The sequence below is a fragment of the Paraburkholderia guartelaensis genome (assembly GCF_004353905.1).
GTDB lineage: Bacteria > Pseudomonadota > Gammaproteobacteria > Burkholderiales > Burkholderiaceae > Paraburkholderia > Paraburkholderia guartelaensis.
The window spans coordinates 401,657-504,428 of sequence record NZ_SMOD01000002.1; the positions used below are offsets into that span (position 1 = coordinate 401,657).

93 protein-coding genes, 1 tRNA gene and 1 pseudogene (1 of these 95 only partly in view) are annotated in these 102,772 nt (G+C 63.3%); 44 read left to right on the forward strand and 51 right to left on the reverse strand.

Annotation, left to right across the window (positions count from 1 at the left end):
• A protein-coding gene (locus E1N52_RS03980) for a molybdopterin oxidoreductase family protein (RefSeq protein ID WP_133180562.1) crosses the window boundary here: on the reverse strand, window positions 1–1,936 show its 5' portion. It extends 917 nt beyond the left edge of the window; the window shows 1,936 of its 2,853 coding nt (coding positions 1–1,936); the start codon lies at window positions 1,934–1,936; its stop codon lies beyond the left edge, outside the window.
• 295 nt (window positions 1,937–2,231) lie between these two features.
• On the opposite strand from E1N52_RS03980, the gene E1N52_RS03985 reads away from it, so the two are divergent.
• The 3 genes from E1N52_RS03985 (at window position 2,232) to E1N52_RS03995 (ending at window position 5,720) form a co-directional block, all read left to right on the forward strand.
• Window positions 2,232–2,447, forward strand: a complete 216-nt coding sequence (locus E1N52_RS03985; RefSeq protein WP_133180367.1) for a TOBE domain-containing protein — start codon at window positions 2,232–2,234, stop codon at window positions 2,445–2,447.
• A 217-nt stretch (window positions 2,448–2,664) separates the two neighbouring features.
• On the forward strand, window positions 2,665–3,837 hold the full coding sequence (locus tag E1N52_RS03990; protein WP_133180369.1) for a porin: 1,173 nt from the start codon (window positions 2,665–2,667) through the stop codon (window positions 3,835–3,837).
• Window positions 3,838–4,040: 203 nt separating this feature from the next.
• Window positions 4,041–5,720 (forward strand): purple acid phosphatase family protein, encoded by a 1,680-nt coding sequence (locus E1N52_RS03995; protein ID WP_133180371.1) that lies wholly within the window; start codon window positions 4,041–4,043, stop codon window positions 5,718–5,720.
• A 36-nt stretch (window positions 5,721–5,756) separates the two neighbouring features.
• On the opposite strand, the gene shc is transcribed toward E1N52_RS03995, so the two are convergent.
• The gene (shc, locus tag E1N52_RS04000; protein ID WP_133180373.1) at window positions 5,757–7,793 is read right to left on the reverse strand and encodes a squalene--hopene cyclase; all 2,037 of its coding nucleotides are present in this window, start codon (window positions 7,791–7,793) and stop codon (window positions 5,757–5,759) included.
• A gap of 64 nt (window positions 7,794–7,857) precedes the next feature.
• On the opposite strand from shc, the gene E1N52_RS04005 reads away from it, so the two are divergent.
• The 10 genes from E1N52_RS04005 (at window position 7,858) to E1N52_RS04050 (ending at window position 17,557) form a co-directional block, all read left to right on the forward strand.
• A complete protein-coding gene (locus tag E1N52_RS04005) occupies window positions 7,858–8,565 on the forward strand; it encodes a TetR/AcrR family transcriptional regulator (RefSeq protein WP_205965561.1) in 708 nt (235 codons plus the stop codon).
• Between the two features lie 127 nt (window positions 8,566–8,692).
• Window positions 8,693–9,643, forward strand: a complete 951-nt coding sequence (locus tag E1N52_RS04010; protein ID WP_165979330.1) for a 4-hydroxyproline epimerase — start codon at window positions 8,693–8,695, stop codon at window positions 9,641–9,643.
• Window positions 9,643–10,800 carry an NAD(P)/FAD-dependent oxidoreductase gene (locus E1N52_RS04015; protein WP_133180564.1) on the forward strand — a complete coding sequence of 386 codons (1,158 nt, stop codon included), beginning with the start codon at window positions 9,643–9,645 and terminating at the stop codon, window positions 10,798–10,800. Before E1N52_RS04010 ends, E1N52_RS04015 begins: the two co-directional genes overlap by 1 nt.
• Complete coding sequence (locus E1N52_RS04020) at window positions 10,793–11,068, forward strand: 2Fe-2S iron-sulfur cluster-binding protein (RefSeq protein ID WP_133180377.1); 276 nt, start codon at window positions 10,793–10,795, stop codon at window positions 11,066–11,068. Before E1N52_RS04015 ends, E1N52_RS04020 begins: the two co-directional genes overlap by 8 nt.
• Window positions 11,065–12,333, forward strand: coding sequence for an NAD(P)/FAD-dependent oxidoreductase (locus tag E1N52_RS04025; RefSeq protein WP_165979331.1), 1,269 nt, complete (start codon window positions 11,065–11,067; stop codon window positions 12,331–12,333). The genes E1N52_RS04020 and E1N52_RS04025 overlap by 4 nt, the downstream gene beginning before the upstream one ends.
• A gap of 89 nt (window positions 12,334–12,422) precedes the next feature.
• Complete coding sequence (locus tag E1N52_RS04030; RefSeq protein WP_246088941.1) at window positions 12,423–13,205, forward strand: AraC family transcriptional regulator; 783 nt, start codon at window positions 12,423–12,425, stop codon at window positions 13,203–13,205.
• Between the two features lie 172 nt (window positions 13,206–13,377).
• The gene (locus tag E1N52_RS04035) at window positions 13,378–14,292 is read left to right on the forward strand and encodes a dihydrodipicolinate synthase family protein (protein WP_133180379.1); all 915 of its coding nucleotides are present in this window, start codon (window positions 13,378–13,380) and stop codon (window positions 14,290–14,292) included.
• A gap of 102 nt (window positions 14,293–14,394) precedes the next feature.
• Window positions 14,395–15,408: an Ldh family oxidoreductase gene (locus E1N52_RS04040; protein ID WP_133180381.1), complete on the forward strand. Its 1,014-nt coding sequence runs from the start codon at window positions 14,395–14,397 to the stop codon at window positions 15,406–15,408.
• Between the two features lie 89 nt (window positions 15,409–15,497).
• Window positions 15,498–16,160 carry a response regulator gene (locus E1N52_RS04045; RefSeq protein WP_028203032.1) on the forward strand — a complete coding sequence of 221 codons (663 nt, stop codon included), beginning with the start codon at window positions 15,498–15,500 and terminating at the stop codon, window positions 16,158–16,160.
• Entirely contained in the window at window positions 16,157–17,557 is a 1,401-nt protein-coding gene (locus E1N52_RS04050) for an ATP-binding protein (RefSeq protein WP_133180383.1), read from the forward strand. Before E1N52_RS04045 ends, E1N52_RS04050 begins: the two co-directional genes overlap by 4 nt.
• Here the strand turns inward: E1N52_RS04050 and ampC are convergent.
• The 5 genes from ampC to E1N52_RS04075 form a co-directional block, all read right to left on the reverse strand.
• Window positions 17,554–18,726 (reverse strand): class C beta-lactamase, encoded by a 1,173-nt coding sequence (gene ampC, locus E1N52_RS04055; RefSeq protein ID WP_133180384.1) that lies wholly within the window; start codon window positions 18,724–18,726, stop codon window positions 17,554–17,556. The genes E1N52_RS04050 and ampC overlap by 4 nt on opposite strands.
• Before the next feature lie 88 nt (window positions 18,727–18,814).
• Entirely contained in the window at window positions 18,815–20,380 is a 1,566-nt protein-coding gene (locus E1N52_RS04060) for a purine-cytosine permease family protein (RefSeq protein ID WP_133180386.1), read from the reverse strand.
• 161 nt (window positions 20,381–20,541) lie between these two features.
• Window positions 20,542–21,471, reverse strand: coding sequence for a LysR family transcriptional regulator (locus E1N52_RS04065; RefSeq protein ID WP_133180388.1), 930 nt, complete (start codon window positions 21,469–21,471; stop codon window positions 20,542–20,544).
• 12 nt (window positions 21,472–21,483) lie between these two features.
• Entirely contained in the window at window positions 21,484–22,917 is a 1,434-nt protein-coding gene (locus tag E1N52_RS04070) for an NAD(P)/FAD-dependent oxidoreductase (protein ID WP_246088942.1), read from the reverse strand.
• A 68-nt stretch (window positions 22,918–22,985) separates the two neighbouring features.
• On the reverse strand, window positions 22,986–23,330 hold the full coding sequence (locus E1N52_RS04075) for a cupin domain-containing protein (protein WP_133180392.1): 345 nt from the start codon (window positions 23,328–23,330) through the stop codon (window positions 22,986–22,988).
• A gap of 170 nt (window positions 23,331–23,500) precedes the next feature.
• Here E1N52_RS04075 and E1N52_RS04080 point away from each other — a divergent pair, with 170 nt between their 5' ends.
• The 6 genes from E1N52_RS04080 (at window position 23,501) to E1N52_RS04105 (ending at window position 28,900) form a co-directional block, all read left to right on the forward strand.
• Window positions 23,501–24,331: a helix-turn-helix transcriptional regulator gene (locus E1N52_RS04080; protein WP_133180394.1), complete on the forward strand. Its 831-nt coding sequence runs from the start codon at window positions 23,501–23,503 to the stop codon at window positions 24,329–24,331.
• A 139-nt stretch (window positions 24,332–24,470) separates the two neighbouring features.
• Window positions 24,471–25,421, forward strand: a complete 951-nt coding sequence (speB, locus tag E1N52_RS04085; RefSeq protein WP_133180396.1) for an agmatinase — start codon at window positions 24,471–24,473, stop codon at window positions 25,419–25,421.
• Window positions 25,422–25,439: 18 nt separating this feature from the next.
• Complete coding sequence (locus E1N52_RS04090) at window positions 25,440–26,924, forward strand: aldehyde dehydrogenase family protein (RefSeq protein ID WP_133180398.1); 1,485 nt, start codon at window positions 25,440–25,442, stop codon at window positions 26,922–26,924.
• Window positions 26,925–27,095: 171 nt separating this feature from the next.
• Window positions 27,096–27,494 carry a DUF2946 domain-containing protein gene (locus E1N52_RS04095; RefSeq protein WP_281282597.1) on the forward strand — a complete coding sequence of 133 codons (399 nt, stop codon included), beginning with the start codon at window positions 27,096–27,098 and terminating at the stop codon, window positions 27,492–27,494.
• A 133-nt stretch (window positions 27,495–27,627) separates the two neighbouring features.
• Window positions 27,628–28,509, forward strand: a complete 882-nt coding sequence (locus E1N52_RS04100) for a hypothetical protein (RefSeq protein WP_133180569.1) — start codon at window positions 27,628–27,630, stop codon at window positions 28,507–28,509.
• A 28-nt stretch (window positions 28,510–28,537) separates the two neighbouring features.
• Entirely contained in the window at window positions 28,538–28,900 is a 363-nt protein-coding gene (locus E1N52_RS04105) for a copper resistance protein CopC (RefSeq protein ID WP_133180402.1), read from the forward strand.
• A gap of 86 nt (window positions 28,901–28,986) precedes the next feature.
• Here E1N52_RS04105 and E1N52_RS04110 read toward each other — a convergent pair whose 3' ends face one another.
• Entirely contained in the window at window positions 28,987–29,211 is a 225-nt protein-coding gene (locus tag E1N52_RS04110; protein WP_133180404.1) for a hypothetical protein, read from the reverse strand.
• Between the two features lie 425 nt (window positions 29,212–29,636).
• On the opposite strand from E1N52_RS04110, the gene E1N52_RS04115 reads away from it, so the two are divergent.
• The 10 genes from E1N52_RS04115 (at window position 29,637) to E1N52_RS04160 (ending at window position 40,966) form a co-directional block, all read left to right on the forward strand.
• The gene (locus tag E1N52_RS04115; RefSeq protein ID WP_133180406.1) at window positions 29,637–30,614 is read left to right on the forward strand and encodes an ABC transporter substrate-binding protein; all 978 of its coding nucleotides are present in this window, start codon (window positions 29,637–29,639) and stop codon (window positions 30,612–30,614) included.
• A 16-nt stretch (window positions 30,615–30,630) separates the two neighbouring features.
• A complete protein-coding gene (locus E1N52_RS04120; RefSeq protein ID WP_133180408.1) occupies window positions 30,631–31,656 on the forward strand; it encodes an amidohydrolase family protein in 1,026 nt (341 codons plus the stop codon).
• 44 nt (window positions 31,657–31,700) lie between these two features.
• Window positions 31,701–32,552 carry an amidohydrolase family protein gene (locus E1N52_RS04125; RefSeq protein WP_133180410.1) on the forward strand — a complete coding sequence of 284 codons (852 nt, stop codon included), beginning with the start codon at window positions 31,701–31,703 and terminating at the stop codon, window positions 32,550–32,552.
• A gap of 98 nt (window positions 32,553–32,650) precedes the next feature.
• Window positions 32,651–33,931 carry an MFS transporter gene (locus E1N52_RS04130; protein ID WP_133180412.1) on the forward strand — a complete coding sequence of 427 codons (1,281 nt, stop codon included), beginning with the start codon at window positions 32,651–32,653 and terminating at the stop codon, window positions 33,929–33,931.
• A 130-nt stretch (window positions 33,932–34,061) separates the two neighbouring features.
• Window positions 34,062–35,048: a DODA-type extradiol aromatic ring-opening family dioxygenase gene (locus E1N52_RS04135; protein ID WP_133180413.1), complete on the forward strand. Its 987-nt coding sequence runs from the start codon at window positions 34,062–34,064 to the stop codon at window positions 35,046–35,048.
• Between the two features lie 46 nt (window positions 35,049–35,094).
• Window positions 35,095–35,952, forward strand: coding sequence for an HpcH/HpaI aldolase family protein (locus tag E1N52_RS04140; RefSeq protein ID WP_133180415.1), 858 nt, complete (start codon window positions 35,095–35,097; stop codon window positions 35,950–35,952).
• 154 nt (window positions 35,953–36,106) lie between these two features.
• Window positions 36,107–37,132, forward strand: coding sequence for a porin (locus E1N52_RS04145; RefSeq protein WP_133180417.1), 1,026 nt, complete (start codon window positions 36,107–36,109; stop codon window positions 37,130–37,132).
• 206 nt (window positions 37,133–37,338) lie between these two features.
• A complete protein-coding gene (locus E1N52_RS04150; RefSeq protein ID WP_246088943.1) occupies window positions 37,339–38,259 on the forward strand; it encodes a helix-turn-helix domain-containing protein in 921 nt (306 codons plus the stop codon).
• Window positions 38,260–38,538: 279 nt separating this feature from the next.
• Entirely contained in the window at window positions 38,539–39,702 is a 1,164-nt protein-coding gene (locus E1N52_RS04155; protein WP_246088944.1) for a lactonase family protein, read from the forward strand.
• Between the two features lie 238 nt (window positions 39,703–39,940).
• Window positions 39,941–40,966 (forward strand): porin, encoded by a 1,026-nt coding sequence (locus E1N52_RS04160; protein ID WP_133180421.1) that lies wholly within the window; start codon window positions 39,941–39,943, stop codon window positions 40,964–40,966.
• 17 nt (window positions 40,967–40,983) lie between these two features.
• Here E1N52_RS04160 and E1N52_RS04165 read toward each other — a convergent pair whose 3' ends face one another.
• Entirely contained in the window at window positions 40,984–42,516 is a 1,533-nt protein-coding gene (locus E1N52_RS04165) for a methyl-accepting chemotaxis protein (RefSeq protein WP_133180423.1), read from the reverse strand.
• 165 nt (window positions 42,517–42,681) lie between these two features.
• On the opposite strand from E1N52_RS04165, the gene E1N52_RS04170 reads away from it, so the two are divergent.
• Window positions 42,682–43,845 (forward strand): DegT/DnrJ/EryC1/StrS family aminotransferase, encoded by a 1,164-nt coding sequence (locus tag E1N52_RS04170; protein WP_133180425.1) that lies wholly within the window; start codon window positions 42,682–42,684, stop codon window positions 43,843–43,845.
• A 139-nt stretch (window positions 43,846–43,984) separates the two neighbouring features.
• On the opposite strand, the gene E1N52_RS04175 is transcribed toward E1N52_RS04170, so the two are convergent.
• The 15 genes from E1N52_RS04175 to E1N52_RS04245 all read right to left on the reverse strand — a co-directional run bounded on the left by E1N52_RS04175 (window position 43,985) and on the right by E1N52_RS04245 (window position 62,471).
• A complete protein-coding gene (locus tag E1N52_RS04175) occupies window positions 43,985–45,574 on the reverse strand; it encodes an aldehyde dehydrogenase (NADP(+)) (protein ID WP_133180426.1) in 1,590 nt (529 codons plus the stop codon).
• A gap of 512 nt (window positions 45,575–46,086) precedes the next feature.
• Window positions 46,087–47,337, reverse strand: coding sequence for an MFS transporter (locus E1N52_RS04180; protein ID WP_133180428.1), 1,251 nt, complete (start codon window positions 47,335–47,337; stop codon window positions 46,087–46,089).
• Window positions 47,338–47,426: 89 nt separating this feature from the next.
• A complete protein-coding gene (locus E1N52_RS04185) occupies window positions 47,427–48,734 on the reverse strand; it encodes an MFS transporter (protein WP_133180430.1) in 1,308 nt (435 codons plus the stop codon).
• A 25-nt stretch (window positions 48,735–48,759) separates the two neighbouring features.
• On the reverse strand, window positions 48,760–49,653 hold the full coding sequence (locus E1N52_RS04190; RefSeq protein WP_133180432.1) for a type 2 periplasmic-binding domain-containing protein: 894 nt from the start codon (window positions 49,651–49,653) through the stop codon (window positions 48,760–48,762).
• 60 nt (window positions 49,654–49,713) lie between these two features.
• Window positions 49,714–51,264 carry an acetolactate synthase large subunit gene (locus E1N52_RS04195; protein WP_133180434.1) on the reverse strand — a complete coding sequence of 517 codons (1,551 nt, stop codon included), beginning with the start codon at window positions 51,262–51,264 and terminating at the stop codon, window positions 49,714–49,716.
• A complete protein-coding gene (locus E1N52_RS04200; protein WP_133180436.1) occupies window positions 51,264–52,121 on the reverse strand; it encodes an HpcH/HpaI aldolase family protein in 858 nt (285 codons plus the stop codon). Before E1N52_RS04200 ends, E1N52_RS04195 begins: the two co-directional genes overlap by 1 nt.
• A 70-nt stretch (window positions 52,122–52,191) precedes the next feature.
• Window positions 52,192–53,037: an amidohydrolase family protein gene (locus tag E1N52_RS04205; protein ID WP_165979332.1), complete on the reverse strand. Its 846-nt coding sequence runs from the start codon at window positions 53,035–53,037 to the stop codon at window positions 52,192–52,194.
• 25 nt (window positions 53,038–53,062) lie between these two features.
• Window positions 53,063–54,088, reverse strand: a complete 1,026-nt coding sequence (locus E1N52_RS04210; protein ID WP_133180440.1) for an amidohydrolase family protein — start codon at window positions 54,086–54,088, stop codon at window positions 53,063–53,065.
• A gap of 31 nt (window positions 54,089–54,119) precedes the next feature.
• Window positions 54,120–55,091 (reverse strand): ABC transporter substrate-binding protein, encoded by a 972-nt coding sequence (locus E1N52_RS04215; protein ID WP_133180442.1) that lies wholly within the window; start codon window positions 55,089–55,091, stop codon window positions 54,120–54,122.
• Between the two features lie 314 nt (window positions 55,092–55,405).
• Window positions 55,406–56,413 (reverse strand): LysR substrate-binding domain-containing protein, encoded by a 1,008-nt coding sequence (locus E1N52_RS04220; RefSeq protein WP_246088945.1) that lies wholly within the window; start codon window positions 56,411–56,413, stop codon window positions 55,406–55,408.
• Window positions 56,414–56,505: 92 nt separating this feature from the next.
• On the reverse strand, window positions 56,506–57,036 hold the full coding sequence (locus E1N52_RS04225; RefSeq protein ID WP_133180444.1) for a carboxymuconolactone decarboxylase family protein: 531 nt from the start codon (window positions 57,034–57,036) through the stop codon (window positions 56,506–56,508).
• 208 nt (window positions 57,037–57,244) lie between these two features.
• A complete protein-coding gene (locus tag E1N52_RS04230; RefSeq protein ID WP_133180446.1) occupies window positions 57,245–59,251 on the reverse strand; it encodes a tripartite tricarboxylate transporter permease in 2,007 nt (668 codons plus the stop codon).
• A 46-nt stretch (window positions 59,252–59,297) separates the two neighbouring features.
• Window positions 59,298–60,152, reverse strand: a complete 855-nt coding sequence (locus E1N52_RS04235; RefSeq protein WP_133180448.1) for an amidohydrolase family protein — start codon at window positions 60,150–60,152, stop codon at window positions 59,298–59,300.
• 71 nt (window positions 60,153–60,223) lie between these two features.
• Window positions 60,224–61,264 carry a Bug family tripartite tricarboxylate transporter substrate binding protein gene (locus E1N52_RS04240; protein WP_133180450.1) on the reverse strand — a complete coding sequence of 347 codons (1,041 nt, stop codon included), beginning with the start codon at window positions 61,262–61,264 and terminating at the stop codon, window positions 60,224–60,226.
• A gap of 256 nt (window positions 61,265–61,520) precedes the next feature.
• Entirely contained in the window at window positions 61,521–62,471 is a 951-nt protein-coding gene (locus tag E1N52_RS04245; protein WP_133180452.1) for a LysR substrate-binding domain-containing protein, read from the reverse strand.
• A 197-nt stretch (window positions 62,472–62,668) separates the two neighbouring features.
• On the opposite strand from E1N52_RS04245, the gene E1N52_RS04250 reads away from it, so the two are divergent.
• On the forward strand, window positions 62,669–63,685 hold the full coding sequence (locus tag E1N52_RS04250) for an ABC transporter substrate-binding protein (RefSeq protein ID WP_133180454.1): 1,017 nt from the start codon (window positions 62,669–62,671) through the stop codon (window positions 63,683–63,685).
• A gap of 100 nt (window positions 63,686–63,785) precedes the next feature.
• Here E1N52_RS04250 and E1N52_RS04255 read toward each other — a convergent pair whose 3' ends face one another.
• The 4 genes from E1N52_RS04255 to E1N52_RS04270 all read right to left on the reverse strand — a co-directional run bounded on the left by E1N52_RS04255 (window position 63,786) and on the right by E1N52_RS04270 (window position 68,039).
• Entirely contained in the window at window positions 63,786–64,925 is a 1,140-nt protein-coding gene (locus tag E1N52_RS04255) for a porin (RefSeq protein WP_133180456.1), read from the reverse strand.
• A gap of 397 nt (window positions 64,926–65,322) precedes the next feature.
• Window positions 65,323–65,592 (reverse strand): DUF4148 domain-containing protein, encoded by a 270-nt coding sequence (locus tag E1N52_RS04260; protein WP_133180458.1) that lies wholly within the window; start codon window positions 65,590–65,592, stop codon window positions 65,323–65,325.
• Window positions 65,593–65,839: 247 nt separating this feature from the next.
• Window positions 65,840–66,301: a ribonuclease gene (locus tag E1N52_RS04265; protein WP_133180460.1), complete on the reverse strand. Its 462-nt coding sequence runs from the start codon at window positions 66,299–66,301 to the stop codon at window positions 65,840–65,842.
• Between the two features lie 625 nt (window positions 66,302–66,926).
• Complete coding sequence (locus E1N52_RS04270) at window positions 66,927–68,039, reverse strand: alkene reductase (RefSeq protein ID WP_133180462.1); 1,113 nt, start codon at window positions 68,037–68,039, stop codon at window positions 66,927–66,929.
• A gap of 367 nt (window positions 68,040–68,406) precedes the next feature.
• On the opposite strand from E1N52_RS04270, the gene E1N52_RS04275 reads away from it, so the two are divergent.
• On the forward strand, window positions 68,407–69,699 hold the full coding sequence (locus E1N52_RS04275; RefSeq protein WP_133180464.1) for a D-amino acid dehydrogenase: 1,293 nt from the start codon (window positions 68,407–68,409) through the stop codon (window positions 69,697–69,699).
• A gap of 49 nt (window positions 69,700–69,748) precedes the next feature.
• Here the strand turns inward: E1N52_RS04275 and E1N52_RS04280 are convergent, their stop codons facing one another.
• Window positions 69,749–70,285, reverse strand: a complete 537-nt coding sequence (locus E1N52_RS04280) for a Uma2 family endonuclease (protein ID WP_133180466.1) — start codon at window positions 70,283–70,285, stop codon at window positions 69,749–69,751.
• A gap of 348 nt (window positions 70,286–70,633) precedes the next feature.
• Between E1N52_RS04280 and E1N52_RS04285 the strand changes: the two genes are divergently transcribed.
• Entirely contained in the window at window positions 70,634–70,846 is a 213-nt protein-coding gene (locus E1N52_RS04285) for a hypothetical protein (protein WP_133180468.1), read from the forward strand.
• 18 nt (window positions 70,847–70,864) lie between these two features.
• On the opposite strand, the gene E1N52_RS04290 is transcribed toward E1N52_RS04285, so the two are convergent.
• Together E1N52_RS04290 and E1N52_RS43985 are read right to left on the reverse strand one after the other, a co-directional pair.
• Window positions 70,865–71,044, reverse strand: a complete 180-nt coding sequence (locus E1N52_RS04290) for a hypothetical protein (RefSeq protein WP_133180470.1) — start codon at window positions 71,042–71,044, stop codon at window positions 70,865–70,867.
• An 11-nt stretch (window positions 71,045–71,055) separates the two neighbouring features.
• Window positions 71,056–71,232 (reverse strand): hypothetical protein, encoded by a 177-nt coding sequence (locus E1N52_RS43985; RefSeq protein ID WP_165979333.1) that lies wholly within the window; start codon window positions 71,230–71,232, stop codon window positions 71,056–71,058.
• Window positions 71,233–71,460: 228 nt separating this feature from the next.
• On the opposite strand from E1N52_RS43985, the gene E1N52_RS04295 reads away from it, so the two are divergent.
• Entirely contained in the window at window positions 71,461–71,679 is a 219-nt protein-coding gene (locus E1N52_RS04295) for a hypothetical protein (protein WP_069266156.1), read from the forward strand.
• Between the two features lie 65 nt (window positions 71,680–71,744).
• On the opposite strand, the gene E1N52_RS45245 is transcribed toward E1N52_RS04295, so the two are convergent.
• The 3 genes from E1N52_RS45245 to E1N52_RS04305 all read right to left on the reverse strand — a co-directional run bounded on the left by E1N52_RS45245 (window position 71,745) and on the right by E1N52_RS04305 (window position 73,366).
• A complete protein-coding gene (locus E1N52_RS45245; RefSeq protein ID WP_281282598.1) occupies window positions 71,745–71,873 on the reverse strand; it encodes a hypothetical protein in 129 nt (42 codons plus the stop codon).
• A 262-nt stretch (window positions 71,874–72,135) separates the two neighbouring features.
• The gene (locus tag E1N52_RS04300) at window positions 72,136–72,516 is read right to left on the reverse strand and encodes a hypothetical protein (RefSeq protein ID WP_133180472.1); all 381 of its coding nucleotides are present in this window, start codon (window positions 72,514–72,516) and stop codon (window positions 72,136–72,138) included.
• Between the two features lie 310 nt (window positions 72,517–72,826).
• Entirely contained in the window at window positions 72,827–73,366 is a 540-nt protein-coding gene (locus E1N52_RS04305; protein ID WP_133180474.1) for a hypothetical protein, read from the reverse strand.
• 1,089 nt (window positions 73,367–74,455) lie between these two features.
• Between E1N52_RS04305 and E1N52_RS04315 the strand changes: the two genes are divergently transcribed.
• Together E1N52_RS04315 and E1N52_RS04320 are read left to right on the forward strand one after the other, a co-directional pair.
• Window positions 74,456–75,490: an acyltransferase family protein gene (locus E1N52_RS04315; RefSeq protein WP_133180475.1), complete on the forward strand. Its 1,035-nt coding sequence runs from the start codon at window positions 74,456–74,458 to the stop codon at window positions 75,488–75,490.
• A gap of 124 nt (window positions 75,491–75,614) precedes the next feature.
• Entirely contained in the window at window positions 75,615–76,613 is a 999-nt protein-coding gene (locus E1N52_RS04320; RefSeq protein ID WP_133180477.1) for a hypothetical protein, read from the forward strand.
• Window positions 76,614–76,933: 320 nt separating this feature from the next.
• On the opposite strand, the gene E1N52_RS04325 is transcribed toward E1N52_RS04320, so the two are convergent.
• Window positions 76,934–77,152, reverse strand: coding sequence for a hypothetical protein (locus E1N52_RS04325; RefSeq protein ID WP_133180479.1), 219 nt, complete (start codon window positions 77,150–77,152; stop codon window positions 76,934–76,936).
• Between the two features lie 180 nt (window positions 77,153–77,332).
• On the opposite strand from E1N52_RS04325, the gene E1N52_RS04330 reads away from it, so the two are divergent.
• Window positions 77,333–77,881, forward strand: coding sequence for a tyrosine-type recombinase/integrase (locus tag E1N52_RS04330; RefSeq protein ID WP_133180481.1), 549 nt, complete (start codon window positions 77,333–77,335; stop codon window positions 77,879–77,881).
• 63 nt (window positions 77,882–77,944) lie between these two features.
• Here the strand turns inward: E1N52_RS04330 and E1N52_RS04335 are convergent.
• Together E1N52_RS04335 and rpoD are read right to left on the reverse strand one after the other, a co-directional pair.
• Window positions 77,945–78,032, reverse strand: a tRNA-Ile gene (locus tag E1N52_RS04335).
• 166 nt (window positions 78,033–78,198) lie between these two features.
• Complete coding sequence (gene rpoD / locus E1N52_RS04340; protein WP_246088946.1) at window positions 78,199–80,454, reverse strand: RNA polymerase sigma factor RpoD; 2,256 nt, start codon at window positions 80,452–80,454, stop codon at window positions 78,199–78,201.
• A gap of 34 nt (window positions 80,455–80,488) precedes the next feature.
• Between rpoD and E1N52_RS44755 the strand changes: the two genes are divergently transcribed.
• On the forward strand, window positions 80,489–80,713 hold the full coding sequence (locus E1N52_RS44755) for a hypothetical protein (RefSeq protein ID WP_246088947.1): 225 nt from the start codon (window positions 80,489–80,491) through the stop codon (window positions 80,711–80,713).
• A gap of 35 nt (window positions 80,714–80,748) precedes the next feature.
• Here the strand turns inward: E1N52_RS44755 and dnaG are convergent, their stop codons facing one another.
• From dnaG to E1N52_RS04365, 5 genes are all read right to left on the reverse strand, one after another.
• Window positions 80,749–82,626 carry a DNA primase gene (dnaG, locus tag E1N52_RS04345; protein ID WP_133180485.1) on the reverse strand — a complete coding sequence of 626 codons (1,878 nt, stop codon included), beginning with the start codon at window positions 82,624–82,626 and terminating at the stop codon, window positions 80,749–80,751.
• Between the two features lie 131 nt (window positions 82,627–82,757).
• Entirely contained in the window at window positions 82,758–83,204 is a 447-nt protein-coding gene (locus tag E1N52_RS04350; RefSeq protein ID WP_133180486.1) for a GatB/YqeY domain-containing protein, read from the reverse strand.
• Between the two features lie 225 nt (window positions 83,205–83,429).
• Entirely contained in the window at window positions 83,430–83,642 is a 213-nt protein-coding gene (rpsU, locus tag E1N52_RS04355; RefSeq protein WP_013434742.1) for a 30S ribosomal protein S21, read from the reverse strand.
• Window positions 83,643–83,784: 142 nt separating this feature from the next.
• Complete coding sequence (locus E1N52_RS04360; RefSeq protein WP_165979334.1) at window positions 83,785–84,705, reverse strand: universal stress protein; 921 nt, start codon at window positions 84,703–84,705, stop codon at window positions 83,785–83,787.
• A 168-nt stretch (window positions 84,706–84,873) separates the two neighbouring features.
• Complete coding sequence (locus tag E1N52_RS04365) at window positions 84,874–86,094, reverse strand: BaiN/RdsA family NAD(P)/FAD-dependent oxidoreductase (RefSeq protein ID WP_133180490.1); 1,221 nt, start codon at window positions 86,092–86,094, stop codon at window positions 84,874–84,876.
• A 169-nt stretch (window positions 86,095–86,263) separates the two neighbouring features.
• Here E1N52_RS04365 and tsaD point away from each other — a divergent pair, with 169 nt between their 5' ends.
• Window positions 86,264–87,292 (forward strand): tRNA (adenosine(37)-N6)-threonylcarbamoyltransferase complex transferase subunit TsaD, encoded by a 1,029-nt coding sequence (gene tsaD, locus E1N52_RS04370; RefSeq protein WP_133180573.1) that lies wholly within the window; start codon window positions 86,264–86,266, stop codon window positions 87,290–87,292.
• 77 nt (window positions 87,293–87,369) lie between these two features.
• Here the strand turns inward: tsaD and folE2 are convergent, their stop codons facing one another.
• The 4 genes from folE2 to E1N52_RS04390 form a co-directional block, all read right to left on the reverse strand.
• Window positions 87,370–88,176, reverse strand: coding sequence for a GTP cyclohydrolase FolE2 (folE2, locus tag E1N52_RS04375; protein ID WP_133180491.1), 807 nt, complete (start codon window positions 88,174–88,176; stop codon window positions 87,370–87,372).
• Between the two features lie 161 nt (window positions 88,177–88,337).
• Entirely contained in the window at window positions 88,338–90,245 is a 1,908-nt protein-coding gene (gene dxs, locus E1N52_RS04380) for a 1-deoxy-D-xylulose-5-phosphate synthase (RefSeq protein ID WP_133180493.1), read from the reverse strand.
• An 84-nt stretch (window positions 90,246–90,329) separates the two neighbouring features.
• A complete protein-coding gene (locus E1N52_RS04385) occupies window positions 90,330–91,211 on the reverse strand; it encodes a polyprenyl synthetase family protein (RefSeq protein WP_133180495.1) in 882 nt (293 codons plus the stop codon).
• Window positions 91,208–91,522 carry an exodeoxyribonuclease VII small subunit gene (locus E1N52_RS04390; RefSeq protein ID WP_028202970.1) on the reverse strand — a complete coding sequence of 105 codons (315 nt, stop codon included), beginning with the start codon at window positions 91,520–91,522 and terminating at the stop codon, window positions 91,208–91,210. Before E1N52_RS04390 ends, E1N52_RS04385 begins: the two co-directional genes overlap by 4 nt.
• A gap of 307 nt (window positions 91,523–91,829) precedes the next feature.
• Here E1N52_RS04390 and E1N52_RS04395 point away from each other — a divergent pair, with 307 nt between their 5' ends.
• Together E1N52_RS04395 and E1N52_RS04400 are read left to right on the forward strand one after the other, a co-directional pair.
• Window positions 91,830–92,936: an aromatic ring-hydroxylating oxygenase subunit alpha gene (locus E1N52_RS04395; protein ID WP_069261336.1), complete on the forward strand. Its 1,107-nt coding sequence runs from the start codon at window positions 91,830–91,832 to the stop codon at window positions 92,934–92,936.
• 138 nt (window positions 92,937–93,074) lie between these two features.
• Window positions 93,075–93,944, forward strand: a complete 870-nt coding sequence (locus tag E1N52_RS04400) for a sulfurtransferase (RefSeq protein WP_133180497.1) — start codon at window positions 93,075–93,077, stop codon at window positions 93,942–93,944.
• Window positions 93,945–93,971: 27 nt separating this feature from the next.
• On the opposite strand, the gene E1N52_RS04405 is transcribed toward E1N52_RS04400, so the two are convergent.
• The 3 genes from E1N52_RS04405 to polA all read right to left on the reverse strand — a co-directional run bounded on the left by E1N52_RS04405 (window position 93,972) and on the right by polA (window position 99,382).
• The gene (locus E1N52_RS04405) at window positions 93,972–94,844 is read right to left on the reverse strand and encodes a dienelactone hydrolase family protein (RefSeq protein WP_133180499.1); all 873 of its coding nucleotides are present in this window, start codon (window positions 94,842–94,844) and stop codon (window positions 93,972–93,974) included.
• Window positions 94,845–94,939: 95 nt separating this feature from the next.
• Entirely contained in the window at window positions 94,940–96,316 is a 1,377-nt protein-coding gene (locus E1N52_RS04410) for an NAD(P)/FAD-dependent oxidoreductase (protein ID WP_133180501.1), read from the reverse strand.
• Window positions 96,317–96,574: 258 nt separating this feature from the next.
• On the reverse strand, window positions 96,575–99,382 hold the full coding sequence (gene polA, locus E1N52_RS04415; protein WP_133180575.1) for a DNA polymerase I: 2,808 nt from the start codon (window positions 99,380–99,382) through the stop codon (window positions 96,575–96,577).
• Between the two features lies 1 nt (window position 99,383).
• Between polA and E1N52_RS04420 the strand changes: the two genes are divergently transcribed.
• The gene (locus tag E1N52_RS04420; protein ID WP_133180503.1) at window positions 99,384–100,151 is read left to right on the forward strand and encodes an LOG family protein; all 768 of its coding nucleotides are present in this window, start codon (window positions 99,384–99,386) and stop codon (window positions 100,149–100,151) included.
• Window positions 100,152–100,240: 89 nt separating this feature from the next.
• Here the strand turns inward: E1N52_RS04420 and E1N52_RS04425 are convergent, their stop codons facing one another.
• Window positions 100,241–101,167: a transcriptional regulator GcvA gene (locus E1N52_RS04425; protein WP_133180505.1), complete on the reverse strand. Its 927-nt coding sequence runs from the start codon at window positions 101,165–101,167 to the stop codon at window positions 100,241–100,243.
• Window positions 101,168–101,267: 100 nt separating this feature from the next.
• Between E1N52_RS04425 and E1N52_RS04430 the strand changes: the two genes are divergently transcribed.
• Both E1N52_RS04430 and E1N52_RS04435 read left to right on the forward strand, forming a co-directional pair.
• Window positions 101,268–101,873 (forward strand): chromate transporter, encoded by a 606-nt coding sequence (locus E1N52_RS04430; protein WP_133180507.1) that lies wholly within the window; start codon window positions 101,268–101,270, stop codon window positions 101,871–101,873.
• On the forward strand, window positions 101,870–102,397 hold the full coding sequence (locus tag E1N52_RS04435; protein ID WP_133180509.1) for a chromate transporter: 528 nt from the start codon (window positions 101,870–101,872) through the stop codon (window positions 102,395–102,397). The genes E1N52_RS04430 and E1N52_RS04435 overlap by 4 nt, the downstream gene beginning before the upstream one ends.
• Window positions 102,398–102,435: 38 nt before the next feature.
• Here E1N52_RS04435 and E1N52_RS43990 read toward each other — a convergent pair.
• Window positions 102,436–102,772, reverse strand: a pseudogene (locus E1N52_RS43990) (MFS transporter); the annotation flags it as partial.

Sequence of the window (102,772 nt, forward strand, 5' to 3'; positions counted from 1 at the left end):
TGCCGCGCCAGCCAATCAGGAAGCCGACGCCGGAATCCGGCGCGGTCTGGAAGTTGACGATGAAGTCCGGATAATCCTTGAACTTGCGCTTGCCTTCGGCCGTCGTGAAGGCCGGCAGCTTCAGGCGGCTACCCAGCTCGACGAGCACTTCCTGGAACGGACGGCACTCGCCGGTGCGCTCGAGCACCGGCACCCGCACGGAATCCACGGGACCGTCGAACTCCGAAATCGGCCGGTCGAGCATGGACATCGCGTCGTGCCGTTCCAGGTAGGTCGTATCGGGCAGGATCAGATCGGCGAACGCCGTCATCTCCGACTGGAACGCGTCGCACACCACGAGGAACGGAATCTTGTACTCGCCGTCCGGTCCGCGGTCGGTCAGCATCTTGCGGACCTCGCTCGTGTTCATCGACGAGTTCCACGCCATGTTGGCCATGAAGATCAACAAGGTGTCGATGGGGTACGGGTCGCCTCGCCATGCGTTCGTAATGACGTTGTGCATGAGGCCATGCACGGCCAGCGGGTATTCCCATGAAAAGGCCTTGTCGATGCGCACCGGCTCGCCCGCTTCGTCGATGAAGAGGTCGCCCGGCGCCGCGGGCCAGCCGAGCGGACCGGACGGCAGTGGCGTATTCGGCTTGACATCGTTCGGACTGCTTGGCGGCTTGGCCGATGGCGGCACCGCGCGCGGATACGGCGACTTGTGACGGAAACCGCCAGGCCGGTCGATCGTGCCGAGCAGCGACATCAGCACGGCGAGCGCGCGGATCGACTGAAAGCCGTTCGAATGCGCGGCCAGCCCCCGCATGGCGTGAAAAGCGATCGGGTTGCCCGTCACGCTTTCGTGCTTCATGCCCCAGGCGTCCGTCCACTGAATCGGCAGCGTGATCTTGTGGTCGCGCGCGGTTTGCGCCATCTCACGCGCGAGACGGCGGATCGTCTCAGCGGAAATCCCTGTGATTTCCTCAGCCCATTCGGGCGTCGTTTCCTTCACACGCTCACGCAACAGTGCAAACGACGGCGTGACGGGCGTGCCGTCGTCCAGCACATAACGGCCGTCCAGCGCGGGCTGCGCGCCAGGCGTGTGATGCTGCACGGCAGCGCCCGTGTTCTCGTCCCACCACAGATGGTTTTGCGGGAACAGGGGATTGCTCTCGGGAAGCGTGGCATCCTTCACGAACAGGCCGAACGTGTCGCTCTCCGTGCGCATGTCCAGCAGTTCGCCGGCATTGGTGAAGCGCTTGACGAATTCGTGGTCGTACGCGTCGGCCTCGATCAACTCGTGGATCAGCGCCATGAAGAGCGCACCGTCCGTGCCGGGACGAATGGGCACCCATTCGTCGGCAATGGCCGCGTAGCCGGTGCGGATCGGGTTGATCGCGATGAAGCGGCCGCCCGCGCGCTTGAACTTCGAAATGGCGATCTTGAGCGGATTGGAGTGGTGATCCTCCGCCGTGCCGATCATGATGAAGAGCTTCGCACGGTCGAGGTCCGGGCCGCCGAACTCCCAGAACGAACCGCCCATCGTGTAGATCATGCCCGCGGCCATGTTCGCGGAGCAAAAACCGCCGTGGGCGGCATAGTTGGGGGTCCCGAACTGCTTGGCGAAGAGGCCGGTGAGCGCCTGCATCTGGTCGCGGCCGGTAAAGAGCGCGAACTTTTTGGGGTCGGTTGCCCGCAGATGGGCGAGGCGTTTCTCGAGCGTTTCGAGCGCCACGTCCCACGAAACGGGTTCGAACTGCGCTTCACCGCGCTGGGCACCGTGCTTGCGCATGAGCGGCTGCGTGAGGCGCGCCGGGGAATACTGCTTCATGATCCCCGACGAACCTTTCGCGCAGATCACCCCCTGGTTCAGCGGGTGTTCCGGGTTGCCGTCGATATAACGGACTTCCCCTTCACGCAGATGCACGCGAATGCCGCAACGGCACGCGCACATGTAGCAGGTCGTGGTCTTGATTTCCAGCTTTTCGTCTTGAGTTCGGGCGCCGTGGTCCACTAGAGGCCTCCATGTACGACTGACGGGCGTCCGGGAACCGCCTCGGCACGCCGACTATGCGCTAGAAATGGTAGGCCTATGTGATTGACTACTCAACTTTGCATTCCGGATACCAGCCATCACGAAATCCGATAGTTTCGATTATTCCGCCAGGCTGCGGGAAACCCTGATTCCCCGGGAACCGCGCCGCGCGGTATGGTCCAGCCCTTTGCCCTGGCCCATACGTTTGCGAATCATGGATATTCCCCCAACCCGCGTTCGCAACCAGTTTCCCGGTCGAATCGTCGCGATCATCAGAGGCGCCGAGCATTCGGAGGTCGATGTCGCCACGGCGGCGGGGATCTTCACGTCCGTCATCGAAACCCGAATTCTGGACCAGCTCGGACTGAAAGCCGGCGCGAAGGTCGTTGCCGTCGTCAAATCCTCTGACGTCAAACTCGCGGCGCCTTGACGCCCGGATTCGAGCGGACGTCCACCACGCCGATCCGTCGAATTATGGTTGATTTATCAACCATGATCCGGGACCGGCTTTGCGATGAACAGAACATATCAAGAACCTAAACGAAGTTTCATTTTAGGGGCCATTTTCGACACGTTTGCGTAATCGCCCTCCCCTAAATTTCCGGTTCCGCCACACACGAAGAATTCTCCTTCTCTACGGAATCGAAATGAAAAAAGCGTTGTTGAATATCCTCGCGCTCGCGGCGGCCGCCGCCTGCACGAGCGCTCACGCACAAAGCAGCGTTACGCTCTACGGCACGGTCGATGCGGGCCTCGACTACGTCAGCAATCAGAAGTCGTCCACGGGTCATGGCACGACGTGGGGTATGCAGTCCGGCAACGTGAGCACGAGCCGCTGGGGCTTGCGCGGCACGGAAGACCTGGGCGGCGGGCTCAAGGCGATCTTCGACCTCGAGAACGGCTTCTCGGTCGTCAACGGCAAGGGCTCCAACGGCGGCTATATGTTCGGCCGGCAAGCGTGGCTGGGCCTCTCCAGCGACCAGTACGGCACGCTCACGCTCGGGCGCCAGTACGATGCGCTCGTGGACATGATCGCGCCGATGTCGGCCACGGGCTCCGGCTTCGGCGGCAACATCGCGATGCATCCGTTCGACAACGACAATCTCAACAACGACGTGCGCATGAACAACGCCGTCAAGTTCCGCAGCGCGACCTACGCGGGCTTCCAGGTGGAAGGCGCCTACGCGTTCAGCAACCAGGGCGGTGGCTTCTCGAACAATAACGCCTACACGATGGGCGCTTCGTGGAACGGCGGCCCGATCAACCTGGCCGTCGCGTACTTCCAGGGCAACGAGCCCGGCTCGACCACAAACGGCGCGTTGAGCGCCGGCAGCGGCACCGACAACGATCCGATGTTCGTGGCGGCACGCACACGCACGCTCGGCGCGGGCGGCAGCTATACGATCGGGCCGGCAAAGGTGGGCCTTGTGTTCACGCGCACGATGGTCGCCGAGCCCACGCAAATCGCCCAGGGCGGCTCGCTCAATGCGTTCGACGCCGACTACCTGACGTTCAATAACTTCGAAGTGAACGGACGTTACGCGCTCACGCCGCAACTGAGCCTCGGCGGCGCCTATACCTATACGGACGGTTCGGTCAGCCGCGCCGAAGGCAATGCGTCGCCGCACTGGAACCAGTTCATGCTGCAGGCCGACTACGCGCTGAGCCGCCGCACCGACGTGTATCTGGAAGGCGTCTACCAGCGCGTTTCCGGTGCGCAAGGCATCCCGGTGCTCGGCAATGCGTCGATCTACAACCTCGCGGCTTCGTCCAGCAATACGCAGGCGGTCGTCGCAGCAGGCATGCGCCTGAAGTTCTAAGCTCATGCTTAACGGGTGAGATCGGGCCGCGCGACGCAAGCGCGGCCCGTCGTGCTGCGTAAAATAAGGGCAATGTCATCGCCAGGTCATGCTAGCGAGCCATCGTTGCGCAGACACTCAACCTGCGATGCTTGCGCCCGCGCGCGTCAGTCATGCAAGTCCGCTAGCGCAGGTTTCGCGCTCTGCTCCCGAGGCGAGACGACATGACGAAAAAAGACATCCCCGAGAATGCATCCACCGAAAGCGGCGCCAGTGTCTCGCGCCGCGGCTTCCTCAAGCTTGCCGGCGCGTCCGGCTTCGCGAGCGCGGCCAGCGCTTTTGCGGGCAGCGCGAAAGCCGACACCGCCACGCCGGACGGCACGCCCGAGCAGATCCACCTCACCTGGGGCGAAGACCCGACACGCGAAGTCGTCGTTTCGTGGGCATCGCTCGCCTCCTCCACGAATCCGCGCGTGATCTACAGCGCCGATCGCGGCAAGCGCGAGACGGTGCACGCCGTTCAGCGCACCTATACCGACGGGCTTACCGGCGTCGTCGTTTTCACGTATCACGCGCGGCTGCGCGGGCTGGACCCGGCCACGACCTACCGCTACGAAGTCACCGCCGATAACGATAGCCACGCAAGCAGTCCGTTTTCGTCGAGCTTCACCACGGCGCCGCGCGGGCGCGCAAAGTTCCGCTTCACGAGCTACGGCGACCTCGCCACGCCGAACACGGGCTGGGTGCTGTCGTCGCCGCAAAGCCGCTTTGCCGTGGAAGCCGTCGAGCGCTTCCAGCCGCTCTTTCATCTGCTCAATGGCGATCTCTGCTACGCGAACCTGAATCCCGCGCACCAGACCGATGTGTGGCGCGACTTCGGCAACAACAATCAGACTTCGTCGGCGAATCGGCCGTGGATGCCTTGCCCCGGCAATCACGAGATCGAGTTCAACAACGGTCCGCAGGGTCTGAATTCGTATCTCACGCGCTATACGCTGCCCCATAACGGCACGCAGTTTTCGGGCCGCTGGTACAGCTTCCGCGTGAGCAACGTGCTGTTCGTCTCGCTCGACGCCGACGACGTGGTCTATCAGGACGCCGCCGCGTTCGTGGCCGGCCCCTCGCCGCTCGTGCCGGCCGCGAGCACGGGCAACGCACCGATCCAACCGGGCACGTCGTTCTACGTGCGCGGCTACAGCAACGGCGTGCAGACGCGCTGGCTCGAGCAGACCCTGAAGCAGGCAAGAGAGGACGACGATATCGACTGGATCGTGGTGCAGATGCACCAGGACGCGCTCAGCTCGTCGAAGACGGGCAATGGCTCGGACAAGGGCATTCGCGAAGCGTGGCTGCCCCTCTTCGACCGCTATGGCGTGGACCTCGTGGTGTGCGGCCACGATCACGACTACGAGCGCAGCTACCCGGTGCGCGGTTGCAATCATCACGCGGGCGTCGATGCGAAGACCGGCGCGAGCGTCGACACGCTTCAACCGCGCCCCGTCACGCACGCTCAGGGCACGGCCAACACCTTCGACACGAGCCACGGCACGATCCACCTGATCCTGGGCGGCGGCGGCACGAGCGCGCCGCTCGACGTGTATGGCGTGGACGCCGGCAACGGCAATCCGCAGGCACAGGTGTTCACGAAGCCCAACCACCCGGTGCCGGGCACGACCGCGGGCACCTTCGCGCGCCCCACGGCGGATGCGCTCGAAGACGCGATCTGGTCGGCGCAGCGCGATACGGGCACGGGCTATGGCATTGCGGTGTTCGACGTCGATCCCGGCACGCACGGCGGCAAGACGACGATCACGATGAACTACTATCACGCGCCCGGTGCGGATCAGACGCCGACCGGGAATTATGAGTTGTTCGAAACGATTACGCTGGCGAAGTCGCGCTAAGCGAACCACGCGGGGCGCTTGCGCCCCGCTTCGAATTCAGTCTGCGAGCGCGGCTTCTTCCACTTCCCGCGCCACAACCGTACCGCCCGCCAGCCGCCGATAGCGCGACAGCGCCCACAGCGGGAAATAGGCCGTGTACCCGTGATACTTGAGGTAGTAAATACGTGGGAATCCCGGCGCATTATGCGAGCGATGCCACCAGAACCCGTCTTCCTGCTGCACGGATAGCAGATACGCCACGCCGCGCCGCACCGACTCGGATTCCCAATCGCCGAACGCCATTTGCGCGAGCAGCGCCCACGCGGTGAAGTTCGACGCGCTTTCGCCGCCATTGGTGCCCGCAAGGCGCGGGTCGATATAGCTGTCGTTGGTTTCGCCCCAGCCGCCATCGGCGTGCTGGCGTGCACGCAGCCACGCCAGCGCGCGTGCGATGTACGGCTGCTTCGGGTCCTCGCCCGCGAGCGCAAGACCCGCCAGCACGCTCCACGTGCCGTAGATATAGTTGGTGCCCCAGCGGCCCCACCAGCTGCCGTCGGCTTGCTGCGTGGCCTTCACATACTCGATGGCGCGCGCGAGCGCTGCCTTGTCCTCCTCGCGGCCCGTCACGCCGAAGCACAGGAGCACGCGGCCCGAAACGTCTTCGGTGGGCGGGTCGAGCAAGGCGCCGTGATCCGCGAAGGGGATCGCGTTCAGATAGAGGCGGTCGCAATCGGCGTCGAAGGCTCCGAAGCCGCCGTTGCGCGATTGCAGGCCGCGCATCCAGTCGAGCGCGCGTGTGACGCGTGCCGCATACGGGTCCACGCCCGTTTTGCGCGCCTCCCCAAGGCCGCGCCGATGGAGCATGGCGGCGACCACGGCCGTATCGTCGATGTCGGGGTAGTACGGGTTCTCGTACTGAAACGCCCAGCCGCCAACCGGCGTGTCGGGCTGCGCGTTCTCGATCCAGTCGCCGCGCACGTCGTCCACCTGACGCTCGGCGAGCCAGTCGTACGCGCGCGTAATGCGCCGCTGCAATTCCTGGTCGCTGATTGCGGCCGACGCCGGATCGGCGGGCACCACCGTGCGCGCCTGCTCGAGCGCCATCGTGCTCCACGCCGTGTCCCAAACCGGCGAGAGACATGGCTGGCAATACACGCTGCCGTCCGGGCGCTCGACGAGCAGCTTTTCCAGCGCATTCTCGCAGTCGCGGCGCAACGGATGATCTTCAGGATACCCAAGCACCTGCATCATCTGGTAGCTGTAGACGATAGGCGGAAAAATGCCGCCCATGCCGTCTTCGCCGTTCATGCGCTCGGCACACCACGCCTCGGCGTACTTCATGGCGCGCTGGCGCAGCGCGCGCGGCAGCAGCGGCTCGATATGGCGCAGCGCCCGGTCAGCCGCGAGAAAGAACCGGCGAATGCCCTTGCCGCGCGCAAAGTATTCGCGTTCCTCTTCGGGGGGCTTCACGAACAGTTCGGCAATCGATACGTCATGCGGATTGGCCGCGCGCGCCTTCAGCGAACAGAGCGCGAGCAGCGGCACCATGGTCGTGCGCGCCCAGTAGGCGACCTTGTACAGCGAAATCGGCACCCACTTCGGGAACAGTACGAATTCGATCGGCATGAACGGCGTGGCGCGCCACGGCACCTGACCGAAGGTGGCGAGCAGAATGCGCGTGAACACGTTGGACTTCGCCGCGCCGCCGAGCTTCAGAATGGTGTCCCGCGCACGCATCATGTGCAGCGCGTTCTCCGAATCCCCTGCCGCCTTCAACGCGAAGTACGCCTTTACGCTGCACGAGACATCGGGCGCGCCATCCACGTAAAGATCCCATGCGCCGTGCGTTTGCAAACGCTGAATGGCGCGCAGATAGCGCGCCATCTTTTCCTGACGCACCACGTCGATCTTGCCCATGAAATGCATCATGAGGATGTATTCGGCGGTGATCGTGGCGTCCGATTCGAGCTCGAAGCACCAGCTTCCGTCGGCATCCTGCTCTCGCACGAGCGCCTCGCGGCCGCGAACGATCGAGGCGTCGAGCGCCGCCACGGCGGCTGCGGAGGCAGTAAAAGGCGGGTTGGAATTTTTCATCGGCGGATCATACCATCCGTACGGAATGTTTAGCAGCGACGCCTGCAATGGTATGATCGCCGCCATGAAAGACTCCTCCGTCAAGGCGCCCGCGCGCGCGACAAGGCGCAGCGCGAAGGCGGCTGACGCAGCGGCTCCACCGGCCTCCCCGGCCTCGAAGTCCCTTTCCCCACGCAAGGACACGGCGCCTGCCGCCGGCACGCGCCGCAAGAAAGCCCCGGCCCAGGTGCGCGCGCAGTTGTTGCAAGCGGCTTCCGATATCGCCACCGATCAAGGCGTGCCCGCCGTGACGCTCGATGCCGTGGCCGAACGCGCGGGCGTGACCAAGGGCGCGCTGCAATATCACTTCGCCAACAAGCAGGGCTTGCTCGATGCCCTGTTCGAGCAGACGCTAACGCGCTTCGAGCAGCAGATGCACACGCGCATCGACGAAGGCGTGGCGCAAGGCGCGCCGAAACACGGCGCCGCCGCGCGCGCCTACCTGCACACCACGATCGACGAAACGAGCCCCGCCGCCAGCACCAACGTGCTGCGCGTGCTGGTGGCCGCGATGATGACCGATCCCGCGATTCGCGAGCGCTACGCCGCGCCTATGCGCAAGTGGACGCGCCCCGACCCGCTGCCGCTCGAAGCCGCAGCCCGCCTCATGATCTGCCGGCTCGCGGCGGACGGCCTGTGGATCTCCGACCTGCTCGGCTACCAGAACATGCCGCCGCGCCTGCGCGCCGAAGTGGTGCGCCAACTGGAGCAGCTGGCGCTCGTGAAAGACTAACGAAAGCACGCGCAAGGGTTCCCCCTCACCGCCGCGCATTCACGCCCGGCGCACTATGCCGAAATCGTCACCGCGCATGGGTCGTTCGAGCAAGACGGCCAAAATGGCGCGACCTACGATTGTCGCCATGAAAACCCTGACCGTTATCGACTCCCACACGGGCGGCGAGCCCACGCGCCTCGTGATCGCCGGCGGCCCCGAGCTGGGCCGCGGCCCGCTCGCCGAACGCCTCGCCGTATTCCGTCGCGACTTCGACCGCGTGCGCGCGGGCGTCGTCAACGAGCCGCGTGGCTCGGACGTGATGGTCGGCGCACTGCTATGCGAGCCGCATGATCCGTCCTGCTCCGCCGGTGTGATCTTCTTCAACAACGTCGGCTTTCTCGGCATGTGCGGGCACGGCACCATCGGCCTCATCGCATCGCTCGCGCATCTTGGGCGCATCGCGCCCGGCGTGCATCGCATCGAAACGCCGGTCGGCAACGTCGAAGCCGAACTGCATGCCGACGGCAGCGTCACTGTGCGCAACGTGCCCGCGTATCGCTATCGTCAGGCGGTGCCGCTCGACGTGCCCGGCTACGGCCGCGTGCACGGCGACATCGCCTGGGGCGGCAACTGGTTCTTCCTCGTCGCCGATCACAACCTGACGCTCGAAGCGAGCAACGTCGAAGCGCTCACCGAAGCCACGTGGGCCATGCGCCAGGCGCTCGAAGCGAACGGCATTACCGGCGCGGACGGCGCGCTGATCGACCATATCGAACTGTTCGCGCACTCGGACGTCGCGGGCATCGACAGCCGCAATTTCGTGCTGTGTCCCGGCAAGGCCTACGACCGCTCACCGTGCGGCACCGGCACGAGTGCGAAGGTCGCGTGCCTCGCCGCGGACGGCACGCTCGCACCCGGCGCGCGGTGGCGTCAGGAAAGCATCATCGGCAGCGTGTTCGAAGCCTGCTATGAAACCACGCCCGATCTCCCCGCAGGCCATGTGCGCCCGAGCATACGCGGCAGCGCGCATATTAGCGCGGAGTCCAAACTGATTTTCGCCGACGACGATCCGTTCGCGTGGGGCATTCCCGCGTGATGCAAGTTTCGAGCAGTCAATACGATGTCGTCGTGATCGGCGCGGGCATCGTGGGCGCAGCATGCGCGCATGAACTCGCGGCGCAGGGCCTGAACGTGCTCGTCATCGAGCGAGCCGGCATAGGCGGCGGCGTGACGGCCGCCGGCATGGGCCACCTCGTCGTGATGGACGACACGCCCGCCGAATTCGCGCTGAGCGCGTGGTCGCTGGCACTGTGGCACGCGCTGGCGCCGCGTCTCGACGAGCGCCATGCATTCTTGCGCTGCGGCACGCTCTGGGTCGCCGCCGACGAAGAAGAACTGGCGCTCGCGCAAACGCGTCAGCAGGCGCTGCAACGTCAAGGCGTGGCGTGCTCGCTGCTCGACGCGCGCCAGTTGCGCGAAGCGGAGCCGGGTCTGCGCAAGGGCCTCGCAGGCGGCATGATCGTCGACAACGACGCCGTGGTCTATGCGCCTGCCGTAGCGGCATGGCTGCTCGAACAACCGGTCGGCGGCCGCATGACCTGCCGCACGCAAACCCAGGTCGTGCATATCGACCGCGCGGGCGTGCATCTCGCCGATGGCGAAATCATCGGCGCGGGCGCAGTGTTGATCGCGAACGGCCTCCAGGCGCTCGAGTTGCTACCGCGCCTGCCGCTACAGCCGAAGAAGGGACATCTGCTCATTACCGATCGCTATCCCGGCACGATTCGTCATCAGATACTCGAACTCGGCTACATCAAGAGCGCGCACAACGCTAGCGGCACCTCGGTGGCGTTCAACGTGCAACCGCGGCCGACCGGGCAATTGCTGATCGGCTCGTCGCGCCAGTTCGACAGCACCGACCCCGCCGTCGAGCCGGCGATCCTCGCGCGCATGCTGCGCCGCGCCGCCGAATATCTGCCGCAACTGCCCACGCTCAACGCGATTCGTGCATGGACGGGCTTTCGTCCGGCATCGAGCGACGGCATGCCGCTGATCGGCCCGGCTGCCTCGTTCGCCGATGACGACCGCCATCCGTCCACGTGGCTCGCCACCGGACACGAGGGCCTCGGCGTCACCACGGCGCTCGGCACCGCGAAACTGATTGCCGCGCAAATGCTCGGACGCGCCGCCGACATCGACGCAACGCCCTATCTCCCCGCGCGCTTCGCTGACCAGGGGGCCGTGCATGCCTGAATCGAATACGACGTTGACGATCGACGGGCGCAAAGTGGGCGTCGCGCCGGGCAGCTCGGTTGCCGCAGCCATCGCCATCGCCGCGCATGCAGAACACGCGGCGCCCGTCACGCGGCGTTCGGTGAGCGGCGCGCTGCGCGGGCCGTTGTGCGGCATGGGCATCTGCCAGGAATGCCGTGTCACCATTGACGGCGTGCCGCATCGGCTTGCCTGTCAGACGATTTGCGTCGCGGGCATGAACGTCGTCACCGGGAATGCAGCGCCATGAAGTTCGATATCCTGATCATTGGCGCCGGACCGGCCGGATTGAACGCCGCGCGCATCGCCGCAGAAGCGGGCGCGAGCGTAGGCATCGTCGATGACAATGCGCTGCCTGGCGGCCAGATCTGGCGTCAGGGTCCCGGTCATCGCGCCACCGGCCCCGCGCGTGCCGTGCTCGACGCCCTCGCGGCGCGCACCAACGTCACGTTGCTAAGCGGAACCCGCATTGTGCAAGCGCTGCCCGGGCGGCAACTGCTCGCGCAAGGCCCAGAGCGGGCGCTCACGCTCGCTTACGGCAAGCTCATCGTCGCCTCGGGCGCGCGCGAGCGCTTCCTGCCCTATCCCGGCTGGACCTTGCCGGGCGTCACAGGCGCGGGCGGCTTGCAGGCGCTCATCAAAGGCGGGATGCCCGTGCGGGGCGAACGGATCGTCGTCGCGGGCAGCGGGCCGTTGCTCTGGGCCGCCGCCGTCACCGCGCGCCAGCATGGCGCGACGATTGCCGCAATCGTCGAGCAGGCGCCGCCGCAAGCGGTGCGCCGCTTCGCGGCAGGCCTCGTCCATACGCCGGCGAAGCTCGCACAGGCGCTGCGCATGCGCTTCGATTTGCGCGCCACGCCTTACTGGTGCGATGCGTACGTCACCGAATCCATCGGCACGACGCGCGTGACGCAAGCGCGTGTACGGCGCGGCAACGGCGAAGTGCTGGTCGATTGTGACCGGATCGCTTGCGCCTATGGCCTCGTGCCGAATACGGGCCTCGGCGCGGCGCTGGGTTGCCGCCTCGAAACCCATGCGGGTTCTCCCGCCATCGCCGTGAACGAATGGCAGCAGACCTCCGCCGAAGCCGTATCCGCGGCCGGCGAATGCACGGGCGTGGGCGGCATGGAACTCGCGGCGGTGGAAGGACGCATCGCCGCGTACGCCGCGCTCGGCGACCGCGCGAACGCCCGGCGACTATTCATCGAACGCGAGCGTTACCGCCGTTTCGCCATGCGCCTGCACGCGGCGTTCGAACTCGCACCCGCATTGCGGGCGCTTCCGCAGCCCGACACCGTGTTCTGCCGTTGCGAGGATGTCACGTATCGCGACGTCGCGCGCCATGCGTCGTGGCGCGACGCCAAGCTGCAGACGCGCTGCGGCATGGGCCCGTGCCAGGGCAAGATTTGCGGCGACGCGGCGGCGTTCTGCTTCGGCTGGCCGCAAAACGGCCAGCGTCCGCCGTTCTCGCCCGCGCGCATCGACACCTTGCTGCACGCAGAAGTGACGGAATAGCGCCACACGCGTTTTTTGTTGCAGATGCGCGAGCGTGCGCAAATCGGCACAATGGTGACTTCCGCCGATCCCGCCCCAAGCGCCCCGCGATGCCCGAACTGGTCCTGCCCGCCGCCCTCGAAAACGCCACGTTTGCGCAGATGGTCGCGCATTTCACCATGCTGGAACCGCTGTTCGACGCGATGCCCGACGTGGTGTTCTTCGTGAAGGATCACGAGGCGCGCTACGTGATCGCGAACACCACGCTCGCCGCGCGCTGCGGCTTCAAGGAAAAGCGCGCGCTGCTCGGCAAGACCGCCGAGCAAGTCTTTCCCTCGCGCTTCGGCCACAGTTACACCGCGCAGGACCAGGCCGTGGTGCGGCTCGACAGCAGTCTCATCGACCAGCTCGAACTGCATCTGTATCCGGGGCGGCAGCCGGGCTGGTGTCTCACCTCGAAAGTCCCGCTGCACGACGCGCGCGGCCGCGTGCTGGGCGTGGCGGGCATTTCGCGCGATCTGCAGGCCGCCGAAGGCACGCACCCCGCTTACCAGCGGCTTGCGGTCGCCGCGAAGTACATCCAGGACAACTATGCGCAACCGCTCAAGCTCGCGCACCTGGCGAAGCTCATCAACATGTCGGTGGCGCAGATCGAGCGCTACTTCCACAAGATCTTCCACCTCACGCCCCGCCAGATGCTGCTGAAAACGCGTCTGGATGCGGCCTCGGTGCTGCTCGCGAGCGACCTGAGCATCACCGACATCGCCACGCAGTGCGGCTATAACGATCACAGCGCTTTCACGCGGCAATTCAAGGCCACGGTGGGCGTCACGCCAAGCCAGTATCGCGCGTTGCTGCAAACGCCCGAAAGCGCGCAGACGCCCGGCGCTTGAGCCTCGCGGCCAGGGTTGTCCCTGGACTGCTTTAAGAAAGCAGCGGACTATGCAGATTTCGTCTTTTTGAGGCGCGAAAGGCCTCAAGCGTCAAACGATCTGGACAGCGATACTTCACTCATATTCAACAGGTACCGGCGCGAGCCGCTACGCATTCAAGGAGTGAGTCACAGTGAGCGCTATCCAGTGGAGCGGGGTGTTTCCCGCCGTCAGCACGCAATTCAAGGCGGACTTCTCGGTCGATATCGACGCCACGCACCGGGTGGTGAGCAATCTCGTCAAGGACGGCGTGTCGGGCCTCGTGGTGTGCGGCACCGTCGGCGAGAACACCTCGCTCGCGACGCATGAAAAGATTGCGGTGATCGAAGCCGCGCGCGACGCGGCAGGCGGCAAGGTGCCGGTGATCGCGGGCATCGCCGAATTCACCACGGAGTTCGCGCGCCAGACCGTGAAAGAAGCGGCGCGCGTGGGCGTGGACGGCGTGATGGTCATGCCGGCGCTCGTGTATTCCTCGAAGCCGCACGAAACGGCCGCGCATTTCCGCGCCGTGGCTTCCAGCACCGACGTGCCGGTGATGGTCTACAACAATCCGCCGATCTACAAGAACGATGTGACGCCCGACATCCTGATCGCTCTTCAGGATTGCGAAAATATCGTCTGCTTCAAGGATTCGTCGGGCGATACGCGCCGCTTCATCGATCTGCGCAACGCCGTGGGTGACCGCTTCGTGCTGTTCGCGGGCCTCGACGACGTGGTGGTCGAAAGCGTGGCCGTGGGCGCACAGGGCTGGGTATCGGGCATGTCGAACGTGTTCCCGAAGGAAGGCGAAACGCTCTTCCGTCTCGCGAAGCAAAAGCGCTTTGACGAAGCGCTCGCGCTCTACCGCTGGTTCATGCCGCTGCTGCACCTCGACGCGCGCCCCGACCTCGTGCAGTGCATCAAGCTGTGCGAGGAACTGGTGGGCCGCGGCAGCGCGGTCACGCGCCCGCCGCGCCTGCCGCTCGAAGGCGAAGCGCTCGCGCATGTGAAGGCCGTGGTCGAGAAGGCGCTCGCCACGCGCCCCGCCCTGCCGGACGTCGGTCTGTAAGACTGTAAGCGTCACGAACCAGACGCGCCTCTCTCCCAATCTTCATTCGAATCACCGAAACCGGGCCACGTTGGCCCGGTTTGCTTTTCTACACGGGATGCCATGTCCGCCACCATCGTCCTCACGCTCGACGAAGTCTTCACGCTCTCGCGCAATGTGCTGCTGCGGCACGGCATGTCCGAGGCGCACGCCGATGCGATTGCGCGCGTCATCACACAAGGCCAGCGCGACGAATGCCATTCGCATGGCATCTATCGCCTGCTCGTCTGCGCACGCTCGCTCAAGAGCGGCAAGGTCGATGCGCGCGCCGAGCCCACGCTGCGCGATATCGCGCCCGGCGTGCTGGCCGTGGACGCGCAGTATGGCTTTTCGCTGCTCGCCTTCGAAACCGGCCTGCCCGTGCTCGCGCAGAAAGCGCGCAGCCAGGGCATCGCGGCGATGGCCATCAACCACTGCTTTCATTTTTCGGCGCTGTGGCCCGAGGTCGAAGCCATCGCGGCGCAAGGGCTCGTGGGCATCGCCATGAACCCGAGCCATAGCTGGGTCGCGCCGGCGGGCGGCACCCGCGGCGTGTTCGGCACGAATCCGCTTGCGTTCGCGTGGCCGCGCGAAGGCGGCCTGCCGTTCGTGTTCGACTTCGCCACGAGCGCGATTGCGCGCGGCGACATCGAACTGCACGCGCGCGAAGGCAAGCCCATTCCGCCGCATTGGGCGCTCGACAGCGAAGGCCAGCCCACCACCGACGCCCGCGCGGCGCTGGACGGCGCGATGCAGACGTTCGGCGGCCACAAGGGCTCGGCGCTCGCGGCCATGATCGAGCTGCTTGCGGGCGCGCTGATCGGCGACCTTACGAGCATGGAGTCGCAGGCCTTCGACGGAGGCGCGGGCGCAAGCCCTTGCCATGGCGAGCTCGTCATCGCCATCGATCCCCGGCGCTTTGGCGGCGACGGCTACGAAGCCGGTCAAGCGCGCGCCGAGCGGCTGTTCGCCGCCATCACCGCCCAGGGCGCGCGCTTGCCGTCGCAGCGCCGTTTCGAGGCGCGCGAGCGCAGCGAACGTGACGGCGTGACGGTGCCGCGCGCGCTTTACGACGATGTGCTGAAACTCCTCGACTGATTGGTCAGACGCCCCCTCAGCGTGCCGCTTAAGCACCGGTTAAGCCGGGATGAGCGACAATGTAAGGCTGGAAATTGGGGGAGCGAGCGATGCGCCTGTTGCTGGTGGAAGACGACGAAATGATTGCCGAAACGGTGCTCGACTCGATGCGCCGCGAGGGTCATGCCGTCGACTGGGCGCGCGACGGGCGCGAGGCGGAGCTTTCGCTCGACAACGACGTGTACGACCTCGTGCTGCTCGACCTCGGGCTGCCGAAGAAGGACGGGATCGAGGTGCTCAACGGCTACCGCCGCAAAGGCGGCGAAGCGGCCGTGCTGATCCTGACCGCACGCGACTCGGTAACGGACCGCATCGCCGGGCTCGACGCCGGCGCCGACGACTACCTGATCAAGCCCTTCGATCTCGACGAACTGGCCGCCCGCACGCGCGCCATGCTCCGCCGCCGCACGGGCCAGAAGCAGCCCGTTTACACGCACAGCGGCCTCGCGCTCGATCCCGCCGCGCACGAGGTGACGAAAGACGGCGAAAGCGTCGCGCTCGTGCCGCGCGAATTCGCGCTGCTGCGCGTGCTCATCGAGCAGCCCGCGCGCGTGTTCACCAAGGCCGAACTCGAAGAGCGCATGTACGGCTGGGGCGAGGAAGTCGGCAGCAACGCGATCGAGGTGCATGTGCATAGCTTGCGCCGCAAGATCGGCACCGACCAGATCGTGACCGTGCGCGGCGTGGGCTACCGGCTCAAGAGATCGGAATGAACTCCATCCGCCGCCGCCTGCTGGGCTGGCTCATCTGCGGTTTCGCGGCCGCGTCGTTGGTGGCGGGCTTCGGCATTTTTCACAGCGCGCGCGAAGAAGCGGGCGAGCTGTTCGATTACGAGCTGCATGCCGTGGCGCAATCCATACCCGCGAACGTCGCGACGGCACGCGAGGTCGAGCAGTCCGGCCCAGGCTTCGACGAAATCGCCGACGACCGCATTCTCATCCAGATCTGGGACCACGACGGCAAACTGGTTTACCGCTCGCAGGAAACACCCGTGCTGCCGCGCCAGTCCACGGGCTTTCGGACGATCGAGCACGACGAGGTGCATTGGCGCGTGTACGGCATCGCGCAACCGGAGCGCTTCGTTCAGGTGGCGCAGCCTATCTCTGTGCGCGATGGACTGGCGCTGCACCTCGCGCTTCATACGTTGTGGCCGCTCGCACTGCTCGTGCCGGTGGCCATTGTGCTCCTGCTGTTCGTGGTAACGCGCGGGCTCGCGCCAGTAGGCGCGTTGTCGGCGCTGCTCGCTTCACGCTCGGCGCACGAGCTGGAGCCGTTGCGCCTCGATGGTTCGGTGCCCGTCGAACTTCGCCCGCTCGTCGTCGCGCTCAACGATCTGCTGGATCGCCTGAATACGGCCTCGCAGGCACAGCGCACCTTCATCGCCGACGCGGCGCACGAGCTGCGCTCGCCGCTCGCCGCGCTCAAGCTGCAATGGCAGGCGGCGCTGCACGACGGCACACTCAACGGCGAGCCGCGCACGCTCGAGCGCATGCAAACGCGCCTGAACCGCACGATCCGCCTCGTGCAGCAATTGCTCACGCTTGCGCGCGAAGATGCGCAAGCGAGCACGCCCGCCACTGTCGTGAGCCTGCGGCGGCTGGGCGAGCAGGCCATCGGCGACTTCTCGCTGCTCGCGGAGGAGAAAGGCATCGACCTCGGCCTGGAGTCGCGGCCGCCCGTGACGCCCGAGTGCATCTGCAACGTGAACGCCGACGCGCACGGCCTGAACACCTTGCTGAACAACCTGCTCGACAACGCGATCCGCTACACGCCGGCAGGTGGCAAGATCGATCTCGTGCTCACGCGTTCGCAGGACACGCTCGGCTTCGAAGTCATCGATAACGGGCCCGGCATTCCCGAAGACGATCTCGAACGCGTGCTGGACCGCTTCTTTCGCGGCGATCATGCGCAGGGCACGGGTAGCGGACTCGGTCTTTCGATTGTGGCGCGCATCGCGCAGCGTCATGGTCTCACGTTCACACTGCGCAACAACCCCGGTGGGCGCGGGCTCACCGCCGCGGTGAGCGGGCTGCCCGTGCACGACAGCCCGGCGGCCAAAACGAATGCGCCCGCGAGCCGAACCGCCCGCGCGACGAGCGATTCGGCCTAAGGCGCAGACGCGCCCTGCACCAGTTCCAGCATACGATAGGCGAACCGCACGCGCGACTCGGTGGGGTGGTTGCGGTTGGCGAGAATGACGATGGCCGTCTTGCGGGAAGGCTCGAAGGCCAGATAGCCGCCAAAACCGTTGGTCGCGCCCGTCTTGTCGCGCAACGCATCGGGCTGCGGCGGCAGCGGCGGGATCAACGCCGTGGCCGGGTTGTCCTCCAGCACCATGACGTTCGCGTTGCCTTTCACGAGATCGTTCAGACTCACCGGCTGCGCATACTGCTCCCAGACGAGGTCCTGAATGAACGGACCTGCGCGGAAATAACCCACATGTGTGGCCTCCAGCGCGCGCTGCATCTCCGGCTCCACTTCGACCTGGCCCATGTTCGCTTCGAGAAAGCGCAGCATGTCACGCGTATCCGATTTCACGCCATAGGCTTCGTCGGCGAGCACGCCGGGATTCAGGCGCACCGGCGCGTCCTTGCAGTTGTAGCCCTGCGCATAGGCCGCGCGCTCCGAGGGCGGCACGCGAATGAACGTGTGCGCGAGCCCGAGCTTCGGAAAGAGCAGTTTCTCCACCGCGTCCGGGTAGCTCATGCCGAGCTGCTGCGCCGTGATGCGCGCGAACATGCCGATGCTCGGGTTCGCGTAGGTGCGCTGCGTGCCTGCCGGATAACGCGGCCGCCATGCCTTGAGCCATGCCATCAGCTGCGCGTCGTTCGTGACTTCGTCGGGCACCTGCAGCGGGAAGCCGCCGCCCGTGTGCGTGCCGAGATTGATGAGCGTGAGCGCGCCGAACGGCGTGTCGTGCATCTCGGGCACATAGGCGCTCACCGGCGCATCGAGCGAGAGCTTGCCATTCACCTGCGCCCACCCGGCGAGGGTGGCGGCGAACGTCTTGCTCATCGAGCCGAGTTCGAAGAGCGTTTCGTTCGTGACCGGCTCACCCGTTTCCTTCGATGCGACGCCGAAGTTGTAGAAGCGCTCCGCGCCGTTCACGACAACGCCAATCGCGAGACCGGGGATGCCGTTCTCGCGCATGAACGCGAGCGCGGCTTCGCGGATTTGTGCGTCGCTGCCGGTGGCGGATTCGGCGGCAAAGGCAGGGCTGTTGAGCGCGATGGCGAACAGCAGGGCACCGGCACAGCCCCTTACGAGTGAACGAAGCAAGATCGCCTCCTTACGCGGTGCGCAAAAGCCGTGATCTTACCCGGTCTGCGCGCAGCGGCCTCCGGGGAGGCGACCCGTGCTGACAGACTTACTCGGCGTACTCCGGGCTGCGCTGCAGTTCATGCACCGCGCCAGCCGTGTGCTCCTCGCGCATACGTTGAGCATGTACCGGTTCAAGTGCCGGCCCGCGCGAGCCACGTACGAAGCGGCGCCCTTCCCGGCCATACACGGCATTCGACTCTGGGAACATCGTCAGCAGTACGACGTAGATGATGCCGCCCACCGCCAGCGAAACCGGCACGCTCAGATCGAGGCCACCCGCCAGCGAGCCAAGCGGACCGATGAATTGCCCCGGCAGATTCACGAACGAAAGACCGAGGAACGCCGCCGGCAGCCACGCGCCCATCGCGCGCAGATTCCAGCCGTGCGTGAACCAGTAGTGGCCGCCGCGGCCGCCGCGATTGAAGATCTGGAGGTCGTCGGCGAGATAGTGACCCCGGCGCGTAATGAAGCCGATCACCATGATCGCCATCCACGGACAGCTGAACGTGCAGATCAGCGTGGAGAACGTCGAGACGCTTTCCACGAGATTGAACGCGAAGCGGCCGACGAAGATGAAACCGATGGCCAGCGTGCCGATCAGCATGGTCGCGCGCACGCGGTTCAGAAGTCTCGGGAACATGCTCGACATATCGAGGCCGGTGCCGTAGAGCGCGGTCGTGCCGGTGGACATGCCGCCGATAATCGCAATGAGGCACGTAGGCAGCAGGAACCAGCGCGGCGACACAGCCAGCAGTCCACCCACATAATCGTTCGAGGCGATATAGCTTGGCGCCTTCGTTGCGATGAGCGTGGCCGTGACGAGGCCGAAGAAGAATGGCACGAAGGTGGCGATCTGCGCGGCGAATACGGCGCCCATCACGCGGTGGCGCGGCGTGTGCTGCGGAATGTAGCGCGCCCAGTCGCCGAGCGTCGAGGCGAACGACACCGGGTTGCTCAGCGCGACGAGCACCGCGCTCACGAAGGCCACCCAGAATCCCGCGCCGCCCTCATACAGCGTGCCGGCATAGGCGGGATCGAACGCGCCCGCGAACGCGAAGGCGCCCACCACGAACATGAGGCTCGCCGCCCACACGGCAATCTTGTTCACCCACAGCATGAAGCGAAAGCCGTAGATGCACACCACCACCACGAGCACGGCGAACACCATGTAAGCCGAGCTGAGTGTCCAGGCGTTGACCGGCACGCCGACCATGTCGTGCGCGCCGCCCACGAGCGCATCGCCCGAACTCCAGACCGCGAGTGCGAAGAACGCGATCGACGTGAGCAGTGCGAGGAACGAGCCCACGATCCGACCGTGGATGCCGAAGTGCGCGCCCGACGAAACGGGATCGCTCGTGCCGTTGCGCGGCCCGAACAGGCTCATGGGCGCGAGAATGCAGGTACCGGCAAGCACGCCAAGCACGATGGACCACACGCCGGCCTTGAACGAAAGGCCGACCAGCACCGGAAAGCTGCCCAGCACCGAGGTGGAGAAGGTATTGCAGCCGCCGAACAGCAGCCGGAACAGATCGATGGGCCGCGCGTAGCGCGATGCATCGGGAATGCGTTCGAAACCGAATGTTTCGATCTGGGTAATGCTGTTATTGCTCATTGTCTCACTCCTTGCCGCGCTGATCTGGCTGCTTTTGCAAACAACCGGTCAACGCACTATCAACGTCTCTCGCCCACTTTAATCGATCACAGCGGGCTAATTATTCTGCATTCCATACGTTTACATCTTGCGCAGCCAATGTATGGCGCGCAGCGCTTCTTTCATTCAACGAGCGATTCGGGCACGGCGGCATGCTGCCCATAGACGCTGAGCAGATCGTCGCAGAACGCGCGCACGATGGGCTTTTCCGCAGCGCTGCGCTTGACGGCCAGATGCATCGGCACGTCGAAGCCGAACGTGGTGCGCCCGAGCGCCCGGATGAGGCCGCGCTGCTCGAACGGCTCGGCGTGATGCGCGGGCAAATAGCCGATATGGCTGCCCGACAGGATCAGGACCGTGGCGGCGTCGATGCTGTCGGCAATCGCCGTCACCTGCCGGTCGCCGATACCGGCAAGCTCCTCCGGTATCGGATAGCTGCGCCAGACCCAGTCGTGCTCGCGCAGGTCATCCACGTTGACGTGCGGCGCACCATGGAAAAGCGCATGGCCGCGCCCGCAGCACAGCACCTGGCGCTCGCTGAACAGCTCGGTGTAATCGAGGCCCGCCACGCGATGCCAGAAGTAGCCGATCGCAATGTCGATGTGGTTGTTGACGAGGCTTTCTTCGAGTTCTTGGGGCGCCGCGACCTTCATCGTGAAGCGCACGGCCTGATCGCGTTGGCGGAATGTGCCTATCGCTTCCGCGAGCCGCGCGTTCTCGACGTGCGAAGCCTGGCCAATCAGGCCAATGCCGAGCGTGCCAACGAGTTTCCGGTCGATATCGCGCACGCGTGCGACGAACTCGGTGGTCGCCGCAACGAGCGCGCGCGCCGAGGGCACGAAGCGCTCGCCCTTCGAAGTGAGACGAAAGCCGCCGCGCCCGCGCTCGCAGAGCTTGAAGCCCACGCGCGCCTCGAGCGCCGAGAGCTGCGTGCTGATGGTGGACTGCCGCACGCCTAGCGTCGCTTCGGCCGCGGTGATGCCGCGCGCATCCACCACGGCGAGAAACACGCGGATGAGCCGCAGGTCGAGATCGGAGGTATTGGAGAACATGCCGCTAATCCTTCACATCGGAAAGCCCATCGCCTTGATACCCTTGATCCACGCGCGCTTCCAGCCGCCTTCGGCATCGGCGCCGTCGAATGCGTGGAACGTGACCTTGGCGGCCAGCCAGCGCACCGGCTCCGGTGGGATATAGGTCGGACTCTGGTTGGCGATATCGAGCGTGCGCTCGGGGCTGTTGCGGTCGAACAGGATATTCAGGCCCATGAACGCGCCGAAGCGGCTCGCCGCCACGCCAAAGCCCGTGTAACCCGCCACGAAAACGGCCTTGTCGTTCAGATAGCGCTTCGCGAACACGGAACCGCGCGAGCAGTAGTCGATCGGGCCGCCCCACGCGTGCGAGAAGCGCACGTCGGCAAGCTGCGGGAAGGTGCGGTAAAACGCCTGCGCGAGCCGATAGTAGGTCTCGGCCTTCTGGTCCTGCGGGGGATTCGGATCGCCGTCGAAGTGATAGCTCACGAGTCCGCCGAAGATGATGTTGTTGTTCTTCGTGAGACGGAAGTAATTGAGCTGCGTGCGCGTGTCGTAAATGCCCTGGCGATTCTTCCAGCCGATACGCGCAAGCTGTTCTTCGGTGAGCGGTTCGGTTGCGAGCACGTGGTCGCGCACCTGCAGCACACGCCGATTGATATCGGGAATGCCGACCTTCGCCGTACCGCTGCCGAACACCACGCGCGGCGCGCGCACGCTGCCTTCGGGCGTCTTCACGTAAACAGTCTGGCCTTCGTCGATGACATCGATGAGCGGCGTGTGCTCGTAGAGCTTCACGCCGAGCGAAAGCGCCGCGCGCTTGAGGCCCCACGCGAGCTTGGCCGGATGCACGATGCCGCTGCGATTGCGCGACCACAGCGCACCGGCGAACAACGGCGAATCGAGTTGCTCGCGCGTCGCTTCGGCATCGAGCAGCACGACGTCGTGCCCGTAGCGTTGGTGCAGCTCGTAATCGCCGCGCAAATGCTCGATATGCTCGGGATCGACCGCCACGGTCATTTCGCCGTTCCATTCGATGTCGGCGTCGATGTTGTAGCGCTTGAGCGTTTCCTCGAAGCCGTCGAGATTGTGATGGCCGAATTCTTCGAGCTGCGCAATATCGTTGGGGAATACCCGTACGGCATTGGGCAGTCCATGCATCACCGAAGTCGAGATGATGCCGCCCGCGCGGCCCGACGCGCCGTGCGCGACCTTGCCCGCCTCGATCAGCACGACGTTCAGATGGGGCATCTGCTCCCTGGCCTGCACGGCCGCCCAGAGCCCCGTGAAGCCGCCGCCGACGATCAGCAGGTCGGCCTCGACGTCGGCGGTGAGCTTGGGCTCGGTCGGCGGCTCGGCGGGGTTGTCGAGCCAGTACGGAAAGAACCGTGTGCGCGAAAGCGCCTCTTGCACGCTGAGCGTGACGCCCGGGCGCGATTCGACTTCAACTTCTGCAGGGGTACTCATCATTGGCTTCACTGCGCGGAACGGGAGAAACAAAGCCGCCTCCTGTGGGAAGCGGCTCGCTATAGTCCTTAGCCCTGTTCGAGCACGACGTAGAACTTCTTCGCGTCTTCGAGGGTTTCCCAGCGGCCTGCAAAGCCGGCGGGCAGGAGATAGCCCTGGCCCGCCGTGAATTCCTTGCGGCCGCCATTCGCATCGGTCAGTGCGATCTTGCCTTCCACGAGCCATACCGCTTCGTCGGCGGTCGTGGCCGGGAAATCCACCGCCCCGACCTTGCCTTCCCACCAGCCGATCACATAGTTATTGTTCTTGCCGACGGTCGCGCGCCAGTCGCTTTCGTCCATGCCATATTCCAGCTTGGTGAATTCGCCGATGCCAGCGCCCAGCGGCACGATGTCCTGAATCAGTTTGCTCATTTGCGTCGCTTCCGGTTGATTGATTGAGTGACGCCAAAGTTACCGACTGGCGCGGTTGCGGTATGCCCCCCCTCAGGGGGGGCAAGCGGTGTTTTGCTGCCCGATTTGGGCATTTTTGGCGGCCGATAGCCCTCGGCTATAATGAATCAGCCATTACGAATGGGCGCACCATGCTGCTCAACGCCCCCCCGCTCAACCGCGATCAAGCGAACTTTCCGCTCTCTTTCAAGACCCTCGGCAACGTGATCGAGGCCGTCGGCACGCCCGATTTCGTGCCGCGTCTCACGCTGCTGCTCAACGAGGTCGTGCCCGTCAACGTCGTGCATATCGAACGCTCGCGTGCGGACAACACGATGCCCACGGGCTTTCGTTGCGAATGGATCGGCAGTGGCGGGGTCGGAATGGATTCGGGCGAGATCTCGGACGTGATGACCCTGTATTACGACCGTTTCTACGAAAGCGATCCGCTGTTCGCGGGCATTCGCGGCAAGCTCGGCACGATGCTGGTGGTGCGCGACATCGGCGCGATACCGCCGGGCGAATTCCGCCAGCGGCTCTTTGACGAGGCGCGCATCGCCCACGAATGCGTGCTCGCACGCGGCACCCGCCACGCGCAGGACTCCATCGCGCTCGAACGCGGGTTGCGCGAACCGCCGTTTACGCTCGTTGAAATGAACCGTTTTCGCAGTGTGAGCGAGTTTCTGTTTCCGCTGCTCGAATTGCACGCCTCCACGAGCGCGGCCCGGCGCATTGCCCATGCGGCTCCGTTCATGCATCCGCTCGCGCAGTTCGACGCACGCATTGCGGCCGACAACGTGCGCCTTTCCAAACGCGAATACGAAACCTGCGCGCACCTCATCACGGGCAAGACCGTGCCCGAAGCCGCGCAGATCCTCGGCGTGCAGGTGGCCACCGCCGAGTCGTACGTGAAACGCGCCTTCGCGAAACTGGGCGTGCGCACCAAGCGCGAGCTGATCGCCTGGGGCCACGCCGCGGTTTAGTCACGCTGTTGAGTCTATTAAAGACCCACATACATCGATTCTCGTCGATGTAAACATCTCAACTTCAATATTTGGCTGCGCGGGATCTCCCCTACCATCGCCCGATCGATTTGACTCTAACGATCGGAGACAACCCCGCATGGAACGCCAGTTCAACCAGCCGCAGGGCGGCAACGAGATGCCGCGATTCGGCGGCATCGCCACCATGATGCGCCTGCCGCAGGCCGAGACCACCGAGGGCCTCGACGTCTGCTTCGTCGGTGTGCCGCTCGACATCGGTACCTCGAATCGCTCCGGCACGCGCTTCGGGCCGCGCCAGATCCGTTCGGAATCGGTGCTGCTGCGGCCGTACAACATGGCCACGCGCGCGGCGCCGTTCGATTCGCTGCAGGTGGCCGATATCGGCGACGTCGCAACGAACCCGTATGACCTGAAGGATTCGATTCGTCTGATCGAAGCCGCCTACGATCGCATCGTCGAAACAGGCTGCCGCCCCATCACGCTCGGCGGCGACCACACGATCGCATGGCCGATCCTGCGCGCACTGCACAAGAAATACGGCAAGGTCGCCGTCGTCCACATCGACGCTCACGCCGACGTGAACGACACCATGTTCGGCGAAAAGATCGCGCATGGCACGCCGTTTCGCCGCGCCGTCGAAGATGGCCTCCTGCAATGCGACAAGGTCACGCAAATCGGCCTGCGCGGCACCGGCTATCACGCAGAAGATTTCGACTGGTGCCGCAAGCAGGGTTTCACCGTCGTCCAAGCCGAGGCCTGCTGGAACCGCTCGCTCGCGCCGCTCATGGAAGAAGTGCGCGCACGCGTGGGCGACACGCCCGTGTACCTGAGCTTCGATATCGACGGGCTCGACCCCGCCTTCGCACCCGGCACCGGCACGCCCGAGGTGGGCGGGCTCACCGTGCATCAGGGCCTCGAAATCGTGCGCGGCATGAAGGGGCTCAACGTGGTGGGCGCCGATCTCGTCGAAGTCTCGCCGCCGTATGACCAGGCCGGCACGACCGCGCTCGTGGGCGCGAATCTCGCCTTCGAAATGCTTTGCATCATGCCCGGCGTGGCTTACCGCTAGGACGCGAGGAGAATCATCATGGCTACCAATACCGAACGCCAGATCGACGGTGAGGCCTTTGTGCTGCCCGCGGCCACGATTGCGGGCGCAACCTTTTGCGCCGCAGAGAGAGAAGTGTGCTCGCGCATCTGCAACGCGGCCACGGGCGAAACGATCGGCTGGCAGGAGCACGCGACGGCCGAGATGGTCGATCGCGCCGTGCACGCCGCGCACGATGCGCTCATCGCGTGGCGGCATACCACACCCGCCGCGCGCGGCAAGCTGCTGCGCAAGATCGCCGAATTGCTGGAAGCCGACCGCGCACGCCTCGCTGCCATGCAGATGCAGGTGAGCGGCAAGCCACCGTTCGAAGCGGACCTCGACGTGAGCGACGCCATCGCGACGTTCAACTACTACGCTGGCTTGTGCGAAGACGCGTCGGTGTTCGCCGCCGAGCCGGTCGCGGTACCGGACGACGCGCTGCTGGCCGAACGCGTGCACGAACCCGTCGGCGTCGCGGCGCTGATCGTGCCGTGGAATTTCCCGATGGTCACGACGGCCTGGAAACTCGCACCCGCGTTGGCTGCGGGCTGCACGGTCGTCATCAAGCCTTCGGAACTCACCTCGCCCACCGAGCACATGCTCACCGAAATCGTGAGCGAAGCGGGCGTGCCCGACGGTGTCGTGAACGTGGTCAACGGCGGCGGCGAGGTCGGCGCATGGCTGACGACGCATCCGCTCGTCGACAAGATCTCATTTACCGGCAGCACGGCGTCGGGCCGCAAGGTCATGCAGGCCGCCGCGCAGGACATGAAGCGCCTTACGCTCGAACTGGGCGGCAAGTCCGCGCTGATCGTGCGCGAAGACGCCGACGTCGTGCAGGCCGTCTCGCTCGCGGTGGGCGGTGCTTTCACCAACGCCGGGCAGATGTGCTCGGCCACCGCGCGCATCCTCGTGCACGACAACGTGTATCGCAAGTTCATGGCCGCGTTCGAGACAGCGGTGCGAGCCGTCGTGGTCGCGCCGCCTCAGGGTGCGGACGCAGCGATGGGGCCGCTCATCAGCGCGGCGCAACACGCGCGCGTGGCCTCCCTCGTGGCGCAAGGCGTCGAAGCGGGCGCGCAGATCGCGTTCGCGGGCCAGCTCGATCCCGCATGCGGCGACGGCTTCTTCATGGCGGCAGTCGTCGTTGCGGAACCCGCGGCGGACAACGTACTGTGGACCGACGAAATCTTCGGGCCGGTCGCCTGCGTGAAATCATTCCGTTCGGATGACGAAGCAATCGCCCTTGCCAACGATACGCGTTACGGACTGGTGGCCACAGTCGTGACGAGCGACGAAAAGGCCGCGCGACGCTACAAGGCGCAGCTGCGCGCCGGGCTCGTCTGGGTCAACACTCCGCAACTGATCTTTCCGCAAGTGTGCTGGGGCGGCTTCGGCCTGAGCGGTATCGGCCGCGAGCTTGGCGTCGCGGGCTTGCGCAGCTACCAGGAATTGCGTCACACGGTCGGCCTGCGCGGCTGATTGCTTCACGCGTGCCTCACGCCCGCCTCGCGCGGGCTTGATCGCGGCCTCGCACGCAACCTGCGCGGCCGCGACGCTTTGACGGCCGGCGCCGCCGTAGGCGGCGCGGCGGGGTTTGCCGCTTGCGTGGCATAATCCCCCCAATATTTTCGCCACTTTCCGCTCCGCGCCGTGCGCCGATTCCATCTCAGGCTGGGCAGTCTATTGGGGACGCTTGCGCTCCTCATGGCGACGCTCGCGCCCGTGGTTTCGCACCTGCTTGCCGCCCAGGCCATGCAGATGACGCCCGGCACGGTGGAACGCGCGCCCTGCGGCATGCCTTCGATGGAGCGCCACGTTCACGGCACGAGCGGCGCAACTAGCACGCACGCCACGAACGCAACGCCCGGCGACATGCAGGACTGCGGCTATTGCAGCTTCTTCGCGCACCTGCCCGTCGTGTCCGGCGTGCCCGTTGCGCTGTTCGTCGTCGGCCAGCTCGTGCAGGCGCGCATCGCGGCGCAGTTCGAAAGCGTTCGCCTCGCTGCGCCCGCGAGCCACATCCACGCGCGCGCCCCACCCCTGTCCTGACTCGATCGACCATGCCAATCCCGGCCGATACGCCCAGCGTGTCGCCGGGCCTGCACGCGCGCCGCCGTGGCTCGCACGCGTGCCTCGTTCCTCGACAGGACAACCCATGTCTGACCAATCGCCGTCCAGCCGCATGGCGCTGGGCGTACCCGCACACCTTCGCGCGCTGAGTCGGCTCATCGGCTGCGCGCTGCTGCTCGGACCGTGCGTGGCCCATCCACACGCCATCGCGGGCGACCGCGTTTTCCCCTCCACGCTTTCCGTCGACGACCCCGGCGTAGGCGACGAAGCCAACCTCGAATTCGGGCACCAGCGCGTGCCGGGCGACGCCGGCGACCAAAGCATCAACACCTACAGCTTCGAGTACGACAAGCTCATCACGCCGCGGCTCGCCTTCTCCGTGGACGGCAGCTACGTCATGCAGAACAACCCCACCGCGCGCGGCTTCGACAACTTCGGCGTGGGGCTCAAGTACCTGCTCTACGTGAACGACGCGCATGAATTCATGACCTCGGTCGGCGTGAACGCCGAACTCGGCGGCACAGGCAGTCGCGCGATCGCCGCCAACTTCTCGACGATCTCGCCCACGGTCTTCGCCGGCAAGGGCATGGGCGATCTGCCCGACTCGATCGCATGGCTGCGACCCATCGCCATCACGGGCGAAGCGGGACCGTCGTTCACAACCGGCGGTGGCCAGCCGAACTCGTTCGACTATGGGTTCACGTTCCAGTACAGCCTGCCCTACCTGCAGCAGCACGTACACGACCTCGGCTTGCCGCAGCCGTTTTCCAACCTCATCCCGCTAGTCGAAGTGCCCCTCTCGCGCAGCCAGGGACAAACGACCGGGACCGTCAACCCGGGCTTCATCTGGATGAACCGCTACGGCCAGCTCGGCATCGAAGCGCAGATCCCGATCAACCGGGCGAGCGGCTCGCACGTCGGCATCCTCGCGCAGGTGCACATCTTCTTCGACGATGTCGCGCCGCGCACGATCGGCAAGCCGCTGTTCCAGTAAGCCCGCACATTCACACAGGAATATCGCCATGAAACTCGCTACATTGCGCACGGCTGTCGCCTCGATCGCGCTACTCGCCGCCCACCTCGCGTGGGCGCACGCTTATCCGACGCATCAGGAACCGCCCGCTGGATCGACCGCGCCGGCCACGCTCAACGCGGTCGTGATCGACTTCGACGATGGTCTCGAGCCCGCCTTCAGCTCCATCGACGTGACCGACGCGCAAGGCAAATCGGTCATCCGCGAGAAAGCCAAGGTCGATGCGGGCAACAACAAGCGCATGTCGGTTGCGCTGAACGCGTTGACGCCCGGAAAGTATTCGGTGGTGTGGGTCGCGGTTGCCGCCGATGGGCATCGCACGACCGGACATTACTCGTTCGACGTGAAGTGAACGTGTAACGACAAGATGAGGCCATACTGCGACTTCTTGCGGTTTCGCAGCGTGGCTCGTTCGTGGTTATCTGGCGGGGCGCCGGCTTACTGCGGCGTGGTTGCGGAAAAGGCTTCGGGCGAGCCGTTCAAGGCGTCGTACAACTCCCCAACAGGCAAGTCGCCGATTTCGTTGTGGATATAGGCATTAAACGTACGATCGTAGAGCGCCCGCCCGGCGTCGGTTTCCATCGTCATGTCGAAGCCGTTGAGAACCAGGCCGGCGATTTCGTCGGCTTCGAGCAGGATGTGTTCAGCTTTCTTTCGTTCCATGGTAGTGCTCCGGTACAGCAGGATCATGCAATTTTAAGGGGAACGGCGCTGAAATGCTGGTGAAATAAACGGGGGCGATTCGGTTTGGTTCCCGCGATGCGGTGTACGGTTTTACACCTTAATAGTTAGTTATCCGATTAATTTCCGAGGCGCCCGCATCATGACGCTTCGGACGTCCCCGGCGCAAGCACACCCAGGAGCTTGCGAAAAGACCAAATAATGGGCCAGCGGGGACGCTCGGCGTGGCCTGCGGGAAAACGCTAATGCCCCGCCTGCCTCCCCCCATCGAGCTTCAAAAAGTGCCATCGAATCTCCCTTTTGTATAGGGACGCGCGTACCCAGGTCAAATATTCTCTCTCCATCGAAGTGATCCGTCCGGCGTCGGCCCCTATCCAGGCCCCCGGCAGCAAATTTCAGGGAGAAGGATGTTGGCTCAGAAAGTGCGGCTCAAACTTGCGGTCGGTGAACACCCGCATACCTCGGCAATTCGCAACGGATCGATCCCCATCGAAGGCGTGGATGCCGAATTCGTCACAGTCCAGCCGCAGATCGGCGCATTCCGCCGCATGGTGCGCGACGTCGAGTTCGACGTCTGCGAACTGGCCCCGACCACCTATATCATCGCTCGCGCCTACGGCGCGCCCTTCGTCGGCCTGCCGATCTTCGTCACGCGCCGGTTCCACCACGGCGGCCTGCTCGTGCGCCCCGAAGCCGGCATCAAGCACCCGAAGGACCTCGAAGGCCGCAAGGTCGGCGTGCGCGCCTACTCCGTTACTACGGGCGTCTGGACGCGCCAGGTCCTGATCGACGAGTTCGGGCTCGATTCGTCCAAAGTCACGTGGGTCGTGGACGACGAGGAGCACGTCACGCAACTCGAGCTGCCTTCGAATGTCGTGCACGCGCCGGCTGGCAGCTCACTTGCCGACATGATGGCAAGCGGCGAACTCGCGGCGGGCTTCGCGGCAGCGGCAGGCATCGGCCGCACGGGCGCGCCCACTGGCGGCTGGAAGGAAGTCGAGGCCGACTACCCCGACCTGCTGCCCCACGCCGCCGAACTCGAGAAGGAGTATTACGCGCGCACCGGCATCTACCCGATGCACGGCACCATCGTCGTGAAGGACTCGGTGCTCGCCGAGCATCCGTGGATCGCGAAGTCGCTCTACGACGCCTTCGCGCAAGCCAAGCAGGAATGGCTCGCGCGCCTCGACGCAGGCGAGGCCGTAAGCGCCGGGGACAAAAAGTATCTGGAACTGCGCAAGATCGTCGGCCACGACCCGCTGCCCTACGGCATCGAGGAAAACCGCAAGACCATCGAAGCGCTCGAAGCGACCGCGTTCAAGCAGGGGCTCACGCCGCGCCGCATGTCCATGAGCGAGCTGTTCGTCGACCCCTTGGCCCGCTGATCCGCAGGAAGACACCATGATCATCGATTGCCACGGCCACTTCACGACGGTTCCCGCCTCGTTCAGGAACTGGCGCGCCACCCAGGTCGAGTTTGCCAACGACCCGGCGAACGCGCCTTCGCGCGCCGGCGCGTGGGTCAGCGACGACCAGATCCGCGAAGCGATCGGCAACGGCCAGCTCAAGCTCCAGCGCGAACGCGGCAGCGATCTCACGCTGTTCTCGCCGATCGCCGGTCTCATGAGCCACCACCTCGGCAATGAGCGCACGAGCCGCGAGTGGGCCGAAATCTCCAACGATCTCGTGTACCGCGTGACCGAGATGTTTCCGGACAACTTCGCGCCGGTCTGCCAGTTGCCCCAGTCGCCGGGCGTGGCGCCCGCCAACAGCGTGGCCGAGCTGCGCCGCTGCGTCGAGCAAATGGGCTTTGTCGGCTGCAACCTGAACCCGGACCCGAGCGGCGGCTACTGGACCGGCAAGCCGGTGACGGACCGCGAGTGGTATCCGCTCTACGAGGCGCTCTGCGAACTCGACGTGCCCGCCATGATCCACGTGGCCGCTTCGTGCAACCCATGCTTTCACGGCACCGGGGCGCACTATCTGAATGCGGACACCTCGGTGTTCATGCAGATTCTGCAGTCGGATCTTTTCCGCGACTTCCCCACGCTGCGCCTCGTGATTCCGCACGGCGGCGGCGCGGTGCCCTACCACTGGGGCCGCTACCGCGGCATGTCGCTCGAAATGCGCGACCGCCCGCTCGAAGGACTGCTGAACAATATCTTCTTCGATTCGTGCGTGTATCACCAGCCGGGCGTAGAACTGCTCACGAAGGTGATTCCGTCGAGCAATGTGCTGTTCGGCTCGGAGATGATCGGCGCCGTGCGCGGCAAGGACCCCTGCACGGGCCACTACTTCGACGACACGAAGCGCTATCTCGATGCCTGCCCGGCGCTCACCGACGAGGACCGCTTCAAGATCTTCGAAGGGAACGCCCGGCGCGTCTATCCGCGACTCGATGCACGGCTAAAGGCGCGCGGCAAATGATTTTCGCTCCCCCTGCAGGTAATCAAAAAACAATCGGGACACCCATGCCATCCTCAATCGTTGACATTCACCCGCACATCATTTCCGACAACGAAGACCGCTATCCGCCCGCGCCTCTCTTCGGCAAGCGCTCGGACTGGTCGCAGGAGCGCCCCACTACCGTCGAAACGTTGATCGCCGCGATGGACGAAGCCGGCGTCGGCAAGGCCGCTGTGGTGCATTCGTCGACCACCTACGGGTTCGACAACAGCTACGTGGCCGACAGTTGCGCGCGCTATGCGGATCGTCTCGTGGCCGTGGGCTCCGTGGACGTGCTGCAGCCCGACGCGCCGCAGCGCATTCGCGAATGGGTCGAGCGCGGCCTCGAAGGGCTGCGCCTCTTTACCGGTGGCAGTACGAAGGAATTCGACCCGAGCGAGCTGGACGATCCACGCGCGTTTCCCGCGTGGGAACTGTGCGCGGACCTCGGGCTGCCGATGTGCATTCAGACGGGTCCGGTTGGACTGCCGCAGGTCACCGCGCTCGCAAAGCGCTTCCCGGGCGTGCCCATCATCCTCGACCATCTCGGCCGCCCCGATGTGACCGACGGCGCGCCGTACGCGAAGGCGCAAAGCCTCTTCGACCTCGCGCAGTACGAGAACATTTTCCTGAAGCTCACGCCGCGCATTTTCGGCGACGTGAAGAAAGAACGCGCGAGCGCCGAGACGTTTTTCCCGCGCGTGGTCGATGCTTTCGGCGCGCAGCGTATGGCGTGGGGGTCGAATTTCCCCACTTCGCCGGGTACGCTACAGGACATTCTCGCGACGGCGCAGGCAGGGCTGCAATGCCTGAACGCTGCGGACCGCGCGTGGATTTTCGGCAAGACGGCACACAAGCTGTATCCGGCTCTGCTCTGAGCCGGCGCCTTCAACCGGCGGCCATTGCGGCCGGGCGGCACGCATCCTGCATGCTGCCCGGCCATGAAACAGAATCGATTGAGGTATGAAAAAAGCAGATGGAGACGAGCAAAACAGAACGATCGAGCGTCGTGAGCAACTGGGGCGTGCTTGCCCTGCTCGCGATCGGCGTGTTGACGTCCTTTATCGACCGCACCAGCATTTCCAGCGTTCTCGCGGATAGCCACTTCATTCGGCACTTTTCGCTGACCAACGTCGACCGCGGCTGGATCAACTCCGCATTCTTCTGGTCGTATGGGCTCTTTCAGGTGCCAATGGGCTGGGTCTCGGACCGCTACGGCGTGAAATGGCCCTATGCGATCTGCTTTGCGCTGTGGTGTGCGGCCACTGCGCTGATGGGCGCCGTCACGACGCTTGCGGCCCTCGTCGTCATGCGACTGCTCGTCGGTATTGCCGAAGCAATCGTGATCCCGGCCAGCTACCGCTGGATTCGCAACAACTTTCACGAAAGCCAGAGCGGCCTCGCCGTGGGCATTCTCGCAATGGGCAACAAGTTCGGCCCGGCAATCGGCGCGCCGGTCGCCGCATGGTTCATCGTCAACTATTCGTGGAAGGCGATGTTCATCGCCACCGGCCTCGTCGGGCTGCTCTGGCTCGTGCCCTGGCTGCTCCTCGTGCGCAACGACCTGCCCTCTCGCGACTCCGTGCGCGAGGCCAATCGCAGCGCCCGCACGGTCAGCTTCGGCAGCATCCTGTCGAGCCCGATGGTGTGGGGCGGCATGATCACGAATTTCTGCTACGGCTACTTCACGTTTTACTGCATGACGTGGATGCCCGCCTACCTTGTCGAGCAGCGCGGTCTGTCGATCGGCAAATCGGGCATCTTCACGTTCTTCAGCTTCGCCGGCATCGCGATCGTCGCGGCCATTGCGGGCTGGGCGGCGGACCGCATCATCGCGCGCGGCGGCAATGCGATCTTCGTGCGCAAGGCGTTCATCATCGCGGGCTTCTTTGGCGGCTGCACGGTTCTGCTGGGCGCCTATGCGAACACGCTCGAAACCGCCCTCTTCTGGAACGTACTTTCGCTTTCGCTGCTCGGCCTGACCACCGCGAACAATCTCGTGCTGTCGCGGCTCACCCTGATCCCCAAGCAGACCGTGGGTCTCGTGACCGGCGTGCAGCAGGTCGCGACCAGCCTCGCAGGCGGTGTTGCCGCAAGCCTCTCGGGGTGGCTGCTGCATGTGGGCGGAAGCTACGACCTGCCGATGATGGTGATTTTCGTGTTCCTGCTCGTGGGCGCGGCAGCTACGGCGATCCTCTATCGCCCTGACTGGGCGCCGAAGGTCAGCGAGCCGCAGCGCGAACTGCGCGAGGCGTGATCCCCACGGAAATCGAATCATCGTAGTCCAAAGCAAAGCAACGGCGGCGCCCGCCTGCGAGCGCCTGCCACCCAAATAATGCCAACGGCCTTTTCCGTGGCGACCGACTGAAAAACTGGAAACAACATACATGGCGAAAATCGTATTCGGGATGGCGGTGCCGCACAGCGGCATGCTCGGCCAGGCGCCGGAAGACTGGTTGAAGAACGGCGAGCGCGACCGCAACAATCCGGAATTGTGGTTCCGCAACCGGACGTGGACCTACCCCGAACTTGAAGCCCACCGAGAGGCCGCGTTCGCGCCGTTCCTCACGCTCGAAGAACGCACGGCACGCGCCGCGCGCTGCCGCGCCGCGCTCGACAAGATGGCGGCCGCGTATCGCGACGCAAAGATCGACGTGGCGATCATTCTCGGCAAGGACCAGAAGGAGATCTTTACGGACTTCTCACCTTCCATCGCGATCTTCAGCGGCGAGGAAGTCCATAACGGTCCGCCGCAGCGATCCGTCTACGCGCCCGACCACCATGTCACGCACGATTGCCACCCGGAACTGGCCGCGTACCTGATCAACCACTTCCAGGCGAACGGCTTCGATCTCGCCGATCTGTTCGCATGGCCCGACAACGTGTGGATGAAGCCGCTCCCCGAGTACCCGGTCGTGCCGCACGCGTATAGCTTCGTCTATCACCAGATCATGGACGACAATCCGCCGCCGCACGTGCCGATCATCATGAACTGCTTCTACCCGCCGACGCAGCCCTCGATGTCGCGCTGCATCGAGTTCGGCCGCGTGCTGCGCGATGCGATCACGGCCTGGCCCGAAGACGTGCGCGTCGGCATTTTCGCCTCGGGCGGACTCTCGCACTTCGTGAACGACGAGGAGTTCGACCACCGCATCATGAAGATGCTCGCGACCTACGACTACGACGGCCTGGCCGCCGTGGACGACCGCTCGTATCAGTCCGGCACTTCCGAAATCAAGCTCTACGTGAGCGTGATGAAGGCGGTGCAGGAAACCGGCGCCGAGATGACGCTGGTCGATTACGTCCCCTGCTGGCGCACGCCTGCCGGCACCGGCGAAGGCATGGGCTTCATGTACTGGAAAGCGGACGAGTGAGCCAAACGCACCGCCCTTTTCACTTCCGTGGATGAGAGACATACCGATGAGCAACACCCGCCTGAACGGCATCATTCGTGCGTTCGAATCCGGCAAGCCCGCGTTCGCTGCATTCTCCAAGCTCGACAAGCAGACCGCCATCGAGATGAGCGACGCGCCCTACGACGGCATCGTGTTCGAAATGGAGCACAACCCGTATGACGTCGCTGCGCTCGGCGACGCCATGCAGTACATGCTCAACCGCAAGCAGATCGCCGAGTCGGGCTCGGTGGCACCGCGCGTCACGCCCATCGCCCGTATTCCCGCCAACGGCGCGGAGATGAATCAGGCCTTCGCGAAGCAGGTGCTCGATCGCGGCGCGTACGGCGTCGTGTGGCCCCATATCGCCACCGTCGAGCAGGCTTATAACGCGGTCGCCTCGTGCCGCTACGCGCGCCCGAAACATGCACCGCTCTACGAGCCCAAGGGCGTGCGTGGCGACGGCCCGGCCAATGCAGCGCGCTACTGGGGGCTGTCGATGCAGGAATACTACGAGAAGGCCGACGTATGGCCGCTCGCCCCGCAAGGCGAGATTCTCGTGGGCCTTATGTGCGAAAGCACGCAGGCAATCGAGAACCTCGACGACATCCTCGCCAATGTGCCTGGCATCGGCTTCATCCTGATTGGCGAAGGCGACCTCAGCCAGGAACTAGGCTTTCCGCGACAGTACGAACACCCGGAAGTGCTCGACGCCATGCGCCGGATCGTCGAGACCTGCCACAAGCACAACGTCGTGGTCGGCAATCCGCACGTCACGGCGAAGAACCACCAGCGGCTCATTCAGGAAGGGTACCGCTTCCTCATGTCGGCGCCCACGCGCAGCTACGGCGTGGTTGGCGCGGCGCGCGAAATGGCGGGGTACTGAAGCGCCTGTGGGTTGACGACCCACGGGCCGGCTAGAAGCGGCGGCCTTCTAATCGATTATTTAGGTTTACGAATTACCAAGAAGAATGGAGATGAATGCCCCCGCACCCACGGGTAAATGATTGCAATAACTATAAGTAACGTTGGAGACAAGAATGAAGAAAGTGTTGGTCATGGCATCCGGCGTTGCGTCGGCCTGCCTTCTTAATATCGCTCATGCGCAGTCGTCCGTCACGCTCTACGGCGTGATCGACAACGCCGTCGAATATCAGAACGGTGGCAACGGCGCCGTCGTGCGCGCCACCTCGGGCGGACTGTTTGCGAGCCGTTATGGTTTGAAAGGCAGCGAGGATATCGGCGGCGGGCTGCACGTCAATTTCCAGCTGGAGCAGGGTTTTTCCGCGATGACCGGCGCCGCCGCCAATTCCGCGGAAGCCTTCAACCGGCAGGCGTGGGTGGGACTTTCGGGCGGCTTCGGTGAAGTGCGCTTTGGCCTGCAAAATACGCCGCAGTATATTTTCCTGAACCGGGAACTCGATCCGGTCGCTGTGATGAGCATGGGCTCGCCGATGCTCAACTTCAACTCGCTGACCATCCGCGTCAACAACGCGATCTCGTACTTCACGCCGACGGTCTATGGGTTGAGTGCGCAGTTCATGGTCGCGATGCGCGATGCCACGACCAAGCCGAGCAACGGCCTGCAGTTCTACAACGCGGCCGCGCGCTACGAGAACGGACCGTTCAGAATCGCGGCGGGTTACGAGCAGGCGGACAACGCCACCGGCACGTCAACGCTGAAGGTGTTCAACGCAGGGGCATCGGTCGGCGTCGGCCCGGCGCGCTTCTATCTCGCGTATCACACGGAGCATCAGACCGACAACAGCATCAAGCGTGACGTGTATGAAGCTTCCGGTTCCTGGAACTTCAGCCCGGCGGACCAACTCGCGCTGATGTACGGCTACGCGCACGACCGCACCGGCAAAGGCAACAATGCCCAGCAGATCGGCATGACCTACGAGCACTATCTGTCGAAGCGCACGACACTGTACGCGTCGGCCGGTTTCATCAACAACCGCAATCAGGCGAGTTTCACGCTCAACGGCACCGCATACGGCGGGGTCACGGTGGCGCCGGGTTCGAATACGCGCGGCGTCATTCTTGGCATGGTGCATACATTCTGACGAAATGGTGGGACCGGCCCCAAAAAGTTCCGGCGCCGGTCTCGGGGTATATCGCAATTCGCCTTGCCGCCGATCCATGAAAAAATATGACGATATTCGCCGCCCCTCTTTCAGAGGCGCACGCGTGCCCGGCCTGAAGGTACAGCGTTCAGGCGAAATTCCAATCGCAATGGCGGCCCCGCATGAGCGGCCGTCCAGGAGACCGCATGGCACACGGTGCAATGATCAGCAAGCCCCCGCGCAAAACGGCCGGTGAAAGCCGTCTTACCGCGGTTCCCAAGGTTCGGCTTTACGTCGAGCAGCCCGAAGAGGAAAACTGGTTTGTGCACGTCGGCCACGTGACCGAGCGCGGGCGCTGGCGCACCGAGCCCCACGCACATCCGGCATACGGGCAACTGATCTTCGTGCGCAACGGCCGCGGCGTCATGAATCTGGAAGGCCGCAGCGTGCCGTTCGAAGGACCCTGCGCACTGCTGGTGCCCACCGAATGTATCCACGGTCTCGACTATGAAATCGATGTCGACCGGTGGGTCGTCACGATCGAAGTGTCCTATCTCACGCAGGTCAACGCGAAGCTTCACGAGTTCATCGGGCTCTGGTCGTCGCCGCGCATGATTCCGTTCGCGCATAGCGCCGACGCCGCCGGCGAGTTCTACACCCTGATTCAGCGGCTGAAGCAGGAAGTGGAGTCCGATGCGGTGGGCCAGGTCACCGGAACCGAAGCCTTGTTGACGATGCTGCTATTGACGCTGATTCGCGAAACGCGCCTCGAGCAGACGGTCAACGACAGCGTGCCGCGCCACGATGTGCGCCTTGTAGAGCGGTTCCGCAAGCTGATTGACGAGCACTACCGCAGCAATCTGCCGCTCCAGGAATACGCTTCGATGCTTGCGGTATCGCTCGTCCAGTTGCGCGCCGCATGCGCCTCCGCCGCGGAAAAAAGCCCGACTAAAATGATTCACGCGCGCATTATTACCGAAGCGAAACGTGAACTCATTTTCGGCGACATGTCGGTGGAGCAAATCGCGTTCTGGCTGGGCTTCGCGGACGCCGCGTATTTCACGCGCTTCTTTCGCAGGGAAGTCGGGCAGGCGCCAAGCCAGTTTCGCAGCGACGCGCGGCGATAGTTTCAACGTCTCGCCGCCGAAAGCGAGCTGGCGCCAGGTGCCTGGCCTCGCGCGGCGCGCGCATCGATTCCTTTCCGTTCCTTCCACGCACACTTCGCTCCGCGCATCTCCCACCAGTATCTTCCCTGGTTCAACGGAAAAGTGCCAGCGAATCCGGATTTTGTGCAGGGACCTGCCCAGGTGCTGGGAATACCCTTTTCTCGTTTTCCGGTTTGCTGCCCTTCTGTTGCATTGAGGCGGCAATGGTTCATTTTCACTCGTAGTCCGGTCAAATCGAATATGGCGAAACTCGTGAAACCGGCGCGCATGGCGCGCTACGCAACCCTGGTTGGCCTTGTCGCATGCGCACTCTCGGCGCAAGCGATGGCCGCAACCTTGCCGGCGAACGCTGACACCGAATATGTCTACGTGGGCACGCTGCATCAGCAAATCAGTGCCTTGCGCTTTGACGTCGCGACCGGCGAACTGAGCGCCATCGGTCCTGTCGCGCAGGGGCTCAAATCCACGTGGGTCGCCGCGCATCCCGTATTGCCGATCCTGTACGCAGTCGACGACGACCGCGACAAGGAAGGCAGCATCACGGCATACAAGGTCGATCGCAGCACCGGCTCGCTCGCCCCCATCAACGACGTACGCACGGGCGGCCGCGGCACCACGTTCTTGCGCTTCGATACCCCGTCCTCCACGTTGCTCGGCGCGAACTACAACAGCGGTTCCGTATCGAGCGTTGCGGTCAATCGCGACGGCAGCCTCGGGACGCTCGAATCGACGATCGAAGAGACCGGCTCCGGCCCGAGCCCGCGTCAGACCAGCGCGCACGCACACGGCGTGACGCTCGACCCGTCGGGCCGCTACGCCTTCGTGCCGGACCTCGGTTCCGATCGTGTGTTCATCTACGGCTTCGACCGCAAGACCCGCGCCTTGACGCAACTGGACGGCGCCTCACCGCGTGCGTTCGTCGCGCCCCCCGGGAGCGGCCCGCGGCGCCTTGCATTCGGCGCCACAGGGAAATATGCGTACGTCCTCAACGAGATCAGCGCGGAACTCATGGTGTTGCGCTGGGACGCGTCAAATGCCCAACTCTCGCTCGTCCAATCGCTGCCGCTGAGCAGCGAAGGGTTCGCAGGCGCAAAGAGCGGGGCCGAGATGGCGCTCAGCAAGGACGGGCGATTTATTTATGTCGAAGACCGCGGCGAAAATGAACTGGTCGTTTATCGCGTGAATGCCTCCACAGGGAAGCTCGCCGAAGTGCAGCGCACGCCCTCGGGCGGCGAGAAACCGTGGGGCTTTTCGATCGACCCGTCGGGCAAATGGCTGTTCGTTGCCAACCAGCGCAGCGGCAATGTGAGCGTATTTCGCATCGATCACGTGACGGGTAAGGTTTCCGCCAGCGGCCAGTCGTCCAATGTCCCCGACCCCACCAGCATTGCGTTCGTGAAATAACACAACATGTCGCAAATGGCGCCGCAACGTTGCGTCGCCATTCGTCGACGCCTCATCCTCATCAAATCCCGCAGGCAGAGATTCTTCAGATAAAAATACCAGAGAATCATCATTTATTACAGGGACGCGATTCCTCCGATTTTCTATCATTTATCTCGCAGTAGCACTATTCGGCGTACTAACTTCATTAAATGGAGATCGATCGCCGAAATAATAGATATAGAAAATCCGGAGATAAATGAACAAGACTCTTCTCGCAGCGGCAGCAGTCGTTTCGTCGTGCGCTTTTCAGGCAGTGCATGCGCAATCCTCAGTCACGCTTTACGGTATTGTCGACAACGGCATCGAATATCAAAACGATGGTGCGAATCACGTGATCCGCGCGTCGTCAGGCGGCATGTTCGCGACCGTCTACGGCTTGATCGGCCACGAGGACATTGGCGGCGGCATTCACGTCAATTTCCAGCTCGAACAAGGATTCTCGGCGGTCAATGGCGCCGCACAGAACTCCGCCGACGCGTTCAATCGCCTTGCGTGGGTCGGCATGTCGGGGAACTTTGGCGAATTGCGCTTTGGGCGGCAAAAGAAACCGCAATATCTGTATCTCGACGGCGAACTCGACCCGCTGGCCGCGAAGTCGATTGCCTCGCCGCTCAACGATTTCGACGACGTATCCGTGCGCGCCAGCAACGCCATCACCTACTTCACGCCGAGCTGGCACGGTCTCACCGCGCAGTTCCTCGTGTCCATGCGCGACTCGACGACCAAACCGACCAACGGCATCCAGGCGTATAACGCCGTAGTCAAATACATCAATGGTCCGTGGCATCTCGCAGCAGGCTACGACCAGCAGGACAACGCGGCAGGAACCTCAGTGCAGAAGGTCTTTACAGCGGCCACGTCACTGAGGGTGGACGCGGCTCGCTTCTATCTCGTCTATCACACGGAAACCCAATCCGATCATAGCCAGAATGAGGCGACGTACTCGGCTGCGGCGTCGTATCTGTTCAATCCCGCCAACGAGATCGCCGTGATGTACGGATATCTGCATGACCGCACGGGCAAAGGCAACAACGCCCAGCAATTCGGCCTCTCCTACGAATATTTCCTGTCGAAGTCTTCGCTGATCTACGCGGCGGCGGGGCTCATCGATAACCGCAACGAGGCAGCTTATACGCTCAACGGCACGGAGTATTCCGGTATCGAGGTGACGCCGGGCGCCACCGCGCGCGGCATCATCATTGGCCTCACGCACAAGTTCTGAACCTGCGCGCAGTGCGCTCAAAGCCTGAATTGCGCGACGCAGTCGACAAGATTTGCAGCCTGTTGTTTGAGGCTCTCGGCTGCGGCCGCGCTCTCTTCGACAAGCGCCGCATTTTGCTGGGTCGTTTGATCCATCTGGGTGACGGCTTCGCCGACTTGCCCGACGCCGGTACTCTGCTCCGCACTCGCGTTGCTGATCTCGGCGACCAGCACGCTCAGGCGCTGAATTGCTCCGACGACCTGCGTCATCGTCGTGCCCGCCTCGTCAACGAGTGCGCTGCCTTGATCGACACGCTCCACGCTCGACGTGATCAATCCGCGAATTTCGTGGGCGGCCTGCGCGCTGCGTTTCGCGAGCGACCGCACCTCAGTCGCGACGACGGCAAAGCCCCGGCCCTGCTCGCCCGCGCGCGCGGCTTCCACTGCCGCGTTCAAAGCGAGAATATTGGTCTGCGCCGCGATGTCGTTGATGATGCCGATAATCTCGCCGATCTTGCGCGAGCCCTCGTTGATGCCCTTCATCGTCTCGATCACGGAGCCAACAACGTTCCCGCCCTCGACCGCAATCGACGTTGCGCCGGTCGCAAGCTCACTGGCCTCGAGCGCATTCGCGGCGTTCTGCTTTACGGTGGCACTCAGCTGCTCCATCGACGCCGCGGTTTCCTGCAGCGCGCTCGCCTGTTCCTCGGTACGCTGGCTCAAATACGCGTTGCCTGACGCGATTTGCGCCGATCCGGTCGCAATGGCGTCGCTGCTCGTGCGCACCTGCTCGACGATACCCGCGAGCGCCACCGTCATCGCGTGCATGGCGGCCATGAGGCTGTCGGTATCGCCGTCGCGCAGATGCAAGTCGACGTTGAGGTTGCCCCTCGCGATCTGGCGGGCGGCCTCGCGCGCGTCGTCGGGCTCGCCACCCAGCTTGCGCGTGATCGCGCGCGAGAATTTCAACGCAGCCACGACACCCGCAAGCACGATGACGGCCATGACGCTCACGCTCGCAATCACGGCGCGCCGCTGCCTCGCTTTTGCAAGCGCTACGGCAACGGTAGTCTGCGCGACGATTGCCTCACCCGATTCGCGCAACGTAATGGCGGAATCGCGGTCGATTCCGTCAATCGCCCGATCGCCGACGGCGATATCGAAGCCTGAAGCTTCGAACTTTCCGAGCGCCGCGCGAAACGCCGCCCCCATCTGCTTATGCAACGCGTTGAAGCGCTCGATCTTCTCGTGCGCGTCACCGGGCGGCAGTTCTTGCGCCAGCTTTTCCGTTATGGTCTGCGCCGTGTCCTCGTATTTCTGGAATGCTCCCCAGTACTTTTTAAATTGCTGGGGATCCTTGCCTCGCACCCAAATATCCTTGCCGTTTTGCACCTGGTTCTTGAATGCGACCAGCGCGTCGCCGACCTCGCGAGCTTGTGCATCGTCGACCGAAACGAGCCGCTCATAGGTGTGTGCGGCACGGTTCATCTGCAACACGCCGAATAGCCCCGCCCCCGAAGCGACCAGCAACGCGGCGCCCAGCGCCAGCGGAAGTTGATGGACAAGTTTCATGTATCACCTTGTAAAAACCCCTTTTTCTAAGGGGATTGTCTCCACTGCCGAGAGTAACGGACAATTGCGGTCATGCCTTTGGACGAAAGCGCGAATCGCCGGGACATTCATTCGCAAACCGTCGCGCGCCTCATTTCATTTTTCAGTACAACGAGTCAAGCATTCATGAGCCAGTCATCTTCGCAGTCGCCCCTTCCATTCCTGCCATTCGTGCGTTCCGAAATCGACGAGGAAACCATCCAGGGCGTCGTCGACGTGCTGCGCTCGGGCTGGATCACGACCGGCCCGCAGAACCAGGCGTTCGAAGCGGCGCTCTCCGAATACTGCGGCGGCCGTCCCGTGCGCACCTTCAACTCGGGCACGGCGACGCTCGAAATCGGTTTGCGCCTTGCCGGCGTGGGTCCCGGCGACGAAGTCATCACCACGCCCGCCTCGTGGGTTTCCACCAGCAACGTGATCTACGAGGTGGGAGCGACGCCGGTGTTCGCCGACATCGATCCCGTCACGCGCAACATCGACCTCGACAAACTCGAAGCCGCCATCACGCCGAAGACCAAAGCCATCATCCCGGTCTTTCTCTCGGGCCTGCCCGTCGACATGGACCGGCTCTACGCGATCGCCCGCGAGCACAAGCTGCGCGTAATCGAGGACGCCGCACAGGCGTTCGGCTCGACCTGGAACGGCAAGCGCATCGGCGCGATCGGCGATATCGTCTCGTTCAGCTTCCACGCCAACAAGAACCTCACGTCGATCGAAGGCGGCGCGCTCGTCCTCAATGACGAAGCCGAAGCCGTGCTCGCGCAGAAGTACCGCCTGCAAGGCATTACGCGCACGGGCTTCGATGGTATGGACTGCGACGTGCTTGGCGGCAAGTACAACCTCACGGATGTGGCGGCGCGCGTCGGGCTCGGGCAGCTCAAGCACATCGAGCGCTTCACGGCGCAGCGGCGCGCACTCGCGCGAGCGTATTTCGCACGCCTCGAGGGCAGCACGGCTGTGAAGCTCGGCATGGGCCTGCCGCTCGCCGATTTCGCCAACAGCAACTGGCACATGTTCCAGATCACGCTGCCGCTCGACAAGCTCGCCATCGACCGCGCCGGTTTCATGGGCGAACTCAAGGAGCGCGGCATCGGCTCGGGCGCGCACTACCCGGCCATTCATCTTTTCACGCTCTACCGCGAGCGAGGTTTCAAGGCGGGCATGTTCCCGCACGCGGAGCGCTTCGGCGCAAGCACGGTCACGCTGCCGCTCTTCACGCAGATGACCGAAGCCGACATAGCGCGCGTTTGCAGCGCGGTGAACGAAATCTGCGAGAAATTTTCCAGGTGAGTTGCGCATTCGGCGAACCTGCTGCGCATTGAAACGGCGCAAAGAAAGGGCGATGCCGCTATTCAGTCGCATCGCCCTTTCACAAGCCGGCTTGACGGCTTTGCGCTACTTCGCAAACGGCAGTCGCCGTGTCCGTCTTTTACACGGGAGCAACGGGCGCACCATCGACCAGACGCCAGACAGCTAACGGATTGGCTGCCTGCAGTGCTTCGGGAAGCAAGCTATCCGGCAAGTCCTGATAACAGACAGGACGCAGGAAGCGGTCGATCGCTGCCGCCCCCACCGACGTAAACATCGAATTCGAGGTCGACGGATAGGGGCCGCCGTGAACCATCGCATGGCAAACCTCTACGCCCGTCGGAAAGCCATTCGCCAGAATGCGTCCGGCCTTGCGTTCGAGCGCGGGCAAGAGGCGCTTCGCATCGACCAGATCAGCCGCGTCGACTTGCAGCGTGACGGTCAGTTGTCCTTCGATATGCTCGGCAACTTCGAGCAGTTCACCGAAATCTCGCGCACGAATCACAACGGAGGCGGGACCAAACATCTCGGCCTCCAGTTCCGGCGAGGCAAGCAGGCGCGCCGCATCGGTCACATAGAGCGCTGCCTGTGCGGCATTCGGGCGTTCACCCGCGGGCTCGCCTTCAGCCACCTTCGTCACACCCGAAACCGCGCCCGTGCTTTGCTTACCGTTGCAGTAGGCATCGAAGATGCCGGGCGTCAACATCGTCTGGGCCGGCTTCGACGCCAGCGCCGCTCCCGCCGCCTTGATGAAGCGGTCAAGGTCCGGACCTTCAACGGCAAGCACGAGGCCCGGGTTCGTGCAGAACTGGCCGGCGCCCATCGTCAGAGAGTCGGCGAACGCCTTGCCAATCGCCTCGGCCCGGTTCGCAAGCGCGTGTGGGAACAGAAAGACCGGGTTAATGCTGCTCATCTCCGCATACACGGGAATCGGCTCCGGACGCGCTTTCGCAAGCCGCATCAGCGCGAGCCCACCCTGCCGCGAGCCCGTGAAGCCGACCGCCTTGATCGCCGGATGGGAGACCAGCGCTTCACCCAGTTTGCGACCGGCGCCGAACAGCAGCGAGAACGTGCCCTCGGGCAGGCCCTGTTCCTTGACAGCCTTCTGGATGGCGCTGCCTACGAGCTTCGACGTGCCCAGGTGCGCGCTGTGCGCCTTCACGATGACGGGTGCGCCCGCGGCCAGTGCGGATGCCGTGTCGCCCCCCGCAACGGAGAACGCGAGCGGAAAGTTGCTCGCGCCGAACACCGCGACGGGACCCAATGGCACCTTTGCAAGGCGAAGATCCGCACGCGGCAGCGGCTCGCGTGCGGGCTGCGCATGATCGATCGTGGCGGCGAGAAAGTGGCCGTCCCGCACGACTTTGGCAAACAGGCGCAACTGTCCGACCGTGCGTGCCCGCTCGCCTTGCAGGCGCTGCGCAGGCAGCCCCGTCTCGGCCTGCGCGCGTTCGATCAGTTCGTCCCCGAGCGCGAGGATATTCTCCGCAATGGCTTCGAGAAAAGCGGCACGTTTTGCGAGCGGCGCATTTCGATAAACGTCGAAAGCAGCGGCTGCGAGCGACGCCGCGCGCTCGACCTCCGCAGAGCCACCCATCCCGAACACCGGGTCTGCGATTTCCGAGTTGCTAGCCGGATTGAATGCCCGCTGCTCGCCCTCGGTGCCTCGCACCGAAGCGAAGCCGATAAGCATGTCACCATTCATAGTCATGTCGATTTCCTGGTACGCGTTGTGTGTCATTGTTCTTCGCCATTGCGCCCGCGCGGCGGCTAGTTGAATAACCAGTTAACTGCGGGCCGAACGATGGGAGGTGGATAGACGCACCATGAGCCGTCATGGTGCCGGAAGAAGACAATCGCATACGTTCCGGACGAACGTGCGACTTCGACCTGTACGGCCCGCCATGGCATCTTCGTCGAGCGACAGGGTCGCGTAACGCTGAGATTTTCCCGATTTCCAAACCAGTCATTGACCAGAGCGCGAAGGGATGTGCGCTGACCGCTCATAAGCGTCTCCGCGCTTCGCGGACGTGTCGGCAAATCCACAAAGCTTTTTCGCAGCAAGTTCGTTCGAGCGCCAACACCAAACGACCCGATCTGGCTTTCCTCAACCGGGGAAGTCAGGACGGTAGTGTCATCATCGATGGCTGGCTGCGTCTCGTCCATTGAAGTTAATCGTTGGGGGTTTAACCGAAGCGTTAACGTATGGTGTGCGCGGCGCTGTCAATGCAGCGTTTCGCGCGTGGCCAGCGGCTTTAACAATTGACTCCAGGCCGCGCTGACGAGAATCGTTGCGCATCCGCCGAGCACAACTGAGCCAACCGCACCAAATGCCGTAGCCGTCAGACCGGATTCGAATTCGCCGAGTTGGTTGCTTGCGCCAATAAAAAGCGTGTTCACGGCCGCGACGCGTCCACGCATGCGATTCGGGGTTTCCAGCTGAATGAGCGTCTGGCGAACGATCACGCTGATTGTGTCTGCGCCGCCCGATATCGCCAGCAGAAGCAGCGAGACAGGAAACGAGCGGGAAATTCCAAACGCGGCAATCGCGGCGCCGTACACCGCGACCGCTAACAGCAGTTTCCGGCCCACCCCGCTGCCGATGGCGCGCCGCGACAGCATGAGCCCGACACAGAGCGCGCCCACCGCAGGCGCGCAGCGCAGCAAGCCCAGACCTTGCGGCCCGACGTGCAGAATCTCTTTCGCGTAGACCGGCAGGAGCGCCGTGGCGCCGCCAAACAACACGCCGAAGAGATCGAGCGAAATACCGCCGAGCAAAAGCGGATGGCTCCAGACGAAGCGCAAACCGGCAAGCACGGTCTCGGCCGTCACGGGCTCGCGCGGCGGCGCCACGTGGTCGTAACGTATCAGGGCATACATTGCGGCGCTCACGCAAAAGAGCGCTGCGCAGGTGAAATACAGCGCGTTCACGCCGGTTGCGAACAGCAAGCCGCCCAACGCCGGCCCCGCTATGACACACACCTGCTGGACGACGGTGCTGAGCGCCATCGACCTTGCCAGCAGGCTCTGCGGAACGAGCATCGGCAACAGTGCCTGTTGACCCGACATCTGAAACGGCCGGATGGCGCCGAGCACGAGCGAGAGACCCAGCAGCAGGTCGCGAGTCACTGCATGCGTCATGGAAGACACGGCGAGCAAAGTGCCGATGGCCGCCTGGGCGGCGAGGCAGATTGCGACCAGTTGGCCGCGATGCATGCGATCGGCGCAATGCCCCGCGACCAGCGTAGTCGCGAGCCCGGGAATGAATTGAAAGAGTCCGACGAGCCCGAGATACCACGCACTCGATGTGAGGTCGTACATATGCCAGCTGATCGCGAGCATGAGCATCTGCTGGGCGGTGATGGAACCGACGCGCGCAATCAGGAAGCGCGTGAGCGATGCGTGCCGCAGCAAGGGCGTCAAGGCGGTGGACGCCTCCAGTGCCGGCGAGGACGTTTCGTTAGCGTGGCTCATAAGGACTTCCAGCCTTGCACGTGTTTCACGTGCAGGTGATTTTTAAAAGCTTCTTCTGGCATAAAGCAGGGGCTACGGAAGGCCCATCCTCACGAATCCGTGTGGCATTGACCCGTATCGGGATGCGGCGCTTCACACTCGCTCTCGTTGACCTTCGGCGCCCATTTCCGCTGGAGCAACACCACGGTGCTCGTGGCGCCCAGAATGAGGAACACGAAAATAGCCAGGATGGGCAGCGTGTAACTGCGCCCGATATGAAGCAGCCAGCCGGAGAGACTGGCGGACACGCCGCCCGCAAGACTGGTGGCCACTTGCTGCAGGCCCGTATTCAGGCCTACCGCCTGTTTGGGAATCAAGGTGAGCTTGACGAGCGCGAGGTTGTTCGCGGTCACGAGGCCCAGCAGTGAAAGAGAAACGATATTCCAGAACAACGCCATTTGTGGCGAGCGCGAATACGCACCCATCAAAACCGTCGTACCGCTGATGAAGCCGGCCACGATAAACGATTTGCGTACCACAACCGCATCATGGCCTCGCGCGATCAACCGGTCCGCTGCCCAACCCGCCAACGCTGCCACGACTGCGATGCCTGCAAAGCTGAAGAACGTATACAGGCCCGACTGCCGCAGCGAGAGCCCGCGCTGCTCGACCAGATACGCCGGCATCCATGTCATGCAATAAAACACGAAATAGCTGTAGCAGAAGTTGGTGATCAAGCCGCCCCACACCACCGGGCTCGACAGCAGATTGCCGAGCGGCACCGATGCCGCCCGGCGCTTCGCCACGGCAAGCTCGGCTTTCGACGGGAAATCGTTGTTGAGCATCCATTGCCACGGCACCAGCCACACCAGGCCGGCAAGCCCTGTCACGACGAACATCGTCTTCCACGAACTGATGGCGATAAGCCAAGCCGCGATTGGCGCACCGAGCGCCGGACCCATCTTGCCGCCAATCGAATAGATGCCGAGCGCGGTGCCCTTGTGCGCCTCGTCGAAGTTATTGGCGAGATAGCGATAGGTGGCAGGAACCACCACCGCTTCGGCAACGCCGATCAAGAGGCGCACGAGGATCAGCGCGTACAACGTGGTCACGACGCCCGTTGCCGCCGCCGCGAGACACCACAGCCGGAAGCAGAGCGTATAGGGCCATTTCACGCCATAGCGATCGACCACCCAGCCCATGGGCATCTGCAAGAGCCCGTAGGACCAAAACATGGCGGAGCCGAGCCAGCCGCGCTCGATGTGCGTCAGCGCGAATTCGTGCACGAAATGACGGTCCGCGAGCGCCCCCGACATGCTCGTTCGGTCTACGAAGGAGATCATCAGTCCGAGTGCAAGCAGCACAAGAATGCCCCAGCGATTCTCCGGCCGCGCCACTTTTCGTGCTGTGATCTCCACCAATCGTCTCCGATGATTTTCCGGCTCAGCCCAGGCTGCCTGTCACGTCGTCGAACAACTCGTCGACCGAGAGACGGCGCGGGATGATTTTCTGGTCGAGCGCCCAATCCACCGCCAGCTGCAGCCCCTTGCGGTTCGCCTCCAGCCCGATCGGCGGGAAGATGGCCGGCACGCCTTCAGCAAGCGAGCGGCTTTCCACAACCATGCGATACATCTCGCGAACGATATCCGGGCGCTCCTTCGACAGATTCTCATGCACCACGAACATGTGGTTGATCGGCACGACGCCCGTGCGCGAGAACCAGTCCTTCGCGGCGGCATGCGCGTCCGGCACCAGCGTGCGCACACGCTCGTCCTTCGGCATGTCTTCGCCGAGCAGCGCGGCCGCCAGTTCGCCCTTGAGCATCATCTCCGGAATCGACGATCCGGCCGGCAGACGCTGGCAGTTTTGCGGATCGCTGTACTCGGCCAGGTGCCCGTCGCCCAGCGTCATCCAGGTCACCTTGTCGAGATCCACGCCGTATTCATGGCGCAGGATGCCGCGAATCCAGAGTGCAGTCGTTTGCGTGTAGGTACGCACGCCGACTTTCTTTCCTTCGATGTCCTTCGGATCCAGATGACCGAAGTCGATGTTGTAGCCCGCGCAGTGATGCTGGAAGCGCCCCGAAATCGGCGCCGGCAGCAGGACGTACGGCTTGCCATAGGCCTTGGCCTGCAGGAACGTGACGATTGCGAGCTCGCCCGCGTCGAACTTGTTCTCGCGCACCATGGCCTTGAAGCCGTTGTGCGCCGGGGTCGGCCCGCAGAAGTCCAGCGTCACGAGATCCGACGCCACACGCCCATCGCGCATTGCCTTCGTCACTGCGTATTCGGCCAGATTGGTGCGCAACGTCGGCACGCCAGTCAGCGTCGTTGTCATGAATGCCTCTCCTTATGCTTGTTTCTTGAAATCGCCTGTTAATGCCGAACAAAAGCCGAATTACAGCCGGACCTCGATGAGGCACGGACCCGGCTCGCGGGTCGAATCGACCATCGCCTTGTAGAAGTCCTCGGCAGTCTCGACTGCCTTGCCCGGCACGCCCATGCTCTTCGCCATCGCGAGCCAGTCGATACGCGGCTTGTCGATGTCGATCATGGAGAGCGCGCGTTCGCCCGGCGTGCCCGCGCCCATGTTGGCGTATTCGGCCTTGAGAATCGCGTAGCTGTTGTTGGCGAAGATGATCGTCGTGACATTCAGCCCTTCGCGCGCCTGAGTCCACAGCGACTGGATCGTGTACATTGCGCTGCCGTCGCCGACCATGCAGAACACACGCCGGTCCGGGCATGCGAGCGCCGCGCCGGTCGCCACCGGCGTCGAATAACCGATCGAGCCGCCCATGTTGTTGATGAGATCGTGCGGCCGCGCGCCCATGGTCAGGCTCATCGATTCACGGCCCGTGGTGAGCGATTCATCGACGACGATGCAGTGCTCGGGCAACGCAGCTGCCAGCGCATGAGCGATGCTCGTGGGATTGAGCGCGCCCGTCGGCACCGGGGTTTCGATACGCGGCTGCACGAGCGCTGTCGCATCGGTAGCGCCTAGTGCCTGCAGCAGCATGTCGAAAGCGAGTTCGCTGTCCTCGTCGGCCTCGACGAGCGCGTGCACCAGCGTGCCCTCGGCCTTGAGCAGGCTCGGCTTGTCCGGGTAAGCGAAGAAGGCCACCGGCTCGGTGGTCTCGACCGTGACGATGTGCTTGAAGTCCTTGAGAAACGCCATCGCCTGCGGCACCGCGTACGGAATGCGCGCAATGGGCACGCGGCCCGCACCGCGCTCGATGCGTGCGGTGAAGAACTGCGAGCCCAGCCGCGCGCCGGTGGCCGCGGCCACACGGCCGGCTTTTTCGAGCGCCGCGCCGCGCGTCGCCTTGTTGGCGAGAATGAACAGCGTCGGCTCGCCGGAGCGCAACACCCGCGCGACGTGTTCGATACGCGCGGCGCTCGGCGTCTTGCGACGGGTCACGGCCGCAGGCGGCAGTACCGGCTCCGCTTCCGTGCGCTGCCACGAGGTGTCGCCCGGCAGGATCAGCGTGGCGATCTGCCCCGGATGCTCGCTGGCCTTGGCCACGGCTTGCGCCGTGTCCCACGCGATGGTGTCCGCCGATTCGGCGCGGCGCACCCAGTGGCTCAGCGGCCGCGCGAGGCCCTCGATATCCGAGGTAAGCGGTGGGTCATACTTGAGATGCGACACCGAATGCTCGCCGACGACATTGACCATGCCCGACGACGCGCGCTTCGCGTTGTGGATGTTCGCAAGGCCGTTCGCAAGACCGGGACCCAGGTGCAGCAGCGTCGAGGCCGGCTTGTCCTTCATCCGGTACCAGCCATCGGCGGCACCCGTGGCCACGCCCTCGAACAGACACAGCACACTGCGCATGCCTGGATTGTTGCCGAGGGCAGCCAGGAAATGCATCTCCGAGGTGCCGGGGTTCGCAAAGCAAATATCGACATCCTGATCAACCAGGGTCGCGACGAGACTTTCGGCGCCGTTCATCAGTAGCCTGCCATATCGCGAGCGAGACCGACCACGCCGTACGTGCGCTGCGGCGCCGACATCAGGAAGCGGTAGCCCTCCTCGGAGAGGCGCCGATGATTCTTGGCCGTGACGTGCGGGTGGCCCACGATCACGTTGTGCTTCTTGCAGGTCTCAACGATCTGGCGCATGGCATCGATGACTTCGGGGTGCTCGTACTGGCGTGGAAAGCCCAGTTCCTGGCTGAGGTCGCCTTCACCGATGAGGATGAAGCCGATGCCGGGCACGTTCGCGAGAATGTCGTCGAGGTTCTCGATCGCCTGCGTGCTCTCGCACATCAGGCCCACGAGAATCTCGCCTTCGGGCACGAGCGGCCACACGTCGGCCTTCTTGTAGTAGTCAGCCATGCTGAGGCCCCAGTAGCGCGCCGCGTTGGCCGGGCCGTCGCCGCGCACACCCTTCGGCTCGTACAGCGGGGCATTCTTCGGTCGCGCATAGCGGCAGGACGCCACCGCGTTATAGGCCTGCTCGACCGTCGCCACGTGCGGCCAGATCACGCCGTAGGCGCCGCGATCGAGCACCTGCTTGGCGAAGCTCTGGTTCATCTCCACGCCGTTCGCGGGGATACGCGCGATCGGCGTGACCTTCGGCGCCACCGATGCGGACTCGGCGATCTGCTTGCGGCTGAGCATGTACTGCAGCGCGTCGCCGAGCGCAGCCACGTCGTAGGGGTTGTGCTCCATCTCGAAGACGAGCCCGTCATAGGGCGAATCGCTCATTTCGATGGCGGTCTGCTTGTCGAGCTTGGCGAAGGCGGCGTGCGCGGCCTTGCCCGACTCGAACGCGCGGATGATGCTGTTCAGACGATTGGTGGACATGTGAGTCTCTCTTTCTCGCTACGCGTGCGCCGCGGCAGTCGCTGGCGCACGCGCGGTTGGCAATGTTCGATCAGGCTAGAGCCGGGTACAGCTTCTGTGCGGTCTTGCCGAAAATCCAGGCGCGGTCTTCCGCACCGAGGCAGGCGAGCCCTTCTTCAGCCGTCGCAAGAATGTCTGCGAGCGTGCCGGGCGAAGTCGGAAAATTCGAGCCCCATGCCATACGCTGCGCGCCGAAGGCTTCGACCACGCGCGGGAAGAACGTCTCCGCGCTGGCTTTTTCCTTCTTCACGTCGCCGAAAATGCGCGGCGTGAGCTTCATGTAGAGGTTCGGCAGATCGGCCAGCGCGAAGAGGCTCGCAGCATTCGCGTACGGCGCGCCGTCGAGCACGTCGGGGCGGCCAAGGTGGTCGAGAATGATGTTCACGCGCGGAAACTTCTCCGCCAGCATGCGCACCTGGGGCAGACCGATCGGCCCCGTCTGGATGCACATCGGCAACTGCAGTTCCGCGAGCATTTCCCATGCCTTGAAGGACTTCGGATTGTCCAGCTCGCTCGGATCGAAGTCCTTGGTCGAGCCGCCCGTGAAGATGCGCAGGCCGGCAAGACCCTTGTCGGCCCAGCCCTTGATCACGGCAGGCACGTCGTCGGCCAGCATGTCCACGGAGCCCACGGCCACGAGCCGGTCCTTGTACTGGTTGCAGCCGTCCACGACGTAGCTGTTGTCGAAACCGTAGGTCGTCGACGAATGCACGACAGCCGCTTTGGAAACGCCGGCTTCGTCCATCGCCTTGATCAGCGCCTCGACGGTGTTCGGGCGCTCCTGCGACCAGTCCGAGCGCTTGCCGAACAGCGGCGCGGGCGGATAACGCTTCTCATCGTCCGAGATGATGTGCGGATGAATGTCGATGAAGTTCATGATGTCCGTTCAGCTATCGGCTTCGTTACAGACCTTTGGCCTTGAGATGCGCGTCGAGGCGCGGATACACGCGGCGTGCGTTGCCTTCGAAGATCGCGTGACGGTCGGCGTCGCTCAGCGCCGTGCAGGCGTCGACGTAGCGCTTCGTGTCGTCGAAGTACTCGCCGGTGTCCGGATCGCGGCCGCGCACGGCGCCGATCATTTCCGAGCCGAACAGCACGTTGCTCGTCGGCACGACCTTGGTGAGCAGCTCCACGCCGGGGTGGTGATACACGCAGGTGTCGAAGAAGATATTGTTCAGCAGTCCTTCGAGCGGACGGTCCATCATCTCGAGCGACATGCCGCGGTAACGGCCCCAGTGGTAAGGCACCGCGCCGCCGCCGTGCGGAATCACCAGGCGCAGCGTCGGGAAGTCCTTGAACACGTTGCCTTGCAGCAGCTGCATGAAGACGGACGTATCGGCGTTCAGGTAATGCGCGCCGGTGCCGTGATGGCACGCGTTGCACGAAGCGGCGACGTGGATCATGGCCGGCACGTCGAGATCGCACAGCGCTTCGTAGAGCGGATACCACTCGCGGTCCGTCATCGGCTTGCCGGTCCAGTAGCCGCCGCTCGGGTCTGGATTCAGGTTGCAGCCGACGAAGCCCATTTCCTCGACGCAGCGGCGCAGTTCGGCAACCGAGTTCTTCGGCGGCGCGAGCGGCGACTGCGGCAACTGGCAGACGGGCACGAAGTTATCGGGGTAGATATCGCACACGCGGCGCACGAGGTTGTTCGAGACCTCGGCCCATTCGAGGCTCGTGCGTTCGTTGCCGAGGTGGTGGCTCATCAGGCCCGCGATCGGCGAGAACAGCGTGAGGTCGCCGCCGCGCTCTTTCTGCAGGCGCAGCTGACCGTTGCCGACGCCTTCGCGGATCTCGTCATCGCTGACGTGTGCGCCCGATAGCGGCGGCGCGTTGGCCGGATCGTTGGCGGCGGCGATCTGTTTGGCGCGCCAGTCGCGGAACGAGGCAGGAACGGTCGTGAAGTGACCGTGACAATCGATGATCATTTTTTCTTCCGTGCGGAGTTCAGCGCAGCATTCAGGCGCGGGGATCGACGAACAGTTCGTTCATGCTCATGCGGCGCGGCGTGAGACCCTGCTTGAACGCGGTCGCTTCGAGCGCTTCGATGGTCTTGCGGTTTTCCTCGATGCCATAGGGCAGCGGGTCGCGGCCAACGATCTTCTGCAGTTCTACGTACTTCTTGTTCTTCTTGTCGGTCAGCTCACCCGCGTCGAGCTTCGCGAGCCAGTCCTTCTTCGCCTTGTCGAAAGCGTCGTAGATCGATTTGGCCACCCACGGATGCTCGGCCAGCACCGAATCCTTCACGACGATGGTGCCGTGCATCGGGTAGACGCCGGTGCGGGCGTAGTACTCGGCTTCGAGTTCGTCGGCGTTCGGGAACAGGTCCGGGTAATTCGCTTCGACTTCCTTCCAGCCGCCCGTCGGGTCGCCGGTGCGGCCGATACCTGCGTTGCCGTGAAAGCCCGCAACGAGTTCGCCCTTGGCCATCATTTCGGCGAGCGACGTGCCGGCCGGAGCGTGAATCACGTTCGGCGGCAGCTTGAGCTGCGTGACGTGCTCTTCGTCGTCGACCACCCACGTCACCTTCGACGAATCGAGACCAAACTCGTCCATCAGCACCTGACGCGTCCATGCACCGGTCGTCACCGAATAGGCGCGCACGCCGACCTTCTTGCCTTCGAGGTCCTTCGGCGTCTTGATGCCGGCATCCGGACGCACCAGCAGGCCGGAATGATGGAAGCGGCGGACCACGAAGATCGGCAGCGCAACGAAAGGCGCACCATAGGCGCGCGCGATGATGTACGTCGTCGGCGCCAGTTCGCACACATCGAATTCGACATCGCGGACCATGCGGCGGAACGCGCCGATTTGCGGGTGCACCGTGATGAATTCGGCGTCGACGCCTTCGATCGGAATGGAGCCGTCACGGATGGCAGCGGTGTGCGGATGCTCGGCGATCGCGAGCTTGAGGTGGACTTTCTTGGTCAATTTAGTCTCCTTGGACCTGGACAATCGATTCAACCTGCTTCGCGTCGCGGTTGCATGCCCACTGAGGGAAAGCTGCGTGGCTGCTCAGGTGATCTCGTTGGCTAGATGATCTTTCCGCACCGGTTTTCCGTCTATTGAATTAACCTGCGGGTGACTTAACCATTCGGTAAAGGCCCGGGCGAACGCAATGGCTGGATGCCGCGACGGGCCTGGATCGAAGGGGTGAATGCGCCTCGACGCCCGGCTTCGAGATTGAGGCTTCGGTTATGTTGAGCGAATGGCTAAGGGCGGCTTATCAGGCCGCTCAGTGCGTCTCAATGCGTCTCAGTGGGCAACTGTGGCCGGCCGGGCTTGGCCGGCTGCATCATCGCTCGTGCAGCGGTCCCAGCCCCCGTTCTGAGCCGCTCAGCGGCCTCCTCGAGGCACGACACCATGAGTTGCGCACTAGGCGTCAGGCCGCGATTGCGATTCCACAGCACGCCCGCAGGCCGCAGCAGGCGAGGCAGGCTTAACGGAAGCGTATGAAGCGGCTGGGCCGTGTCGCCACCGGGCGTGCCTGCCATCACCGCAATGAAATCCGAAATCTGCAGATGCGCGCGCGCAACGTGAATCGAGAGCGTTTCGATGTAGTTGTTGGTCAGCGGCACGTCATGCGCTTCGAGCACGCGCTCGAGGGGGTCGCGCAGTATCGAGCCGAGCGGCGGCAGTATCCAGGGAAAGGGACGCAGGTCCGACCACGTTAGCGACTTCCTGCGGGCCAGCGGGTGGTGGCGGCCCGTCATCAGCGTCACGGGCTCCTCGATCAGTTCCTTTTCTTCGAAGCTGCCGAGCGTATCGGGTGGCGGCAGGCGGCCCACCACGAGGTCGAGATGGCCTTGCCAGAGTTCGGGCAGCAGTAACGCTGTCGTACCTTCCGTCACCATCACGTTGGTGCCCGGCGAGCGCTGCTTCAGCAGGCTCAGCGCCTGCGGCAGCAACACCGAGGCCGAGGCGGGCAGCATGCCGATATGGATCTTGCCTTCGGTACCCGAACTCAGCGCCTTCAATTCGTCGCGGGCCTGGTTCAGGATGGTCAGCATTTCGCGCGCGTGGCGAATCAGGCAATCGCCGTACTGCGTGGGCACGAGTCCCTGCGCCGTTCGTGCAAACAGCGTGAGGCCGAGACCCCGTTCGAGTTCGGCCAGTGACTTCGAGACGGCAGGCACGGTCACGTGAGTGACGTCGGCCACCTGGGTCAGGTTGCGGTATGTGTCGATCGTCACGAGCAGGCGCAGGTGCCGCGCCTTCAGGTTGATCTGCAGGTACCAGTCGAGAGCGGACACGTCGTGTACCTCCGCGGTTTCACCAGCTCGTTAAAGCAACATTCCAGGGCGGCGGAAAACCGCTCAATGCGTCCGCCGCCGGATCCTTCAGGTCAGTCCTTGGGCTCGAGCGCGTGCAGCGTCATGCCAAGCGAAATCGAGGTGAAGTAACCCACCGTGACCAGCAGCTCCGCAATCACCGGACGGCCGAGTCCGGCGTCGTAACGGTCGAAACGCGTGGCGTCGATCGCGCCGCCCGCCAGGATGTCGCAGACTGCATCGCAGACGAGGCCAAAGCGATCGTCGCCTGCCTCGGGCCGGCGCTTCTCCAGAATCGCCGCGACCACCGGCTCGGGTACGCCAGCCTTCAACGCATGCCGGCGATGATTGGCGATCACATAGGGCGCATTCCAGAAGACGGCGGTCGACAGAATCGCCACTTCGCTTTCTGCCTCGCTGAGCACGGGCGAACGATCGACGTGTGTGCCGATGATCTCCATCCCGCCAGCGAGGTTCGGGTTGTGCAGCCAGATGTTGAACGGTGTGGGGATACGCCCCCGCCCTTCGCCCAGCCGCGCAATGACTTTCTTCTGATCGTCCGAGGCCTTGTCCGGATCGATACGTTCAAGCCGGTTCTTCGTCATTCCATTTCCTTCCCATGTTCAATATGAATTCGCGGCATGCCGATCACTAACGCTCAGTAATGCTCACAATGGCTCGTAGAGTCTTCCGCGAACCAGCAGCACACCGCAGGCGCGACAAACCCAGCGAATCTCGTTGTCGCGCGTGCGCCAAAGAAACCGGAAGTGACACTTGTGCACGGTGCCTTCTCGCATCGTCTCGATCGCTGCCTTAAAAGAGGCTGCTCGGCCAGGGGATATGGATGATCTGGTCGAACACGCCGTAGATGAGCGCCGTCACGCACGCCGCGAGAATCAGGCTGAGTTTCCAGGACTCGCCGCCTTCCACGCGCATGAAGGCCATGATCATGATCGGCACCGTGGGGATCATGCCGATCAGGGACATGCACACGAGGAACGCCACGAACCAGCCGAAGAACCGGGCGGCCCGGATCAGCGTCACCTTGTTCGAGAGCTTTTCGCCGTGGTCGCTCGACACGTCCATGTGGATGCCGCCGCCGGCCTTCGCCGCGCCAGCCTGCGCCGGAATGACGAACACCTTGTAGGCGAGACTGAGCGTGCCGGCGATGACGAGAATGCTCGCGATGACCGTCGGCCCGATTCTCGCCATCAGCAGCCAGCCCTGCGCCGTCACCAGCATGTAGACCCCGATGCCGATGAAGAACACGTAAACCAGGTCTTCGAGCTTCAGCACGATCTTCCCGCTCGGCCGCATGCGCGCAAGCCCGCCGCTGCGCAGCGCGTTGAACAGCGGCTTGAAGAAGACTAGCGCCGCGAGCGTGAGCAGCACCATGACAACCGGACGCGTGAGCCATTCCGTGCCGTAGCGCACGAAGGAGATCGTCATGTAGCGCTCCATCAGCGTGCCGAGCACGAGACCCAGGATCAGCGGCGGCCGCGCCCATCGCAAGCGCTTCATGGTCCAGCCGACCACCCCGGCGATCAGCAAAACGAATAGATCGCCCCAGCTGCGCGAACCCTGGAATGCGCCGACGTAGATGATCGGCATGATGACCGGGAGGATCAGCGTGTAGCGCAGCGTCGAAATCTTCGCGAATTGCCCGCTGAGCAGAAAGCACAGACCCGCGCCGAAGATATTGGCAAGCGCGATGGACCACACCATCGAATAGGTAAAGTCCAGATGCTTGGTCAGCATGTCGGGGCCAGGGATGAACCCGTGCACCATCATCGCCCCAAGCAGGATGGCCTGTGCGGCGCCGCCCGGTACGCCGAAGGAAAGCATCGGCACGAGACTGCCGCCTTCGCGTGCATTGTTCGCCGCTTCGGGTGCGATCACGCCGCGCACGTCGCCCGTTGTGAAGGATTCCTTCGCACCCTTCGAGGTCTGCAGCGCGTGACCGTAGGCAATCCAGTCCGTCACCGCACCCGTGATGCCCGGCACGACCCCGAGAATCGCGCCAAGGCCGCCGCAACGCAGGACCAGGAACCAGTTGCGCAGACTGTCGGTTACGCCCTGCCGCATGCCCTGGCGCGAGCTGAATTGAATGTTGTCGGCGATCGCGGTACGGCGGATGGCGAGTTCGCACAACTCGGGCAGCGCGAAGATGCCGAGAATGATCGGCACCAGCGGAATGCCGTCCTGCAGGTAAAGGAGATCGCCTGTCCAGCGCATTTGGCCGGTCTCGACATTGGTGCCGATCATGCCGACGAGAATGCCGAAGCACGCCGCGACCACGCCCCTGAGCGGCGCGTTGCCCGAGAGCGCCGACACCATCGACACGCCGAATATCGTGAGCCCCAGCATTTCGGGCGTGCCGATCGAGAGAACGAACGGGCGCACCAGGGGCAACGAAATGGCCAGGATGATGGCGCCGATCAACCCGCCCATCAACGAGGACGTATAGCAGGCGCTCAACGCGCGCGACGCTTCACCGCGCTTCGTCATAGGCAACCCATCCAGCACGGTCGCCTGGGAAGCCGCATGGCCCGGCACGCCGAAGAGCACGGCGGGAATCACGTCCGAAGTCGTAATGACCGACGCCATGCCGAGCAGCATGGCGAACGCCGCATACGGGTCCATTGTGTAGGTGAACGGCACGAGCAATGCAAAGCCTGTCAGCCCTCCGATGCCCGGCAGCAATCCGATCGCCAGCCCGACCATGACTCCGAATACGAGGAAGATCAGACGGTTGAATTGCAGAAGCGTCGACAGCGCATGGCCTGCTGCCATTACCGTTGCGTCGTTGAAAAATTCCATGCGTCATCCTGATGAAATGGCCGGAGTCGTCGACCTCGTTACGCGTTCAGTCCGCAAGCGACGGATACAGCACCTTCGCCGTGCGGCCCCAAACCCATGCGCGCTCCTCCTCGCTCAGCGCCGCGAAACACGCGTTGCCTTGCTCGATCAGATTCTTCAGCGGCCCTGCGGAGGCCGGATAGTTCGAGCCAAAGGCCAGGTGATCCGCGCCGAATACCTTCACCAGTTGCGGGAAAAACGCTTCTGCTCCGCCAGGCGCTGCCTGCGCGAGATCGAACGTTTTCGGCGTGACCTTCAGGTACACGTTGTCGTACTTCGCCAGATCGAACAGCGCCGCGCAGCGCGCATAGGGAGGGCCGTCTTCGAGATCGGGTCTGCCGCAGTGATCGAGCGCGATCCTCACCGTCGGAAAACGCGTAGCCAGTTCGGCCACCATCGACAAGCCCTCCGGCGTGGTCTGCACCACCATGGTCATGCCGATTTCGGCGCAGCGTTCCCAGATCGGGAAGGTCGCAGGATCGACGAGCCAGCTGCCGTCGGTCTGATGCGTCGCGCCGCCGGTAAAGAGACGAATGCCGCCCATGCCGTTGGCCAGCCAGTGATCGAAGGTCTTCAGTGCATCGGGCGCCATCACGTCGAATGAATAGACACCCGTAAAACGCTTCGGATCTTGCGCCACGCTATCGGCCACATACGAGTTGTTGTGGCCGTAAGTCGTCGACGAATGCACGATAGCCGCCTTCGCAACGCCGGCCTCGTCCATCTCGGCGACCAGCTGCTCGAACGTGACGGGACGCGTCGCAGACCACTTCGAGCGATGCCCGTGTTGTGGCGCGACAGGATAACGAACCGTATCCGTCGAGATGATATGGGGATGAATGTCGATGATTTCGGGTGTCATGCGATTTAACCTCTCGGTGAACGACTGTCACTCACCCGCAGCAGGTTCATGACATTCAATGTTCGGTGCGTTCAGTGCGAACTGAAAATGAGCTTGCGTGCGCTCTCGATCTGCGGTTCGGGCGTCGCGTACAGCTTGCTGACGATCTGTTCAACCGCGCTGCCGTCGATCGGATCGATTGGGTAACCTGAACGTTTCATGGCCGCGATGAACTCGGGATCCGCGATCGTCTTCGCGAAGGCCGCACGCAGCGCGTTCAGACGATCCTCGGGCACGCCCTGCGGCACCGCGATCGGCCGTCCCGCATCGAACGGCAGCAGGAACAGGTTGAACAGCGCCTTCACGTCGGGATTGGTGATGTAGGTGCTCAGGTTGGGAACGTTGGCGAAGGGCGCCGGACTGTTCCAGCCAAGATGCAGCAACACCTTCATCTTGCCGTTGGCGAGCATGCGTACGGGCTCGCCCTGCTGCAGGCCGTCGATCGTCGAGGCCCAGCCGTCGACTTCACCGCGTTGCATCGCGAGATACACTTCGCCGCGCCCCGTGTAGCCAGGCACGATGCTCATCTTCGCGCCGAGGTACTCGTCGAGCAGCGCGGGCAGTGTCCTGTCCTCGTTCGCGAAGCCCGTCGCGCCGATATACATCTTCTTCTTCGTGAGATCGTCCGCCGTGGTGACGCCGGAGCGCGTCATGGAAACGATGCAGTACTGGACCTTGTTGAGACTGCCGAGCCATCGCACCTTGCGCGGATCGAAGCGGTTCTGTCGCGGATCGAGCAGCGGAATGTAGAGGTTATTACGCTGCAGGAAGCCGATCACGGTACCGTCATTCGGCTGGCGGGTCTGAAGCGATGCGGCCGCAACCATCCCGCCTGCGCCGACCACGTTCATCACGACCGCGCGGGGCTTGCCGGGAATGTAGTTCACGAAGAAGCGCGCGAACTGGCGCGCGATGATGTCGGTCGGCGTGCCGGCGTCGGCGCTCACGACGATCGTCAGGATCTTGCCGTGGTAGAAGTCTTCGACCGATTGACCATAAGCGGGTCCGGCAATCGCCATCGCGGCAATACAAATGAGCGCCGCGCAAGCGCGTATTGCGGTCGTGAACTTCATGGTCGTCCCTGTCTCCGGTCATGTTTCGCGAGGCGCCGTCGTGGCAAGCCTGAGACCGTTGCAGTCCCGTAGCGTGAATCGCGACGTCTGCGTTCAACTATCGAGTGAACGCAGTGAAATTCTGCCAGCCCGTCGACAGGGAATGAATTGAGAAAATTTGCCCGAGGTTTGAGCAAATGGTTAAGGCTCACAAGGGGTTAACGCTGGGGCGCCCGCATGGAATTGCAGGCGGAGGGCACGATCGTTCGGAAGACGCTTACTGCTCGGCGTGGCTCTTCGCGTCGAGATGCTGTGCGGCCTCTTCGAGGCACGACACCATGAGTTGCGCGCTCGGCGTGAGGCCCCGATTGCGGTTCCACAGCACGCCTGACGGGCGCAGCAGCCGCGGCAGGCTCAACGGCAGCGTATGGAGCGGCTGGGTGGGGTCGTTGGCGGGCGTGTCGGCCATCACCGCGATGAAATCGGAGACCTGCAGATGCGCGCGCACGACGTGAATCGACAGCGTTTCGATGTAGTTGCTCGTGAGCGGCACGCCATGCACTTCGAGCGCGCGCTCGAGCGGGTCACGCAATATCGAGCCAGGCGGCGGCAAGATCCACGGATACGGATGCAGGTCCTCCCACTTGAGGTGCTTCTTGCGCGCCAACGGATGGTGGCGCCCCGTCACGAGCGTCACGGGGTCTTCGAGAAGTTCCTTCTCCTCAAAGCTGCCGAGCGTATCCGGAGCCGGGAGACGGCCCACGACCAGATCGAGCTTGCCCTGCCAGAGTTCGGGCAGCAGCGAGGCCGTCGTGCCTTCTATCACCACCACATTGGTGCCAGGCGAGCGTTGCTTCAACAGCCCAAGCGCCTGCGGCAACAACACGGAAGCGGAGGCCGGCAGCATGCCGATATGCACCTTGCCCTCGGTGCCGGAACTCAGGGCCTTTAACTCGTCGCGCGCCTGATTGAGGATGGTCAGCATTGACCGCGCGTGGCGAATCAGGCAATCGCCGTAGGGCGTGGGCACGAGGCCTTGCGCGGTGCGGGAAAACAGCGTGAGTCCGAGCCCCCGTTCGAGTTCGGCGAGGGCCTTCGAGACGGCAGGCACCGTCACATGGGTAACATCTGCCACCTGTGTGAGGTTGCGGTAGGTATCAATTGCCGCGAGAAGGTGCAAATGCCGTGCCTTCAGGTTGATCTGCAAGTACCAGTCAAGCGCCGACACGTCGCGTACCTCTCCCCGTTTTACGATCTGGTTAAGCCTGTGGCCATTTTACTCAATTGCCGCGCAGTCGGGTTCGCAGGCAGGATCACGCTGCGCGTCATTGCGCATACGGCATTCCCTGTCTTTTGCCGCGCCTGCGGCGACTGTCGAATCCGTCACAACGACTAGCCCGATCAACCGGCATAGGGAGACACCTGATGACGCAAACCCTCGCTCGACGCGGCTTCTTGCGCAGCGCGGCCGTTTTCGGCCTGAGCATCGCTGCCGCCGGACTCGCCGCGCCCTATATCGCGCGCGGCGCTTCCTCGCAACTCCGGATCGTCAGTAACCCTGGGCTCGAGAACGCCACGCTCAATGCGTTGATGGACGAGTTGGGCTATTTCCGGCAATTCGGCGTGAATGCGCTGATCGTTGAGATCGCCGGCGCAACGGGGCCCTTCAATACCATCGCAGCCGGCAGCGGGGACCTCTGCATGGTTTCCGGCTACAACCTGGTGTTGTCGCGCATCGCACGAGGCGCGAACGTCAAGATCGTCGGCGCAGGCATGAAGAAATGCGCACTGACGGTTTTCGCGAGACCCGAGAGCATCCATACGCTCGCCGACCTGAAGGGCAAGACGGTTGCTGTCGGCCCGGCTCGCGGCTTGTTGCATTTGCTGATGCTGCAGCTCATGAAAGAAAAAGGGATCGACGCTACGCAGGTCAATTTCGTCGACAAAGGCAGCAACGACGAGTGCCATGAGGCCGTCGTAAAGGGCGAAGTCGACGCCTGCTGCTCGAGCATTTCGCACTTGAACGATCGCGACGGGCTCGTGGTGCTCAACGACGCCAACATGTGGCAAGCGCTACCTCAATGCATCTTCCAGACAGCCTATGCTTCGAACTCCGCGATCCGCGACAAGCATGAAGGCATGGTCGCCGTGATGGCGGCCTACGGCGCACTCTACGAATTCCTGATGTCACCGGCCTCGCGCGATGCCCTCTTCGAAGCGCGCAAGCACGCGCAAAAGAAATTCGACAAGGCGTCGGCCCAGGCGATCTGGACGTTCAACGAAACGCAGCGGCCCTACTCGAAAGACCTTTCTCTAACAGGCGACGACATCGGCTATCTGCAGGACATGTACATCGGCCTCGGTATCCTGCAGCAGAAGCAGCCGTTCGACGCCGTGGCCGACATGTCGGCCGCCCATGCCGCGGCGAAGCTGCACGCCTGATTTCTGGCTTCCCCCATAAAAAAAGCCCCAAAGACCGGAACGACGATCCGGACCTTGGGGTTCAGTTGATGCAACTGCTCTGCGTGGGCCGTGCTCTACATCAGAACGTGTGCCGGATACCGGCGATAACGGAGATCTGCGAGCCGCCAACCGGGGGCGTGGGCACCGGGGTAATGGTCGTCGCCGCGAGCGCGAGGTTGCCGTCGTTATGAATATGCTCGGCCGTCAGGTAGAGAAAGGTCCGCTTCGACAGGAAATATTCGCCGCGCAAGACGAACACCAGCGCGCTGTTGGGCGAATGATCGTATTTGAGGTCTGCCACCATGCCGTCGACATAAATGAAGGGCGTCACGGGCACGGTGCCGGTCACCCAGAACAGGTTGCTCTTGGGTGTCGCGATACCTTCGTCGTCGCGCCGGATCCAGCCCACGCCGAACTTGGCGTCCTTGATCTTGAAGTAACCGCCCAACGTGAAGCGGCTGTCCGTGAGTTTCGGCGACGTGAGACCGCCCCATGTCGCGGAGGTGCCCCCGTAATTGCGCTCATAGGAAGTTGCCACGCCCCAGGTGTGCGCATCGTACTTGAGCATTGCCGAGTATTCGCGGCATTCGTTCGAAGGCGTCGTTTCGCCCGGGCAATTCGAAGCGGCACTGCTATTACCGGCAACGGCATCGCGGCCGAAGCTGTAGTTCACACCGCCTTCCAGACTGCCGAGGAAGAAGCGGTAGCTCACGGAATTGTCGGCACGCGCATTGGCGATGCCGTTATCCAGCGTGGTCAGGCCTTGCGCACCGGTGCCGAACGGATTGATGAACGAAGTGGCAAAGAAACGCATCGTGTACTGACGACCGAACGTCAGACGACCGTACGGCCCGTCGAGACCCACATACGATTGGCGCCCGAACAAGCGACCGCCCTGCCGGGAAGTTCCGTTGTTCGGCTGGAAGCCGCCCTGCAAATCGAATATGGCCTTCGTGCCTCCGCCGATATCTTCGATACCGTGAATCCCGAAGTAGGAAGTTGCCGTTCCATCCCCCGTGCGAACGGTGTGAGTGGTCGCGTGCTTACCTTGGGCCACGTTGTTGACGTACTCCACCCCCTGATCGATCAACCCGTACATGGTGACCGAACTGGCACCCATGGACTGACCCTCGGCCGCGCTCTCGTCTTCAGCTTGTGCCCACGTCGGCGCAATGCTCAACAGCGCCGCGCAAGCACATATAGCGGTCGTGTACTTCATGATCGTTGCTGTCTCCTTGTATTGGGCCTCGATTCGCCTTGGCAGCTAACTGAAATCAGTCACTGCCCCGGTGTGGGCCACGCTTTTAGGTTTCTTTGTAACGCAACGAAATTTTGCCAGCGCGCCGCTACAGGTCTATTGAAAAAAAAAGCGTCGCGCTTGAGCGAACGGTTAAAGGTCGCGCCTGTACGTGCGCTTCAATCGCGTCGTCGCACGTACGTTCGTAATGAGAACTCTCGCCGCCGAGTGTGGAATGCATCGCATAATTATTTAGGGTGCCGAATTTTTTCCGCTGCATCATCGCCAGCGCGTTGACGAATATTTCCGGATATTTGCGCGTGGGGTTAAGGCGTGGCGGTGAGGCTGTGGTAATGCTGCGGTGAGCGCGATACCCCGCTCATTTGCCGGACTGGACCGTACCATTCAAGGCCGGACCGTAACTCGCGCTCGCGTTGGCCTGTTGTTGCGCGACGCGCGCCTCGGCATGGCGCAGGCCTTCCGGGCATTCACCCACGCAATCGGCGAGCGGATTGTAGCCGGCCCTTTCGAGTTGTACGAGTTGAGCGCGAACCTGCTCGCGCGTAAGAGGCTCGCTCGACTGCGCGAATGCGAGAGCGGGAACCAGCACGACGGCGGTGACGAAAGCGGCTTTGATCGACAAGTTCATTTTTTTACCCTTCTAACTTTAGGTTGGCCGCAGCATTTGCTGCAGCGACGAAGTTAGTATTCGACACTAGGGTAAATACTTAGACTATTGAATAAAAGCGCCGACGTCTTGAGTGTTTCGTAAAGTCGCGACGGGGCATGACACCAGGCGAAAGCGAATGGCCGCAACGGGTCTCAACGATCCGCTGTGGTCAGCAGTCACGCCTTGGGATAGATCGATCAACCGCTACGAGGATCAGAGCCTGCCCTTACCCGGCAATGCGCTTGAAACTGACGTAGTAGTCCTCGGTGTAATAGCACTCGCTGGGCTGCTTGCGCGGTCCACCACATACGATCCGGCGCTGCCCGCGATCCGTCGTGCCCGGGGTGCGAACCGTGTACGTGTGGTAGTAGCCGCGCGGATGCTTCGGCAGCAATTGCGCAGTGTTGCGGAACAAGACGCCGTCGTCCGCAAAGGGAAAGGGGCCGCCCGCTTTGATCAGCCGCATTGTCTCGGCCGCTTCGCCGGGCAACTGCGCCATGGTGACGGAACCCAGCGTGCCCGCAACTTGCGCGCCTGATGCCGCGGGTGTACCGCTTGCGGCCTGACCTGGTGCCTGGCTCGCGGATGCGCCCGACGCCTCGGTGGCGTTTCGCGAACTCTCCTTGCCGCAACCGCCAAGGATCGCGCTCAAGGCGACGACGCAAGGGAAAACCCACGCTCTCTTCACGAAACGATTCTCCCCTCGTTGACCGGAACTCGACGACCAGGATAGACGTAAAGGTAGCGCTAATGGCGAAGCGAATCAATGTTCAGCTGGAAACACCCACTCGGTACACGAGACCCCGGCCGACGAACGGCGGCCGCCTACATCCGTTTCGATGTAAGCGGCCTGGAACTGCAATCGCATAATGCCTGGATGACGCGGTACTTCCACTGCGTGTTGCTGCGCACTTCGACTACGTGTTGCTTCACACTTCAACTGCGTGATGCCCTGCTCTTCAACTACGTAATGCTCCGCACTTCAACTGCGTGATTCAACTGCGTCCTGCTCTGCACTTCGACTACGAGTTGCCCTGCACTCCTCATTGATTCAACAGCGTGGTGCTTCGACAATAACCGATTGAATCTGCCACATACGACTACTGCTGCTGCCGGACTGCTGTTCTGCAACTGGTACACGGTATGGTCCAACTCGACCGCAGGAGGGGAATCCTGGGATGGAGCCAACGACTCGCTCCATGAAAGACAGTGTAGACGTCGGCGGGACAAACCAATTGCCCGAAGCGAGCCCAATATCGCGCCGAGTTCGCCCAATTGGGTGGCCTCCCTGCCGAGACCACAAGGCGACCGGTTCAGGCCAGCGCTTGCTCCTCGGGTTGATAGAACGGGTAGTCCGTATATCCGATGTGCGTGCCGCCGAAGAAAGTCGGACGGTCGTACGAGTTGAGCGACAGCTTGCGACGCAGCCGCTCCGGAAGGTCGGGATTCGCAATGAAGTGGCGACCGAATGCAACCAGATCTGCATCGCCGGCCTGCAGGATAGATTCGGCCTTTTCACCGTCGAAACCGCCGGCTGCGATGATGGTGCCCGCATAGTGCTTGCGAATGAGCTGAGCTGCAACCGGATCCGGGTTGGCGCTTTCGTTCTCGACGTTGCCGAGAATGCGGGGCTCGATGAGGTGCAGGTACGCGAGATTCAGCTTCGCGAGTTCTTGTGCAACATACGTGAACAGGCCGACAGGATCGCTATCCGACATATCGCCCCACGACCCGCTCGGCCCAAGGCGCACGGCAACCTTGTCGCTTCCCCACACTGCAATAACGGCACGTGTGGCTTCCATCAACAGGCGGGCGCGGTTTTCGAACGTACCGCCGTAGATGTCCGTGCGCTTGTTGCTACCGTCCTGCAGGAACTGGTCGAACAGATAACCGTTTGCGGCATGCAGTTCCACGCCATCGAAGCCTGCCGCGACGCCGCGTGCAGCCGCAGCGCGAAAGCTTTCGACGATACCCGCAATTTCATGCGTCTCCAGTGCGCGATTCGGCGTATTCGGGACCCAGCCGGCGTCCGTATATGCGAGGCCGCCGTGAGGCACTTCCGAGGGACCCACGGGCCGCCCGCCGTCGGGTTGCAGCTCCGAGTTCGACTGGCGCCCGGCGTGGTACAGCTGAAGGAAAATCTTCGCGCCCTTCGCGTGGACTGCATCGGTCACGCGCTTCCAGCCGGCAATCTGACTATCGTCGTACAGGCCAGGCGCACCGAGATAGCCATTGCCGTTCGGCGCAGCGATGGTGGCCTCGCCGATCAGAAACCCGCCGGCCGACGCGCGTTGCGCGTAATACTCCGCCATGAGCGGGCCGGGAATCGCACCGCTTTCGGCACGCATACGGGTGAGCGGTGCAAGAACGACACGGTGCGAGAACGTGTAAGGGCCGACTTTGACTTCAGAAAAAAGCTTGGACATGATTTACCCGAAGAAAGATTGGAAGGCGTATCGATCACCTCGTGTCCGAGGTGACAGGAGCGAAGCCGCAGAGCTTGCTTACTTCGTCGCGACATCGATGGACTAAAGTGTATATGCACACATCGAAGAATTTGTCCCGATTACTTCCAATACTGTTCTCGTGTTTCGCAAACAATTCTTCAGCGTTGAAGCCGGTTTGAAAACATCCGGCTCCTCCAACCGGCATGGCTATTTCAACCAGAAATAACCAACGAAACATTATTGAAAACTGCGCGCATGTCGCTAGCATTCATTCATCGACTGCCGGACTTGATATCGGCAGCGTCTATCAAGAATTTGCGGCCTCCTGGCTGGGGAGACGACGGGTATGCGAGTCCTTGTATTGGGTAGCGGGGTCGTCGGCGTGACGAGCGCGTTCTATCTGGCGCGCGCCGGCCATGAAGTCACTGTCATCGACCGCGAGCAAGGTCCCGCGCTCGAGACGAGCTTCGCAAACGCCGGGCAAATTTCTCCGGGATACGCAGCGCCGTGGGCCGCACCAGGCATTCCGCTCAAAGCCGTTAAGTGGATGTTCCAGAAGCATGCCCCGCTCGCCATCCGCCCGGACGACGCGGACAAGCAGTTCCAGCTTCAGTGGATGTGGCAGATGCTGCAGAACTGCACCGCGGAGCGCTACGCCATCAACAAGAACCGTATGGTGCGGCTCGCGGAATACAGTCGCGATTGCCTGAAGGCGCTGCGCGCTGAAACGGGTATCCAGTACGAAGGACGAACCGGCGGGACGCTACAAGTTTTCCGCACGCAGCAGCAGTTCGACGGCGCGGCAAAGGACATCGCCGTCCTGAAAGATGCGAACGTGCCCTACGAGTTGCTCACGGCAAACGAACTCTCGCGGGTTGAGCCGGCCCTCGCTGCGACCTCGCATAAATTGACCGGCGGCCTGCGTTTGCCTGGCGACGAGACAGGCGACTGCCAACTGTTCACGACCCGGCTCGCCGCTCTCGCCGTGGAGGCAGGCGTGACGTTCCGCTACAACACGACCGTCGATACGCTCGTCGTCGAAGACTGCAAGGTCGTTGGCGTGCGTCACGGAACCAGGCTCATCCACGCCGACGCGTTCGTTGTCGCGTTTGGCTCCTATTCGACGAGCTTCCTGTCTGGCCTCGTCAAGATTCCGGTCTACCCGCTCAAGGGATATTCCATCACGGCGCCTATCGTGGACGAGGCGCGCGCGCCGGTTTCGACCGTCCTCGACGAGACCTACAAGATCGCCATCACGCGCTTCGATAAGCGAATTCGCGTGGGCGGCATGGCCGAAATTGTCGGGTTTGATAAACGCCTGCGCGAGGCTCGGCGCGAGACGCTCGAAATGTGCGTGAACGACCTGTTTCCGGGCGGCGGCGACACATCGAAGGCGACATTCTGGACCGGCCTGCGGCCGATGACGCCGGACGGCACACCCATTGTCGGCCGCACCGCCGTGGCCAATCTCTTCCTGAACACGGGCCATGGCACGCTTGGGTGGACCATGTCCTGCGGTTCGGCGCAGCTCCTCGCCGACCTGATTTCAGGCAGACAGCCCGCTATCGAGCACGATGACTTGAACGTGTTCCGCTATGCGAAGGAGCCGGAGGCACCGGCGGATTTCGCGCTGGACTAGTCAGGACTGCTGGTGGAGTTGTGAGCGTCGACCGACGCTCACCTTTTGACTAATGCGAAGACGGAGCGAACGCTTCGAAGTACATCCGCTCGAGTGCGAGCGTTATGCCGAACTGCGAAGTTTGCCGCAGTCCATTTGCGCCACAGAATTGCAGCTCGCCGCGCTGGCCGACAACGATGACCTCCTGGGCGCCGCCCTCGAGGTACGCCCTGATCCGCGCGCCGATGTCGTACGCAAACTTGCGGTCGAGGAGCACCTCGACGCACAAATCCGGCACAAACGGAACGGGATCGTCCCGGTCAAACCCTTCCCACTTTTCAGGCGGCATCCAGACGACGTCAGGTACGCGGATGCCAAATGACGGTGTCGCCACGGCAACCGACATCGCCGCCACGTGACCAATCTGCTCGGCAATCTGGCAGTAGACGTCGGTCAGAACGATTTGGCGCCTTGCAGACGGTTGAGGATGCGGCACCGTTTCACCGCGAGCATTGAGTTCACAACATTCCCACACCCCAGAATCAGAGCTGGAGTGCATCCGACGCCAGGTCGCTACAAGCCCGTCCTGCTCGAGAAGAGTCGACACAACCACAAGCCTCCGATAGGGGAATTATCTAAGGGTATTCCCTTTGTCGATTGCTGAAAAGCCATTGTTTCTGTGCAGCGCACCATAAACTACCCGGGGTGCATGAATGCGATTTTGCACCCGTTATCGGGTCATATCTGGAGGCCCTGCGCTTCAGCCTGACGTCGACGACGTGGCTAAATCTGAGCGCCATTCGTCCCGATTGTGCAACGCACCAAGATCACCGCAAAGGGTAGTATCAGCGCTTGATGTTTCGCTTCTGTCGAAGTCGCCTTCTGCGGGCGCGTCGATGAAGTGTTAGTGTAAGAGTTTGCCGAGTGCCCCTATCGTCTGGACACGAGAAGTGCAATGGAAATCGATGCGGAGACTTTCCGGCGACTGCGCCGTCTCGCCCCCGTCGTTGACGACATACTCAACGCAGGGGAAGTTGAACATGCGGGCCAGGCTGCGAATCTCGCTGCCCTCGCACAACTATGCTCGACCCTGTTCGACGCTTACTGCTCGATGCATCCCGAGGAAACCGCGCAAGCCAACCTCGACATGCTCGAGTCACATAAGTAGGAACCAGGGGCACCGCGGTCACCGAGTGTCCGGATGCGCGAGGCCCGCTTCCTCGATAATCTGCTCGTATTTTTCCGCGCCGACTACCTCGCGGTACTCCTGCTTCAGCCGGATGAGTGCCTGCGCCGTTTTGGAAATCACACCGTGGACTTCCAGCTGCTCAGCGTGCACCAGGGCCTGCCCCAAAGTCATGGCCACGTCAGTATTCCTTATTGCAGTTGAACAGCCATCAAGTCGTTGACGAACGTGGGTCGTGCGGAGGCGAACTCCATCAGGTTGACGAAGCCGTTGCTGAGCGCAAACGCTTCCAGCGCATCCTTGCCGCTGTCAGCCTTGATGCGGCCGTAGCTTTCGACCATCTTCAGGTCGGTAATCAAGTACACCATCTCAACCTCTTTGCGTCTGTGGATGCCTCGAGTCGTTGTCCACTCAAGGATTCTTTCGAAGAGTACGTAGCGTCACTTAAATCGGGCTTAAACAACGCCGACACGTCGAAAGCCTTGCCAGGCCGGCGATTCAAAAGCGCACGGCGCCTGCCGGTACGCCCTCGTCGATGAGAGAAGTTAAGATGAGAGTGAGATAGGCAATTGCTCCCGTCTTCGGGCACCAGAAAGATGGAACGAGAGACATACAAAGGCTATGACTTGTGGGGCCACGCCATCGCGCAGCAGGCGGAACTGCTAACGCCGGAGCGCTACGCAGGGGGCGGGACCATCATCCAGGGTAACAAGCTCATCTGCACTTCCGGAGTCCTCGATCTGTTCGATTCGGAGGAGGAAGCGCAGGACGCGGGAATCGCCTGGGCAAAGGCGTGGGTCGACACGCACGGTTAGTGCGGAGGTGCAACGCCGGTTCTTCGGGTACTTCGACCAGCTGGTCAGCATCACAGCGCTGCCGCTCAGTCCGCCTCGCTGGCCTTCTCCGATTCGACCACGTCGAGAGAGATGACCTGCGTGCCATCGATCTTGCCGAGCACGATGGTTTCTCCCGTCGCGTCGCGCAGTTCGACAAGCCGGGGACGCAACATCTGAACCACCGGATCGACTGCGTTGATAGCTTTGGCGAGCAGTTGCGACGTCTGCTGGGACTTGGCAACGAGGCAAGAAACAAAAACCGAAGGGGAAAAAGTCTGGCCGACCAGAGGGAAGGGAGTTCTGGAACGGTTAGGGATTTGCAGACTGAGAGAATCTGCATCCGGCGATCGCTGAAACCCTTGGTGGGCCGGGTGCGGTTCGACCCACGACGTCCTTTCGGAGGCGGATTATGAGATGACGCGTCGACGCACTTCGCTAAGCGACCGCCACCGGCTGACGCTCGCGTCGAACTGCTTCACCGTGTCGATGAGGCCAGTCGCCAGCAATTGCGCGATCTGCGCGGCGGAGAGCTGAAGACTCCACCCGGTCGGCAGCGACGAAGCCAGTCAGATTGCGCTCGACGCCAACCGTCAACTTGCCCGTCGTGTCCTTGTAGGGCATCTTGCGCACGCTCTCGTCGCGACGATGTTCGGCGTTTAGACGAGTCAGAATCACGAATCCCCCGGCCACTTTCCATGAGCCACGGCCCACAGCGCCGCGGCGATCGTATTGAACGGCCCGCAACAGATCACGATCTTGCGCTGCGCGCACCCCGTCGCCGCGAAAAAAGCTGATGCCACTCTTCGCCATCTTCATCAGCTCACGAGTTCCATCGTGTTCGACTCGACGCGCAGCGGTGCAGCGGGGTCGTCGGCAAGCTCCGCCTTGTCGTCCGCCATGGACTGCTCGAAGTTCGTCATGCGCGACTCCATATCCGCGCGCCATTGGTGGTCCGAGGCGCGCTTGTCGATCGGTTCTTGGCTCGACGAGATCCCCGTAGAAAGCGACCGCTACGACGGCGCCTGGAAATGAAAGAAGCCGCCCGAGGGCGGCCTGCGACTGCTTGGGTTGCGATTTAACCCCTTAGCAATTCCTAACCTGAGCATCACAAGGTCATTTGGCGTGGTCAATACATACGTTCAAGACCCGTCGATTGCGAGGACGAAGCGGTTCTCTTTTTCGCATTGGTCGGCACCGTTGATGCAGGTTTCCGTTGCGCTTGTCCTTCTGCTTCATTCTGCATGGCCTCGGAAATCACCGCGTCGATTTCTTCAATCAATTTCTTTTGCGCGGTCTGTGCCTTTGTCTTCCCGGCAGCCGCTCGCGCCTTTTCAATTTCCCGAAGCACGGACATCCCAGCACACCCGCAGGCAAACGCGCAGATCCCAAAGACAATCGGATGTCCGGCCCTCATGAAGGCTATGGATCCGAGGCCAAATACGACCATCGCAACCAATCGGCCAACGTCGACCGAAAGTTCATCAGTCAGAACGCCTTTTGTGACGTCCCAAAGCATTCCCGTTGCCGCAATCAATGCGGCGTAGAAGACGATCTTTGCCCCAAATGAATCCGTATGCTCGCGAATGATTTCGTCCGTGACGGCGAGCAAAGCAGACGTGACCAGAAAGAAGAAGAGAAGCCCCACCATGTTCCATATTTTTTTCATCACACACCCCGTAGTTGTTTGAGGGGGTGATTATCAGCAAGCGCAAGGCAAATGCCAACGTGCTGGAAGGGAAATGTGTGAGTTGTGTGGGTTACCTTGTTGCCGCAAGCACGGCGCCTGCAGACGATCGCCGCGCCCCGGAGAAAGGGATGGTAATCATCACCATACCTTCGTCAAGACGGCTAGACCTCTTCCTCGCGACAGACTGCAGGGCGAGCTGGGCCTGTCAGCCTCCAAAATGGCCACCCTGCTCGGGGGTATCGAGTGGCCGACAATGGCAGAACTACACCGGAGGCGAGAAGCCTCGGGACATGAGTCCGCACATGGTGTCCTTCGCCACAGCTCGACTGGAGTTGGACGACGCCACGATCGAGCGCGTCCTGCAGCGCATGCGCCAGATCGGAGCGATGATCGATTTGAACGCCCCCCGCCGCTCGGTGGAGAGCAGCAGCCGTAGCGATGCCTCTCGGGTGCACAGCGGCATCCGCACACGCGCAGCAGAGCTGGTTCCAGTTCGAGGCCGGCATCGGCGGCAGCGCTTACCAGCATGGACCGAACAGTCTCTGGTATCAGGAGGGGAGATGCCAAAGTCCCGAGCGCGAAAACCAACATGACCAGCGATCAATGGATTGACCCTGACCTGGTCGGTGTCAATTCAGCAGATCCTTGCAGCGGCCCTTGCAAAAGCCTCTCCGACTTCATGGGATGCTGGCACGATATGGGCTTTGCGCTCACGCTCGAGCCGCACCATACGTGAAATGGCATCACGTTCGGCGGCGACGCCGGGCCCCATATTCACCGCTCAACGTGGTCGGAAGACGTGGCGGTACGCTAACGCAAATGCGCAACCGATCGCCATTCACGTGAAGTGGGAACCGGTATGGGCGCTCGGCTGGACCGTCGGCGCTAGCAGGACCTACCGCAACTTCGGTATCTAATACGCATAGTTCCGCAATCAGGGGAACGCGACGGCCCCCCCCTACAATCCGATCCGGGAGTCGACGCACGTGCTCATGGCGACTTACCGGTACTGACAAGAAAGCGCGGTAAGATAGCGACCTCCTTTCCTGCCTGATTTCGGCCCGAGCGATGAGAGCGAGCGAAAAGCTAAATTCCGTCCATTTCATGCGTTTTTTCGCCGCGATGGCGGTCGTAGTGCACCATGTGACGACCGGTTTCGGGAACAAGCGCGTGATGGTTGGAGCGGCCGGGGTCGATGTCTTTTTTGTGATCAGCGGCATCGTGATCGGGATGTCGCTGCTGCGAGAGGAAGCACCCTACAACTTCGCGGTCAAGCGAATGATCCGCGTGCTTCCTCTCTATTGGATCGCCACGGCGGCATCCGTGCTTTTTGTCTATTCAACATGGGGGGAGCTCCCGACGACAGAAGAACTTGCTCGTTCGCTTCTGCTGTGGCCGAAATTCGGCACTGATTGGCATGCGATCTATTTTCCTGCCTGGACCCTGACGTACGAGATGCTGTTTTACTGCGTTGCAGGTGCCATATTGGTGGCGTCCCGCAAGCATGCGTGGACCGCCACGCTCGTGATCTTTACTCTCATTGGCCTGTTCAGGATTCCAGTCCCTGGAACGGATGGCGCATTCTTCTCGACCGCGGTATGCCTTGAATTCTGTATGGGACTGGCGATTGCCCCTCTCATCGTCTGCGGATGGCGCCCGTCGACGTTTGCAGGGATCGCGATGATTGCCATCGGCGCGATATTCGCCTGGAGCTATCAGGACGACGTCCTCTTGATCACCGAGCAGGCTTCTCGCGCCCACCTTGCCCGACCACTGCAGCTTGGCCTACCATGCGCCTTGATAGTTGCGGGAATGCTCGCGTTCGATAGCGCCAGTTGGATGCGTGAAAAGGTGATCGAACTGGGCGGTGACGCAAGCTACGCGATTTATGTGACCCACATCACAACCATCAACTTCGTTTCAGATCGCCTTTTGCGGCACGGCATAGACCCCAAAGGTCACCCCGTTACGATGCAAATCGCGCTGATCGTCCTATCGCTTGGTGTTGGGGTGTGCACTCGATTGTTCGTTGAGCGGCCGCTTTTGGACTATCTGAGAAACTTGCTCTTGGGGAGATCGACACGCGCGGTCACCGTCGCCTAGTGCTAAGCCAGCTCAATCGGTGCAGGCTCCAGTCAGTGCTGACGCAGGTCAATCTGGGGACCCATCGTGCTATCCTTCTTGACCCCGTTGCCGTGCGCAGTTACATCTTTGTAAGGCCTCTGGTATGACCCCATCAATTACAAGCACCGCTAGCTCCTATGGCTCGCGGTTCCTGTTCGCGCTGATCGGCGCCTCACTTCTTCCGTCTATCGTCTGCCTGCTGAATTTCGGCATGACGAACGGGCAAGTGTACCCACTGGCCTTTGTTTTTACGATCATCAGCTTCTCGGCCGGGTCGCACGTCTGGATGAATCTGGCATATCTGGCGAGCCCGAAATGGCGCGCCTATTTCGCCAAATACCCTATGCGTTTCTACGTCGTGCCCGCGCTCATTATGTGCACGTCCATCGTTGCCATTGCTCAGCCCATCAAAGCGATCGGCGTCGGGTACCTGTGCGCAATGGGCTTCGTGAACATCTGGCATCACTCAAAACAGAACTGGGGAGTCTTGTCGCTGATCGGGCGAGCACGCGGCCGCAATGTCTTGCCGCTGATGAATCCGCTTTGCCGCGCGTGGATCTTCTTCGCTATACCGTTGTGCATGTCTTTCCCTGCAGTAGCCAACTGGGTCGGTCAGGAAAGGCTTTATGACGTGGCACTTTTCTGCGCGGCAGCGTTCGCTGCATACTGCATCTTCCAGATCTGGAAATCGAAGTTCTTGACCAATCAGGACCCACTCGTTATCGTCGCTGCGATCGCACTGCTCTTCTACTTCGTGCCGTTCACGTTTCTCTGGAACAAGCCTTGGGGGATTATCGCGGCTGGCGCTCACTCCCTCCAGTACCATCTAATTGTCATATCGTCGCTCTCATTGAGCAATCGCAAGGCAGACAAGAAAATCTGGTTCGGCGCCGCACTCACCATTGGCGTGATGGCGCTCCTCACAGCCGCCGCTTTCGTGACCATCAAAACGGGCTGGCAGCAATGGGATAACGTGTGGCTTCGCGTTGTGTTCGGAGCCTTCCTCGGCGTCAACCTAACCCACTTCTGGGTCGACGCCTTCATATGGAAGTTCAACAACGCCGAGGTCAGGAAGCTTCACGGCGAAGCCTTCAATTTCTGACGCTATGCTATCTGTAGGTTAGCGAAGAAGGCTGGACGCTGATCCATGATGATCAGCGCGACGATTGTGAAAACACGCTCGCCGCCATCGTGTATGCGGAAAGCGCGGTCGGCTATCACACCTCGTGCCCTTACACATAGCCTTGGTCTCCCAAGTGGTTCAAGCCGACCACATCGCGTCACGACCTCCTGAAGGCCGGCGCGCTGATCATCGACGAAATCGAGCGCATCGATCGTGCAGGCAGCGCCGATGCGCAGGATGGTACGCAATGACTCAGAGCACGAACGTCCTGCGCACAATCGCACACCCGCAGTTCGCTTTCACTGCCCGACATCGAGCTTGGGCAAACGGTTGTACAACGATTCCATGGCTGCACTAGGCGCGGCGCGCCAAAGCGCTCCGTATACGATCTCGCTGTAGAGCTCGATCCCTTCGTGCGAGCCTGGGTCGATTTGTCTTGCTTCCACTATGAGGGCAAAAAGCCGCGTTGCAGTGTCAAGGATGGATTTGGCTTGCGTGTGGGGGATTGTCTTATTCATCCCGACTCATATCGGCGTATGAAGCGAAAACTTAATGGTGCTCTGTGCGCCGAAGGTAACCGCACTCGCACAGACGGGAACCAGAAGGAGGGAAACCAATAGCCGGATCGCCGTTCACAATGCCGGAGGAGTTGTGCGAGCTCACTACCATCCGTCGCCGCGCCGAACCCGTGCGCGGGCGTGCGCAAGAATTCGGAGAGCAGGCGCGACGTTTATGTCGAGGATGATGTGTTCCAGCGCGTGTATGCCTGCGCCGATCAGCCGACGCGCGATGCAATGGATATGGCCTACGTGACCCGTCAGCGGCCACACGACACGCTCAGCTGCGACGAAAGGGACGTACGCGATTGCTTCATAGCCATCGGCCAAGGCAAGACCGGGCAGAGGCTGCGCATCGAGGTGGTGGGCGAACTACAGGCTGTCATCGACCACATTCGCGCGCGGAAGGTTGAGCTCAAGGAGGTGAGTATTGCGCTCGTCATCAAAGAGAACGGCGAGCACATGACGCTAGGCGCCCTGCAGAAGCGCGTCTGCGTCGCGCGTGCACGAGCGGGCGTTCCGGTTGGCGATTTTCAGTTCCGCGACCTGCGCGCGAAGGCGGGCACGGACAAGGCTGATTCCTCGGACGGCATCCGCCAGGCGCAGCGACGACTTGGCCATAAATCGCTGACGATGACTGAGCACTACCTGAGGAAAAGGCGCGGGGAAAAGATGGGTCCGACGCGCTGAATGCGGCGGCGCAAAATGGAATTTTGCGGAAAAAACTCAAGGCTTCAAAATCGCTGAAACCCTTGGTGGGCCGGGTGGGGTTCGAACCCACGACGTCCTTTCGGAGGCGGATTATGAGTCCGCTGCCTGCAACCAACACGGCGTCCGGCCCACGAAGCTACGAAGCGTAGCGACAAACGAAACAACGATGACGTATCAACAAAAAAGCCCGGTCTACCCAAAGGCCGGGCTTTTCGACGACAGGCCGACATACTACACGAAAGCTGGTCGGCCTGGCCATCTTGCACGTGACTTCCGTGCATTAAATCTAACCAAGCTCAATTCCCTTCTAGGAACGACTTGAGCTTGTCCGAACGGCTCGGGTGGCGCAGCTTGCGCAGCGCCTTCGCTTCGATCTGGCGAATACGTTCACGCGTCACGTCGAACTGCTTGCCCACTTCTTCGAGCGTGTGATCGGTACTCATCTCGATACCGAAGCGCATGCGCAGCACCTTCGCCTCGCGCGGCGTGAGCGAGTCGAGCACGTCCTTCACGACATCGCGCATCGACGCGTGCAACGCAGCGTCGGCGGGCGCCACGGTGTTGTTGTCCTCGATGAAGTCGCCCAGATGCGAATCGTCGTCGTCGCCGATCGGCGTTTCCATGGAGATCGGCTCCTTCGCGATCTTCATGATCTTGCGGATCTTGTCCTCCGGCATTTCCATCTTCTCGGCGAGCGTTGCCGGATCCGGCTCGAGACCGGTTTCCTGCAGGATCTGCCGCGAAATGCGGTTCATCTTGTTGATCGTTTCGATCATGTGAACCGGAATGCGGATCGTGCGCGCCTGGTCCGCGATCGAGCGTGTGATGGCCTGACGGATCCACCACGTCGCGTAGGTCGAGAACTTGTAGCCGCGACGATATTCGAACTTGTCCACCGCCTTCATCAGGCCGATGTTGCCTTCCTGGATCAGGTCGAGGAACTGCAGGCCACGGTTCGTGTACTTCTTCGCAATCGAGATCACGAGACGCAGGTTCGCCTCGGTCATCTCGCGCTTCGCCTGGCGCGCCTTGAGTTCGCCGGCCGCCATCTGGCGGTTGGTTTCCTTCAGGTCCTTCAGCGGAAGCACAACGCGCGCCTGCAGGTCGAGCAGGCGCTGCTGCTGTTCGCGGATCGCCGGAATGTTGCGCGAAAGGATGCTGCTGTACGAATGGCTCTCCCCGACAATCTTCTCCGACCATTCGAGGTCGGTTTCATTACCCGGGAAACGCGCGATGAACTCCGAGCGTGGCATACCGCACTTGTCCACGACCGTGTGAAGAATCTGGCGTTCGACCTGACGCACTTCGTCCACCTGGGCACGCAGCGTGTCGCACAGGCGCTCGACCGTACGCGCCGTGAAGCGGATCGACATCAGCTCGTTCTGGATCGTTTCCTGCGCCTTGAGGTAAGACTTGGACTTGTAGCCTTCCTTCTCGAACGCGCGGCGCATCTTGTCGAACCATTCGCTGATGAGGGCGAACTTTTCGAGCGAGGCACGCTTGAGGGCTTCGAGCTGCGCCGCGTTGGCCGTCGCCTGCGCCGCGCCGTCGTCCTCTTCCTCCTCCTCTTCTTCTTCCTCTTCCGCCTCTTCGTCTTCGTCCTCGTTTTCGATCTCTTCCGCTTCCTTGGCGTTGAAGCCGTCGGTGTCTTCAGCGTTGGGATCGATCAGGCCGTCGACGAGTTCGTCCACGCGAATCTCGTCGTTCGCCACGCGCTCGGCCATGGCGAGGATGTCGGCAATGGTGGTCGGGCAGGCGGAGATCGCCATGACCATGTGCTTGAGGCCGTCTTCAATACGCTTGGCGATTTCGATTTCGCCTTCGCGCGTGAGGAGCTCGACCGTGCCCATTTCGCGCATGTACATACGCACCGGGTCGGTCGTGCGGCCAAATTCGGAGTCGACGGTGGAGAGCGCAACTTCCGCTTCCTCTTCCACTTCGTCGTCCGAAGAAGCGTTGGGCGCGTTGTCGTTGAGCAGCAGCGTTTCGGCGTCGGGGGCCTGCTCGTAGACGGCCACGCCCATGTCGTTGAACGTGCTGATGATGCCTTCGATCGCCTCGGTTTCCGTGAAGTTGTCCGGGAGGTGATCGTTGATTTCCGCATAGGTGAGGAAGCCGCGCTCCTTGCCGAGCTTGATGAGCGCACGCAGCTTCGTGCGGCGCTCCTCGAGCTCCTCGACGGTGCCGGGCTGCGACGACGCGAACGCGTCTTTCAGCAGCGCCTTCTCCTTCGCTCGCCGGTCGCGCGCACGGGTGGTCTTTTCGACCTTGCCCGCAGCGGGGGTGCTGTCTTCGCTCTGGTTTGCGTCGTCATCGACGGGTACTTCATTCAGCTTTTTCGTCATGGAGTTCGCCGTACCGGCTAGTGTCTCGACTCGCGGCTGCTGGACAACAGCCTCTTGAACCGTGGATGCTTGAGCCTCGCGCTCTGCCGCATCGTCCTCGACGGCAGGCACTTCCCTTGCACTTCTCGAACCGGACCGCTTCGTTGCCGGCTGCGTAGCGGCTTTCGCCGCACGTACAGGCGCTGCTCGCGCAGCCGAAACAGTCATCGACCTCTTCCGGGTAGCCGGTTCAGAACGGTTGGTGGACTCACTGCCCGACGAACGGGCGGAAGAACTGGCAACTGTGGCCTTTGCGACCTTGCTGGTCGGCTCCGTCGAGCCCTTGCCTGTTGCCTTTTTTCCGCCTGTAGTCTTTGCCATTGCCATTCCGCCCCTTGCTGGAAAACTGGACATTCACGGATTACCCCAACCCATTATGCCCACCCGGAAAAAACAAAAACAAACCGCTGAAAACCTGTTATTTTAGCACGCAGGGCAATAATCCCCCGTGCGGTCCTTCCCTTACAAACCGAGCTGACGTTTCATGTCAGCCCGCGTCTGATTCAGTGACATCAATTCGGCAAGTTCCTCAGGCGTATGTCGCGACTGCCGCGAAAGCGCGTCCAGGCGATCGCAACAGGCGTCGTACCGCATTTTCAGGATTGCCGCCGTCAATTCTTCGCTCACGAGCCGCTCCTGCTCGCGGCGCTCCTCCACCGCAGCGCCATCTTCCGGATTTTTCATCAGCAAATCCCGAACGTTTTCATCATAGTCCAGAATTTCGCGAAAAATCTCCTCGAAGGTTGGAGCATTGGCCCCATTTCTCAGCAAGTCCGAAAGGAGCTGAAATTCCGCCGAGTCGCCCAGTGCCCGGGCGTGAGTGGTCACTTCTTCGAACAGCTCGCCGTGGCGCGTCAGTCCGATCAGCGCCTTTTCAGCCTCTTCCTCCAGTTGCAGCACGATGCGCGGGTGCATCACGAGGTTGCGCAGCGCCTTGCGCTCGATACCGGTCACGAGGTGCCGGTCCTTGCGTGCGGGCGCCTGGCGCGCCGCCTGGGCAATGCGCGCGTCGACTTCGCACAGCGCGGCCACTTCCTCGAACGGCACGTCCAGGCGGTCCGCGAACATGTGCATGATCTGCGCCCGCAGGGCGTTCGCCGGCAGCTGCTGCAGGAGCGGCTTCGCGTCGAACAGCGCCCGCGCGCGCCCTTCCGGCTGGTCCAGTTCCTTGTCCGCCAGCACCTCGTTGAGCATGAACTGGGACAACGGCATGGCCCGCTCGACCTGCTCCGAGAACGCCTCGGTGCCGAATTCCCGCACGTAGCTGTCCGGATCGTGCTCCTGGGGCAGGAACAGAAAGCGGATCGTGCGGTTGTCGGCCGCGTGCGGCAGGCACGCGTCGAGCGCACGGCGCGCGGCGCGACGGCCCGCCGAGTCGCCGTCGAAGCTGAAAATCACCGTATCGGTCTGACGCATGAGCTTCTGCACGTGGATCGGCGTGCAAGCGGTGCCAAGCGTCGCCACGGCGTTCTGGAAACCCAGCTGCGCGAGCGCGACGACATCCATATACCCCTCGACCACCAGAACATAGCGCTGTTCCCGGATCGCGAGGCGAGCCTCGAACAACCCGTACAGTTCGCTGCCCTTGTTAAATAGCGGCGTTTCCGGGGAATTCAAATACTTGGGCTCGCCGCCGTCCAGCACGCGGCCGCCAAAGCCGATGACCTGACCCTTCACGTTGCGGATCGGGAACATCACGCGGTCGCGGAAACGGTCATAGCGGCGCGACTGGCCTTGCGCGTCCTGCTTTTCGCTGACGATCACGAGGCCCGCCTCGACCAGCGAATCGTCGCGATAATTGGTAAACGCAGATTCGAGGTTCTGCCATCCATCGGGCGCGTAGCCGAGACCGAAGCGCGCGGCGATTTCGCCCGTGAGGCCGCGCTTCTTGAGGTACTGGATGGCGTTGGTCGCGCTGCGCAGCTGCTTGCGGTAGTAGTCGCAGGCAGTCTGCATGACGTCGGAAAGCGCGGTGGTGACGGCCTTCGAGGCCGCCGGCGCATAGCCGCCCGCAGCGCCAGCCCCACCGCCGCCACGCATGGGCGAAGGCTCTTGCGGCACGGTCAGGCCGACCGACTGGGCGAGTTGCTCGACGGCTTCAGGGAACGTCAGTCCCGCGTGCTCCATGAGGAAGCCGATGGCGGTGCCGTGCGCGCCGCAGCCGAAGCAGTGATAAAACTGCTTGGTTGGACTAACCGTGAACGACGGGCTCTTCTCGTTGTGGAACGGACACAAGCCCATGAAGTTCGCGCCGCCCTTCTTGAGCTGCACGTAACGACCCACCACGTCGACGATATCGACGCGGTTCAGCAGGTCTTGCAGGAACGAATGCGGAATCATCGAAGCGAGCGCGCTTGGGCAGCCGGGGCTCGCGCGGCCCTATACGTAACATTCGCGTGACATACGCGTGACGTACGGGCCTCGCAGCGTCGCCCTTGGCCGGGCCGGCGCCGCGTGCGAGCCGGGTGCGCTTACTTCGAGAGCGCGGCTTTGACGAGCCCGGAAACGGCCGTCATGTCGGCGCGCCCGGCGAGCTTCGGCTTGAGCACGCCCATCACCTTGCCCATGTCCTGCGGGCCGGCTGCGCCCACCTGGGCAACGGCAGCCTGCACTTCGGCGGCGATCTCGGCGTCCGAGAGCTGCGCGGGCATGTAGGCAGCCAGGACGGTCAGCTCGGCGGCTTCCTTCTCGACGAGATCGGTGCGGCCCGCGGCCTCGAACTGGCTGATCGAGTCCTTGCGCTGCTTGATCATCTTGTCGATGACGGCCGTGATGCCGGCGTCGTCGAGCGTCACGCGTTCGTCGACTTCACGTTGCTTGATAGCGGCGAGCAGCAGACGAATCGTGGCGAGGCGCTCGGTTTCGCGCGCGCGCATCGCGGCTTTCATGTCGTCGTTGATCTGGTCTTTGAGACTCATCACTCACCTGAAATACGTTGGGGTTGCTGGAATACAAAAACCCGCCTGGAAACGCTTCCAGGCGGGTTGGCGCAAATTCGACATGGTTGCGACCACACCAGAGGACAGCCGCGGCCGCGGTGCACCAGGTAACCAGAGGCCGCGGACCGGCTGCCCACGTCGCCACGACATTTACGCGAGATCCACGCTGGAACTGCGCGGCCGCGCGTCACGGCGACGCCGGAATCAGTACAGCTTCTTCGGCAACATCTGGCTGCGCAGACGCTTGAAGTGGCGTTTCACAGCCGCCGCCTTCTTGCGCTTGCGTTCAGCCGTAGGCTTCTCGTAGAACTCGCGCGCGCGAAGTTCGGTCAAGAGACCGTTCTTCTCGATCGTGCGCTTGAAGCGGCGCATGGCGACTTCAAAGGGTTCGTTTTCTTTTACGCGGATGGTCGTCATTTTCCAATAACGGATCGGGGGTAAAGAAAGTTGAGTATAGCAGTTCCGGATTTGCGCATCGTGCGGCGGTTTGGGGGGAAACCCCAATTCCGGCAGCACGGTCGAGCGCGCCCGGAGCCTTCCCTGGCGGGGCTGAGCGGCATCAGGCAGCGCCCGGCCCAACGAGCAGCAACGGCACATGCGTGACCTCGATGGCGCGCTGGGCGACGCTGCCGAGCAGCCAGCGCGTGACGCCCCGCCGGCCCTGCGTGCCAAGCACGACGAGATCGGCCTGGCAGTCCTGCGCGTCGCGCAAAACGGTGTGGGCAATGTCGTCGCGCATGCGCCCGGTCGCCACGAGGGCGGTTTCATACGCGCGGCCAGACGGGTCGAGCTGCTCGTGCGCGCCGGCCAGCGCCTTGCGCCCAAGGTCGGCGAGCGCATCCTCCAGCACCGAGCCCGGCACCGGGTCGCCGGCCACGCTGCTGCGGTCCACGACATAAACCGCGCGCAATGTGGTTTGCGGTTCGGCCAGCCGCAGCGCCGCGTCAATTGCCTGCGCCGAAGCCGGACTGCCGTCCGTCGCCAGCAGGATGCGGGCGAGCGGCGCGTAACCGTTCGCTTCTTCGTACTCCACGGGCACGACCAGCAGCGGACAGGGCGCGCAAACCGCAAGCGCGCCCGAAACCGATCCGTCGACCCAGCGCTTCATGCGCCCCTGGTGCCGCGTGCCGACCACCAGCATGTCGGCTTCCCAGTCACGCGCCGCATCGGCAAGCGCCGGCACGACGGCGCCGGCCTCGGCGGAGAGGCCGACCACCTGCCCTTCGACCAGGGCAGCTTGTCCGTTGAACGCCGACATCGCCTGCTCGAGCGTGCGCTCGGCGGCGTGGAGATATTCTTCGCGCGCCGCGCTGAGCGCGTCGGTTATCCACGCGTCGCCCGCGGTGTAAGCGCCGCCCGCATTCCACGCGCGGGGCTGCTCGATTGCGCACACGATACGCACCTGGGCGTCGCGCGGCACCACGCGCGACGCAAAACGCAGTGCCTGCGTCGATGCCTTCGAATCGTCCACGGCAATCATGATTCGCCGCAGTGGCCCGCTTGGTGCCCGGGTGTGCTGCTGTTCCTCTCGATTCACGTTACGTACCTTTTCCTCGTGGTCAGGCATTCAAGCGTGAACCTCAGACGCCCAGTGAACAATGACAGGGGTCAACCGCGAGAGATTCGGCAGTCCGTATCGATCAGGAAATCAGCCTGCGCCCAGTGAATATTCGGCGGCGGCCTCCCCGGCCGCGACGCCCGAGGCCCACGCCCACTGGAAGTTGTAGCCGCCAAGCCAGCCCGTCACGTCCACGGCTTCGCCTATGAAATAGAGTCCCGGCACGCGCTGGCTCATCATCGTCGCCGAGGAAAGCTCGCGTGTGTCCACGCCGCCGCGCGTGACTTCGGCCTTCTTGTAGCCTTCGGTGCCCGTAGGCGTGAGCGTCCATTGCGCGAGCCCTTCGCCGATCTTGCGCAGCGTTTTATCGGGTAGATCGGCGATACGCGCGTCGGCCTTCACCTGATGCGCCTCCAGCCAAACATGCGCGAGGCGCGCCGGCACCCATTCGGCGAGCAGGTTGCCGATCTGGCGTTTCGTCGCGCCCTTGGCTTCGATCAATGCCGCCGCAGGATCGTGCTCGGGCAGCAGGTTCACGCGGATCGGCTGGCCCGGCTGCCAGAAGCTCGAAATCTGCAGGACGCCGGGACCGGAAAGGCCGCGATGCGTGAAGAGCAGGTCTTCGTCGAACGCCCCGCCGGTCTTGCGCTCGCCCGTCGCCACGTGGACTTCGAGCGATACGCCCGCGAGCGGCACATAGGGCGCCCACTCGTCCTGCGCGAACGTGAGCGGCACGAGCGCCGGGCGCGTGTCGATGAGTTTGTGGCCGAACTGCTTCGCCACGCGATAGGCGAAGTCGGTTGCGCCGATCTTCGGGATCGACAGGCCGCCCGTCGCGATCACGAGCGCTTTCGCGCGTATCTCGCCCTGCGGCGTGCCGAGCGTGAAGCCCGCGCCATCGGCGTGGCTCACCGCTTCCACCGGCAGCGGGCGGCGCCACGCCACCTGGCCCGCGTCGCACTCGGCGCGCAGGACGTCGATGATCGCCTCGCTCGACTGGTCGCAGAAAAGCTGGCCCTTGTGCTTTTCGTGCCAGGTCACGCGATGCTGGCGCAGCAGCGCGAGGAAGTCGCGCGGCGTGTAGCGCGCCAATGCCGAACGGCAGAAATGCGGGTTGTTCGAGAGATAGTTGGCCGGGCTTGCCTGCAGGTTCGTGAAGTTGCAGCGCCCGCCGCCCGAGATGCGGATTTTTTCCGCGAGGCGCGGCGCGTGGTCGATCAGCGCCACACGGCGGCCCTGCTGGCCCGCCACCGCCGCGCACATCATGCCGGCCGCCCCTGCGCCGATCACGGCGATGTCGAAAGATTCCATGGCGCGCATTCTACCTGCGCGGCGGCGGGGCTTGTCCGCGAGGGGCGCCGCTTGCCGCCCCCAACCGGCTTCGACGCGCGCTGCTATACTTTTATGTTCTGTTAATTCTTGATTTAGCGACGGTTTTTGGCGGCTCGTGCCGCGCAATACCGTTGCCCTGCCCCACACCATGCTCGTTCTCGGCATCGAAAGCTCCTGCGACGAAACCGGCCTCGCGCTCTACGACAGCGAGCGCGGCCTGCTCGCGCACGCGCTGCACTCGCAGATCGCCATGCACCGCGAGTACGGCGGCGTCGTGCCGGAGCTCGCCTCGCGCGACCATATCCGCCGCGCGCTGCCACTGCTCGAAGAAGTGCTCGCGAAGAGCGGCGCCGCGAAAAGCGACATCGACGCCATCGCCTTCACGCAAGGCCCCGGCCTCGCGGGCGCGCTGCTCGTGGGCGCGAGCATCGCCAATGCGCTCGCCATGGCCTGGAATCGGCCGACCGTGGGGATTCACCACCTCGAAGGGCACCTGCTTTCGCCGCTGCTGGTCGATGAGCCGCCGCCGTTTCCGTTCGTCGCGCTGCTCGTGTCGGGCGGCCATACGCAACTCATGCGCGTGACAGACGTAGGTGTGTACGAAACCCTCGGCGAGACGCTCGACGACGCCGCCGGCGAAGCCTTCGACAAAACGGCCAAGCTGCTTGGCCTCGGCTATCCGGGCGGCCCGGAAGTCTCGCGCCTCGCCGAGTTCGGCACGCCCGGCGCGGTCGAACTGCCGCGTCCGATGCTGCATTCGGGCGATCTCGACTTCAGCTTCAGCGGCCTCAAAACGGCCGTGCTCACGCAAGTGAAGAAGCTCGGCACGAACATCTGCGAGCAGGGCAAGGCCGACATCGCGCGCGGTTTCGTCGACGCAGCCGTCGAAGTGCTGGCCGCGAAATCACTCGCCGCGCTCAAGCGCACGAAGATGAAGCGCCTCGTGGTGGCGGGCGGCGTGGGCGCGAACAAGCAGTTGCGCGAGACGCTTTCGGCGGCGGCGCAAAAGCGCGGCTTCGAGGTGCATTACCCGGACCTGTCGCTGTGCACCGACAACGGCGCGATGATCGCGCTCGCGGGTGCGCTGCGCCTTGCGCGCTGGCCCGAGCAGGCCACGCACGACTACGCGTTCACGGTGAAGCCGCGCTGGGATCTGACGTCGCTCGCGCAGCAGTAATGCGTTTGCTGCCGCAGAAGTAAAAAAGCCGCCCAAGGGCGGCTTTTTTTGTTGACGGCGCAATCAGGCGGCCGGCATTACGCCGTGCGCTTGTCGTGCTCGATCACGGCGTAGGCGCTGTGATTGTGGATCGACTCGAAGTTTTCCGCTTCGAGCGTATAGGCGATCACGCGCGCATCGGCGTTCAGTCGCACGGCCACGTCGCGCACGAGGTCTTCGACGAACTTGGGGTTCTCATATGCGCGCTCCGTCACGAACTTCTCGTCCGGACGCTTGAGCAAGCCCCACAGCTCGCACGACGCCTCTTGTTCGGCGATGCGAATGAGGTCTTCCACCGGCAGATCGCCTTCGAACTCGACGTTCATCGTCACGTGCGAGCGCTGGTTGTGCGCGCCGTATTGCGAGATCTTCTTCGAGCACGGGCACAGGCTCGTCACCGGCACGAGCACCTTGAGGAAGAGGCGCGTTTGCCCGTTGCGCACATCGCCCGCGAGCGTCACTTCGTAGTCCAGCAGACTTTCGACGCCCGACACCGGCGCCACTTTCTTCACGAAGTACGGGAACGTCACTTCGATACGGCCCGCCTGCGATTCGAGCTTCGCGAGCATCGCGGCCAGCATCGCGCGGAACGTGGCGGGCGTAAGCGGCGCCTTGTTCTCTTCGAGCAGCGCGACGAAGCGCGACATGTGCGTGCCCTTCTGGTCGGCCGGCAGATGAACGTCGAGATTCCACATGCCGACGCTCGGCTGGACGTCGCCCGCGCCCGTCTTCACCGTGAGCGGATGGCGCACGGCCTTCACGCCTACGCGCTGGATCACGATCTGACGGGTATCAACGGAGCTCTGGACGTCCGGCATCACGAAGGCCGGGTTCATCTGATTCATGTTCTTATCCTCAAGCCGCGCCGTACGCGGCGCGCAAATGGCAAACGCCGGCATGAGCCGGCGTTTGCTGGCGGTCACCGGGCACGAAACCCGCCCGCCAGTTCAAATGTGAAGTGGGTTGTCGCGAGGCGCCAACTAACCTATGGCGGCCTCAATCGACCTCACGCGACGCGCATCACCGACTTGCCGGACACGTTCGCCGCATTGTCGAGAAAGCGTTCGCGGATGGACTTCGCGATCCCTGCTGCGTCGAGCCCACAGCCTGCCAGCAGCTTTGCCGGATCGCCGTGGTCGATGAAGCGGTCGGGGAGGCCCAATTGTAGTACGGGCTTGATAACCCCACTTTCAAGGAGGGCTTCCACGCAGGCCGAACCGGCACCGCCCATGATGCAGCCTTCCTCGACCGTCACGAGGTAGTCGTGCGTTTCGGCGAGCTGCTTCACGAGGTCCGCGTCGAGCGGCTTCACGAAGCGCATGTTCGCCACGGTGGCGTCCAGTTCCTCGGCGGCCTTGAGCGACGGCGCAACCATCGTGCCGAACGCGAGGATCGCGATACGGCTGCCGGCCGGCGCCTTGCTCTCGCGGCGGACTTCGCCCTTGCCCACCGGCAGCGCGGCCATCTGCTTGACGGTCGCGACGCCCGTGCCCGCACCGCGCGGGTAGCGCACGGCCGTCGGGCAATCCTGCTGGAGCGCCGTGTAGAGCATCTGGCGGCACTCGTTTTCGTCCGACGCCGCCATGATCATCATGTTCGGAATGCAGCGCATGAACGCGAGATCGTACGCGCCCGCGTGCGTCGCACCGTCCGCGCCGACGAGACCCGCGCGGTCGATTGCGAACACAACTGGCAGGTTCTGCAGCGCCACGTCATGAATCAGCTGGTCATACGCGCGCTGCAGGAACGTCGAATAGATCGCGACCACGGGCTTCAAGCCTTCTGCCGCGATGCCGCCCGCAAACGTGACTGCGTGCTGCTCGGCGATGCCGACGTCGTAGTAGCGATCCGGGAAGCGCTTTTCGAACTCCACGAGGCCCGAGCCTTCGCGCATGGCCGGCGTAATACCGATCACGCGCGAATCGAGTTCAGCCGCGTCGCACAGCCATTCGCCGAACACCTGCGTGTAGGTCTTCTTGGCGGGCGTAGTCGACGGCTTGATGCCTTCGGCCGGGTTGAACTTGCCGGGACCGTGATACAGGACCGGGTCGGCTTCGGCGAGCTTGTAGCCCTGGCCTTTCTTCGTCACGACGTGCAGGAATTGCGGGCCGCGCAGTTCCTTGATGTTCTGCAGCGTCGGGATCAACGAATCCAGATCGTGACCGTCGATCGGCCCGATGTAGTTGAAGCCGAATTCCTCGAACAGCGTAGCCGGCACGATCATGCCCTTCGCGTGCTCTTCGAGCTTGCGCGCGAGGTCGAGCACCGGCGGCGCATGACGCAGCACGCGCTCCACGCCCGCGCGTGCGGCGGCGTAGAAGCGGCCCGACATGAGGCGCGCGAGATGGCGATTGAGCGCGCCCACCGGCGGCGAAATCGACATGTCGTTGTCGTTGAGGATGACGAGCAGCGGCACGTCGTCTTCGACGCCGCCGTTGTTCAGCGCCTCGAAGGCCATGCCGGCCGTCATCGCGCCGTCGCCGATCACGGCGATGCCCATGGCGTTGTCGCCCTTGAGCTTGCTCGCGACGGCCATGCCGAGTGCCGCCGAAATCGACGTGCTCGAGTGCGCGGTGCCGAACGTGTCGTACGGCGACTCGTCGCGTTTCGGGAAGCCCGAAATGCCGCCGAGTTGACGCAGCGTCGACATCTGGTCGCGGCGGCCCGTCAGGATCTTGTGCGGATAGGTCTGATGGCCCACGTCCCAGACGATGCGGTCGCGCGGCGTGTCGAACACGTAGTGCAGCGCGATCGTCAGTTCGACCGTACCGAGGTTGGACGACAGGTGGCCGCCCGTTTGCGAGACGCTCTCGAGAACAAAGGCTCGCAGCTCGTCGGCAAGCGGTTGCAGCTGGCGGCGATCAAGGCGGCGCAAATCCGCCGGGTCGTCAATGGTTTTCAGCAAGTCGTACATCGTCGTTCCATTGTAGGAAAACTGGCGCTCCCGCACTTTTTCTGCGCATTACTTCCCTTTCATGCGCGTGGGCGGGTTGCGCGGTCAGCTCACCCGGTTCACCACCAGGTCAGCGAGTTCGGCGAGGCGCTGAGCGCGCGCGCCGAACGGTTCGAGCGCCGCGTGCGCGTCGGCGCGCAACTGCTGCGCGAGCGCCCGCGAGGCATCAAGACCGATAATCGACACGTAGGTCGGCTTGCCGTCCTTCGCGTCTTTGCCCGCGGTCTTGCCGAGCGTTGCCGAGTCAGCGGTGACGTCGAGAATGTCGTCCACCACCTGGAAAGCGAGGCCCACGGCCGCCGCGTACTTGTCGAGCGCCGCGAGGCTTTCCGCCGAAGGCGTTTCGCCCGCCAGCGCGCCCATGCGGACCGCGGCGCGCAGGAGCGCGCCGGTCTTCAGGCGGTGCATGGTTTCGAGCTGCTCGCGGGTGAGCGAATGGCCCACGCTCGCGAGGTCGATGGCCTGGCCGCCGGCCATGCCGACCGAGCCGCTCGCCAGCGCGAGTTCGCGCACGAGCGACGCCTGGCGCTGGGTACTGAGCACATCCGCCGTCAGCGTGACGAAGGCTTGCGACTGCAGCGCATCGCCCACCAGCAGCGCCGTCGGTTCGTCATATTTGACGTGTACGGTGGGTTTGCCGCGACGCATATCGTCGTCATCCATACACGGCATGTCGTCGTGCACGAGCGAGTAGACGTGGATCATTTCGAGCGCGCAGGCCGCCGCGTCGAGCGCTTCCGGCGTGGCATTCGTGAGTTCGCCCGCCGCGTGGCACAGGAGCGGGCGCACCCGCTTGCCGCCGCCCATCACGGCATAACGCATGGCGTCATGCAGCGGCGCCGGCAGCACGTCGGCAGCCGGCAAATAGTGATCGAGCGCGCTTTCGACCCGGTCGAGTACCTGCCGGGTCCATTGGTCAAATGTCATAGATCGTCGTCTCCGCCCGCTGCGGAGTCTGTCGTATTGAGGGGCACGGGCCGCAACGTCTCGCCGTCGAGCACGCGCACCTGTTGTTCAACCTTTTCGAGCTGCTGCTGGCAGAAACGCACGAGCGCCGCACCGCGGCGGTATGCCGCAAGCGATTCTTCCAGGCTCAGGCTCCCGCCTTCCATGCGTGCAACGAGCCCGTCGAGTTCCGCCAGCGCCGCCTCGTAGCTCTCGGGCAGGGCCTCGCCCTCGGCCAGTCCGGCTGCGCTTTCGCCCGCGCCAGCGCGGTCTTTCGTTGCGGATTTCGCCATGAGTCGTCGCCAGAATGAAACAAGGCGGACATTCTACGGCAAAAGGTCCATTTCGACCCGCTCCCCGGCTTGTGTGCCTACCCGACCACACGCTCGGGGCCAGTACAAATCGGTTCCAGAAGGCCCGATTCCCCGTGCATTTGTCTCATATTTCCTGAATTCCTGCCGTCTTTCCGGTGTAATTTTGGCAAAAATCAGTCACTTAGCTACCCCATGACGGGGTAACCGGGTATAATCGCCGGCTCCCTAAATCGAATCTTCGATGGTTGGGTTGTTCACTGCTTTCACGTCTTCATCGGGAGTGGGAATGTCCAATCTGAGCAATGCATTGCAGCTGAAGTCTATCCACAGCCAGCTGCCAGTCACCGCTTATTTTGACGAAGCGCTACTCAAGCGCGAAATCGACACGCTTTTCCAGAAGGGTCCTCGCTACGTCGGGCACGAACTCATGGTGCCCGAGGCGGGAAACTATTTTGCGCTGCCCGGCGAAAAAGAAGGCCGCGTGCTCGTTCGCAACAAGAGCAACGAAATCGAACTGCTCTCGAACGTGTGCCGGCATCGCCAGGCCATCATGCTAAACGGTCGCGGCACGGCAGACAACATTGTATGTCCGCTGCATCGCTGGACCTATGACCTCAAGGGCGAATTGCTCGGCGCACCGCACTTCGCGGACAAGCCGTGTCTGAATCTGAACAGCTCGCCGCTCCAGAAGTGGAACGGGCTGCTGTTCGAATCCGCGGGCCGCGACGTCGCGCGCGATCTCGCACGCCTCGGGCCGGCGAAACACCTCGACTTCACGGACTACATGTTCGATCACGTCGAGGTGCACGAGTGCAACTACAACTGGAAGACCTTCATCGAGGTCTATCTGGAAGACTATCACGTCGTGCCGTTCCACCCGGGCCTCGGCAACTTCGTCTCGTGCGACGACCTCCAGTGGGAGTTCGGCGAGTGGTATAGCGTGCAGACGGTCGGCGTGCACAAGCACCTCGGCAAACCGGGCAGCCCGACGTACCGCAAGTGGCACGACGAGGTCCTGCGCTTCCGTAACGGCGAGCCGCCGGAGTTCGGCGCGATCTGGATGGTGTACTACCCGAATCTCATGATCGAGTGGTATCCGCACGTCCTCGTGGTCTCGTGGCTGATCCCCGAAGGCACGCAGAAGACGAAGAACATCGTCGAGTTCTATTACCCCGAGGAAATCACGCTCTTCGAGCGCGAGTTCGTCGAGGCCGAGCGCGCTGCCTATATGGAAACCGCCGTCGAAGACGACGAGATCGCCGAGCGCATGGACGCCGGCCGCCGTGCGCTCTTCGAGCGCGGCGTTTCCGAGGTCGGCCCGTATCAGAGCCCGATGGAAGACGGCATGCAGCACTTCCACGAGTTTCTGCGCCGCGAGCTGGGACCGATCTGACGCGTGCCCAGGCGCGAGCCTCGGCAACTCGCACGCATCACGGAAAGACGGGCTTAGGCCCGTCTTTTTGTTTAGACTGACGGCACCGGGCCGTCGCATAGCGAGAGATGGCGGCCTTGCACGATTCAAGGAGCCGTCATGCCCCACACGCACTACACCACGCTGATCTCGGCCGCCAATCTGCACGAACGCCTGACCGCCGCGCCGGGCAGCGTGCTGGTTTTCGACTGCCGCTTCGATCTCGCCGATCCCGCCGCGGGCGAGAACGCCTATGCGCTCGGCCATCTGCCCGGTGCCCAATACCTGCATCTGGACCGTGACCTCTCGGGCCCGAAAACCGGCAAGAACGGCCGCCATCCGCTGCCCGACCGCTCGGCGCTCGTCGCCACGCTCCTGCTGCGCGGGCTGAACGAAGGCCAGCAGGTCGTGGCCTACGACGCGCAAGGCGGCGCCTACGCCGCTCGCCTGTGGTGGCTCCTGCGCTGGCTCGGCCACGACTCGGTGGCCGTGCTCGACGGCGGCCTCAAGGCGTGGGAAGCCGCGGGCTTCCCGCTCGTGCGCGATGTGCCCACGCCCGCGCGCGGCACCTTCAAGGCGAGCGCACCGCTCCAGGTGACGGTGGACGCGCAGGCCATCGTCCGCAATCTCGCCACGCACGAACTCACGGTCGTCGACGCGCGCGCCGCCGACCGCTATCGCGGCGAGAACGAAACGATCGACCCGGTGGGCGGCCATATTCCTGGCGCGCGCAATCGGTTTTATCAGGACAATCTCACGCCGGATGGCCGCTTCAAGTCGGCGCATGCGCTGCGCGAGGATTTTACGGCGGTGCTGCCGGGCATCACGCCCGAACACGTGGTCCTGCAATGCGGCTCGGGCGTGACCGCCTGCCACAATGCGCTCGCGATGGAGATTGCCGGCCTGCACGGCGCGGCGCTCTACCCCGGTTCGTGGAGCGAATGGAGCGCCGACGCGTCACGGCCGGTCGCGACTGGCCCCAACCCCTAAGCCGGAACCGCAGATCCGGGCACGGCGTCACATCACGCCGTGCTCCTTGAACCAGGCAATCGCGCGCTTCCAGCCGTCTTCCGCATCGGCCTTGCGATAGCTCGGCCGGTAGTCCGCGAAGAACGCGTGGCCCGCATCGTTGTACACGACGATTTGCGAGCTGCGCCCACCCTGCGGACCCTGCGCGATGGCGGCCTTCATCTGCTCGAGCGTGTCCTGCGGAATGCTCTGATCCTGCAAGCCGTACATGGCGAGGACCGGCACCTGCAAGCTATTCGCGAGATCGAGCGGATTGCTCGGCGTGTTCGTCGTGTGCGGGCCTGCCACGCGCCCATACCACACCACCGCCGCCTTGATGTGCGGGTTGTGCTCCGCATAGAGCCACGCATAGCGCCCGCCCCAGCAAAAGCCGTTGACGCCCACGCGCTTCGTGTCGCCGCCATGCTCCCCCGCCCAGGCAACGGCCGCGTCGATATCGCCGATCACCTGGGCATCGGGCACCTTGCTCGCGATGTTCTCGTTGATCTGCTGAATCGTCGGATACACGGACGCATCGCCCTGACGCACGAAGAAGTCCGGCGCGATGGCCAGATAGCCGAGCTTCGCAAAGCGGCGGCACACATCGGCGATATGCTCGTGCACGCCGAAAATCTCGTGAATTACGATGATCACGGGCAAGTGCGTCTTGCCGCGCGGCTGCGCGCGATAGGCCGGGATGAGCGTCCCACTCGACTGGAAGCCGATCTCGCCGGCTTCGAGACCTTCGCTGTCGGTGTGGATGGTTTGCGCGGAGACGGGCAGCACGGCAGCGGCGAATCCGCTGCCGAGTGCCGCCTTGATGAAGGTGCGCCGATCGAACGGCACGTGCGGGACGAGGCTATCGACTTCGGGTTTCAGCATGCAGCGCTCCTTGAAGATCAAACAGCGGAAACAGGCAGAATAGCGCCGCGCCCCGGACGCAAGCGCTGCTCGATGCGGCCGCGCAGTGCAGCCGCTTAATGCAGCTTCACGCGCGGCAACGTCGTGCGGCGCAGCCAGTGCGCGAAGGTATCCAGCACCATGCGCGCGTAGCCGTGCAGCGCCGCGATGTGCAGGCGGTACAGCGACATGTACATGAAACGGGCAAACAACCCTTCGATCAACATATTCCCGCCGATCAGCCCGCCCATCAGATTGCCGACCGCGCTGAAGTGGCCGAGCGACACCAGCGAGCCGAAGTCGCGATAGGTGAACTCCTCCAGCGGTTTGCCGGCGAGCAGATTGCCAAGCGACTTGAAGAGGAACGTGGCCTGCTGGTGCGCGGCCTGCGCGCGCGGCGGCACTCCGCGCTCGTGACCCGGCCATTCGCAGGCCGCGCAGTCGCCGAGCGCGAAAATGTTGTCGTCGAGTTCCGTTTGCAGCGTACGGCGCACGATCAGCTGACCGAGCTTGTTGACGGTGAGGCCGTCGAGCCGCGAGAGCACAGCCGGCGCGGTGATGCCCGCGGCCCAGACCGTGAGGTCCGCGCGCAGGTTCTTGCCGCTCGCGGTGCGCACGACGCCAGGCGCCACTTCGATCACGCGTTCGCTCGTCAGCAGCTTCACGCCGAGCTTGTTCAGCAGCTCGCCCGTCGCCGAAGAAACGCGCTCGGGCAACGCGGGCAGGATGCGCGGGCCGGCCTCGATCAGCACGATGCCCACGTCGTGGCGCGGGTCGAGCTTATGCAGTCCATAGGCCGACAGCACCTGCGCGGTGTTGCGCAGTTCGGCGGAAAGCTCGACGCCCGTCGCGCCTGCGCCGATGATCGCCACCTGCACGCGCGGCTCGGCGCCGGCGTTCATGGCCGGAGCGAGGTCGTCCGCCGTCACCTCCACCGCGACTTTTTCGGGCGCCTGATGTTCGGCGCGCATGCACGCTGCGATCAGGCGCTTGCGAAAACGCTCGGCCTGCTCGACGGTGTCGAGCGCGATAGAATTCTCGGCCGCGCCCGGCACGCCGAAAAAGTGCGTCGTGCTGCCGATCGCGAGCACGAGCGTGTCGTATTCGAGCACGCGCTCGGGCAGCATTTCCGCGCCGTCTTCGTCGAGCACGCGCCCGAGCGTGATGCGCTTCGCCGCGCGGTCGAGCCCGGTCAGCTCGCCCTGCTGGAACTCGAAGCCGTGCCAGCGCGCCTGCGCCGGATATTCGAGCTGATGCGTGAATGGGTCCATGCTGCCCGCCGCGACTTCGTGCAGGAGCGGTTTCCAGATATGGGTTGGATTGCGGTCGACCAGCGTGATCGATGCCGCTTGCGGCTTGCCCCGCTTCGCGCGCGCTTCGCCGTAACGATCGCCGAGCCGTGTTGCCAGTTCCAGCCCGCCTGCGCCTCCTCCCACAACGATAAAGCGATGCATAGACTCTCCGTGCATGTCGAAAGGCGATAGAAAGGCCGATGCATCGACAACATCACGTGCGAGGCACCGGCCTTCAATCAAATCATTGTCGGCTGACGGAGCGCGCGGCGGCAACCCTTGCGGCGCGCATTCGCGACATCACGCACGCGAGGCTTGCCTTATCGCGCGCGTGCAGTTACGTCCTGGTTAAGGCTTTGCTGCAGTACAGCGCATTCAGTATGTACTTAGTAGAGCTTCACTAAGCACCTTAACGCGTCATCAATGCGCCTCTTCCCAGTTCTCGCCCACGCCCACTTCGGCGACGAGCGGCACCTTGAGCTGCGCCACCGAGCACATCAGCTCGGGCAAGCGCTTGCGCACTTCGGCGAGTTCGTCGCCCGGCACTTCGAGCACGAGTTCATCGTGCACCTGCATGACCATCTTCGTGCCGATCTTGCGTTCGTCGAGCCACTTCTGCACCGCGACCATGGAAAGCTTGATGAGGTCGGCGGCCGTGCCTTGCATGGGCGCGTTGATGGCGGCGCGCTCGGCGGCCTGGCGGCGCGGGCCGTTGCCGCCGTTGATCTCGGGCAGCCACAGGCGGCGGCCGAATACGGTCTCCACATAGCCGCGCGACTTCGCGTCCATGCGCGTTTCGTCCATATAGCGCGCCACGCCCGGATAGCGTGCGAAATAGCGGTCGATATAAAGCTTCGCCGCATCGCGCGTAATGCCGAGATTCGATGCGAGCCCGAACGCGCTCATGCCGTAAATCAGGCCGAAATTGATGACCTTCGCGATGCGCCGCTGGTCCGCGCTCACTTCGAGCGGCGTGACGCTGAACACCTCGGAAGCCGTGGCGCGGTGAATGTCGTCGCCGCGCGCGAACGCCGCGAGCAACGACTCGTCGCCCGAAATATGCGCCATGATGCGCAGTTCGATCTGCGAGTAGTCGGCGGAAACGATCTTGTGCCCAGGCGGCGCGATGAACGCCTCGCGAATGCGCCGGCCTTCGCCCGTGCGCACAGGAATGTTCTGCAGATTCGGATCGTTCGACGCAAGACGGCCCGTGACCGCCACGGCCTGCGCGTAGTTCGTGTGCACGCGGCCCGTTTGCGCATTCACCATGCGCGGCAACTTGTCGGTGTACGTGGACTTGAGCTTGGCAAGACCGCGATGCTCGAGCAGGATCTTGGGCAGCGGGTAATCTTCGGCGAGCTTTTGCAGCACTTCTTCGTCTGTAGAAGGCGCGCCGCTCGGCGTTTTCTTCACGACCGGCAGTTGCAGCTTCTCGAAGAAGATCTGGCCGATCTGCTTGGGCGAGCCCAGATTGAATTCGCCGCCCGCGAGCGCATACGCCTCCTCTTCGAGCGCGATGAGCCGCACGGCAATTTCCGCGCTCTGCTTGTCGAGCCTTTCGGTGTCGATCAGCACACCGTTGCGCTCCATCTTGCGCAGCACGCGCGAGGTGGGCAATTCGATGTTGCGATACACGTAATCGAGGCCCTTCTCCGGAGCGATCTGCGGATAGAGCGCGCGATGCAGCTGCAGCGTGATATCGGCGTCTTCGGCAGCGTATTCGGCGGCCTTTTCGAGCGAGACTTCGTCGAAGCCGATCTGCTGCGCGCCCTTGCCCGCCACCTCTTCGTACTTGATCGTCTTGATGCCGAGATGGCGCAGCGCGAGGCTGTCCATGTCGTGGCTGCGATGCGATTCGAGCACATACGATTCGAGCAGCGTGTCATGCTCCACGCCGTTCAGCTCGATACCGTAGTTCGCGAGCACCTGCTCGTCGTACTTCATGTGCTGGCCGACTTTCTTGTGCTTCTCGCTTTCGAGCCAGGGCTTCAGGCGCGCGAGCACTTCGTCCAGCGGCAGTTGATCGGGCACGTCCGGGCCGCGATGCGCGAGCGGCAAATAGGCGGCCACGCCAGGCTCCGTCGAGAACGACATGCCGACGAGCTTCGCGACCATCGGATCGAGCGCCGTGGTCTCGGTGTCGAACGCCGTGATTTCAGCGGCTTCGATCTTTTTGAGCCACGTGTCGAACTGCGGCCACGTCTGGATCGTTTCGTAATGGCGCGGGGCATCGACGAACAGCGCGGGCTGCACGATCGCGTCTTTTTCGGGCGCGTCGCCTTTGGTTGCGGCGGGCACCGTCTCGCTCTGCTGACTCGCTTCGGTGACTTCGCGCAGCCAGGTCTTGAAGCCGTGACGCGCGAAGATATCGCGCAGTTCTTCGCGCGCTTCGGGCCGCGTGGAGAGCGTTGCTTCGATCGACTCGAGATGCGGCGTGAGATCACAAGCCGTCTCCACCGTGACGAGCTTTCTCGCCATCGGCAGGAAGTCGAGCGCGTCGCGCAGATAGCCGCCCACAGCGCCCTTGATTTCATCCGCATGCGCGATCACGCCGTCGAGCGAATCGTATTGCGTGAGCCACTTCACCGCCGTCTTCGGGCCGCACTTGTTCACGCCCGGCACGTTGTCGACGGTGTCGCCGATGAGCGAGAGATAATCGATGATGCGCTCCGGCGGCACGCCGAACTTCGCGATCACGCCTTCGCGATCGAGCGTTTCATTTGTCATCGTATTGATGAGCGTGACGTGGTCCGTCACGAGCTGCGCGAGGTCCTTATCGCCCGTGGAAACGATGACCTTCATGCCGAGCTTCTCAGCCTGATGCGCGAGCGTGCCGATCACGTCGTCGGCCTCCACGCCTTCGATCATCAGGAGCGGCCAGCCGAGCGCGCGCACTGCCGTGTGAATGGGCTCGATTTGTGCAGCGAGCGGCTCCGGCATGGAAGGCCGGTTGGCCTTGTACTCGGGGTACCAGTCGTCGCGGAACGTCTTGCCCTTTGCATCGAACACGCACGCGCTATACTCTGCCGTAACGTCCTTGCGCATGCGACGCAGCATGTTGATGATGCCGTACAGCGCGCCTGTGGGTTCGCCGTCAGGACCGCGCAGATCCGGCATCGCATGGAAGGCCCGATAGAGATAGCTAGAACCGTCGACCAGCAGCAGGGTCTTACCTTCCAGCCCGTTTTGTAGCTTTAGCTTTGTATCCACGCGTAGTTCTTCAGGCATTATGGACAAGAGAAAAGTGATTCCGAGTCTGCGTTCACTCGCAGATCAAGAGCGCGCGACGGCCAAGAAGGCGCGCGCATCGTGGCAGATGTTCACGATTATGGCAGAGTTTATCGAGGCGACCGAGTACCTGTCCGAGATCCGGCCAGCGGTCAGCATCTACGGTTCCGCCCGCCTGAAACCGGAGTCGGAGTACTACCAGCTCGCCACCACCATCGCGCGCAAGGTGTCCGACGCGGGCTTCGCCGTGATCTCCGGCGGCGGCCCCGGCATCATGGAAGCCGCGAACCAGGGCGCGCATGCGGGCAAGTCGCCTTCCGTGGGCCTGAACATCGAGTTGCCGCACGAGCAGTCGGGCAACCAGTGGCAGGACATCTCGCTGCGTTTCCGCCATTTCTTCACGCGCAAGGTCACGTTCGTGAAGAACTCGGACGCAGTGATCGTCATGCCCGGCGGCTTCGGCACGCTCGACGAACTGGCCGAAGTGCTCACGCTCATCCAGACGAAAAAGTCGCGTCACGTGCCCATCATTCTGGTGGGCGCCGCATTCTGGAAGGGCCTGCTCGACTGGTTCCGCTCGGCGCTCGTGCCCATGGGCCTCATCAATCCCGAAGATATGGACTTGATGCAGGTGATCGACGACCCGGACCAGGTGCTCGAAGCCGTTCTCAAGTTCTACGAAGATGCGGACACAGCCGAAGATACCGGCAAGGAGCACCCGGCGCGCCGCGACCGCGACTCCGACGAAGACCGGATGTTCTATCTCTGATGCACCGCTTGCGGCGCGGTGTGTGGATGGCCTGCGGATAACGTTTCCGTAGGCCTGCGCACCGCTCGCGCCTCAGCGCATCACGCCCCTCATGCTTTCTCCGCGCTTGCGGGCACGCCGGATGCGCCAGCCGGCGTCCGCGCGCTCGCCTGCTCCTCCAGCCAGCGGCAAAACTGCACGACGAGCGGTGCTTGCGCCACCTCGCGGCGCGCGACCCACCAGTAACCGCGCGCGTCGAGATGCGGCCCCGCGAGCGGGGTGACGAGACGCCCCGACGCGAGTTCGTCGTCGAGCAGCGGCAGCGGGCCGAGCGCAACGCCCAGACCATCCACGGCGGCCTGCAAGGCCAGATAGAAGTGGTCGAACGACTGCTTCTTGCGGCATTTGGCTTTCACGCCTGCAGTCGCGAGCCAGGTGCGCCATGCGTCGGGCCGCGTGTCCGAATGCAGCAGCACGTGGCGCGCCAGATCGCTCGCCTGATGAATCGGCGCGCGCTTGAGCAGCGCCGGACTGCACACCGGCAATTCCATCTCGTCGAGAAAATGACCGGCCTCGCAGTCGGGCCAGTGGGCCGGACCGCGCCGCACGGCCACGTCGAAGCCTTCGAGCGTCTCGACCGGCGCGTTCGAGGTGGACAGGCGCAGCTCGACGTTCGGCGCGAGACGCTGAAACTGCGAGAGCCGCGGCAGCAGCCATTTCATCGCGAAGGTAGGCAGCGCATTCACGCGCAGCACGTGCACCACGCCCGTGTCGCGCAACTGGTTGGTTGCGCGCGCGATGTCATCGAATGCCGATTGCACGGCGGCGAGGTAGCGCCGCCCGTCTTCGGTCAGCGCGACCCGCTTGCCATGCCGATGAAACACCTGCACGCCGACCCACGCCTCGAGCGCGGCCACCTGCCTGCTGATGGCACCGTGAGTCACATTGAGTTCGCCCGCCGCGGCGGAGAAGCTGTTGTGCCGCGCAGCGGCTTCGAACGCGCGCAGCGCGGGAAAGGGAGGAAGTGAGCGTGGCATGCTTGTGAGTGTAGATCACAAGAGCGCACCATAGAAATCGTTTTGCCGCGCGCGCGAATGGGCTTAATCTCGGAGCTTGCCTCAGGGGTCCCTTCCATTCATGAAACAACTCATCTCATCGCCCGCCGCTGCCGGACATGGCACGGACGACGGCCTGCACACGCCTACGGTGCGCGATCTGTTTCTCGGCTTTCTCGGTCTCGGCTTCACGTCGTTTGGCGGCGCACTGCCGTTGGCGCGCCGCACCATCGTCGAGCAGCGCCGCTGGCTCACCTCCAGCGAGTTCACCGACCTGCTCGGCCTCTGCCAGTTCTTGCCGGGCGGCAACGTCATCAATCTCTCGGTTGCGCTCGGCATGCGCTTTCAGGGGTGGCGCGGCGCGCTCGCAGGCATCCTCGGTTTGATCGCGGGTCCGTCGCTCGTCGTGATCGCGCTTGGCGTGCTCTATGAGCGCACGCAAAACGACCCGCACGTGCGGCATCTGTTCGTGGGGCTCGCCGCGGCGGCCGCCGGCCTGCTCGTCTCGATGGCCCTGAAAATCGTGCTGCCGCTGCGGCGCGATCCCGCCGCGGCCGTCGTCGCCGCGCTCGGCTTCGTGGCCATTGCCGTGCTGCGCACGCCACTTTTGCCCACCATGCTCGTGCTCACGCCAGTCGGCATCGCGCTCGCGGCCCGCGCGGCGCGCACGGAAGGAGGCTCGCGATGACCGCCACACTCGTTGCGCTCGCCGCGATCTTCGGCCAGCTTTCGCTGCTCGCATTCGGCGGCGGCAACACGATCCTGCCCGAGATGCAGCGTCAGGTCGTCGAAGTCCACCACTGGATGCCCGCGAGCGAGTTCAGCGCGCTATTCGCGCTTGCCCAGGCCGCCCCGGGCCCGAACATGATGGTCGTGACGCTGGTGGGCTGGCACGTGGCCGGCTGGGCAGGCATGCTGGTCACGTCGATTGCGAAGTTCGGGCCGTCGTCGCTCGTCACGATCGCCGCGCTGCATGCGTGGGATCGCTTCAAGGACCGCCCGTGGCGGCGTATCGCACAGAAGGGGCTCGTGCCGGTGACGGCGGGCCTAGTGGCCGCGAGCGCCGTGCTGATCGCGAGGGCCTCCGATCCTTCGTGGATCGCCTGGGCGATTACCGGCGTGTGCGCCGTGCTCGCGTTTCGCACGAAGATTCATCCGCTGTGGCTGCTTGGCGCGGGGAGTCTGATCGGGTTGACGGGGTTCGGGCAGTGAGTTGACGGCGTGCGGCTGGGTGAGAATTCGGGGTGAATTCAGGCTTCCTCGATATTTGCCATCCACGCCGCACGCCTGCCGCCGAATGTCGCCAGTGCCGCCAGCGCGATTCCGATCAAGGCCATCCACAATGTCAGCGCGAGAATGACGGCCCCCGTTCCCTGGCGCGTTGCACAGAGCCCAACCAGCAGGCCCGCGAGCGGTTGAGTGAGATTGTTGAGTAGTGCGATCAGACCGACGGTCTTGCCGAAGTCCTCAGCGGGAATCAACCGTTGGCGCACGCCGCGCATGAACACGCTGAACATCTTGTCAAAGCCGATGACCGCGACGAACCCGGCGACATAAACGAAAGGCAGCGATACCCACCCCGTCAGC

What these genes read in the sequence shown, in the direction of transcription:
- E1N52_RS04170 (WP_133180425.1), top strand. Translation starts at nt 42,682, where the DNA reads ATGAGCCAGTCATCTTCGCAGTCGCCCCTTCCATTCCTGCCATTCGTG.
- polA (WP_133180575.1), bottom strand. Translation starts at nt 99,382, where the DNA reads ATGCCTGAAGAACTACGCGTGGATACAAAGCTAAAGCTACAAAACGGG.
- E1N52_RS04070 (WP_246088942.1), bottom strand. Translation starts at nt 22,917, where the DNA reads ATGAGTACCCCTGCAGAAGTTGAAGTCGAATCGCGCCCGGGCGTCACG.
- E1N52_RS04145 (WP_133180417.1), top strand. Translation starts at nt 36,107, where the DNA reads ATGAAGAAAGTGTTGGTCATGGCATCCGGCGTTGCGTCGGCCTGCCTT.
- E1N52_RS04150 (WP_246088943.1), top strand. Translation starts at nt 37,339, where the DNA reads ATGGCACACGGTGCAATGATCAGCAAGCCCCCGCGCAAAACGGCCGGT.
- E1N52_RS04135 (WP_133180413.1), top strand. Translation starts at nt 34,062, where the DNA reads ATGGCGAAAATCGTATTCGGGATGGCGGTGCCGCACAGCGGCATGCTC.
- E1N52_RS04400 (WP_133180497.1), top strand. Translation starts at nt 93,075, where the DNA reads ATGCCCCACACGCACTACACCACGCTGATCTCGGCCGCCAATCTGCAC.
- E1N52_RS04120 (WP_133180408.1), top strand. Translation starts at nt 30,631, where the DNA reads ATGATCATCGATTGCCACGGCCACTTCACGACGGTTCCCGCCTCGTTC.
- E1N52_RS04255 (WP_133180456.1), bottom strand. Translation starts at nt 64,925, where the DNA reads ATGAAGTACACGACCGCTATATGTGCTTGCGCGGCGCTGTTGAGCATT.
- E1N52_RS04125 (WP_133180410.1), top strand. Translation starts at nt 31,701, where the DNA reads ATGCCATCCTCAATCGTTGACATTCACCCGCACATCATTTCCGACAAC.
- E1N52_RS04205 (WP_165979332.1), bottom strand. Translation starts at nt 53,037, where the DNA reads ATGAACTTCATCGACATTCATCCGCACATCATCTCGGACGATGAGAAG.
- E1N52_RS04435 (WP_133180509.1), top strand. Translation starts at nt 101,870, where the DNA reads ATGACCGCCACACTCGTTGCGCTCGCCGCGATCTTCGGCCAGCTTTCG.
- E1N52_RS04195 (WP_133180434.1), bottom strand. Translation starts at nt 51,264, where the DNA reads ATGAACGGCGCCGAAAGTCTCGTCGCGACCCTGGTTGATCAGGATGTC.
- E1N52_RS04325 (WP_133180479.1), bottom strand. Translation starts at nt 77,152, where the DNA reads ATGAATAAGACAATCCCCCACACGCAAGCCAAATCCATCCTTGACACT.
- E1N52_RS04230 (WP_133180446.1), bottom strand. Translation starts at nt 59,251, where the DNA reads ATGGAATTTTTCAACGACGCAACGGTAATGGCAGCAGGCCATGCGCTG.
- E1N52_RS04015 (WP_133180564.1), top strand. Translation starts at nt 9,643, where the DNA reads ATGCAAGTTTCGAGCAGTCAATACGATGTCGTCGTGATCGGCGCGGGC.
- E1N52_RS04010 (WP_165979330.1), top strand. Translation starts at nt 8,693, where the DNA reads ATGAAAACCCTGACCGTTATCGACTCCCACACGGGCGGCGAGCCCACG.
- E1N52_RS04410 (WP_133180501.1), bottom strand. Translation starts at nt 96,316, where the DNA reads ATGCATCGCTTTATCGTTGTGGGAGGAGGCGCAGGCGGGCTGGAACTG.
- E1N52_RS04300 (WP_133180472.1), bottom strand. Translation starts at nt 72,516, where the DNA reads ATGAAGATGGCGAAGAGTGGCATCAGCTTTTTTCGCGGCGACGGGGTG.
- E1N52_RS04065 (WP_133180388.1), bottom strand. Translation starts at nt 21,471, where the DNA reads ATGTTCTCCAATACCTCCGATCTCGACCTGCGGCTCATCCGCGTGTTT.
- folE2 (WP_133180491.1), bottom strand. Translation starts at nt 88,176, where the DNA reads ATGAATCAGATGAACCCGGCCTTCGTGATGCCGGACGTCCAGAGCTCC.
- dnaG (WP_133180485.1), bottom strand. Translation starts at nt 82,626, where the DNA reads ATGATTCCGCATTCGTTCCTGCAAGACCTGCTGAACCGCGTCGATATC.
- E1N52_RS04250 (WP_133180454.1), top strand. Translation starts at nt 62,669, where the DNA reads ATGACGCAAACCCTCGCTCGACGCGGCTTCTTGCGCAGCGCGGCCGTT.
- E1N52_RS04420 (WP_133180503.1), top strand. Translation starts at nt 99,384, where the DNA reads ATGGACAAGAGAAAAGTGATTCCGAGTCTGCGTTCACTCGCAGATCAA.
- E1N52_RS04270 (WP_133180462.1), bottom strand. Translation starts at nt 68,039, where the DNA reads ATGTCCAAGCTTTTTTCTGAAGTCAAAGTCGGCCCTTACACGTTCTCG.
- dxs (WP_133180493.1), bottom strand. Translation starts at nt 90,245, where the DNA reads ATGTACGACTTGCTGAAAACCATTGACGACCCGGCGGATTTGCGCCGC.
- E1N52_RS04390 (WP_028202970.1), bottom strand. Translation starts at nt 91,522, where the DNA reads ATGGCGAAATCCGCAACGAAAGACCGCGCTGGCGCGGGCGAAAGCGCA.
- E1N52_RS04200 (WP_133180436.1), bottom strand. Translation starts at nt 52,121, where the DNA reads ATGTCCACCAATCGTCTGAACAGCATCATCCGCGCGTTCGAGTCGGGC.
- E1N52_RS04275 (WP_133180464.1), top strand. Translation starts at nt 68,407, where the DNA reads ATGCGAGTCCTTGTATTGGGTAGCGGGGTCGTCGGCGTGACGAGCGCG.
- E1N52_RS04130 (WP_133180412.1), top strand. Translation starts at nt 32,651, where the DNA reads ATGGAGACGAGCAAAACAGAACGATCGAGCGTCGTGAGCAACTGGGGC.
- E1N52_RS04360 (WP_165979334.1), bottom strand. Translation starts at nt 84,705, where the DNA reads ATGATTGCCGTGGACGATTCGAAGGCATCGACGCAGGCACTGCGTTTT.
- E1N52_RS04395 (WP_069261336.1), top strand. Translation starts at nt 91,830, where the DNA reads ATGTCCAATCTGAGCAATGCATTGCAGCTGAAGTCTATCCACAGCCAG.
- E1N52_RS04025 (WP_165979331.1), top strand. Translation starts at nt 11,065, where the DNA reads ATGAAGTTCGATATCCTGATCATTGGCGCCGGACCGGCCGGATTGAAC.
- E1N52_RS04260 (WP_133180458.1), bottom strand. Translation starts at nt 65,592, where the DNA reads ATGAACTTGTCGATCAAAGCCGCTTTCGTCACCGCCGTCGTGCTGGTT.
- E1N52_RS04175 (WP_133180426.1), bottom strand. Translation starts at nt 45,574, where the DNA reads ATGACTATGAATGGTGACATGCTTATCGGCTTCGCTTCGGTGCGAGGC.
- E1N52_RS04090 (WP_133180398.1), top strand. Translation starts at nt 25,440, where the DNA reads ATGGCTACCAATACCGAACGCCAGATCGACGGTGAGGCCTTTGTGCTG.
- E1N52_RS04080 (WP_133180394.1), top strand. Translation starts at nt 23,501, where the DNA reads ATGCTGCTCAACGCCCCCCCGCTCAACCGCGATCAAGCGAACTTTCCG.
- E1N52_RS04155 (WP_246088944.1), top strand. Translation starts at nt 38,539, where the DNA reads ATGGCGAAACTCGTGAAACCGGCGCGCATGGCGCGCTACGCAACCCTG.
- E1N52_RS04320 (WP_133180477.1), top strand. Translation starts at nt 75,615, where the DNA reads ATGACCCCATCAATTACAAGCACCGCTAGCTCCTATGGCTCGCGGTTC.
- E1N52_RS04315 (WP_133180475.1), top strand. Translation starts at nt 74,456, where the DNA reads ATGAGAGCGAGCGAAAAGCTAAATTCCGTCCATTTCATGCGTTTTTTC.
- E1N52_RS04060 (WP_133180386.1), bottom strand. Translation starts at nt 20,380, where the DNA reads ATGAGCAATAACAGCATTACCCAGATCGAAACATTCGGTTTCGAACGC.
- E1N52_RS04005 (WP_205965561.1), top strand. Translation starts at nt 7,858, where the DNA reads ATGAAAGACTCCTCCGTCAAGGCGCCCGCGCGCGCGACAAGGCGCAGC.
- E1N52_RS04385 (WP_133180495.1), bottom strand. Translation starts at nt 91,211, where the DNA reads ATGACATTTGACCAATGGACCCGGCAGGTACTCGACCGGGTCGAAAGC.
- E1N52_RS04235 (WP_133180448.1), bottom strand. Translation starts at nt 60,152, where the DNA reads ATGACACCCGAAATCATCGACATTCATCCCCATATCATCTCGACGGAT.
- E1N52_RS04110 (WP_133180404.1), bottom strand. Translation starts at nt 29,211, where the DNA reads ATGGAACGAAAGAAAGCTGAACACATCCTGCTCGAAGCCGACGAAATC.
- E1N52_RS04430 (WP_133180507.1), top strand. Translation starts at nt 101,268, where the DNA reads ATGAAACAACTCATCTCATCGCCCGCCGCTGCCGGACATGGCACGGAC.
- E1N52_RS04295 (WP_069266156.1), top strand. Translation starts at nt 71,461, where the DNA reads ATGGAACGAGAGACATACAAAGGCTATGACTTGTGGGGCCACGCCATC.
- E1N52_RS04020 (WP_133180377.1), top strand. Translation starts at nt 10,793, where the DNA reads ATGCCTGAATCGAATACGACGTTGACGATCGACGGGCGCAAAGTGGGC.
- E1N52_RS04210 (WP_133180440.1), bottom strand. Translation starts at nt 54,088, where the DNA reads ATGATCATCGATTGTCACGGTCACTTCACGACCGTTCCTGCCTCGTTC.
- rpoD (WP_246088946.1), bottom strand. Translation starts at nt 80,454, where the DNA reads ATGACTGTTTCGGCTGCGCGAGCAGCGCCTGTACGTGCGGCGAAAGCC.
- E1N52_RS04425 (WP_133180505.1), bottom strand. Translation starts at nt 101,167, where the DNA reads ATGCCACGCTCACTTCCTCCCTTTCCCGCGCTGCGCGCGTTCGAAGCC.
- E1N52_RS04045 (WP_028203032.1), top strand. Translation starts at nt 15,498, where the DNA reads ATGCGCCTGTTGCTGGTGGAAGACGACGAAATGATTGCCGAAACGGTG.
- E1N52_RS03995 (WP_133180371.1), top strand. Translation starts at nt 4,041, where the DNA reads ATGACGAAAAAAGACATCCCCGAGAATGCATCCACCGAAAGCGGCGCC.
- rpsU (WP_013434742.1), bottom strand. Translation starts at nt 83,642, where the DNA reads ATGACGACCATCCGCGTAAAAGAAAACGAACCCTTTGAAGTCGCCATG.
- E1N52_RS04285 (WP_133180468.1), top strand. Translation starts at nt 70,634, where the DNA reads ATGGAAATCGATGCGGAGACTTTCCGGCGACTGCGCCGTCTCGCCCCC.
- E1N52_RS04115 (WP_133180406.1), top strand. Translation starts at nt 29,637, where the DNA reads ATGTTGGCTCAGAAAGTGCGGCTCAAACTTGCGGTCGGTGAACACCCG.
- E1N52_RS04105 (WP_133180402.1), top strand. Translation starts at nt 28,538, where the DNA reads ATGAAACTCGCTACATTGCGCACGGCTGTCGCCTCGATCGCGCTACTC.
- E1N52_RS04365 (WP_133180490.1), bottom strand. Translation starts at nt 86,094, where the DNA reads ATGGAATCTTTCGACATCGCCGTGATCGGCGCAGGGGCGGCCGGCATG.
- E1N52_RS04165 (WP_133180423.1), bottom strand. Translation starts at nt 42,516, where the DNA reads ATGAAACTTGTCCATCAACTTCCGCTGGCGCTGGGCGCCGCGTTGCTG.
- E1N52_RS04030 (WP_246088941.1), top strand. Translation starts at nt 12,423, where the DNA reads ATGCCCGAACTGGTCCTGCCCGCCGCCCTCGAAAACGCCACGTTTGCG.
- shc (WP_133180373.1), bottom strand. Translation starts at nt 7,793, where the DNA reads ATGAAAAATTCCAACCCGCCTTTTACTGCCTCCGCAGCCGCCGTGGCG.
- E1N52_RS03985 (WP_133180367.1), top strand. Translation starts at nt 2,232, where the DNA reads ATGGATATTCCCCCAACCCGCGTTCGCAACCAGTTTCCCGGTCGAATC.
- E1N52_RS04100 (WP_133180569.1), top strand. Translation starts at nt 27,628, where the DNA reads ATGGCGCTGGGCGTACCCGCACACCTTCGCGCGCTGAGTCGGCTCATC.
- E1N52_RS04075 (WP_133180392.1), bottom strand. Translation starts at nt 23,330, where the DNA reads ATGAGCAAACTGATTCAGGACATCGTGCCGCTGGGCGCTGGCATCGGC.
- E1N52_RS04405 (WP_133180499.1), bottom strand. Translation starts at nt 94,844, where the DNA reads ATGCTGAAACCCGAAGTCGATAGCCTCGTCCCGCACGTGCCGTTCGAT.
- E1N52_RS04350 (WP_133180486.1), bottom strand. Translation starts at nt 83,204, where the DNA reads ATGAGTCTCAAAGACCAGATCAACGACGACATGAAAGCCGCGATGCGC.
- E1N52_RS04040 (WP_133180381.1), top strand. Translation starts at nt 14,395, where the DNA reads ATGTCCGCCACCATCGTCCTCACGCTCGACGAAGTCTTCACGCTCTCG.
- E1N52_RS04240 (WP_133180450.1), bottom strand. Translation starts at nt 61,264, where the DNA reads ATGAAGTTCACGACCGCAATACGCGCTTGCGCGGCGCTCATTTGTATT.
- E1N52_RS04050 (WP_133180383.1), top strand. Translation starts at nt 16,157, where the DNA reads ATGAACTCCATCCGCCGCCGCCTGCTGGGCTGGCTCATCTGCGGTTTC.
- E1N52_RS03990 (WP_133180369.1), top strand. Translation starts at nt 2,665, where the DNA reads ATGAAAAAAGCGTTGTTGAATATCCTCGCGCTCGCGGCGGCCGCCGCC.
- E1N52_RS43985 (WP_165979333.1), bottom strand. Translation starts at nt 71,232, where the DNA reads ATGGTGTACTTGATTACCGACCTGAAGATGGTCGAAAGCTACGGCCGC.
- E1N52_RS04160 (WP_133180421.1), top strand. Translation starts at nt 39,941, where the DNA reads ATGAACAAGACTCTTCTCGCAGCGGCAGCAGTCGTTTCGTCGTGCGCT.
- E1N52_RS04305 (WP_133180474.1), bottom strand. Translation starts at nt 73,366, where the DNA reads ATGAAAAAAATATGGAACATGGTGGGGCTTCTCTTCTTCTTTCTGGTC.
- tsaD (WP_133180573.1), top strand. Translation starts at nt 86,264, where the DNA reads ATGCTCGTTCTCGGCATCGAAAGCTCCTGCGACGAAACCGGCCTCGCG.
- E1N52_RS04140 (WP_133180415.1), top strand. Translation starts at nt 35,095, where the DNA reads ATGAGCAACACCCGCCTGAACGGCATCATTCGTGCGTTCGAATCCGGC.
- E1N52_RS04190 (WP_133180432.1), bottom strand. Translation starts at nt 49,653, where the DNA reads ATGACAACGACGCTGACTGGCGTGCCGACGTTGCGCACCAATCTGGCC.
- E1N52_RS45245 (WP_281282598.1), bottom strand. Translation starts at nt 71,873, where the DNA reads ATGTTGCGTCCCCGGCTTGTCGAACTGCGCGACGCGACGGGAGAAACC.
- E1N52_RS04180 (WP_133180428.1), bottom strand. Translation starts at nt 47,337, where the DNA reads ATGAGCCACGCTAACGAAACGTCCTCGCCGGCACTGGAGGCGTCCACC.
- speB (WP_133180396.1), top strand. Translation starts at nt 24,471, where the DNA reads ATGGAACGCCAGTTCAACCAGCCGCAGGGCGGCAACGAGATGCCGCGA.
- E1N52_RS04225 (WP_133180444.1), bottom strand. Translation starts at nt 57,036, where the DNA reads ATGACGAAGAACCGGCTTGAACGTATCGATCCGGACAAGGCCTCGGAC.